The following is a 115,343-nucleotide window of genomic DNA, read 5'->3' as shown; positions in this document are numbered from 1 at the left end:
TTTGAAAGAAAATTTAGATGGTGTGTACGGGGTATTAATTGCAAAGGAGGACGGTTTATGACTCAACATATATTGCTTATAGGAGATGGCCTACTTGCAGACTATGTACATGATCAATTACGCAAACAATATTCCATCATTCGCCAACATACAATTACAGACGAACTCCCTGAAAATATCAACCTCGCTCTCGTATTACATGACGGCTCTCCTTCTACTATTCATCATGATGCTGAGCTTGTTTTTCGTTCCAATCATATTCCGTGGCTACGTGCGTTTACTTCATTTGGTGAAGGTGTTATCGGACCTTATATTCATCCTCTTGCAACGGGATGCACCCATTGTGCCGATGGACGACGCTTTATCGCCGGATTTGATCAACAAGAAATGTGGGAATTACAGCGGAAATATGCATTGAAATCAGAGCACGTAACGAGGCGTGATGTACGCGCCACCCAAAATGGCATTCTGCAAATGTGCCAGCTCATTCATGCTGAAACGGAGAAAATATTAGCTCACGGACATTCTTCTTTAGAAAATGAACTCATTTTACTAAACTTACAAACACTGCAATGTACGCGGCATTCTTTTCTTCCAGATCCTCTCTGTCCTATATGTAGTAATTTACCTGCTGATACTGCGGATGCGGCACAGATTTCTTTACAACCGAGCTTAAAAACAAGTGCTGAAACGTATCGCTGTCGTTCTATTCATGAACTAAATACATTTTTAACGAGAGACTATTTAGATTACCGGGTTGGTATGTTGAATGGAAAAATGCAGCATTCTTTATTACCATTCGCTGACGTCATTATAAACATGCCGTTAATGTTTGGGAATGAAGGTGTTGCAGGTCGAACCCATTCATTTGCACTGAGTGAAGCAACTGCTATTTTAGAAGGTTTAGAACGATATTGTGGTATGTCACCTCGAGGAAAAAAGACAAATGTGCATGGTAGTTTTCATGATTTAGAGGATCATGCACTGAATCCCCTCACACTCGGTGTACATACAAATGAACATTATAATCGTGATAGTTTTCCGTTTAAGCCGTTTGATCCTGACTATGAACAAAACTGGGTATGGGGCTATTCTTTATCACAAAACAAGCCACTTTTAGTTCCAGAATCAATCGCTTATTATAGCCTCGGTCATCGGGATGCTTTCGTGTATGAAACATCCAATGGTTGTGCAATTGGTGGTAGTTTAGAAGAAGCAATTTTTCACGGCATTTTAGAAATTGTAGAGCGTGATGCCTTCTTGCTCACTTGGTATGCTGAATTACCTCTTCCCCGCCTTGATCTTAGCTCAGCAAACGATACGGAATTACAATTAATGATTCAGCGGTTACGCACGATTACCGGGTATGAATTACACGTTTTTAACGCGACGATGGAACATGGCATCCCGAGTTTATGGGTAATTGCGAAAAATACGCGTGCAAATGGAATGAACGTTGTTTGTGCAGGGGGCTCTCATTTAGATCCTATTCGAGCTATAAAAAGTGCAATTCACGAAATAGCAGGCATGTTACTAATAGCAGATGATGAGCTCGAGCAAAAAAGAGAGTACTACGAAAAATGCTTACAAGATCCTTATCTCGTTAATAAAATGGAAGACCATAGTATGCTGTACGGATTAAAAGAAACGGAAGAACGTCTTCATTTCCTTTTACGTGACGATGCTCCGGTGCAATCGTTCCAAGAAATGAATGCATTACAATCGTTTGATATGGATTTGACATCTGATCTTCATCAACTTTTAAATCGTTTGCATCAATCTGGGCTCGAAGTAATCGTTGTAGATCAAACCGTCCCCCTTATAGAGCAGAACGGATTACATTGTGTAAAAGTCATGATCCCAGGCATGCTACCGATGACGTTCGGTCACCATCTCACTCGTGTTACCGGACTGGATAGAGTGTACACTGTACCGATGACACTTGGATATAGGGCTGAGCCTTTAACAAACGAACAATTAAATCCACATCCTCATCCATTTCCATAGTAAAGGGGGGATTTCATGCAGCTAGATACTTTTTTACATCATCTCCATTTCACTATTGATGAAATTATGCCGAATCATGAGGTGGACTGGGAAGACGCACCGCTTCCTTATAAGTTATATCGAAATGTACCTGTCATCCCTCTCTCTTCAGAAATCCCAATATCTTTGCCGTACTCTTCTACTACACCTACTTTGGATGAGATTGGTCCTTACCTTTTGTATTCATTTGGTATAACCCAATTATGTCAGCTCAATAGCGAAAGAAATTTATTCCGGAGGTCTATCCCTTCAGGTGGTGCTTTATATCCGAATGAATTGTATATATATTTAAAATTGGATCATTATCCAGACGGGATTTACCACTATGACGCTGCGCATCACCGACTTATCTTACTTCGCGAAGGAAATTTCGATTCTTATCTTACAGACGCACTCGGCAATCGCTGTAACATACATTCTTGCTTTGGTGCTGCATTTGTATCCACTATGTTTTGGAAAAACTTTTTTAAATACAATAACTTTTCGTATCGTCTGCAAGGATTAGATAGCGGCGTTCTCATCGGTCAATTACTCGAATGTGCGAAACAATTCGGTTACACAAATGGCATATACTTTCAATTTCTAGACCGTGCAATCAATCATTTACTCGGACTGACCGAAGGAGAAGAAAGTGTGTATGCTGTTATTCCTTTAAGTACAGAACCGAATATAGATTGGTTCCACGATGATTATCGTAAAAATAAAACCGTTACTTCTCATGACTTATTGCAGCAAATTCCACCTTTAGCACATGAGCATTTCGTTCGTTCCAAACATGTGGAAGGATATCCGATGATAACAAAAATAAATGAAGCATCTATGATTGAATCGACAAAACACTTCCAAACACTAGCTCATGAAGAGTACTATCAACATCATGCGCACACTGTACAGCTACCGAAAGTAGAGCGTTTATCGTATGATTTCTTACAGCTTTGTAAAGAGCGGTACTCCCCTAACGATGACTTTACTTTAACGAAATGGGATGCAGCTGAGCTCGCTACTTTACTACAAGAAGCGAGTCTCTCCTTCCCCTATTACAACGACCTTGATGGCAAGTATATAAATGAAAATGCACGCGTCTCCTTGTATGGATGTTTTTATAACGTAAAAACTATTGAAAACGGGGCTTATGCTTATAACAGTAAAACACATTCCATACACCCAATTCGGTATGGAGACCTTCGTTACCCCCTTCAGTCTAGTATGACGATGGATAACGTAAACCTTTTTCAAGTACCACTTTGCTTACATGTAGTTGGAAAGAAGGATTACTACACACGTGCATTAGGCTATAGAGGATATCGCATTCACCAAATGGAAGCTGGTATACTCGTTCATAAACTCGTTTTCGCTGCGACCGCTATGGGGATGGGTGGTCATCCGTTACTAAGTTTTGATACAAATTCTTGTGATCAATTGTACGGGATTGATGGTGGAAATGAAACATCACTTATTCAAATTCCTGTTGGGGCGTATCGAGCGCGGAATTGGTTAAAAGGGTCTTTGCATAATTAAAAGCACGCCGTCCACCGGCGTGCTTTTTTAAAGGACTTAATTTATAAAAAGCGAAATAAGTATATATTCTTACATAAAAGGAGAGTCTGATTTGAGCATTTTACAACAATTAATTCAGCAAGCAAAAAATCCTCGTGGAACAATTGGTTCTTCCATGCTTTGTATTATGAACGCTGCACATACGAAATTAACAAAGTGGGCATTGCAAAAAGTGCATATAAAGACAGAGGCAGTTATATTAGATATCGGCTGTGGCGGAGGCAAAACAATACACACTCTTTCAAAAAGAACTACATTTGGGAAAATATACGGGATTGATTACTCCGATCAAGCTGTTGAAAACTCAAAAAAAGCAAATATGAAAGATGTAAAAACAGGGAAAGTAATCATTCATCAAGCTAACGTCTCCTCTATTCCTTACAATACGAACTTCTTCGATCTCATTACCGCCTTTCAAACTCATTATTTTTGGCCCGATGTTGAACACGATATAAAAGAAGTGCTTCGCGTCTTACAACCGAACGGATCCTTTTTATTAGTGGCTGAAACTTTCAAAATTCAATATCATATGAAGAAATTTAAAACGACGGAAGAATTAATAAACCTTTTTTATAAGACGGGATTTAAAAGTGTGAAATGTTATGAAGAAAGAGGTTGTATTTGTGTAATCGGAAATAAGTAAAAAAGCAGACCCTTAAGGGTCTGCTTTTTTACTAGATTACTTTAAAGATACTCTTAATTTGTCTTGCAAATAACCAATTTTTCGTACCATAGTTATCATTTAAACTATCTAAATTGATAGATTTCCCATTAGAAAACTGTAACTCTAACGTTGTATTTCTATCATTTGTTTTTAAGTTACTATTTGTAATATCACTATACTTTAATTTTTCAACTTCAATATATTCCTCTTTCTCTTCACCGATAACAACATGGTCTTGGAAGAAGAACAATACTTCTACTTTCTTACCGAAGCAAAATACATTTTTCGTATAAATTAATGTCGCATTATCAAGTCCGACACATACTTCTTTCATCTCTTCAACAACGTGTCCAAAATCTTCTTCCTGTCTTGCGTTTGATTCCGCAATCCATTCCTCGATTGTTTTCATGTTAATTGCCATACTGCGCCCCCTGGTTCGTTCATTGCTTTGTTAAAAAACAAATACTATATGACAATATAAGCGATACGTACTTTGTTTTCAAGGGTGAACCTTATATTCAAAATAAAGTGAAACTTTAATCAGTAGGAGGGCTGTTCATCCCCCACTGATTATCAGCCCTCACCAATCGGGCGTTTACGAGCAACCCGACTCCCACAAATAGCGGGATAAAGCTAAATTTCAAAGTAATATACGAGGAACACTTATTTCATTATATTTTAAACGTTTGAACGAGGCATTCTTCATCAATCATTTGTTTTCGTTCATCAAATTCAATGTTTAACTCTCTATATACTTTCTTCCAAAACGAAACTGCCGGTACATTTTTTAGAAGTTCGATAACGAAATACTGTCCTCGTTTCTCTTCTAGTAAATTTTCAATAACTTGTTTACCGATTCCTTTTCCCCTATATTGATTCAATATGAAAATGTCATTCATACAAAAATCGTTTTCTTTCTTCAAAAATGGACGTTCTAATAATAATAAAAATCCTACAATACTATTATCAATTTTTATAAAATATGGAGTGATTCCGTCATTTTTCCAAAACAAGTGTAAATCTTCATATTCCAAAAAAACCATTTACTCCAATCGTTATATTAGTGGTGAATTTGGAAAGGTCATGAAGATATAATGCGTACAAATTACGTAATATTTCTTTTTCTGATTCTTGAACTCTTTGAAGTGCTACAACCATTTTTATAAATCCCCCTCTTTATTATTCAATAAAAAAGATTACTTCCCTTTACAAAAAAAAGTAGCACTTTAAAAGTGCTACTCCGCTCTCCTTGCTGCTTGCTGAATTGGATCCCAAACGCTGTTATATGGTGGTGCGTAACTTAAGTCGACGTCTTCTAAATCGTGAATGCTCATTTTATTGAAAAGCGCCATTGCAATCACATCAATACGCTTATCTACACCTTCTTCCCCAATTACTTGTCCACCCAACAATTGCTTCGTATCGGAGCGATATAGCAATTTTAAGTAAAGTGGTTTCGCATTTGGATAATAGCCCGCCATATTTGTTGAATCTACTTTAACTGTTTTATACGGGATATTGAGCCCTTTCGCTTCTTTTTCATTTAAGCCTGTTCTCGCGAGTGTCAAATCCATAAATTTAATAATGCCTGTACCTAACGTACCTTTAAATGATCTTCGTTTATCAACCATATTGAGTCCAGCAAGTCGTCCTTGTTTATTGGCAGTCGTTCCAATTGGAATATGATCATGAATTTCTTTTATAACGTGATAATGTGTCGCGCAATCACCAGCAGCATATACGTCTTGCACATTCGTTTGCATATATGCATTTACTTCAATTGCCCCTTTATAATTTGTACGTATATTGGTTCCTTCAAGAAAATCAGTATTTGGCTTTACTCCGACAGATACTAAAACAAGATCTGCTTTATACGTACCTTTATCCGTTTCAATCTCCTGTACTCGCTCTTTTCCTCTAAACGCTTTTACATTTTCATTCGTTACAATTTCAATATGATGTTTATCCGCTTCTTTATGTATATATTCCGCCATATCTGCATCATAAATCGTACCGATATGATCATTTCGCTCAATCATCCTCACTTTTTTACCGAGTTCAACGAATGTTTCTGCCATCTCCAGTCCAATCGCACCGCCGCCAATAATTGTTACGTCTTCAACTTTGTTCGTTTCTAACGTTTTTAATATACGCTCAGCATCTGGAATTGTTTTTAAAAGATGAATGCCTTGTAACTCTCGTCCTTCCCATTCTGGCTTAACAGGACGCACTCCCGTCGCAATTAATAAACGGTCATACGTAAATTCAAAAACATCTTTCGTCTCCGTATGCTTTGCGTACACAATTTTCTTTTCCGTATCTACTTTCGTTACTTCATGTCGCACTTTCGCATCAATTCCGTACTTATCACGAAACGTCTTCACGTTACGCGCAATTAATTTTTCCGTCGAAGCAATAGCACCACTAATAACATACGGTAATCCGCACTGAGCGTATGAATAGATTTCACCTTTTTCTAACGTCACAACGTTTGCAGTTTCATCGTTTCTTACAATTTGCATAGCTGCACTCATCCCAGCTGCATCTCCGCCAATAATGACATAGTTCACTTTACCACTCCTTCTTTTTTACCTACTCTTTACAATTTCCATATTTTATAGAAATAACACCTATTCCCATTGTAAAGAAATAATATTTCATCTACAAATTTAGTGCACAAACCTATGCCTGAATAGGTAACTGTCGTGTCTTATAACCAACATGGTTAATATGCTATAACAGTAACTATTGAAAGTAGGTGAAACATACATGTGCCCTGGCCTTCTCGCTCAAACTCCAGATGAACCGCAAGAACCGAAAGCCGCCACGCCACTTGACCAAGAATTTTCCATTAACGCAACCATATACAGCGCTCGTGCTTGGTTATCTGACAACGATACCTACGCACAAGATATTTGGAAAGGCACTCGCTTCGCTTCAGCATCACATGCTGGTAAGTCCATATTTCCAAGTGGTACTATTAAAGTTATTAACTTATCTGCAGATACAATAACGGTTACTACATCAGGAGATTCAGATCATAATCTCAAAACAGTCGTAGCACCCTATTCTGAAGTAGCTTTATCACCTAGTTCTTTATCCGCCGTACAGGCTAGTACATCAGGAAAAGCAAGTAAAGTCACATTTCTCTTTCACATCTTTTTCTCAAGAGATCCTGGTCCAGCTAAATAATCATAGAAAAGGTACAGTAATACACACTGTACCTTTTTCACGAACGCTATTCTCTTGATTTAATCAATTCAACATTATAAGCTTCAATATCCGTTAGCTTTCCTGTAAAATACGGATTTTCTCTGTACCAAGACTGTTTTGAAAAATACGCTTGCATATCTTTCGTTTGAAATATATTTCCATGTCTTGCGTATATTTCGTTTCTAGCAATTTTCAACCGTTCTTTCGTTACATACGTTAAATCTGCATTCGTTAATTTTCGAATATCACTATCAGGGAAGATAAAACCATTGTATACATACCCAGTCGTAGGTGGCGGAGTAACATTGTAAACGACTGTTTTTTCTACGCTTTTCTTTTCGAATGGAAGGTTATAAGCCGAAAGTGCTGTTACCGTTTCTACTTTTGTCGTTTCCCTTCCGCTTTCTCCATTGCGTTCTAAATAAATCGTCGCACTTCCATCAGTTGCTACGGGACCCCACGTAATTTCTTCTCCGGTCAATGCAGTAACTGGCTTTTGATTCACATATAATGTCGCACCAGGCGCGTTCGTTTGAACTGTAATATATTGCCCTTGCAACGTTAAATCTATCGTTACATTATTTTGACTTTGTTTCATAAGTACAACTTTTTCCTCGCGTGATAGTTTTACATAGTCATTTTTATATTCCACTTGAAACACTTGAGCTCCTGGAAGAAACGGTCCATATTGCTTCTGAAAATTTTTGTCTTCTGTCTTATCGATTTCTTTTCCGTTCATTTTTAAAGATGCACCTTTTTCATTTGAAAGCAAAGTCGTATAATACGTCCTTGCCTTCAATTTATACCGATCAAATATAAAGTAATGTGTCCCGTCTTTCGTTAAAGAAAAATCCGCTCTTTCAATTCCGTCCCCTTGCTTTTCACCTTGCTTTAAATATTGTTTCAATTCATTCACGTAAGACGGATTTTCTTTTATATATGAAAATAGAGGTTTGAAACTCTCTCTCGTTACAATAACCGATGGGTCATCTGTCGTAACAATCTCAGCTAATTTTTCTCCGTCTCTCTCTTGTAAAATCGTAATCATCCGGTCTACTTGTGCCACCTGCGCATAATACGATGATCCATACAAATACAATCCAACAATCGCTATAACAAATAGTGCTAAAAGTGTAATGCCAATTTTTGTACCGCTCCCCATTTTCTTCTTCACCACTGGAATTTCTCTCTTTGTACCGCAGTTTTGACAAAATTGCACACCATCTACAAACTGCGTTCCACACTTTGTACATACATTCATCCGTTCAACCACCTTTGCATTAGAAGCCAGTTAATCCCTGTGTAAAGGCTTGAATTACAGTGCTAATGTAAGACCAAAGTACAATAAATGTTGCGATTCCAATGAAAACATTTGCAATAAGAAGTGTATAAACAATATCTAATCCGCCGTTATCTAATTTTAATATGGCTACAATTATACTAATCCCTATATAAGTTGTAGCTAAAGATAATAATATCGGTGAGAAAAAGATTAATAAGAAACTAAAAAGAAAAGTAAGAACTAATATAGCAATAACCGGCGTTGCTATCGTTCCCCATATGCCGAATACTTCAAGAAACGAAAAAGAGGATTTCATCATCTTACCACTTATAAAAATAATGAATCCAACAAACAAAGTTAAAATTAATAAAAAGAAAAATACCGTTACAGATTCTCCAAAAAATGTAGGAGTATATACTTCTGGTACTAGCGTTCTCGTAACAGCTGCACCAGCACTCATCATTCTATAAAAAATACATGCTCCTAAAAAACAAATAAGAACAAGACTGACAATTCCATTTCGCACTTCGACATTGCCACTTTGCATAATCGCTGTCGGTGCTTGAAATGCCTGTTTAAAAAACCGAAAATAGCCACTCGTAAACCGCTTCGCTTGCTCTACCGTTTCATTTGGACGAGTTTCCTTCGCTTGCTCTGCATGCGATGATTGCTGGTTTTCTTCTTGGACACCACTTGCTACTACTTCTTCGGTTAACGAATGTCCACAATTCCCGCAAAACTTTGCTTCTACTGCATTTTCTGTATGACATGCTGGACATTTCACGCTCTCATCCCTCCTTAAGCATATATCTTATAGGATGTTACAAGTTCAATATATGACTTTGGACATAAAACATGACTACAAGAAACAGATTATGAAATCCTGCTTTTGAAAGAAAATATATAGACTAGTAATCTAGAAAAATAATGCTATTATGAAACAGAGCAACTAAAGTGAAACTTTAAACAGATTGGATGAAAGGCAATGGAATTTGTAAACTCAATTTTTCAAATACTCCTTACAAGCGTGATCCAGTTATTTTCTTTAATTGGAGTCATCATTGTAATCGGATTTCTATTAGGTTATTTAGAATCTCTCACACGAATGTATTGGTCGAGGGCTTTCGGAAGAAAAGGATTTCTTTTGACTGCGTGGATTGGTGTTCCTATTCATGAACTTGGACATGCCATTATGTGCGTACTATTTCATCATAAAATTGTAGCAACGCAGTTCTTCCCAACAGATACGAGCCAAGGTGCGTTAGGTTACGTACAACATCAATACAATCAAAAAAGTGTATATCAACGAATTGGGAATTTCTTCATTGGAATTGGCCCTATTATTTCTGGTATTACTGCATTAATCCTTTTCATGCGCTATTTCGTACCAGAGTCATATTTTTTATTTAATACAACTCTCGAAAAGACGATTGCATCTACTTCTATTACTTTAGAAATGGTTCAAAACATGCTCTTATCGACGTTCGTATTATTGAAAAGCTTATTTACAATAAACAATTTATTGAACCCTTCCTTTTGGTTATTTTTATTTATCGCTATTTGTATTTCTGCACATATCGCTTTAAGTAAACCAGACATTAAAGGATCCATTGATGGTGTCATCGTCATGTTTATCGTATTGTTTTTATTTAATATAATAGCAGGACTTTTTCAGTACGACAGTAACCAACTCATTGGAAAAGTAATGAAATATAATATGTATCTCATTGCATTTTCTAGTGTGGCGCTGCTGTTCTCTTGTATTTCTACACTTGTTAGTTTTGGGTTTTATAAAATAAGAGGAGGGCGTTCGTTGTGAAATGCCCCCGTATTAAAAAAGCGCAACTAAGCAACCTGAGTTCTATATTTATATGGACTCAGGTTGCTTAATTTTTTTGAAATCTTTAATAGTTATACAAGTGCATATATTTGCGCACAGCAGCTTTAACCTCATCAAACCTATTAATAATTTAAAACATATAAAATACCCCTTTTAGCTTTTTCTAAAAGGGGTGTTTTATTTACATATTTAATCCGGCTTTTAATACCCAATATTTATTTCCATTCATTGTGAGTGAGAATTCAATCCATCCGTTTGGATCTTCACGATAAATAAATACAGGTGTACCCGTTGCTAATGTACCTTGATCATTTTTCGTAACTGACTGACTTTTAATTGTACCATCAAATGGATATGGTACAACGTAATAGGAAGTAGCCAGTTTAACAGTTTTTGTCGTTCCTTGTGAGTATGTTTTATATGGAATATCACTTGATAGGGCGTCGACATTTAAAGAGTTTGGATTTTTAGGTAATTTTTTCGCATATACATAATCTTTTTTCTGGAAAGGTTTAATACGTTCCATTATTTTTACGATTTTAGCAGACCACTCTTGATCTGTTGAATACATGACATTCATGCCTTTTAATGTTGGTCCGTTAAAGTATGATCCGTTTGCTTCTAAGTACTTTTCTCTTACGTAGTTTGCGTTATAAGAAATACTATCACCGAAAGTTGGTAAATATTTCGCATACTTAAATGGATCAGCATCATAAGCACGTAACCCAAATAGGTTATGTTTACGATATGCAATTTCAGATTTACCATATCCCGATTCTAAAATAGCGTGTGCAGCTAAATAAAGAGCATTGACACCATGTTTAGCTTGAGCTTCAACAAAGTCATTCCCATGTCCAATTAATGGGCTGTCTGGATGATATTTTTTAATATTAGCATCAATTTCTGCACCAGTCACATTTGAAGCGTACGTTAAATCAAGATCTAAATATGTGGTAGCAGTGATGTTATTTTCAGGAATCCAAGCACCGCTCTTGTCGAAATGGTACGTCGTTCCATTGATTGAAGCAGTTCCAGTTTGCATCATACCGTTGGATTGCAAATAATACCATGTATCGCCATCTTGTAGCCAGTCCGTCTTCATTGCACCATTATTTTGTAAATAGTACCAACTTCCATCTATAAATGACCAGCCCGTTTTCATCGTACCGTTAGAATTCAAATAGTACCAAGCGCCGCCATTTGAAAGCCAACCCGTTTGCATTGCTCCACTAGCGTTTAAATAATACCACGTATTATTCACTTGCAGCCATCCGATTTTCATTGATCCATCATTTTGGAGGTAATAACGGTTGTTTCCATCTTGTAGCCAACCAATTTTCATTCCGCCACTTGAATTTAAGTAATACCACTTATTATTATCAAGAAGCCAGCCAGTTTTCATAGAACCATTAGAATTTAAATAATACCAAACTCCTTGATTTAATAGCCAACCCGTTTGCATTGCTCCACTAGCGTTTAAATAATACCAAACTCCTTGATCTAATAACCAACCCGTTTTCATAGAACCATTAGAATTTAAATAATACCAAACTCCTTGATCTAATAGCCAGCCAGTTTGCATTGCTCCACTAGCGTTTAAATAATACCAAACCCCTTGATCAAACAGCCAGCCAGTTTGCATAATGCCGCTTGAATTTAAGTAATACCATTTATTATTATCAAGAAGCCATCCTTTTTTTATAGTGCCATCTGGATTGAAGTAATACCATTTCCCATTTTGTTGAACCCATCCAGATTGTTTTACAGCATTTACATTTACAGTTGCTGTATTAGAAGTTGTTACAGTTTCAGCTAAACCTGTTATAGGAATAGAAATTATACTAGATGTTAAGACAATTGCTGCAGCTTTTTTAAACATTTCTTCCTAGTACTCCTTTTATTAATTTTTTAGTTTAATAGTTATCTAACTACTATTGTAACAAGGAAGAAGAAAAAAACAACTATAACATTGTAGATATTTAATAGTATAATATTCAAATAATTGATATTGAGTTTTTAGGGGGAATTTATAAAATTCCTCATAAAAAATACAAACCTTTTTAATGAGGTTTGTATTTTTTATCTACTATTCAGTTATCTTGTCTTTGTCCATACACCGTTTGCATCTACCCAGTATTTGCTATCAACCCACGTATTTTTGCTCATTTTTCCAGTAGGTGGGAAGAAAGAATACCAATTACCATCTATCTCTTTCCAACCTGCTGCCCTTACTCCATTTTCATCAAAATAATACTTTTCACCCTCAAGAGAAATCCACCCTATCGCCATCGAAGCATCATTTTGCAAATAATAGCCCTTACCATTATTGAACACCGAACCTATTACCGCTTCACCTTTTGTATTAAAGTAGTACCATTTTCCACTATCTTGTAGCCACCCAGTTACTTTTACACCTTTCTGGTTTAAATAATACAGTTTACCGTTTTCTATTCTCCATCCTGTTTTTCCATTCTTCCAGTCAGACATCATTTCACCGTTTTCTTTAAAACCATACCATTTACCATCAATGAAATGTTTTCCTACTGCCATTGCACCATTAGAGTGTAAGTAATACCAATTTCGATCTTTTTGTAACCAACCGGTCACCATAGAACCACTAGCGTTTAGATAGTACCATGTATTATTTACTAATATCCAATCTGTCGCCATGGAGCCTTCTGCATTTAAGTAATACCAATGACCGTTTACTAACGCCCATCCTTTCATCATGGAGCCACTTTCTTTCAGGTAATACCACTTGCCATCTACTAGCGTCCAACCTGTTTTCATTGCTCCATCTGCACTTAAGTAATACCACTCACCATTTACTAACGTCCAACCTGTCACCATAGATCCGTTTTCTTTCAAGTAATACCACTTGCCATCTACTAGTACCCAACCTGTTACCATCATTCCGTTGTCATTCAAGTAGTATTGTTTTCCATTTTCCTTAAACCAACCTGTCACAAATTCCAATTTTTTCTCATCAAAATAATACCAGTGTCCTTGTGTTTCTCCATATTCCTTGAAATAATTCCAACCAACTACTGGCTCCAATAACGTAATGTTACCACTGCTCAGTTCTTCCATGCTTTCTCTCTCTGAGCTATCTCGTGGCTCATGAACGTTAGAGTTATATGCTATTAAGCCCAAAACTCCTGAATGGATCATATCAATTTCCCAAGTTCCAACCTGCTCAAAATCAAAATAAGTATTTAATACACCTTCATACAAATCTGTTTCCGAATTATATTTTAAATTGACATACTCATAAACTTCTTCTTCCTCTTCATCTAAATAAGGAAGGATATACTTGATGCTTATATCAGAACCTATGCCATTTGGATTATTAACCTTGACGGTAACTTTCACTTTCATTTCATTACCAAAAGAAACCTCACTTGGCGTTACATGAACACTATCGATCCAATCACTCTTGCTTTCTGATTCTGCACCAACTTCTTTACTAAACACCACACTCATCATAACCATGACTACAAGCATCATCGCTTGCATCAAAATTTTCTGCCTCGTACCCATATATATGTAGCCTCCTGCATCCATAAAATTGTGACTTTCAGGGTGGAAAACAGACAAGTCTAGAATAATATAGTAAACTCCCAAACTATCTTACCATTCTTTTTTATTATCCATTAAAAACAGAACATCCGTTCAATCCCCTTACATAAATTAAAGGATAAGAATAAAAAAAACAAGATAGATTTTACATGTAGAAACACTTTCATTTGTAATTACGAAAATATTCCTACAATTCCTCGTAAATCATTTACAGACTACCCCTATATCCCTTATATTAAAAGTAACCATATGCAAATACTACACAATGTGTAAAAATCACTTAATAAATCATACATGTGACAAAGGATTAGAAAGGACTTATAAAGAGTAAAAAGTAGTGACCATGAATTCTGATCCTATCAAAAACCTTTTATAAGTTATCATTTTCAATCATTATGAAAAATACCACTATTAATAATTCATGAACAGTTTCTATGCCTTCAATAGCGATCACCATACATAACAATTTCTTTATCATACATGTATCCCGCGTATCCAAATGGATTCTCTGCTGCGATACCTTTTGCGTCACTCTTTAATACGTTCCCCCATGCATCATATTCATAGTTTACGACAACTTGTCCATTTGGGTCTGTCATCGCTACTACGTCACCACTTGGGTTGTAGTGATAGAATAACGTTTGTCCTTGTGCTTTCATTGCTAGATGAACGCCGGCCATTGAGTATACATATTGACGAAGTACGTTTCCACTACCATCTGTCTCGTATAACGGACTAATACTGTCACCATCGTAGAAGTAACGTGTGATTTTTCCATTTACTTCTTTTTCGAAACGAAAAGAGCTCGTTCATGTCGAACGAGCTCTTTTCATCAATTATTTTTCTTATAATTACAATTCTCAACCGGAACACGAGCATGCCCTTCTTCATCCGTACACCATGACTGCGACTGGAATGCAAGAAAGATACCGATCCATTCTTCTTCCTTTTCAAAATGAATGAGTATTCCTCCGTCTTGCCATATACCATCATCACCTTGCCATTTTTCTACATTTCCTTGATTCATATGAATATCATGTATACCGTTTCCTGGTTCAAAATGAAAGTAAGAATCGGGTGTATTTTCTTCTGGCCCCCATCTTTCACCGAACGCGTAAATAATCGTACTTTCTTCTATCGCTCGCTTTATATACCGCTCAATTTTTTCATTTAAATCATTATCAGCTCCTGCTTTTTCAGGTGGTAAAGGGATCATTTGATTTGAGTCAAATAGATTTCCTCTTACATAATCTAAAGCTACTTTCGGTTCATTGTTTTTTATTTCTGTAAAACCGAATGGTAATGTCGGTAAAATATGAATCGCCTCTGACCTAATATTGTTACTCGCAAAATATAAAACTTCCGAAGGATAACTTTGCGATTTCACGTTAATTGCAATACGATAATCTACTCCTGCTTCGCCTTGTAAATGAACTTGATAATGAGGTGTTTTCCCTTTTCCAATCTTTGATTGTATAACTGTACCTTTTAACACACCGTAGTTTTTTAGGGGCATACATTTCATCTCCTATTCATTTAGTAGAAGCTTTTCATACTTAAGGCATTATCCATATAAAAAGAAAATCCTCCTTTTTCAGGAGGATTTCTTATTTTCTCAACATATACCAAAAAGTAACCTCCACCACTACAAGTAACACCGCACCAAAGATCATTAACGTCGTCTTCTTTAATAGTTCATTTTCACGATACGGGATATTACATAAGTAAGCACCAAGTGTAATGCGTGATGGACAAGCGATTGTCGCCACTGACGATGCGGTGTTTTGAAGTGTTGTGACGTATTGCCACGGGAGTGCTACGTTTTGTGCTGTTTGCATTTGTAGTTTTATAAACATCGCATTTGATCCTGCGTTACTACCTGTTAAAAAACCACCGATACCACCGATGAACGGAGCAACGAAAACGAAAAAGGTACCAAATGTTTCACCAGCTGTTTTTGCGAGTAATGAATGCATGCCAGATGCACCCATTAACTCTGAAATGGCGATAAACATTGTCGTTGTAATAGCGAAAGGAATCCATTGTTTTATCGTTTGTGAGAGTGATTGTTTCATAATATTTGATGGAATACGGAAAAAAATAATTGTAAATAAACAAGTCATACCGAGCCAAAAACCTGGTGAATATAACATTTCTAATTTGTAAGAATATGATTTTAAATCAAGGACTGCATAAGATCTGAACAAATCATGTAATGGTGGAACGAGGCGAGAAAGTAAAATACAAACTGTTAAGAAGATATAAGGGCTAATAATTTTTATAATGGATACTTCTCTCTCCGTTGCCGCAGCATGTTCTGTTATAAAGGTTTGCTCATTTTTCCCTTTTAGTTTAATGATAAGAAAGCCAAATGTAATTGTAACGATAGAACTTAATATACCTGCTAGTTCAACACTTACGTATGCGTTAGAAAGATAGATTCCGAGAGAAAATAATAGAAAGAATCCTATCCCTTCCTTCCACTTTTCTATAACTGCCTGAAAGCCACCGACAACGTATAAAGAAAGGATGATAAAGTATGCGAAAATCGGTATGCTTAATAATGCTGTATTTGTACCAAGAGTTGTGAGCGGCATATTTATAAGCTGCGAACCGATAATCGTACCAGTTGCCATTGCGCCCCATGAACTAGCTAGTAAACCAATAAATGAAAGTAGTACAGCTTGAAACGGTTTATAGCCTAATGAAAGAAAGATAGGTGCTGCAACCATGAAGCCAATTCCGAATCCACTTACCGATTCAATTAGTGGGCAAATACCAAAGCACATAAGAAGCATTTGTAATAAACGGTCTTGCGTCACTTCTTCTAAAAAACGCGCTACTTGATCGATGTACCCCATTTTGTTCATGAGGTGAAATAAAAAAATACCGAAAAATAAAACATACCCGACAATAAAACAAATTAACCAACCTTTAATCGTTGCATGCACAGTTTCACTTATCCTTAATTGAAACGTTGGCGAGAGTAAAACGATTCCAACAGACACCGCATAAGAAATTAATGAGGACCTTAATGACGTTTGTTTAAATAAAAATAAACAAATGAAAATCATCATAATTGGGATAAGTGCCAACAATATGGCCATGTTATCATCTCATTTCGTTAAAAATACAATTTTTAACTATTATATAACAGATGTAATATTTTTCAATTGTTTTTACAACAGAATCAAAAAGAAGCCGTTTGGCTCCTTTTTGATTCACTCCCATTTTCTATTATCCTCAAAAACCGTCTGCTGTCCGATTATTTTTCCTAACACAACAAACACAATGTAAGCACATATCGCTTGCAGTACAATATTCCCAAGTTTCATTAATGAAAATGAATAAATCCATTGAAATAATTCATTTAATAATACAATCGAAACGATACTAAATAGTTCTATACTAATTGAAAATATACACACTTCTAAAATAGATTGTTCTTGAATCCGATTTAAGTTGGAAAAGATGAATACATACCCTACAAATAGAGCCATCAACTCTATTTTCGTCATGCTAATAAGCCAAGCGTACAGTGGTACAGTTAAAAGAAGATATAGTAGTTTACGTCTTAGCATGCTTTCTCACCCTCTAAATTATATGTATTTTCTGTATATTTTAACATTTATTACGCAAAACAAAAAGAAGAGACTTACGCCTCTTCTTTTTGTTTTGTTGCCTGTATTAATTCACATATTTCTTCTCGTTTTTCATTTTCTAACAGCTCAATAACTTTACTTCCAACGACAACTCCGTCACATATTGTAATCATTTCTTCTACATGTTCCTTTGTTGAAATACCGAACCCTGCCACTACCGGTAAATGCGTATGTGATTTTACTTTTTCTAAGTAACTATGAATTTCCTCTTTAAAGTTTTGACGCACTCCCGTTACACCTGCTACTGTAACTGCGTAAACGAATCCTTCTGATTCACTCGTAATTTTTTCGATTCGCTCAATTGGGCTCGTTACTGTAACGAGTGGAATTAGCGCAATGTTTGCCTCTCGAAGTAACGGGGCAATAATATTTTGTTCTTCATACGGTAAGTCTGGAACGATAATACCGTCCACACCTGCCTCTAAGCATCTCTCAATGAATTGTTCTTTTCCGAATGCGAGTACTGGATTTACATATGTCATGAGTACAAATGTAATTTGCACTTCTTTCCTTACTTCTGCTAACGCTTGAAAAATGCCTTTTACTGTTACGCCGCTATCTAGCGCTCGTTTCCCTGCTCTTTGAATCGTTGGACCATCTGCGACTGGATCTGAAAATGGAATACCAATTTCAACGATGCTTGCTCCTGCTTCGTCTAGAAAACGAATTCTTTCTTTTAACTTTTCAAGTCCACCATCTCCGCCCATTACGTACGGAATAAATGCTTTTTTACCATTTTCAAATACTGCTTTAATTTTTTCTACTCCCATTTTTTACACCTCTTCCATATAACGTTTTATACTCTCTACATCCTTATCACCGCGGCCAGATAAACAAATGACAAGCCCTTCGTCCTTCTTCATTTGCGGCGCTAATTTTAATGCATATGCGACAGCATGCGAGCTTTCTAAAGCCGGAATAATCCCTTCTTTTTTCGTTAATAATTGAAATGCTTCTAACGCTTCATCATCAGTAATGGAATGATAAGAAACGCGGCCAATATCTTTTAGCAAGCTATGTTCTGGCCCAACACCTGGGTAATCAAGTCCTGCTGAAATAGAGTGTGCTTCTTGAATTTGTCCTTCTTCATTTTGCAGAAGGTACATCATCGATCCGTGTAAAACACCAACGCTTCCTTTCGTTAAAGTCGCTGCGTGCTGTTCTGTATGAACGCCTTTCCCTGCTGCTTCTACGCCGTAAAGAGCGACTTCTTCATCGTGTACGAACGGATAAAACATGCCCATCGCATTACTACCACCGCCAATACAAGCAACGACTGCTTCTGGTAACTTTCCTTCTAACGCCTCATATTGTTTTTTCGTTTCTTTCCCAATTACACTTTGGAAATCACGGACAATTTGTGGGAATGGATGTGGCCCGAGAACAGATCCCATAATGTAGTGCGTATCATGCACATGTGAAACCCAGTAACGAAGCGCCTCGTTTACCGCATCTTTTAATGTTCCGCTACCTGCCGCTACACTTTCTACTTTCGCTCCGAGTAATTCCATTCGAAACACATTTAATTTTTGACGTCTCACATCTTCTTCCCCCATAAAGATGACGCATTCTAATCCAAGTAGGGCACATACAGTAGCGGTTGCCACTCCGTGTTGTCCAGCCCCTGTTTCAGCGACAACTTTTTTCTTGCCCATTCGTACTGCAAGAAGTGCCTGACCGATTGTATTGTTAATTTTATGAGCTCCTGTATGGTTCAAATCTTCACGTTTTAAATAAATCTTTGCACCGCCGCAATACTTCGTCATATTTTCAGCGAAATAAAGCGGTGTTTCTCTTCCGACGTACGTTGTTAAATAATGATTTAATTCCTTTTGAAACGCTTCATCTTGCATAGATTCTTTATATGCTTCTTCTAGTTCTAATACAGATTGCATTAACGTTTCTGGAACGTATCGTCCTCCGTATATACCGTAGTGGCCTTTTTCATCTGGATATGCGTAGTTCATTTGGAACACTCCTTCGCTTTTTTAATAAATTGTTTTATTTTCTTTAAATCTTTCTTTCCTTCTGTCTCCACTCCGCTACTTACATCGACCATATACGGCTGAATAGTTTGAATCGCTTCTTCTATATTAAGAGCGTTTAATCCACCAGCTAATATCGTTTTCTCTCGCAACTCTTTTGGCATATGCTCAAGTAGTGCCCATGAAAATTTCTTTCCATTTCCTCCGCGAAACTTTTCTTTCGGGCTATCAAACAATATATAATCCGTTTCATATGTTTGAGCGTTTTTCATATCAGCCTCTGAAGTTACTCCTAGCGCTTTTATAGACGGAATATTCAATCTTCTAATTTGATGATTATCTTCATCCCCATGTAGTTGCACATGCGTTAACCCGCATTCATCTGCAATTTTCTGGATCTCTTCTACTGATTCATTTACGAAAACACCGATTTTTAATACGTTTGCTGGAATCTCCTGAATGATTTCTTTCGCTAGCCTTGGAGTGATTTTCCGCTTACTTTCTGCAAAAACAAATCCGAGTGCATCAACTCCGTATTCACAAGCACGGTTTGCCGTTTCAACATCAGTGATGCCGCAAATTTTCACTTTCATATGTTCACCTTACAATCTTCAAAAAAGGTACGAATAGAAGATGATGTCATGAGTGCTTCTCCAACTAATACACCTTTCGCTCCAGCTCGTTTGACACGAATAATATCTTCTTTTGAATGAATCCCGCTTTCACTAATCCAAAGTAATTTCTCCTCGTTTAATCGTTTTCCAAGTTTTTCTGTTTGGCTTAAATCGACTTCGAATGTTTTTAAATTACGGTTGTTAATACCGATAACGTGCGGATTTAATTGGATTGCAATTTCTAATTCCTGTTCATCATGAACTTCAACGATCGCTTCTAATCCTTTTTCTAGTACGTAGCTATAAAGCTCTTTTAACTTTTCTTTCGTTAACGCCGCTACGATTAATAAAATAAGATCTGCACCAGCTTCATACGCCCTATCAATTTGGATTTTATCAATTATAAAATCTTTGCATAAAAGCGGAATGTTACTTTCTGCTCTTGCAGTTTGTAAATCGTGAAACGATCCTTTAAAAAATTGACCGTCTGTTAAAACCGAAACTGCTCCTGCACCGCATTCTTCATAAGTTTTCACTTGTTTTCGTACATCAACGTGTACATTAATATCTCCTTTTGATGGTGATGCTCGCTTTACTTCTGCAATAACAGTAAATTGCTCTAAAGCTTTTACGAGTGAGTATGTTTTTCTTTTTTCATTCCCTGGTGTATATGTTTCATATAACTCCGCAACTTCTTTTTTCTTCTGCTCTACAATTTTGTCTAAAATCGTCCTCACCTTAATTCACCCTTTCTAATTTTTCGTTGCTTGCTGTAATTAATAAGTTTAGTTTGGCTAATGCTTTTCCAGAGTCAATGCTATGTGTCGCTATTTTAATTCCCTCTTCAATCGTTTCCGCTTTTCCGTTTGCGAAAAGAGCGAGCCCTGCATTTAATAACACGGTATCGCGGTAAACACTCTTTTCTCCATTTAATACGCCGAGCGTAATCTTTGCATTTTCTATTGAATTCCCGCCTCTAATTTCTTCATTTTTCACTTTTGAAAAACCATACTTTTCCGGATCGATACTCATTTCTACTATTTCATTATCTTTTAAAAGGGCTACGTGATTTTCTCCCTGTAATGATGCTTCATCTAAAAAACCACTTCCATTTACGACAAGCGCTTGTGTCCGCCCTAACTTCTGTAATACTTGCGCAACTGGTAATAACATATCTCGTTTATAAATACCGACAAATTGTGTTTCTAAGTTAACAGGATTCGTTAAAGGCCCAATTAAGTTAAAGATTGTCGGCACATTTAATTCTTTTCTTATTTTCATAATGCGCCTTAATGCTGGGTGCATCGCTGGTGCGAATAAGAAAGCGATACCGACATGCTCTAGTAAATAATCAATTTCGCTTGGCGTACTGCTAATATTTACACCGAGTTCTTCTAATAAATCCGCACTTCCTGTTTTACTAGAAACAGCACGATTACCATGCTTTGCCACCTTTACACCTGCTCCTGCTAGTACGAATGCCGATGTTGTACTTACATTGAACGTTTGGGCACCGTCACCACCTGTTCCGCAATTGTCCATCGCGCCTTCTATATGGTTTGAAAACGGCAATGCTTTTTCACGAAGAGCACGAACGAGGCCATATATTTCTTCTGCTGTTTCACCTTTCGCTTTCAGTAATACTAAGAAAGCTGCTACTTCACTTTCCAATATGTTGTCACTTAATAAAAGAAGTCCCGCTTCATACATTTCTTCTTCTGTTAAATGTTGTCCCTCCACTAATTTACGAAGATAGGTATTCATACTCTCTCCTCCTCTTTTACTTCTCCTAAAAAAGCACGTATTAACTTTCCGCCTTCTTCTGTTGCGATTGATTCTGGATGAAACTGTAACCCGAAAAGCGGATAATAATTATGACGAACCGCCATTATTTCTCCATCATCCATAGCATTTGCTAACACATCAAAACATTGTGGTAAACTCGCTTGCTCTGCAACAAGTGAATGGTAGCGCATCGCTGTTAGTGGATGCGTCACGTACGAAAAGATTGACGTTCCGTTATGTTTCACACGCGATGTTTTTCCGTGTTTAATGTGCTCCGCTCTTACAATTTCTCCTCCAAATGCCGATATAATTGCCTGATGGCCGAGACAAATCCCTAATATGGGAACGTTCTTATAGAAATGACGAATAACTTCGATACAAATACCAGCATCTTCTGGTTTTCCTGGTCCTGGTGAAAGCACAATTCCTTTTGGATTTATCTCTTCTAACTGTTCTATCGTTATTTGATCATTTCTTACGACTACAATTTCTTCTTCGTATTCGCCTAACAGTTGGTACAAGTTATATGTGAACGAATCGTAATTATCGATGAGTACAATCATTTCATTACCTCCAAAAGCGCCCTCGCTTTATTTAACGTTTCTTCATATTCAGCTACCGGATCTGAATCGTAGACGATACCTGCTCCTGCCTGAACATATGCTTTTTCATCTTTTACAACCATCGTTCGAATGGCGAGCGCCATATCAAGATTTCCTGAGAATGAAATATATCCAACAGCTCCGGCATATACATTTCTTTTTTCATGCTCTAACGTATTGATAATTTCCATCGCTCTAATTTTCGGAGCTCCCGAAACCGTCCCCGCTGGTAAACAATACGCTAATGCGTCAAATCCGCTCATTCGTTTTCGCAATGTTCCGTAAACTTCAGATACAATGTGCATGACGTGAGAATATTTTTCTACTTTCATATATTTATCTATCGTCACAGATCCAATTTCACTCACTCTGCCAATATCGTTTCGTCCAAGATCCACAAGCATCATATGCTCTGCTCGTTCTTTCTCGTTTTCTAACAGTTCTTTTTCAATTTCCGCATCTTCCTGCTTTGTTTTCCCTCTCGGTCTCGTACCCGCAATTGGATTTGTCATCACTTTATCGTCTCTAACTGATAACAAGCTTTCTGGTGAAGAACCGAGTACAACATAATCTTGAAAATCGATATAAAACATATATGGTGATGGATTCGCAATGCGAAGCTTGCGGTATAAAGCGAAAGGATCACCTTTACACTCGCTTTGCAAACGCTGAGATAGTACGACTTGGAATATGTCCCCTGCTCGTATATGCTCTTTCGCCGTTTCTACCATCATGCAAAACTCTTTTTCCGTTATAGAAGAAGTGAATGATAATGTTGATTGTATCTCCTTTACTTCCGCTTCTTTTCCTTTTAGCACTTCTTCTTTGTATACTTGCAACCTTTCGTATACTTCTTCATAATCTACTGAATCATCTTGCCCGCATACATATACAAACGACAACTTTTGGCGTAAATGATCGTAAACGATAAACTCACGATATAGTAAAAGGTGTACTTCTGGAATATTTAATGGATCGTGTAAATCTGCTCCAATGTTTTCATACTGCCGAATGACGTCATACCCTATATAACCAACTGCTCCCCCGCAAAATGGGAATGGGCTCTCTACTTGCGATGATGCAATTCCCCCTTCTAACACTTGCAGTACGTTACCTTGCAACTTTTCTGTTTGCCCATGTGTCGTTCGTTCGACTTCCATACCAATGCTTTTCACTTCTCCATACGGATTACAACCTAAGTAAGAATAGCGCCCTTTATCTTGATGAAGCTGTGAGCTCTCTAATAAAAACTTCTTCTTCCCTGTCATACGTCTATATAAAGAAATTGGCGTAATGCTATCTCCTTCTTCTTCAGCGATTACTAAAAATGTTTTTCCTTGTTCTTTTTGCTTCATAAATTCCTCTTTTGTCATCATGCCTTTCACCTCACTCTGAAAAATAAAAAAGCCCCCTACATATCGAAATATGTAGAGGACGATAAATTTACCGTGGTACCACCTCATGTTGGATGCAAAAGCATCCCGCTTTATTCAGGTACAAAATATATACCTTATCCTTGTAACGGCGGAACCCGGGTTGCCTACTGAATAAAATTGTTCAGCATACCTCTCGTAAGCCCATTCCGTATATGGCACCGTACCGGGCTCCCACCTGTCCCCGACTCTCTAAAACGTCTCCAATATACGTACTCTTCTTACTTAAACGATTTAACATATTTAATTTTTTGTACACAAAAAGGGAGTACTCATCCTATAGAAAGGACGGGTACTCCCGTGGTGCCACCTTAATTCGTTACGAATGTAACGCACTTTACCGTATCAAAAACAATACGTGTCTCTTGTATCGATGAGATCATGTCGCCAAAGCCTACTTCTTTCGTTTCGGTTTGGAAGCTCCGAAGCCCATTCCACATCAATCCCATACTGATTCGCACCAACCATCAGCTCTCTGACATGTTCATCATGTGTACTCTTCTTCATCAACGCTTGCATTTTTTTAAGTTGCACTCATTATAGACTTAACTTTTTTCACAAGTCAATACTTTTTTCGAAAAAAATATTTTTCCCTTCTTTCAATATTATATTGACAAAACAACGTGTTTTTATGTAAATATAATAAATACTCTATTAAAATTAAGGTTTTTTGCTAGAAAGTCATATATCCCAAAAGTAAAGAGCTGTCAAAAAACGCTTAAATTTCAGAAAATTCGTATTTGCGCATGGATTTTTCTGAATAATCATGATAGATTATAAAGTGAAACTTTAATCAGTGGGGGTTTTGTTCATCCCCGATTGATTATTAGCCTTCACCAATCGGGCATTTACGGGCAGTTGATCTCCCACCTAACTTCCTTGCCCAGTCAATTTTAAGGTGTGGGAGTTTTACTGCCCGTTAATGCGGGATAAATATGCAAAATGCATCAAAAGACATGACAAAAGGAAGGGGAACTACATGAGTACGCAGATGTTAACTTTAACTTCTATCTCTATTTACATGCTCGGGATGTTAGTAATCGGCTATTTCGCCTACAAACGAACATCCAACTTAACAGATTATATGCTTGGCGGTCGTACACTAGGCCCGGCAGTAACAGCATTAAGTGCTGGAGCATCCGATATGAGTGGCTGGCTTTTAATGGGATTACCCGGTGCAATGTTTAGCGTTGGATTAAGTAGTAGTTGGATTGCAATTGGCCTAACACTAGGCGCATACGCAAACTGGCTATATGTCGCTCCTCGCTTACGTACCTACTCTGAAATTGCAAACAACTCTATTACTATCCCAGAATTTTTGGAACACCGTTTCCACGACAAATCTCACATGCTACGCTTAGTATCCGGACTTGTTATTATGATTTTCTTTACTTTCTATGTAGCTTCAGGGTTAGTTTCAGGCGCTGTATTATTTGAAAATTCATTTGGTATGAACTATCATATTGGATTATTCATTGTAGCAAGCGTCGTTGTAGCTTACACATTATTTGGTGGTTTCTTAGCAGTAAGTTGGACAGACTTCGTGCAAGGAATCATTATGGTAGTTGCTCTTATTCTTGTTCCTATCGTAACAATTATGAATGCAAACGGACTTGGACCTGCATTTGATACAATTCGCTCTGTAGATCCAACACGTTTAGATATTTTTAAAGGTGCCTCCACTTTAGGAATGATTTCTTTATTCGCATGGGGCCTTGGTTATGTTGGACAACCTCATATTATCGTACGCTTTATGGCAATTTCTTCTGTAAAAGAACTGAAAAGCGCACGAAGAATTGGTATGAGCTGGATGATTTTCTCTGTTGTCGGAGCTATGTTTACTGGTCTTATCGGTATTGCCTACTATTCACAACAAGAGTTGACATTATCTAACCCAGAGACAATTTTCCTTGAGCTTGGAAAAATTTTATTCCATCCACTTATTACTGGATTTTTATTAGCTGCGATTTTAGCTGCAATTATGAGTACAATTTCATCTCAACTTCTCGTTACTTCAAGTGCTGTAACAGAAGACTTATATCGTACCTTCTTTAAACGCTCTGCTTCTGATAAAGAGCTTGTATTTGTCGGTCGTATGGCTGTTCTTGGTATCGCATTAGTTGGGTGCGCATTAGCGTTTAAACAAAATGATACGATTTTAGCTCTTGTTGGATACGCTTGGGCTGGATTTGGTTCTTCATTTGGACCAGCTATTTTATTAAGTCTATATTGGAAACGCATGACGAAATGGGGCGCACTTGCTGGTATGATTTCTGGTGCCGCTACTGTTATAATATGGACTCAATTTAAATTCTTAACAAACTTCTTATATGAAATGATTCCTGGTTTCACAATTAGTTTACTAGCAATCGTAATCGTTAGTTTACTAACACAACCTTCAAAAGAAGTTGAAGAGCAATTTGAGAATTTCGAAAAACAACATAGTGATAGTCTATAAAAAAGAAATCTCTGCTGTTATCGTAACAGCAGAGATTTTTTTACAGTTCGACAATCTTCTTCTCAAATTTAACAAATTCTTTATGTTTCGTTAAATTTAACATAACACTACTCCTTTATAGTATTAGTATTAGCACTTATACAGAAAGGGGACTCCAACATGTTAGCAGCTTTCCAGCAACAACATATAAGAAAATTTTCACCTATTACAAATACTTCTGCTTCTCGTTTAAACATTCAACCTAATCCACCCAAAATTTCAATTGCTCCTTCTGTTATTTCCGTTATCGGTATTCATATGCAAAAAAATAAGTTGAAAATAAAAACTGGACAAAGTGCGGATTTATCAGCTTCCGTTTTGCCAATGCAAGCAGCAAATAAAGAACTTATTTGGACAAATATGAATTCTGACATCATTACCATATATCCAAAAGGAGATACGGTAACGATTACTGGAAAAAGTGCAGGAAGAGCAGTCGTAATTGTTACAACTGCTGAAGGAAAATTTCGTGACCTATGCGTCATTCATGTACAACCTTATATGACAAACCCAAAGTAAAAGAGTGGCTACGAAGCCACTCTTTTACTTTATTTCAATGTGGGGATTTTTACTTTTTACGAGATTGATGAATTGTTCTTTATCTTTAGGAGAAATAATCTCTGTTTTATGTACGCCGTAAACAATTTCAAGTCGATCGAATGATAATGCGTGAGCTGCTATTGGGTTTTTCGTATTTGAAATTTGTTTTATATCTCGTATAAATATACATTTTTTTACGAGACCTGATCTAATAGTAATTGTTTCTTTCCCGACAATATATTTTGTTGAAAACCAACTCCAAATAAATACTATTGCCAATGGAATTGTAAAAAACAAAAGAAAATATTCTCTCCCTGCAAATATTGGAGCAAAACAGGCGCCTAAAATAATGAAAAAGATTGAATATAACCATGCGTCTTTTTTTGATGGAAATTCCACTACACTCCCCCCTTCTTCACCTAAATTTCTACAAAACAAAAAGAGAAGTATCTTAACTTCTCTTTTCTCCGCTAACATTATAATTCCTGTGTATACACTGGCTCGTTCACCACATTTTTTGCTGTTCTTTTTTGTTGCTGCAGTAAGAAAACAGATACACCAAACAATACGAGCGTGCTGCCGATAATTTGCATTGCGTTTAATTTTTCTCCCAGTAAGAAAAATGCTAGTATAGACGCCCCAACTGGTTCTCCTAAAATACTCATCGAAATTGTTGTTGCATTTACGTAGTTTAATAACCAATTATTAATGACATGTGACACTGTCGGTACAATCGCAAGTAAAAGAAAAACGGTCCAGTCCCACTTCGTATAACCTGTAAAAGGCACTTGCAGCACGATATTATAAATCCCCATAAAAATACCTGCGAATGCAAAAACTGTAAAGCTATAAATCCAGTGTGATACTTTCTTTACTGTCGTTTGCCCGATAAATAAATAACCGACAACCGCTATTACACTTAAAAAGGATAATATATCTCCATAAATTGCTTGTTTACTTAAACCTAAATCTCCCCAACCAATACACATTACACCTAATATAGCGATACCCATCGTTGCAATGGCTGAGTAGGTTGTTCTTTCTTTAAATAGAAAAAAACCTCCAACTAAAGACACGATCGGTTGAAGTGCTAAAATAATTGTCGAGCTAGCAACTGTTGTATGCTTTAAAGACTCAAACCATAAAAGAAAATGTAGCGCTAAAAAGAATCCAGATCCAATTAAAAATCCCCAATCTTTTATTTGAATCTTCTGGAACTCTTCCCGCTTCTTCCAAACGATAGGCAGCATAATAAGTACAATAATCCATAAACGATACATACTTAAGATGGAAGATGGTGCTGAGGACATCTTTACAAAAACTGCTGCGAATGAAATAGCTATAATGGAAATGGCTAACGGTAGTGCAATTGATCTTTCTTGTTTCAAATTCTGTCTCCCCTCTCACCTGTCAAAAATCCCACTTCATTATATCCGTTTTCTTTCCTAACTTAAATACTAATTTTTTAGATTCTTCGTACCATTATGGTAAAATAGAAATTAAGGCACCTATTAGTGAATCGTCCTTTCATTTTCACTATAAGCGTCGCCCTTACAATCATTACAGTAAATTTTTATTTAGGGGGATCTACATGAATCAAACAATAGGGAGAATTGAGGAAATTTCATTTTATAGCGCATCACTTCAAGAAGATGTTACGCTTTTAGTTTACTTACCAGTAAATTACACGCCACTGCACAAACATACAGTTGTAATTGCACAAGATGGTAGAGATTATTTTCAGCTCGGTAAAGCACACCGTGTAATTGAAAGCCTTCGTGAAACTGAAGAAATTGACCGCACAATTATTGTCGGTATTCCATATAAAAACGTACACGATCGTAAGGAAAAATATTTCCCAAGCGATGTAAAGAATGCTGCTTATATTCGTTTCCTTGCTCACGAGCTTGCTCCATATATCGATGAAAATTATCCAACGTATCAAATGGGTAAAGGTCGCGTTTTAATTGGAGATTCTCTTGGCGGTACAGTTTCCTTTATGACTGCACTTATGTATCCGCATACATTCGGTAAAGTCGTTATGCAATCACCATTTGTTGACGAAACAGTAATGAACTTAGCAAAAGAATTCAAAGATCCACAGGCTTTAGAACTTTATCACGTCATTGGTACAGAAGAAACAGCTGTAAAGCGCACTGATGGACAAGTATCTGATTTCGTAGAACCGAACCGTGAGCTTAATACTCTTCTTACAGATAGAAATTTCATCACGCATTACGAAGAGTTTGAAGGTAATCATACTTGGAAGTATTGGCAGGCTGACTTACCGAAAGCCTTCTCTCATATTCTATCAATGAAATAATAGAGAGCAGTGTTCAGAATAATTTGATATAATAGATAAAGAGATTTATTTTTCTCAAAATCTAACTAGACTTACAAAGGGAGGAATTGGAACATGAAATTAGGCATTGTAATTTTTCCATCTAAAATGATTCAAGATAAAGCGAACGGATTGCGTAAGCGTTATGATCCGCACTACGCATTAGTTCCGCCACATATTACATTGAAAACACCCTTTGAGACGCAAGATGAACAATTAGAATCGATTGTAAACGAGCTACATACAATCGCAAATAAAACGAACCCTTTCACCCTTCATGTCGGAAAAGTTGGTTCATTCGCACCTGTTAATAATGTTCTTTATTTTAAAGTAGAAAAAACACCTGAACTTACTTTCTTAAATGAAGAAATGCATAGCGGATTATTCACGCAAGAACGCGAATACGCTTTCGTACCTCATTTAACAATCGGACAAGGTTTATCAGATGCAGAGCATGCTGATGTATTAGGTCGATTACGTATGAAAGATTTCTATTATGAACAACCAATTGATCGCTTCCATCTTCTATATCAATTAGAAAACGGAACATGGACTGTACACGAAACATTCCATCTTGGAAAGGGGAACAACTAATTTGCACGCACAGATCGTACAAACAGACGAACAACTAAGAGATGCATTCTCTGTACGTAAGCAAGTATTCGTGAATGAACAACGCGTTTCTGCTGAAGAAGAGTATGATGAGTTTGAAGAAACATCAACACACGTTGTTATATATGATAATGATGTTCCAGTTGGTGCTGGTCGTTTTCGCACCATTGATGGAATAGGAAAAATGGAACGCATTTGCGTACTAGCTTCCCATCGTAAAAAAGGCATTGGAAAAATTGTAATGGATGCACTTGAAGCATATGCAAAAAAAAACTCGCTACCAAAATTGAAACTTCATGCCCAAACACATGCTGAAGATTTCTATAAAAAACTTGGATACGTAACGAGTTCTGATGTATTTATGGAAGCAAATATTCCTCACATCGTTATGATAAAAGAATTGTAATTTGAAAACAGGAGGTAGCCCCTCCTGTTTTTTACATTGCTATTTTCTTTTTCTTCCGCTAAAGTTAAATGTTGATGCTATAGTTTTGAAGGTGAATATATGACACAAGAAAAATTTTCACAAAAATCGTTAACACACGCTGATATTCCGCGTGCGACATATCATATTCCGAAAACATCTACCCATTTAATTATGGAAGAAGATGCAGATGCGGCGTATTTCCGCGCTCTCGAACAGCAAAATGTTTTTCTAAACGAAAAACAATTAGAAGCTGTGCGAACGACAGAAGGTCCTGTTCTTACATTGGCTGGTGCCGGAAGCGGAAAAACTTCTGTTTTAACAACCCGCGTTGGTTATTTAGTAAATGTAAAACAAGTTCATCCACGGAATATTTTATTGCTTACATTTACACAAAAAGCGGCTGAAGAAATCCGAAGTCGTGTAGCAAATTTACCAGGTATGAATCGTGCCACAAGTAGCTATGTTGTTGCTGGTACATTCCACTCTGTCTTTTTAAAATTGCTTCGTAGCCAAGGATATAATCAGCAAATTTTAGCAAATGAAAAACATAAACAAATTATGATAAAGAAAATTTTAAAAGAATTACGTTTAAAAGACGGTTATGATGCGGAAACGATGCTCGCTATGATTTCCCTTGAAAAAAACAACTTAAATCGTCCGAAAGATGTAAAAGCGAAAACACCAGTTGAACAAGAATTTAAAGAAGTATACGAACGTTTTGAAGAGGTAAAACAACGATATAATTATATCGATTTCGACGACATCTTATTAGAAACATATTATATGTTAGAAAATAACGCTCCCTTACTTACTCAATTACAACAACGTTTTCACTATATTGAAGTAGATGAGTTCCAAGATACATCGTATGCACAATATGAAATTGTAAAATTGTTAGCCACGCCAAGAAATAATTTATTTATCGCAGGTGATGATGATCAAGCGATCTATGGCTGGCGAGGAGCAAGTCATCAAATTATTTTATCTTTCCCAAAGGAATTTGATAATACAACGATTATCGCGCTTAATACGAATTATCGATCCAATCCATTTATCGTTGGACTTGGAAATGAAGTTATCAAACTAAATCAAGAGCGTTTTGATAAAGAGCTATATTCTGTTCGTGAAGAAGGTGTACAACCATTTTACGCACGACCAGCTACAACTCTTGATGAAGCAAATCAAATTTTACAGCTCATTCAAGAGAAAGTAGATAGTGGCGAACGAAACTATAAAGATTTTTGTTTACTGTATCGCACACATTCTGTAAGCCGTTCGTTACTTGATCAGCTTACAATTCATAAAATCCCGTTTATTAAACACGGTGCGAGTCAATCCTTTTACGAGCACTCTTTAATTAGACCTGTATTAGATCATTTACGACTCGTGATTGAACCGTTTCGCCTAGAATCTCTTTCTAACATATTACCAACTATGTATATCGGCCGAGATGAGTGCATTTCCTTTATTGAACGTGAGCAATGGAAATATGGTGAAGGTCGTTTCCCTTCTCTTCTTCATTTCTTATTATTAAATCCGAGCTTGAAACCTTTTCAAGTAAAAAAGGTAAATGAGCGCATTGATTTTATTAAATTTATAAAAGAACTAGAACCGAAAAAAGCATTAAAAGAAATTATTCATGGTAAAGGAAAATATTTAGAGTACTTACAAAGTAACGATCGTTCTTCCTTTACGATGCATAAAGACATCCAAGAAGAAATGTTAGAAGAATTAATGGAGTCTGCAACTCGTTTCACCGATATTCCAGCTTACTTACAATTTATTGACGAGGCGATTCAAGGTCAAAAAGAAATGGAAGCATTAAAAACTATGCCGCAAAAAGATGCCGTTTCGCTTATGTCCATTCATAACGCAAAAGGCCTTGAGTTTCCATGCGTCTTTTTACTTGGAGCGAGCGATGGTATTTTGCCGCATACTTCTTCTTTAAAAGACGCAAATGACCGTGTAACGGAAACTTCTGAAGCACTAGAGGAAGAACGACGATTACTCTATGTCGCAATTACACGTGCGAAAGAAGAACTTTACATTTCTTCTCCGCAATTTTTCAGAGGAAAGAAATTAGACATATCTCGTTTTTTATATACTACAAGAAAAGACTTACCTGAAAAGACATCCACTAAATAAGGATGTCTTTTCTCGTACTCCCCCCTCCTATTCAAATTACCTGCTTTTATCATAAGAATTAACGTAATATCAACCATATCCCGTTCATATTGTAATAGTGTATGTCAGAACTCACGATAAGGAGTGAACATAATGAGCTGCAATTGCAACGAAGATAATCATCACCATGATTTTGATTTCAACTGTGTATCTAATGTCGTTCGTTTTATACATGAATTACAAGAATGCGCAACCACTACATGTGGATCTGGTTGCGAAGTTCCATTTTTAGGAGCACATAACACTGCATCAGTAGCGAATACACGTCCTTTTATTTTATACACAAAGGCTGGAGAACCTTTTGAAGCATTTGCACCATCAGGAAGCCTTGTTAGCTGTAGAACTCCAATTTTCCGCGTTGAAAGCATCGATGATGATGATTGTGCTGTGTTACGTGCATTAGCTGTAGTATTAGGTGATGGCTCCTCTGTACCACCTGGTGACGATCCAATTTGTACGTTTTTAAATGTACCAAATGCAAGGTTAGTATCAACCCCTGCTTGTCTTACGGTTGATTTAAGTTGCTTCTGTGCTATTCAATGCTTACGTGATGTTACGATTTAAAACTAAATAACGATTTAAGCATGGATTGGGTGGCAGAGAATTCTGCCACCCAATCCATGCTTAAAAGGTATTATTATGTATTTTTTATAAAATTGGGAACTTGTCTAGAACATAGAACCTGTCCTTTTCATTAACTGAAAGTAGAAACAGATAAAGGAGTGAAAAACATGTTCTCTTCTGATTGCGAATTTACTAAGATTGATTGCGAAGCGAAACCAGCTAGTACACTACCTGCCTTCGGTTTTGCTTTCAACGCTTCTGCACCTCAGTTCGCTTCACTATTTACACCATTACTATTACCTAGCGTAAGTCCAAACCCAAATATTACTGTTCCTGTAATAAATGATACAGTAAGTGTCGGAGATGGTATTCGAATTCTACGAGCTGGTATTTATCAAATTAGTTATACATTAACAATTAGTCTTGATAACGTTCCTACGGCACCAGAAGCTGGTCGTTTCTTCTTATCATTAGGTACGCCGGCTAACATTATTCCTGGATCAGGTACAGCGGTTCGTTCTAACGTTATTGGTACTGGTGAAGTAGACGTATCCAGTGGTGTTATTCTTATTAACTTAAACCCTGGTGACTTAATTCAAATTGTACCAGTTGAATTGATTGGAACTGTAGACGTCCGTGCGGCAGCATTAACAGTTGCACAAATTAGCTAGTAAAAAGCGGTATTTCTAAAACAGGAATACCGCTTTTTTATATGTATAATAAAAAACACTCACAGTAACATGAGTGTTTCATTCTTCATATTGTTTTATTTTGTTCTTCTTTTTCCCGCAATTACATCCCTTTTTCTTCACAAATCCTTGTTGTTGCAATTGTTCTTGATATGCCTGTTGTTGTGCTTGGTGTTGTTGCTGTATATTATACCACTGCTGCAGGTCATATAAATTTTGCCTTGGATTATTGCTCACAGCAAACATCTCCTCTACTGTCAATTCTGTCTATTCACTATATGAACAACTCCTTATTTCCGTTCCCTCATTCTTTTAAACTCCGCTTTTTCTTGATGTTATAAAAATATATTATTCTCCCATAAAATATCCTGTAATTGTTTCAATGATTGCAGCTGCACCTGCGATAGCTAATAATGCAAGTAATGGCTCCGCAACGATCGGGATCCAATTATATAAAACTAATAAAAAAGCACTAACCCATACACCTGTACACCAATAACAACTTAATAATTCTCCAATCCATTTTCTTAATCCTTTACCTTTTACTTTTGTAAAAGTCGATACGCTTCCATCCGGCTCCGTAATCTCTAATTCATCAATAAACGGTCTTCGCAAAAAGGCTGTAATTTTATCATAAACAATTAAACGAGTGAGCCTAAAAGCAGCTAACGCGAATATAAAAAATAAAAGCCAGCTTGTAAATAGCATGAATCCACCTTCCCTTATCTTCTTTCGCCTATTTAAAAAAAAAGGTCTTGAGATTGTGACCAAATCTCTCCGACTCCAATATCTTATTAATGTAAATACAAACAAGAAGATAAGGAGTGACATTAATGAGTTGTAACGAAAATAAACACCATAGCTCTTCTCATTGTGTAGTTGACGTTGTAAAATTCATCAATGAATTACAAGATTGCTCTACTACTACGTGTGGATCTGGTTGTGAAATCCCATTTTTAGGAGCACACAATACTGCATCAGTAGCAAATACACGCCCTTTTATTTTATACACAAAAACTGGTGAACCTTTTGAAGCATTTGCACCATCTTCAAGCCTTACTAGCTGCCGATCTCCAATTTTCCGTGTGGAAAGCGTAGATGATGATAGCTGTGCTGTCTTACGTGTGTTAACTGTAGTATTAGGTGACGGTTCTCCTGTACCGCCTGGTGACGATCCAATTTGTACGTTTTTAGCTGTACCAAATGCAAGATTAATCTCGACATCTACTTGCATTACTGTTGATTTAAGCTGCTTCTGTGCTATTCAGTGCTTACGCGACGTTTCTATAGTTAAGTAAACTAAAAAACTATTGGGGTGGTAGAAGCTTTCTACCACCTTTACATATTTAAAAGCCGGCCATATCAATCGATTTGATGTCTTCTATAGATAACCGAACATCTCTCATACTATTTGGTGGCATAATGGATACAATGCCATTACGATACGATATAATCGATCCTATATATGAGACGGTAGTCGTTCTTATCCTACATCTTACTTTCGGAATGTAATGAGGACGATTTAATAAAAAATGAATTTTTTCTTCATTATTCATATCTTTAAATGATTTATTGTACGGGACTGTTCTCACTTGCTGTTGCTCTTCTTGTTTCTCTTGTTTCTCTTGTTCCTCCTCTTCTTCTATTTTTTCTTCTATTTGCTGCTCTTCTTGTTCTATCACCTCTTCCACAGCACTACTTACAACATTTTCGTTTCTATTACTTTTCTCTTTTCGGTCCTCATCTTCAAAATTCGTTAATATAATTCGTTTTATTTTCGGTGCAGCAAGTTCTAAATTTACTTGCGCAATATATAACAACGGTTTTCCAACTGTTGAACTTTTATTTTTATTCTTCACACTCGTCCCTCCCACTTCCATACGTCGCTGAATAAATCGTGTACTATTATAGTTATATTCATAACGTGGCAAGAACTTTCGTTAAAAATCGTTCTTTCTGAGAACAATAAAAAAGGACAGCCTCAACGTTTAGAGACTGTCCTTTAAAAACTATAATCAATATTTATCCTAAAATATGATATCCTGAATCAACGTGAATATTTTCTCCTGTTACACCGCGTGCTAAATCACTGAATAGGAATACTGCTGTATCTCCAACCTCTTCTGGCGTTGTAGTACGACGAAGTGGTGCGCGCTCCTCGATTTCTCTTAAGATTGAGTTGAAATCGCCTACACCTTTCGCAGATAACGTACGAATTGGTCCTGCAGAAATAGCGTTCACACGAATGCCGTGTTGGCCTAAATCGTTTGCTAAATATTTTACGCTCGCTTCTAATGAAGCTTTCGCAACACCCATAACGTTATAATTTTTCACAACGCGCTCACCGCCAAGGTATGTTAACGTTAAAATATTTCCGCCTTCTGTCATTACTTTCTTCGCTTCTCTTGCTACAGCTGTTAAAGAGAATGCACTAATATTTTGTGCAAGTAAAAATCCATCGCGAGAAGTATCTACAAATTCACCTTTTAAATCGTCACGATTTGCAAAAGCAATACAATGTGCTACACCGTGAATTGTACCAACTTCTTGCTTAATCGTTTCAAAGCAAGCTGTAAGTTCTTCATCATTCGTTACATCACAAGGTAATACAAGTGATTCTTGACCTTCTAATGTGTCCGCTAATTCACGAACATTTCTTTCTAAACGTTCTCCTGCATATGTGAATATTAATTTTGCACCTGCATTATGCAAAGAGCGAGCAATTCCCCATGCAATACTTCTTTGGTTCGCAACGCCCATAACAACAAATGTTTTCCCTTGTAATAGTTCCATGATATATCCTCCCAGAAATACTTATACTTGTTATTAGTACCTGATACTATAATTATAGTACCATAAAACAGCTTAAAGGCAAACAAAAAAGTCATTAACTCAAATTTGTTAATGACTTTTTGTTTCTATAAAAAAACGTTCTAATCCTTCTTCCCAAGAAGGCATTTGTAAAAAACCATTTAATCGTAGCATGTTATGTTGAAAGATCGAATATTTAGGCCTCGCAGCCTCCGATCCGAATTCTTCCGTTGAAACAGGTAATACATTCACATCCATATTTGCATAAGAAAATATTTTTTGTGCAAATTCAAACCAAGAGCATGATCCTCTATTGGATACGTGATATGTACCGTATAAAGAAGTGTGAATGAGTTTATTAACCATCATATTTAAATCTGTCACGTACGTAGGAGAGCCAATTTGATCCGCTACAACGGTTATTTCATCTTTTTCTTTACCTAATCGCATCATCGTTTTCACAAAATTACTTCCATATTTACCATACAGCCACGATGTACGAACGATAAAGTATTTATTATGTAACTCTTTGACGAACTGCTCCCCCGCATACTTAGAGGCCCCATATATATTTATCGGAGCTGGATTATGAAATTCACCATACCCATCCGGTCTGGCGCCCTGAAATACATAATCGGTACTAATGTAAACTAACTTAGCCCCTACTATTTGTGAAGCAACCGCTACATTTCGAGCTCCTATTGCATTTATTAAATAAGCAAGATCTTGTTCTTTCTCAGCAAGATCAACCTTCGTATAAGCTGCACAATGAATGATTATATGTGGTCTTATCTCTTGTACCACTTGCTGAACTCGGGATATGTTTGTTACATCTAGTAACTTTTTATCAAAAGGATATATGTCATATTCTTCAGGACTTAACTCTTCTTGTAGTTGCTTTCCTAATTGTCCATTTGCTCCTGTTATGATAACCCGCTCTTTCATTTTCATGCCCCTTACTTTTCTTTTAGTGGTTTCCACCATTCTATATGATTTTCATACCATTCCACTGTTTCTTTTAGCCCTTGTTCAAACGTATACTGCGGTTCCCAATCAAACTCACTTTTCATTTTTTGTGCATCAATTGCATAACGACGATCATGACCTAAACGATCTGTAACAAATTCAATATCTTTTTCTGTTTTACCTAAGAGAGTAATAATTTGTTCTACAACATCTACATTTGTTTTTTCATTATTTCCGCCTATATTATATACTTCTCCTAAATGCCCCTTATGCAAAACGATGTCAATTGCACTGCAATGATCCTTTACATGTAACCAATCTCTTACATTTAATCCATCACCATATAACGGTAGCTTTTTTCCTTCCAGCGCATTCGTAACCATTAATGGAATTAATTTTTCGGGATATTGATACGGCCCATAGTTATTGGAACAACGCGTCACTATAACTGGTAATTTATATGTTTTATAATAAGATAAAGCTATCATGTCCGCGCTCGCCTTACTTGAAGAATACGGACTATTTGGAGCTAATGGGGTTTCCTCAGTAAACTTTCCTGTTTTCCCTAAAGAACCGTATACTTCATCTGTTGATACTTGTATGAGCTTAATATACGGATACTTTTTCACTAATTCTAATAAAGTGACTGTCCCAATTACATTTGTATCATAAAAAGGGATCGGATTTTCAATGCTACGATCTACATGTGATTCAGCTGCGAAATTTACAACTATTTGCACTTCACGTTCCTTAATAACATGTTCCAGCAGCTCTCCATTTTGAATTTCCCCTTTTACAAAAAAGTAATTCGGATGATCTTGAATAGACTTTACATTATTTAAATTTCCGCTATATGTTAATGCATCGAAATTTATAATTTTATATGTTTCATAGCTTTGTAACATGTAATGGACAAAGTTACTTCCAATAAATCCAGCTCCACCTGTTACTAATATATTCATAAACAACTCTCCTACTTAAAAGCTATCGTCATATTCCTGAAGCAATGGTAATATTCGATCCTTATCTGACAAGATAGGATTTGCTACCGGCCATGGAATTGCTAATTCTTTATCTTCCCAAAGTAATCCAGAGTCATGCTCTGCGCTATAATACTCATCTACTTTATACATAACAAGGGTATGCGGAACAAGCGTACAAAAACCGTGAGCAAATCCTTTTGGTACCAATAATTGCCGATGATTATCCGCACTTAAAATGTATCCTCTCCACTGTTTAAATGTTGGGGAATCTTTTCGCAAATCAACGATAACGTCGTAAATTGCCCCTTGCATAACTTGAATGAGTTTTGTTTGTGCTTTCGGTTTTTTTTGAAAGTGCAATCCTCGAATTGTTCCTGCCTGCGCTGAATAAGATACGTTATCTTGTACAAATAAATATGTAATTCCTAATGTTTCTAGTACCTTCTTATTATAACTCTCTGTAAAAAAACCACGCTCATCTCCAAATAACCTCGGTTCTAACAATTTTGCATCGGTAAAGTTTATTTCTACAACTTTCATATTCTCACCTATTCTCCGTTAAACTGTTTCCCAAAGTTTATATCCCGCGCTAACGTATTCGCCCTTTGAAGAGAAGCATGAGTCCCCGCATCCGTCCACCAACCGCTCATTTCATTATAAGTAAGTACCCCTCGTTTTAAATACCAATTATTTATATCTGTAATTTCAAGTTCTCCCCTTGCGGAAGGTTTTAATTCTTTTATATAGGAAAAGACTTTCGAATCATACAAATAAATTCCCGTAACAGCATAAGAGCTTTTCGGCTCTTTCGGCTTTTCTTCAATTCCAATTATTTTTCGGTTTTGAATATGTGCTACACCAAATCTTTCAGGATCTTCTACAGATTGCAATAGCACTTTCGCACCTTCTTTTTGCTTTGTAAACTCTTCAACATACGGATGAATATCATCTGAAAAAATATTATCTCCTAATATAACTACCATACGATCATTTCCGATAAAATCTTCACAAAGACCTAAAGCTTGTGCAATTCCACCAGCTTTATCTTGCACCCGATACGTAAAAGACACGCCAAATTCATAACCACTTCCTAAAAAGCTAACAACATCTCCCATATGCTCTTTACCTGTAATTATCATAATATCTGTAATCCCGCATTGTTTTAGCTTATATACTGCATGATAAATCATCGGATACCGTCCAACAGGAAGCAAATGTTTATTCGTGACTTTCGTTATTGGATATAGTCTCGATCCAGTTCCGCCCGCTAAAATAATCCCTTTCATCCTACATCTCTCCCTTATGATGGAGATAGTATATCTTTATACTGTTCTACAAACACTTTCCGATACTTCTCGTATGTATCGGCATCAAACTCATCTCCGTTATAATGAATACACCATAAATTTGCTTGATTAGGGATACCGATTAGATAGCCAGCCTTTTGAAACTCTAAAGACTGTGAAACGTCATAAAAGTGGAATCCTTGAAATAAATCTTCTCGCCACGGAATATCATACTGCGTTGCCATGAGTAAACCATCGATTGCCTGCACTGACATAAAAGATTGATTTCCATAAAACCCTTGATCTAAATTTAATAATTGATAATTCTGTCTTCTATACTCAATCACTTTCCCTACTAAATTTTTCCCTTCCCACCATATCCCGTTACTCGGTAAAAACTGAGCACCTGCGACTCCAATTAAACCAAGTTTTTCATTTTCTTTAAAAAGAGAAATAAGATTATAAAACATATCACGATTAATAAGGTACGTGTCTTGATGTATATATACTTTATACTTTGCTGGAAATGAAAGGGCTCGGTTATATGCACTTGCCATACTTTTTGCATCTCGTATCGGGAAAATTTGCACAGCATAGCCAGGGGGAACAAAAATGTTTCTTATTTGCCTCTCACATTGCTCGAAAAGCTTTTCATTATTTACACAAACAACGACTAATATTGTGTGATCTTTCATTTTGTAGCCCCTCTATTCTTCCTTATTCACATCTGACATATAGTTCTCTACAAATACTTTTCTATATTTTTCATAGTTTGTCATATTCACATCGAAATGATAATGAATACACCAAGCATCGCGCTGTACAGGTACACCGACTGTATATCCTGCTTTTTTAAATTCAAATGATTGAGATACATCATAAAAGTCAAATCCGTCAAATAAGTCTTCTCGCCACGGGATATCATATTGTGTCGCCATTAACAAACCGTCAATACATTCAACCGGAATAAACGTCTTTGATTCATGAAATGGTTGCTCTAAACTTGCCATATAAAACAAATCGTTCATATAACCAATGACTTTCCCGACAATCCCACGCCCTTCGTTCCATATACCAGTTGGAGGAACATATTGCGACCCAACCATCCCAATCATTCCAAGATGTTCATGTTCCTCAAATAATTGAATTAATCCGTATAGAAAGGCTGCATTTATAATAAATACATCTTGGTGTAAATACACTTTATACCTCGCTGGATGTGAAATAGCTTGATTGTATCCGCTCGTCATGCTTTTTGCATTTCGAATCGGCATGAATTGGATAGTATACCCAGGAGGTACTGCCAATTTCAATATGTGTCGCGCACATTGTGCATACAATTTCCGATCATTTATACATGTAACAAATAATATTGTTTTGTCTGCCGCACTCATAATTGTGATTTTTCTGCTTCAATAATATATTGAAATACAACCGTCTCAGCCATGAAGCCACTTCCAAGACGATACTTTTTACAAATTCCATATAACTCTTCAATAAGTGGCTCATATATTTTATGATCCACATATACACGATCTACTTTACTAATTGAATATCCTGCTTTTAAAAACAGTCTTAACATTTCATTAAAAGTAAAGAAACGAATATGTGTTTTATCTAACAGACCATACTCTGTATACGTCCAGTTTCCAGCGAGTAAGGGGGCTAACACTGAGATGTGAGCAACGTTCGGTATACTAGCTAAAATCACACCATTTTGTTTTATATATGGTTTCACTTTTTCTACCACAGCCCATGGATCAAACAAATGCTCTAATACGTCACCAAATATGATGCAATCAAATTGGCCCTCCTCATACGGCATATCCATTGTCTCTATATCGCCTAAAACAACATGATCTAGCTTTTCTTTTGCTTTTTCCGCTGCTTCTGAAAATGCCTCAATTCCTGATACACGTGTACCATTTTCTTTTATAGCCGCTCCTAATGCACCACTCGAGCAACCAATATCAAGAACTTCTTTCCATTCCTTTTTTATATGCTTCAATAAATTTGGATTCGCTGCATTATAATAAAAATCAGATTTTTCTTCATATAAAGAACTTTTTTCCCGATTCATTTCACACGCTCCTTATGTAAATTGAATTTGAAATATACATCTCATATGAACAAAATACACTTTACAACCAATATCATCTCTGCCGATACTCTAATATATAGCCAATCTATCATTATTAGAATCGTGACAAGTTATTTCCTAAAAATAGCATGCATTACACCTTATATTGTTTATCAAAAACACCCCGAAAATATTTACGGTTATATTCGATTGCAGCATTATTCGGAACATAAGAAGCTGCTAATTCATTGTAATAATAAGCTTTGTCTTGCTCCCCTAACTTGCTGTAGCAAATACACATTTGTAAATAAGGAAGCCATGTGTAGCTAGCTGGGCTGTGAAATGGACTATCCTTCGCTAGAGGCACTTCCGTTGCTAATTTAAACCAAAATATCGCTTCATTATACTTTTGTTGATCCATATATATATATCCTATTCTTGTACAATTCTCTCCTCTAGGAACATCGTACCGAAACGATTTTGCACAAGCCTCAACTGCTTTCTCCCACAGTCCGAGCTTCGCATAACAATCCCCTAACTTACCGCATGCATAAATTTTCTCTTCATACCATCCTTCATCTTGATTCAGAAATGTTTCATATAAAAGAACCGCATCATTGTATTTTTGATTATCCATAGATTCATTTGCATAATAAAACAAATCTCTCGGACTCAATTCTTCTCCAGCTGCTACAGCATTTTGAAAAATTTTCAAATTACGATCCGTTACTTCTTTTTCCTTTTTATGTGTAATAGCAATGTTGCTATTAAAAATTTCACCGGAAACCGCTAAATACTCATGTACTTTACCAAACCATTGAAACTGTTTTTCGCGCTTTACAAGCCGATACCTTCTTGTGCAATATAAAGGCTTCCCGTTAGAGTCCATTACAAGGTGATAAGGCATCGAAACAGCATCCACATTAGAATCTAATTGTCCCTTTAATTGTTTCAATGCTTCTTGAGCATCTTCTAATAATACGTCATCTGCATCTAGCCATAATATATACTGTTGCGTCGCTTTTGAAAAAGCAAAATTTCTAGCCGCAGCAAAATCATCAATCCACTGGAAATCATATATATTAGGAGTGTATTTCTCTACAATTTCTTTCGTTCGATCAACAGAACCTGTATCAACTACTACAATTTCATCAACAATTTCTTCAATCCCATCCAAACATCGAGCTATTGTCTTTTCCTCATCTCGGACTATCATACATAAACTAATTGTAATGCCTTGCTTGTTCAATATAATCACCTTCTTCCAACTCAATCATATGTTATACAAACGCGAAACTTTCCACATTTTTATATTGTTCAAGTTATTTTAGATTTCTTTTCAATAATTCAAATGTCCGTGTCATTTTCTTGCGATTTTGCATCTACTATATAATGAAAGCTTTATGGAGGTGAATTTATGTCAAATAATAATTATTCAGATGGCTTAAATCCTGATGAATCATTATCAGCTAGTGCATTTGATCCTAATCTTGTAGGTCCAACTTTACCACCAATACCACCGTTTACACTTCCAACCGGGCCAACTGGACCTACTGGGCCGACTGGACCTACTGGACCTACTGGGCCATCTGGACCTACTGGGCCGACTGGACCTACTGGGCCAACTGGACCTACTGGGCCGACTGGACCTACTGGGCCGACTGGAGGCACTGGTACAACTGGCGCGACTGGACCTACTGGGCCGACTGGAGGTACTGGTGCAACTGGACCTACTGGGCCGACTGGACCTACTGGGCCAACTGGACCTACTGGGCCAACTGGATCCACTGGTGCGACTGGACCTACTGGGCCAACTGGACCTACTGGGCCAACTGGACCTACTGGGCCAACTGGACCTACTGGACCTACTGGGCCATCTGGATTAGGACTTCCAGCAGGATTGTATGCATTTAACTCTGCTACAGTTTCTTTAGCTCTTGGAATTAATGATCCTGTACCGTTTAACACGGTTGGATCTCAGTTTGGTACTGCAATTTCTCAATTGGACGCTGATACTTTCATCATAAGTGAAACTGGATTCTATAAAATTACTGTTATCGCATATACTGCAGCAGTAAGTTTATTAGGTAGCCTTGCAATTCAAGTTAATGGAGTTACTGTACCAGGTGCAGGCACAAGCTTAATCTCAGTTGGCGCACCTATCGTTATCCAAGCAATTACACAAATTACAATAACTCCATCAATGGTTGAAGCAGTTGTTACTGGAATTGGATTATCTCTAGCTCTTGGTACAAGTGCATCTATTATTATTGAGAAAATCGCTTAATCTTTTACTTAGCAGTAAAACTGATATTGGTTTTACTGCTTTTTCTATTTCGAATTCAATCATGAAATCTTTGCTATCTACATAATCATATTGTTGTATGACATTTTTCAGGAGGCATAAATATGGAAAATAAATCCGCTGTTCAGCTTTATCTCGAATTGCTAAAGAAGACAATTTTATTTGAAATATGGTTAGAATATGAGGAGTACTTACCTGCATCTCTACATATATCAAAAGAACTTCAATTCGAGCCAGTTACCGTACCACTCCCTTTATTCATTAAGCAATATGCCGAAAATCACAACTTAAAAATTGTAAAGCCAGATGTTTCAAAAAGTGAACGTCATGATGGACTGGATTGGCCAAGAGCAGCACATAGTATGATTGGCCGAGAACGTATGAATCAGTTACATGAGGCAATGGAAACCGTTGTTCGTGAAAATATAGAAGGAGATTTTATCGAAACAGGTGTATGGCGCGGAGGTTCTTGCATTTTTATGAATGGCTTTTTACAAGCCAATAACATTACGGATCGCAATATTTGGGTTGCAGATTCATTTGAAGGTTTGCCAGCACCGAATTTAGAACAATATCCGAAAGACTACGGTGATTATTTACACACATTCGATTATTTACGTGTTTCTTTAGAACAAGTACAAGGAAACTTTAGAAAATATGATTTATTAAATGATCAAGTAAAATTTTTAAAAGGCTGGTTTAAAGATACTTTACCAACAGCACCAATAGAAAAGATTGCAATTGCACGACTGGATGGGGATATGTATGAATCTACGATGGATGGTCTCGTGAACTTATACGATAAAGTTTCAACCGGTGGCTATATTATTATTGATGACTATGGACTACCAGCTTGTGCAGAAGCTGTGACGGACTTTAGAAATCAAAGAAACTTAAAAGCTCCTATTACTAAAATTGATATCTTTGGTGTATATTGGCGAAAAGAATAAGAGAAATTTTGATTATAAGGAGGTTCCATTCCTATTAATCTAATACTTGAATACATGAACCGTTTTAGGAATCTCCTTGTATGTAATAAGCGGTCACATCTTATCCTCTTTCGCTATCAAATAAAACTTTAATTTCTCCATACTCTTCGTTTTGAGGTGAGATTCGTCTGTAAATATCGAGATAATATGGATACCGTATTGGTTTGCCTTTTTACTACAAGGAAGGAGTGTATTTATGAGCGAACTTGAAAAAAAAATAAAATTACTCCCCCCTCCTGAACTCGTCCAATATGTAGGTGGCGATTTTGAAAAGGTCGGTAAAGAATTCCTAAAGCATTTCATTCAAATTGGGGCTTTAAAGTCAAACGAAAAAGTATTAGATGTAGGCTGCGGCGTCGGCCGAATGGCTGTTCCATTAATGAATTACTTAACTGATGATGGAGCGTATTATGGATTTGATTTGTTTAAAGAAGGTATCACTTGGTGTAAAAATAATATTACAACTACCCGTAATAATTTTCATTTTGAACACGTTGACATATACAATCAATTTTACAATCCAGAAGGAAAAGAAGATGCCTCTCACTATAAGTTTCCATATGAAGACGCGACATTCGATTTCATCTTTTTAACTTCTGTATTTACGCACCTTCTCCCAACAGAATTAGAACATTACGTATCTGAGATTGCACGTGTATTAAAAAAAGACGGGAGATGTTTTATTACGTTCTTTTTAATAAACCCTGAGTCATCCTATTATTTAAATGCAGGACTAAGTGCGTTAGGATTTTATCATCAAATTGAAAATTGTTATGTCGTAAATAAAGATATTCCTAATTTCGCAGTTGCTTATCCTGAAACAGATATTTGCGCTTTATTGAATAAATATGGCTTAGAGGTAATGAATAAACCACACTATGGTTTATGGTGCGGCCGACATGAATATACGAGTTATCAAGATATTGTTCTTACAAAAAAAAGCTTCTGAAAGGAAGTTACGTATGACAAATGAAAAAAATCTACCTCTGGTTTCCATCCTTATTCCCACCTATAATAGACCACATTATTTCAAAATCGCTCTAGAAAGTGCTTTGGCACAAACTTATCCAAACATTGAAGTTATTGTAGGAGACGATAGTACGAATGATGAAACTGAAAAATTAATGCATGAAAAATACTTACCAAACCATTCCCGTATAACATATATCCGGAATAGTACTACTTTAGGACAATTCCATAATGACCTCATGCTCTTAGAACAGTCTAGTGGCGAATACATAAACTTCTTAATGGACGATGACTTATTCCATAGTAATAAAATCGAGAAAATGATGTTCTATTTCCAACAAGACTTAAATCAAAAACTCGCACTTATTACATCATATCGCACTTGGATTGATGAAAATGGAGATATAATTGAAAACCATCCCGCTGTAAATAGATTGTATAGCGAAGATACTCTGCTAAGTGGGATAGATTTTGGAAACCATATGCTTTTATCTGGACAAAATATTATTGGTGAGCCTACGACTGTACTCTTTCGAAGGCGACTATTAACAGAACCTTTTGGTACTTTAAATGAAAGGAACTATTGTTGTAGTGTTGATATGGCCTCTTGGATGTGTTTACTTTCAAAAGGTGATGCATTTTATATCACTGAACCTTTAAGTTCCTTTCGCTTTCATGATGGACAGCAAGTACACCATAAATTACTGGAAGGATCTGAAGATTTTTCACATCTCGTTTTAACCTCAAAAAAGTATGGTTTCTTACAAGATTTCAATGATTATAGAACTAGTCTGCTCAAAGCCTATGAGTGGTGTATAGGCGCATTCGAGTTTTATAAACAATACCCCAATCTCATTCCAGATGCACACATACGTCTTTCTCGTTGTTTAAATATAATTATAAAAGAGCTAAATCCACGATAGCTTTGCATAAGGGAGGAGCTATTCCTCCCTATTATGTATGACTTTACATAAATAGTGGAATAAATGTATGGACAGTCTGCTTATATCACTTTTAGAATGACGTCATCAACATATTTACTAGGCGATAGAAAGGATTACATACAGTGAAAGATACGAATTCTCAATATCAAATAGACTACGTATTACTATTCATTTTATTTGCCATTGGGACTGTTAGTTGCTTTGCTATTGCAAGTGCGCAAACCTCTTTACCACCATTTTTACAAAATGTAAATTTTGCACTCAAGCAAATACAATGGTACTTCATTGGATTTTTCGCTATTGGTGTTATTATGATTATCGATTTCGATCGGTATCAAAAAATTGCTTGGTATTTATATAGCTTTGCAATGATATTACTTATCGGGCTAGAACTTCAGGTTCCAGGTGCCGTTACAATTAAAGGTGCTACCGCTTGGTACAGGCTCCCAGGTATCGGAAATTTTCAACCTTCAGAAATTATGAAATTATTTTTAATTATCGTCATTGGACGAATTATAGCTAATCATAACGAAAAATATTTTTTTCGAACACCTCGTGAAGATTGTATCTTACTCGGAAAAATATTCGCAACGAGTTTGCCACCACTACTACTTATTGCAAAAGAACCTGATTTAGGAAACACAATGGTAATTTCAGCGATGCTGGCAGCAATGATACTAGTTTCCGGTATACGTTGGCGCTTTATTTTCGGATTAGTCTCCGTTATTTTCACAGCAGGTTTTACCTTAACGTATATTTATATTGCTCATACAGAATTCTTTAAGGAGTATATCTTAAAAGAATACCAATTAAACCGCTTCTATGGTTGGCTGGCCCCTTACGAATATGACGCGCAAGGCTATCAATTAAGACAAGCTTTCTTAGCTACTGGGTCAGGAGAAATGCAAGGAAAAGGATGGGAAAATGGACAAGTATATTTTCCAGAACCACATACAGATTTTATTTTCACGAACGTCGCTGAACAATTTGGATTTCTAGGCGCAAGTGTCATTATTTCACTTTTTTTCTTACTCATTTTTCGAATGATTCATATCGCTTTAGAAAGTAATGACCCTTTCGGTAGTTACATTTGCGCTGGTACAATCGGAATGTTTACTTTCCAAGTATTTCAAAATATCGGGATGACAATCGGATTACTCCCTATTACAGGGATCACATTACCCCTTATGAGCTACGGCGGAAGTTCGTTGCTTACATACATGATTGCAATTGGATTTATTTTAAACGTTCGCTCACGAACGAAAGTTTTTATGTTTAAATAAATCGTGCAAAAAACGATATTTTTATCTCTATCCTTTTTTAGTTATACTAATGAAAAATAGGCTGGAGGTTTACATATGAAATATGACATTATAGGTGACATTCATGGCTGCTTCCAAGAGTTTCAAAACTTAACGACGAAACTAGGATATAAATGGAATAGTGGCTTGCCAGTTCATCCCGACGAGCGAAAGCTGGCATTCGTTGGTGATATTACAGACCGTGGCCCTCATTCATTACATATGATTGAAATTGTATGGGAACTTGTCATACATAAAAAAGAGGCTTATTACGCTCCTGGAAATCACTGTAATAAGCTGTACCGATTTTTCCTCGGACGTAATGTGACAATCGCTCACGGACTTGAAACAACTGCTGCTGAATACGAAGCACTATCTTTTCATAAACAGCAAATCATAAAAGAAAAGTTCATCACCCTTTATGAAAATTCCCCTTTATATCACGTGCTCGATGAGAAACGGTTAATTGTATGTCACGCTGGTATTCGAAAAGATTACATAGGAAGGCAAGATAAAAAAGTACAAACGTTTGTATTATATGGCGATATTACAGGTGAAAAACATGATGATGGCTCTCCTGTCCGTCGCGACTGGGCGAAAGAATATAAAGGCGACGCTTGGATTATATATGGACATACACCAGTAAAAGAACCTCGTTTTGTAAATCATACAGTCAATATCGATACTGGCGCTGTATTTGGAGGTAAGCTAACTGGATTACGTTATCCTGAAATGGAGACCGTTTCTGTCCCGTCTTCCCTTCCTTTTTTCCCTGAGAAATTCCGCCCAATTTCATAATCCTCTCTACTTTGTACAATTCACGAATAACGAGAGATTATCATATTTTCTAGACGTATCCTATATAAATCTAGGTAAAGCAATTAAAAAAAGATGCAATAAAGTGCATCTTTTTTTAATTGCACGACATATAATGTCGCAGGAGGTGACAGAATGAAGAAAAAATCTTCTAAACAAAAAAGAAAATTCCACCCTTTATATCAGCCCATGTATGGAATTAACAACTGGTGCGGCATTCGAGCGGCAGCTATAGAAGAACTGGAAGAACAAGAGTCATCAAAAAAGAACAAAACTAAACCAAAATACGTCTCTTTAGAAAATGCTGTAATGAGCCGCCTAATCAATCGTAGAAAAGTAAAAATGCAGCAAAAAAATAAATCTCTCTCTCATCACGATGAACAAATACTGCATTCCGAGGAAAACAAGGAAAATACGGAAGAAATCATTCCTGTAGCAATAAATAAAAAAATACAACCAGAAATTCCAACCGATATTATAAACCAAGTAAAAAAAATAAAAGAAGCATTAACTCCATCAAATCATATACAAACAGAAAAAACGATCATAATTCAGACTCCTGCACCTGAAAATACGAAAGTAAAAAAAGAAGGCCGATATTCACATGCAGAAGGGCTTCACTCTCATGCAGAGGGTACAGTTTCACATGCAGAAGGACTTCTTACACACGCAAAAGCAACTTGCTCCCATGCAGAAGGATCAAAAACAAAAGCAACTGGACATAGTTCGCATAGTGAAGGAAGTGAAACGACAGCAGGCGGCTCTTATTCTCACGCGGAAGGTAAACATACGATTGCTTTAGGCGAAGCAGCACACGCAGAAGGAACCGCAACTATCGCTAATGGATTCTCTTCTCATGCGGAAGGTAATCATACATCAACAGCTCATTTTGCAGGAAGCCATATTATGGGACGATTCGGTACGGCCGAAGAAGCCTATTCTTGGTTTATTGCAAATGGAACAAACGATACCGATCATAATATCGGTGCTAAATGGCTTGCTCATAATGGAGAAATGTACATTGAGGGTGCTTCTTACAATGCAAGCGGAACGGATTTTGCACAAATGTTTGAAACAGCGGACCATAAAGCTATTGATGTCGGTTATTTCGTTACATTTAGTAGCGAAGAAAAAATTCGGATAGCTACTTCAAACGATTCTTTCATTTTAGGAATATCTAGTGCAACCCCCGCTATTATAGGAAATAGTGGTGCTTTAAGTTGGCAAAAGCGCTATAAAACAGATAACTTCGGAAAGCGTCAATATGTACGTACAGAAACACAAGAAATACAACCACTTTTAAATACAGAATGGGATCCAGCTTGCAAATATATAGCAAGAAAAGACCGCTCCGATTGGCTTCCTGTCGGATTAATTGGACAAATGTTAGTACGTGATGATGGCACTTGCGAACCGCATGGATATTGTCGTCCAAATGATGATGGCATTGCTACAAAAGCTGAAAGTGGATTTTTCGTTATTAAGCGTACGGATGATAATCAAATTTTAATATTATTCCGCTAAGAAAAAAGGGACCAAAATTCTTCATTACATAAGAATTTTGGTCCCTTTTTAAGCGTGCATTAATAACTGCTGCATATCGCTTGGAATCGTCGTAGCAAAAGACATTTCCTTTTCTAAAATAGGATGATAAAACGCCAAAGATGTACTGTGAAGTGCTTGTCGTTTCATTTCATCCCTTCTTCCTCCATATAAGTCATCACCAAGTAACGGATGTCCTATATGAGCCATATGCACGCGGATTTGATGCGTTCTTCCTGTCTCAAGTTCAAGAGATACATGCGTCTTTTGCGAGGAGCTATGAATCACTCTAAAATGAGTAACGGCCCTCTGTCCATCCTCACAAACTGTTCGTTCAATGATGCTATCTGATTTTCTACCAATCGGTGCATCAATCGTTCCTTCACGTTTTATCATCTCTCCATGAACAATTGCTTCATACGTTCGTTTCACAGCTTTTTGTTGATGTTGTTTCGATAAAAGATGATGTACGAAACGATTTTTTGCAATAAGCATGAGTCCTGACGTATCACGATCCAACCTTGTTACAATGTGCACCGTACTGGCAAGATGCTGCTTATCATAATAAGATAAAAGCGCGTTAGCAACACTTCCCTCTGGATGTTCTCTAGACGGAATCGTTGACATGTTCGCTTCTTTATTGATGACAAGAACTGCATCATCTTCATATACAATGCATAGTGGGATATCTTCCGCAATCATCCCTTCACTTCTTTCTTCCACTGGAAAAAAAACACGTAACTGTTCGCCCGCTTGTAGTTGATGACGAACGCTCGCATATTGACCATTTACTTCAATGGCTCCGCCATGAAATTTTATATCCGTTAAAGCAGCTTTAGAAATCCCTTTTGTTTTCAAAAATTCTCTAACTAAAGTTCCCTCTTCAGATGACTCTATATCCCATTTCAATGTAAATCTGTTCAATATATAAACCCCTTCTATTTATCTGCAACAAACGAGTCACGGACACGTTTCCAGAATGGGAACGGGCGGAAACGAACAAATCGCACTTTCTCGTTTGCAACGCGATACTGGATTGATTTCACATCTTGATGAACCATCGTTAAATGGTCCACCGTAATTTGTAAGTTCATCCCTGGAGCCGGCTTCAACACACATGTATGATGCTTCGGCAATACAAGCGGCGAGCCTACAGTACGAAACACACGGTTGTTAATGGATGCCATTTCTGCAATTTGAATTGCTTCAATAGAAGGGTGAATAATTGCACCGCCAAGTGCTTTATTATAGGCAGTACTTCCTGAAGGAGTTGAGATACATAGACCATCCCCGCGGAATGTTTCAAAGTACTCTCCCCGTATTTCCACTTCTGTTACTAATGTGCCCTCTGCACTTTTTACAGTCGCTTCATTCATCGCTAAATACTGTGACTCTTTACTTCCATTCACATAGCGAATAATTACTTCTAAAAGCGGATATTCCACCACTTGGAATGGTGTTTTAGCAATCGCAATTACTAATTTCTCTACTTCTGTCGGTAACCAATCTGCATAGAAACCTAAATGCCCTGTATGTACACCAACAAATGCTGTTTCATCCAATCGATTATAATAACGATGAAACGCATATAAAAGCGTTCCATCTCCCCCAACAGAAATTACAATATCGGGTTCCTTTTCATCCATAATGAATCCAAAATCTAGCAAGTACTCTTTCATCGTGCTTGCTAGTGTATCTGATGATTGATCTCCCTTTGACATAATTGTAAATTTCATCGCCAACACCCTTTAGTTTATGATTCGGAATCTTTCGTTTCTTGCTTTCTTGAAAAAGCCTTTTGTGCTTCTTGAATTTCAAGACGAATAGAAGACATTTCTTCATCCAATAAAAACGCCGCTTCCGCTGCACGTTGCAAGCGTATTTTAATATCTTCAGGAAAACGCCCACTATATTTATAATTCAAAGAATGCTCAATTGTTGCCCAAAAGTTCATTGCTAGCGTGCGTATTTGGATTTCTACCAATACTTTTTGTTCCCCTTGAATCGTTTGAACAGGATAACTAATAACAACGTGATAAGAGCGGTAACCGCTATCTTTCTTTTGCGTAACATAATCACGCTCTTCCACGATTTCAAAGTCATTTCGTTTTCGAAGATATTCTACAACAGGCTTAATCTCATCAACAAATTGACACATCATTCGAAGGCCCGCGATATCCTGCATATCTTCTCTGAGCCGGTCTAGCGGTACATTTCTCTTCTCCGCTTTATCAATGATACTTGCAACCGACTTTACCCTTCCTGTTACAAACTCAATTGGAGAATGCTCTGTTAACATTGCAAATTGAGTACGCATTCCTTTTAGTTTCACTTTCAGCTCTGCCACCGCTTGATGGTAAGGTGCTAAAAATTCTTCCCAATTTCGATTCATTTCAACCACCACCAAAATCAATCCATTTGCTTATAGAAATACTTTTTCTACAGCAGTTACTAGTTCTTCTCCGTAATTTGCATTACCTTCAATATTTTCAACTAAATATTCTACTTCTTCTTTTAAACCTTCTAATTCCATTTCAACATCATTCACTTGAATAAACATCGCTGTATCTTTATTCATCGCTTCACGCATTGCTTCCCAGCATGTATGCGGAATACTTACATATATGAAAGATGATTCGTTTTCTAAGATATATAAAAATGATAAATTGTCTGAGTCTACAAGTACGTGGTTACGCGCACTTAACTCCTTTACCTCTATTTCAGTATTTTCCGCACAAAAAATAAGCGCATTCTCTCTCATTTCTACGCTCTTTACTTGAATTTTATTTTGCATGCTCGAACTCCTCCATCTCAACTTCCTGTCTTACTTAACAGTATTATTGTATCATAACATGGACGCAAACAAATAAAACATTGAACCAAATTTGTGAAAAAGCGATAATGTGTAAAGAATTATTTTTCAAAAGGAGCGCATACAATGACACAAGAAATTGAAATTGAATTTAAAAATATCGTTACAGAAGAAGAATTCCAATCATTATGCAAATCTTTTTCTATTGTAGCTTTCACGAAACAAGTGAATCACTACTTTGAAACGCCCGACTTTTCATTAAAAGAAGCTGGTTCTGCACTTCGTATTCGTCATAAAGGGGAAACTTATACATTAACGTTAAAACAACCTGCAGAAATCGGCTTGTTAGAAACGCATCAAGTTGTAACCGAGGCCGAAGCAAAAATGATGATGGAAACAAACACAATCATTCAAGGTGCTGTAGTAGATCAACTACACAAATTACAAATTCCTGTTTCCGCTTTAACTTATATGGGCAGTTTAACAACTGAAAGAGCTGAAACATTATTTGAAGGCGGAACGCTTGTCTTTGATCATAGTTTCTATTACAATCACGATGATTATGAAATTGAATATGAAGTGCAAGACGAAGAAACAGGAAAAGCTGCATTTATTCATTTATTAACACAGCATAACGTACCAGTCCGCCATACAAATAACAAAGTAAAACGCTTTTTCCTTGCCAAACAAAACAAAGCACGCTAAAGTGAAAATTCCACTAGTGAATCCGTTCTACTAGTGGATACATCTCACTTCTTAAAAAGTAAAAGATTCATTTACACCTGTAGAAGAAGCAAAGGATGTTAGGAAGGCTGTTTATTTGCCCTCTCGAACATTCCATTGCTACAATAGATATACATTTCATGGAAAAAGGAGTTTATAAAGGATGAGCAAGCAACCGATGACACCATTTGAAGCAATTGGCGGTGAACAATGCATTGCAATATTAGTAGACACATTTTATTCCTATGTCAGTAAACACCCTGACTTATCTCCCATCTTCCCGGATGATTTAACAGAAACAGCTAGGAAGCAAAAACAATTTTTAACACAATATTTAGGTGGTCCTAATTTGTACACTGAAGAACATGGTCATCCTATGTTAAGAGCACGCCATCTTCCGTTTGAGATTACGCCAAAACGAGCAGAGGCTTGGCTATCATGTATGGAGCAAGCAATGGATGACACAGGAGTGCACGGTCATATAAGAGAGTTCGTTTTTGAACGTTTAGCATTAACTGCTCAGCATATGGTTAATACTCCAAACGAAACAGGTGAAATATAATGGATAAACAGGAAGCAAAGCATATCAATATGCCATCTCCTTCCGCATGTGAGCATAAGTCTGTAGAAGCATATTTATTTATTGATCCACTTTGTAAAGATTGCTGGGAAATTGAACCCTTTATTATTAAACTATGGCTTGAATACGGGAAATACTTCTCTATTCGTCATATTGTAACTGGAAAAGTGGACGGAACGAACGCTTCCTCACACAAATGGAATAAACCTGCTAATATTCGATTTGTGTGGGAAAAGACGACAAGTTTACAAGGTTTTTCATGTGATGGAAAAGTACATATGCAAGAGGCATCATCAACACCATATTTAGTTTCGATGGCAATTAAGGCAGCGGAGTTACAAGGCCGAAAAGCAGGTTCGAAGTTTTTGCGAAAACTCCAAGAATACATTTTCCTTGAAAATGTATCAAACCCTGACTGCGAATTATTGCTTGCATGTGCAAAAGATAGCAATATTGATGTAGAAGAATTTAAAAAAGATCTACATTCCGCCAGCGCAAAAAAAGCTTTCCAATGTGACTTAAAATTCACAAATGAAATGCATATTACAGAAATACCTTCCCTCGTCTTTTTTCATGCGAACTCAGATGAAGAAGGTATTAAAATCGCTGGAACTTATTCCTATGATGTATACGTACAATTATTAAAAGAGCTCGTAAAATGTGAAATCGAGCCAGAACCATTACCGCCTTTAGAAATGTTACTAGAAGCAACGCAATTTATATCTTCAAAAGAAGTAGCATTTATATATGACTGCTCGCAACAAGAGATCGAGCGCGAACTAAAAAAATTACAACTGAAACGCAAAGTACAAATGATTGACGTAAAATGTGAGCGTTATTGGAAATGGATAGCAATAGAAAAAGACCTGGTGTAAACACCAGGTCTTTTTCTTTACGGCTTATAAAAATATTAAAGGGGATGGGAGAAATTTTCACGTTCAAACAAAGGGGTATATGTTTGTATGTGAATTCGTTCACGCTTATTATATTACAAGATTCGACGTCAGATGACAACCCCTTTTGTCGAATTTCACACTTTTGTCACATTCTAAACGTTTTCATTTTTGAATAAGCTATATAAAAGCCCTTTAGGAGGTGTTTTTCATAAAGAAATCCTATATTTTACTAATTTTTTCATGTGTCCTTGTTTCTTTTTTCTTGTACATTCTCTCTCTATTACAAGCTTTTCCTAAAATTATCGCCTTTCCTCTTTTATTCGGAGTCATCGTCATCGCTCTCTCTTATTTCAACCATAGAAAACGATTTAAAGGATTTTGAATTCAAAAATTAACTATAAAACTGTCTTCAAATTTAGAAATAGTAAGGAAAATCGATTTTTATTTCGACAAATATCGACAAATTATATTTTTAAACAAAAAAGACGAGGATAAAATCCCTCGTCTTTTCTCATTACTTTTCTTCAAATAATAACGCTTCTAATTCATTTAATTTCTCTTCAAATACTTGTAGTGCCTCTTTCACTGGTTCAGGAGATGCCATATCAACTCCTGCTTTTTTCAGCACTTCAATTGGATAATCAGAGCTTCCTGCTTTTAAGAATTCATTAATGTAACGTTCTACCGCTGGTTGCCCTTCTTCTAAAATCTGTTTAGATAGAGCCGTTGCTGCACTAAATCCTGTTGCATATTGATATACGTAATAGTTGTAGTAGAAGTGCGGAATGCGAGACCATTCTAACCCAATTTCTTCGTCAATTACTAAAGCGTCACCGAAATATTTCTTATTTAAATCGTAGTAGATCTCCGTTAACATATCTGGCGTAACAGCATGTCCTTCTTGTACTTTCTTATGAATAATATGCTCAAACTCTGCGAACATCGTTTGACGGAATACAGTACCACGGAATCCTTCTAAATAATGATTTAATAAATATAGGCGCTCTTTTTTATCTTCTGTCGTTTTTAATAAATAATCATTTAGAAGCGCTTCATTACAAGTTGACGCTACCTCTGCAACGAAGATTGAATAATCACCGTATACGTGCGGCTGTGTCTTTCTTGTGTAATAACTATGCACAGAATGACCAAACTCATGAGCAAGTGTAAATAAATTATTTACATTATCATGCCAGTTCATTAAAATATAAGGATTTGTTCCGTATGCACCAGATGAATATGCTCCGCTTCGTTTTCCTTTATTCTCATACACATCTACCCAGCGATTTTCATATGCTTCTTTCAAAATTTCAACATACTCATCACCAAGTACGTTTAAAGATTTTAATAACATGTCTTGTGCTTCTTCATATTTCACATTCATTTTCACTTCTTGTACAAGTGGTGTATATAAATCGTACATATGAAGTTCATCAAGTCCTAGCGCACGCTTTCGAATATCGATGTAACGGTGCAATAAATGTAAGTGATCATTTACCGTTTCAACAAGTTGATCGTAAACTGCTTCAGGAATATTATTATTGCTCAATGCAGCTTGGCGAGCAGAGTCATATTTACGAATACGTGCATTGAAATTATTACGTTTCACTGCTCCGCTTAACGTACTTGCAAATGTGTTCTTAAATTTCCCATACGTTTCAAATACAGCTTTGAATGCATCTTCGCGAACACGACGATCATCACTTTCTAAAAACTGAATGTAACGACCATGCGTAATTTCTATTTCTTCTCCGTCCTCGCCTTTAATAGACGGGAATTTCAAATCCGCATTATTCAACATACCAAATGTATTACTTGATGAACTCATTACTTCAGATGCTTCCGCTAATAAAGCTTCCTCAGCCTCAGATAATACGTGTGGACGTTGACGTGTAATTTCTTCTAATGCATGTTCATATACACTTAAGTCTCTATTTTCTTTTAAAAATGCTTGCAGTGTATCTTCTGAAATAGATAAAATTTCAGGTACGATATACGCTGTGCTACTAGATACTTGTGAATATAAATTCGTCGCACGATCATTTAAAGCTTGATACACAGAGTTTGTTGTATCTTGATCGTAACGCATATGAGCATATGTATATAGCTTACCTAGTCGCATTGAAATTTCATCTTCATATTGCAGTGCCTCAAGTAAGTTGTTCGCAGAGTCACCAAGCTTCCCTTTAAATTCAGTTAACTGCGGTAGTAACTCTTTAATCGCTTGAAATTCTTTTTCCCATTCTGCATCTGTTTGGAAAATATCTTCTAATCGCCACGTACTTGCTTCTTCAATCTCATTGCGATCTGGTAATGTTTTTGCTTTATTTTGTTCAGACATTCTGTAAGCCCTCCTTTAAATATCTCTACTTAAGTACAATTCTGTTTTTCTTATGTAATTCCTTCACGTTCATTCTTTATTATATCCCCTTTTTCTTCTCCCATGTTGAACTTTGTCTCAAATAGAGATAGCGCATAAGTTAGGCAAATCTCATCATATTTCCTAACTTCCTCCTCCGTCTGTAACATAACTATATTCCTCATTTTTCGGTACGTATAAGTTCCTACTTTACGCAACACGCCTACAAAACATAAAAAAGTCATATATTCAGTAACCGCTACTTTCCATATATGTTGTGAAAAGTACGGAAGTAAGCGCCTTTTCGTATATTTTTTTACATAACTACACACATATTGAAGGGAAATACAATTCCCTACCGCAAGCTTTTCTATACATTTCATGTATAGAAAAGCTTGCCATGTAAATGGATTTGTTTGAAAAGCAAATGAAGACGGGAGTGGCACACCAATTTCAGAAGGAAAGCTCGCTGGAGTACATTTAAATTGATATAAGAGGCGTAATAGTGACTTATGATTATAATTCCAAATAGACAGGGCATTTTGCCGAAAGTAGTCCTTTCGCTTCTTCCATTCCTGTCCTAATATTTCTTTCCGGAAAGGAACAGGGGAAAAGAGTAATTCAAAAGTAGTTGTATCGTTTGGTAAATACATAATATGTGAGAAAGAGACGTTTGTAGAAAACGGAGTGATAAAGGCACATTTCATAAATGATTTTTGTTTCGGACAGAAGAAAATGAGAAATGGCTGAGGATAAGATTGTAAGGAGAAAGCCAGAAGTGAGGAAAATTTCATCCAATATGCAGCTTGCTTTTTTAATTGATTTCCACCAATGATCCAGATGACCTGAATGCCCGCTTGCCAATACGAGTATGTTCGTTTAGAAAGTTGTTCTATGGAGAGATTGGCGCATTGATATTCAATCGCAATTTCCCTACCTGCTCTCTCTACGAAAATATCTGGTCTTTGCTGGATTTTTGGAAGGTAACGCTCTATATCCACATGGAAATTTTGACGTTTCAACCATCTATATAGCAATTCTTTACCGTGCATATGATATATAGATTCCGCTTCATAAAAAGCAAGGCATGACTCCACTTTCTTATGAGCAAAATGCCAACTTTTTTGTTTCCCTAATTTCATTTGCACTTCCTTTCCACAAGCTATACAAAAGAAACGCTCCCCTTTACGCATACGTTGTAAAAGCTCTTCATTTCGATTATAGAGTAGATGAATTTTCTCTCCGTTTTCTCTTTTAGCGATAAACATTATAATCACACCCTTTCAGCTCCTTATATTCTACAATTTATTACAAATCCCTTTTAAAAAAGAGATGTCCCAATTTCGGACATCTCTTTTTATAATAAAGGTGATAATAATCGATATGTCGATTCAACAATTCGTCTATGAAGACGTCTTTTATGAAAACGATCGACATGAATTTCACTTGATTCTTCTAAATCATCTTTAAAGTCTTGAACGAGTTTTCGAATGCTATCTGTATCATATAAAAAGGCATTCACTTCAAAGTTCAAATGAAAACTTCTCATATCCATATTTGCTGTCCCAATTGAAGCTAAATCAGAATCAACGATGACAACTTTACTATGAAGAAAACCTTTTTCGTATTCATATATCTTTACTCCTGCATCTAAAAGCTCAGGGAAATATGATCTTGATGCATAAAAGACAGTGCGCTTATCAGGCTTACTCGGCATTAATAAACGAACATCAATACCAGCAAGTGCCGCTACCTTTAATGCAGATAAAATATCATCATCCGGAATGAAATACGGTGTTGCAATCCAAATAGATTTCCGAGCAGAAGAGATCATTGCAAAATATAAATGTTTAATCGTTTCCCATTTATTATCTGGTCCACCTGCAATTAGCTGAACTCCGCCCCAATGATCACCTTCAACTGCTTTTGCCTGTAAATATTCTGGAGCCAGCACTGCCTCACCAGTCATATAAAACCAATCTTGAAGGAAAATAAGCTGTAAACTTTGAACAGCCTCACCACGCAAATATAAATGTGTGTCTCGCCAAAAACCGAAATATTTATCCTTCCCTAAATATTCATCTCCAATATTTAACCCACCTACAAACCCTTCATTTCCATCAATAACAACGATTTTCCGGTGGTTTCGATAATTAATCTTATCGTTTAAAATTGGAAAGCGCACAGGAAAGAACGGAATCATTTCGACACCTGCGTCATTTAATTCCTCAATATACGAATTCGATAACCTAAAACTTCCAACCGCATCATATAAAAACCGAACGACTACGCCTTCTTTTGATTTTTGTATTAAAATATCTTTAATTTCTGTTCCAAGCTTATCATCACGCACAATGTAATATTCCATATGAATGTGGTGTTTCGCTCGTTTTAATCCATCTAAAATGGCCTGAAACGTTTCATCCCCATTTGTTAATGTTCTCGTTTCCGTTTGAAATGAAATATTTAAAGCACCTAAGCGGTCCGCTAAACGAAATAACAGCTCTTGATGCTTATGATTACGTAACATCCGTTCTTCATAATCTTCATGCCCCTTATATTGTAAAAACGCCTGTTCATCCAGTAACGCCTTCTTTTGGAACATTCTCTTTCTCCGAAAGTTTTGTCCAAATAATAAATAAGCGAAGAATCCAAATACCGGAAAAATACCTAACACAATGAGCCATGTAAGTGTTTTAGACGGGTGACGGTTTTCTAAGAAAATAACGCAGCCAATTAAAAATGCAGATACCGTAAATAAAATACTAATAATACCTAAAATCGAAACATCTTTTATCCCAATTACATCCGAATAAAATGCTACATCAATAAACATACGTAACGAAACAAATAATGCGAACAATAGTAGAACAAAGAAAATCAACTTTAACGTATTTTTCATCTCTTACCTCCTTACTAAGAAAGCTTTCCTATTCTTCATATAAAAAGCCGATTTCATACTACAGAAATCGGCCTACGTTTTAGCAGGAAAATTATTGCGAATTGTTTCAAGCGCACGCTCTTTCACAATTTGTTTCCCATACTCACTCACACGATGAATTGTTAAAGTTGATTCTTCTCCATATTCTAAAATAATACTTAAAATACGATCAATTTCTTCTTCATCATGTAGCACTTCATCGAATTCCACATATACATAATAGCGGTCATCAAATGAATACAGCTCATCTTTTATATCTTCAAAGATAAGACGATGACTTAATGAAATAACATCTTCAAAATCATTAAACTTAATTAAAAAGCCAAACGTACCATCTTCATTAAAGTTTGTTCCTGTTTGTTCTTCTACCTCTTCCACTAATTCTTGCTGGAATAATGACTCGATACCCTCATCTAAAGGAATGTCTATAATTTTGTCTACACCTATCGGTAGCTCTAGCTTTTGTCCATCCTTTGAGAGCTCGGCTTTCGTGACAAGTACTTCAATCCCTTTATCGACTGCTTGCACTTGAATCCATAACGGTCCATCAATAAAGAAGTCATCATGATCACGAGCTTCGTCCATCATCTCCCAAAAGAGCTCTTCACTACGTTCGCGGTCATACCAAATTTCTTCACGATTAAACCCTCTGTCCTCTATATCAATGTACGTAATAAAAAACTTCATCGTATGATCGTTAATTCTTTCAATTTCCAAAATACAACTCTCCCTTCCTGTTTAGAATTGTTATGAAGGGATCCCCCACTCATATGACAAATCAATAGATTCTTGTACTCTCATTTTATGATAAGATTCTCCAGAAGGGAAATAAAATCGATTTATTTTACAAAAATAGTTATATGCCTATCTTTATTCGATTGTCTACATAAATATATCATTATGACAATTCTTTACACACGAAAAATTTGGACATACATTTCTATATTCCCCCGTACACTATAATAAAGTGAAACTTCTATTAGAGGAGATTATTTAGTTCCCACTTTCTTCATCACATACATATATTTCGCTTATTAAAACATCATAAATGGAGGCAGACGAATGGACTTAGAGTTTTTAACATCTGTACTAATGATTGTCGGTATTGATGTTGTATTAGGTGGTGACAATGCAATTGTCATTGCATTAGCTAGCCGGAATTTACCTGAAGCAAAACGAAATAAAGCCATTTTGATCGGTACTCTTTTAGCAATTGTGCTACGAATTCTTCTTACAATAATAGCTGTCTACTTACTCGACATTCCATTTTTACAGCTTATCGGCGGCGTTTTACTTACATTCATTGCAGTAAATTTATTAACTGATAATAGCAACGATCTTTCTTCTATTCAAGGGAAAACAACTTTATTCCAAGCTGTGCGTACAATTGTATTCGCGGATCTCGTTATGGGGTTTGACAATGTCATCGCTATTGCAGGTGCAGCTCACGGAAGATTATTACTCGTCATAATCGGGTTACTCATTTCTATTCCGATTATTATTTGGGGCAGCAAACTTATTTTAATCCTTATGGAACGCTTTCCACTTCTCATTTATTGCGGAGCAGCGATACTCGCCTATACAGCTGGGAAGATGATTACACACGAAGACAGACTTGCAACCTTTTTTCATAACAACCCAAGTTTCACTACAAGCATTCCTTTCTTGTTCATTTTCACTGTTCTATGCATCGGTATTATCGTTCAACAAGTTCGCATACGAAATGTGAAACAATAAAAAAAACCTTCTACTATATAATAGGTAGAAGGTTTTCATATTATTATAATTAATTTACAAGACGTTGTGCTTCACGTAATTGGAACGTTCTTACTGTACGTGGTAAGAAACGACGGATTTCATCTTCATTGTAACCTACTTGAAGACGCTTCTCGTCAATCATAATTGGACGACGTAAAATCCCTGGATAGTCACGAATCATCTTATATAAATCTTGAAGTGGTAAAGACTCTAAGTTTACATTTAATTCTTGGAAAACTTTCGAACGAGTAGAAATAATCTCATCTGTTCCGCTTTCTGTCATACGTAAAATCTCTTTAATTTCCTCAATCGTTAATGGATCTGAGAAAATATTACGTTCTGTATAAGGAATATGATTTTCCTCTAGCCATAATTTCGCCTTTCTACAAGACGTACAGCTTGGAGAACTATATAATGTTACCATACAAAGCTCACTCTCCTTAAAGAGTACAAATTCTGTACTAATTACAGTTTAAAATTCTAACTTCAGTAATTTTTCGCGATAACTTGTCTTATAACAAAGTACAAAAATCGCATTTCATGTAAGCAACAACTTATAATAAACAACAATTACTTTTAATAAGTAACTTCTATAATCATTATACAATAGATTTTGCAAGAAATATACAGTAAATTTCCTACTAGTTGAGAAAACTCTTCCGCGTATTCCACTGCTATGTAACATGATTACGCTCACTTTAGCTGTACTTTAACAATGACCTTCAAACCTTTTAATACTCACTTCCCATTGATTTTTCATATAATATATAGTTATTTATCTATAATTTCACCTAAAAAAAGAGAACGTTTTCTTACTTTTTCTTGATAAATCAATTAAGAAATGTAAGACTATATAAATGAGAATCGAAAGGAACATTTGTTCTTATTTTAACAAACATTCTCCCTCCTGTCTACACGATTTCTAAAGTAAACCAAATATTTTTCTGACATTTCTTTCTTTTTTATCTTTTATCTCATACAATAAAAATACAGACAGGCAAAGGGGGAATTTGCAAATGATTGCTTTTTTTATTGATTTTGTTACTGTTGCTGCCCTCATCATCGGAATCACAGCATTGATTGGTGTCATTTCAAATAGCATCGGTGAAAAACTCTTTGGCGGAAAAGAAAAAATGAAGTTTGTTAACAAAAGTTTGGATGTACAATCCGGATGGAACCAAGTTGGTGGGAAAGGTATTTATAAGAAACGTACGTATTAAAAAAAAAGCAGGTAATCACCTGCTTTTTTCTTATTTCTCTACTGACGCCCATTTAAAGCTTAAATCGCCACCATATTTATGGTTGTACATATTTTTAATTGAATCTCTTTGTAAGTATGCTCTACCACGTTGATATACTGGAACAATCGCAGCATCATCAAGTAACATTTTCTCTGCTTCTAGTAAGTTTTTCCAACGAGCATTTACATCGCTTCCATCTTTCTTCGCTTTCATGATAATCTCATCATATTTCGGATTAGAATATTTCATTTTATTTTGTGATCCGTCCGTTACAAACATATCAAGGTATGTAACTGGATCTGGGAAGTCTGCACTCCATCCAGAGAATGACATGACGTAATCGCCCGCATCTTCTAATTTTAGTTTTTGTGCAAATGGTTGTTGTTTAATTTTCACTGTTAAACCTGGTAAATTCTTTTCTAACTCACCTTTTAAATATTCACCAGTTTTCTTCGATAATTCAACGTCTTCATTTAATAGCTCTAATTCGATTTCATTTTTACCAAGCTCTTTTTTACCAGCTTCCCAATACTTCTTCGCTTCTTTCACGTTTGGTTTTACAATATCTCCATTTACAGCACGGAAGTCCTTTTTATCCGGTCCTTTAATGAAGTTATCAGGAATTAATCCTGTCGCTGGCTTAGAACCGTTATTTAATAGTGTGTCAACAAACGGCTTACGTTCAAAAGCAAGAGAAATTGCTTTACGAATATTTTTATTTGCTAACGCTGGATCTTTTTGATTTAAACGAAGGAAGAATACAGATGTATCTTCTACTGTTTGGAAATCTGGTTTTCCTTTATATTTATCGATGAACTCTGCTAATAACGTCGCTCGATCGACTGCGTTTGTTTCATATAAATTGATTGGCGTAGACGTATCTTTTACAATATTAAAGTTTACTTCCTCAATCTTCACTTCTTTATTTTCCCAATAAGATGGGCTCTTTGTCATTTTAAAGCTACGTTCATGTTGCCAATCACTTAGTGTAAACGGTCCATTATATAGTGTTGTATTTGCTTCTAAACCAAACTTCGTCCCCTGCTCTTTTACAAACTTTTCATTCACAGGATAGAAGATTGGATATACCATTAAATCTACAAGATATGGAATTGAATTGTCTAATTCCACTTCTAATGTATAGTCATCAATTGCTTTTACGCCTAATTGGTCTGGACTCATCTCTTTTTTATTAATTTTCTCTGCATTTTTTATATCATACATAATGTACGCTGATTTCGCAGCTGTGTCTGGGTTAATCGCTCTTTGCCATGCGTACACGAAATCTTTCGCCGTCACAGGCTCACCATTTGACCATTTTGCGTCTTCACGTAATTTAAATGTATATTTTTTACCGTCTTCTGACTTTTTGAATTCCTTCGCTACACCTGGAACTAGCTTATCATCTTTTCCTAAACTGTATAAGCCTTCCATCGTATTAGTCATTACTCTTGAAGAAACTGCATCAGCTGATAATGCTGGATCCATCGTTGGAATTTCTTGCGTTTCAATTAAGTTAATAACTTGCTTCGCACCGCTCTTCCCGCTATCCCCTTTTGCGTTCGCTTGCGATTGTTCATCTTTTTGATAACTACATGCCCCTAAAATCATGCTCATTGCTACCGTTGATAATACAAAAACCGGCATCTTTTTTTTCATATTTCCACCCTCCATAAAAATGTTAGCCCTTTCATTTTCAAACAAAAAGAAATATATATATGTTCTAATAATTCATATTATACACACAAATATATTTTTTGTATATTTATATTTCTATCTTATTAAAATTTTCTGTGAAAAAATAAATCTTTGAAAACGTTTCATATTACCAGTTTACCCGACTGAAGTGTCGGAAATAACAAATTTTAAACTTTTCTAAATTATCAGAGAAAAACAAATTTTATATTTTATAATATTTTTTGTATAATTATCCTTCTCTTTTTAGCATAAAATGAAGGTCTCTTCATATTAAAAATATGTAGGTTAAAATGAGTGCAAAGGATAAGAAAGTATGTTACGATACACTTTGCTAAAAATAGATATCGGTAAAGAGGGGACGGACATGACAGCAATTCACTCAAAAAACGGGCCGACAGAAAAATTAAGTTTATTCTTATTAACATGGCCTATTTTTCTAGAAGTTTTTCTTTTTATGTTGATGGGGATCGCTGATACTTTCATGTTAAGTGCATTATCAGACGATGCTGTATCTGGGGTTGGTGCAGCGAATCAATATCTTCATATCGCTATTTTGGTACTAGAAGTAATCGGGAATGGCGCTGCGATCGTCGTATCTCAATACCTCGGTTCCAAACGTTTTATGGAAGCATCTAAAATATCAGCATTAGCCGTCACATTAAATTTAGTGGTCGGACTCGTTATAAGTGCTGGTTTTCTTTTATTTTCAAAACACATGATGATGGCAATGAATTTACAAGGCGATGTACTAACGTATGCACAAAGCTATTTATCCATCGTCGGAGGAGCCATTTTCCTTCAAGCTATTATTAACTCGTTAGCCGCAATTATCCGCGTTCACGGCTTTACAAAGCAAGCAATGTTTGTTTCGCTTGGAATGAATATTATTCATATCGCTGGAAACTACGTACTTATTTTCGGGAAGTTCGGTTTCCCTGAACTTGGTGTACAAGGGGCCGCGATTTCTTCCGCTGTCAGTCGACTACTGGCACTGATTGTGTTCTTCTGGTTACTATACCGCGTTATGGAATACCGTGTAAAATTACAATATTACTTCACCTTATCAAAAGAATACGTGGGGAAAATTTTAAAAATTGGCATTCCATCTGCTTTTGAACAAGTCATGTATCAAGCTTGCCAAATTGTCTTCCTGTACTACGCAACTTACTTAGGAACAGAATCGTTAGCTGCTAGACAATATGCTACTAACATTTCCATGTTTACTTATTTATTCGCAATTGCAATCGGTATGGGAACAGCTATTATCGTGGGACGCCTAGTTGGCGGAAATGAAAAAGATGAAGCATACACACGTGTATGGAAAAGTGTACAATGGGCAATTGGTGTGACTTTATTTATGGTCGCTCTCGTTATTACATTCCGCACACAATTAATGGGGGTATTTACTGATAATCCTCATATTATCGCTCTAGGGGCAAGCGTTCTTTTACTAAGTGTACTACTCGAAACAGGACGTACGATGAACATCGTCATCATTAATTCCCTTCGTGCAGCCGGTGATGCAAAATATCCAGTTTTAATTGGTGCGTTCTCTATGGTGTTAATGAGTTTACCACTCGGTTACTTTTTCGCCTTCCATTTAGATATGGGGCTCGTTGGCATTTGGCTAGCGATTGCTATCGATGAATGGACGCGGGCAATTATTATGTTCTTCCGCTGGAGAAGTAGGGCATGGGAAAGTTATGCACTTGTTAAACCGAATGAGCAAGAAGAAAATGTTTCTGTTCAGGCACAGTAAAAATCTTTTCATCCAAAGGGCTTCGATGGCAAATAAAATTTATATCAGCGATTCTTTAAATAATAGAAAAAGCTGTTCCAACAAATTTGTTGGAACAGCTTTTCTTAGTTATACTTTGCAATTTCTATTTTTATTTCGCCAATATTTTTATTAGAAATTGTATCCGTTATTTTACTATCTACTTGATTTTTCAAAGTATATGTTTGGTTATCCTGTTTCTTTTTAACACTTAATCTCTCTTCGTCTACATGTAATAAATTTGACTGTAAATACGCTATATCATTTTCATCAAACATTATAGCAAATGGTTCAATTGCACCAAAGTAATGATTCATATTTTCATCTTTTTTCAAAAACAACATGTATTTTTTTCCAATCTCTGGCTTTATATAAAGAGGGTCTTCATTTACAACCTTAGCGTTCGAATCATCGATTTCAATTTGTTCTGCGTATCGATAATTAATTTTCATTCTATCCTGTAAGGGGTCTCCTTTTAAAACTTCCTTTACGTTAAAATTGTATAAATGCCCCTCTACATAATTTTCTTGATCTTCTTGACTAATGTCTTGTGGATTACGCGCCATATTCCAAATTGAATCAAAGCCATCATAATTTCCTATAGCAACTACATCGGCTTCCTTAACCATATCTTCTAATCTACTTGTGGATGGAAAATCTTTAGTTATTAAAATTGTTTTATCTTCAACTTCTCCAAAATAAATACTATATCCCCCTATACTTAAGAAAATTGCTAAAGGGACTATCCAAAAAATGAATTTCATTTTTTTATTCATTATAAATCCCTCCTTAATTTCATTTATAAATTGCATTTACACCATTCACATCATCTTTTTGAGGAACATGCATTTTGGTACGATTTCTATCACTATTCATAATAGATGTCCCTGTATTATGATCGAGTCCTAATGCATGTCCTAATTCATGAACAGCCGTACTTTTAGCAACATTTGATTTCGTGATATTTGTATTACCTGCATTAATGTCTCCAGAAAACTTCGTAACAATTTTATTATTTAGTTGAACAATCATTCTTCCATAATATGTGGACGAGGATTCATACCAAGAATTTAATGTGTGCACCGAAGACCCGTGATAAAAGAACTTGGCATTAGCTGTACTATTTTGCCAAGATGAAATCGCATCCTGCCAGCCACTCTTTATTACACTACTTCCTGATAAGCGGTCACCCCACTTAAAGCCTTGGTTTTTTGTCGATAATTTGTAACCTATCTTTACATACGCATGCGACACATTAAAACTACTACCTACTCCGAATACTATCCCAATAACGACGAACATCAAAATAATTTTTTTCAACAAATTACTTCCTCCCCATTATTATTAATGGATACCCGTTCTCTTTCATGATTCTATAAATCTTTTCGTTTACTATACGAACACACTTCTATATTTAAAAACACATCAAGATGTATACCTACATATTAGTTCCATCTCTTTCACCAATCAAAATAATAAAATAAGCTTTCCCTACTAAAAAAACACTTGTTTTCTAGTTTCAAAATAGAAATAAACTTATGAAAAATTCTTTTTTATAAGTTTAAATTAAGTAATACCTATTGAGGTACACTAATTTTAAAGCAAATCTATCCTGTCACCCTTTCTATCAATAAAAAAGAGCCATCTTTCCATAACGGAAGAATGGCTCTTTTTATTATTGATAAATCTCTTTATATTTCTTGTACTCTGCTTCAGAACATAATACGAAATGTCCTGGGCGAATTTCACGCATTGTTGGTGCTTCATTACCATAATCATGCTGCGATGGATCGTATACGATACGTTTACGATTGCGCTCATAATCTGGATCTGGAAGCGGAATCGCTGATAATAGTGATTTTGTATATGGATGAATTGGATTCGCATATAACTCATCACTTGTTGTTAGCTCAACGATTTGACCACGATACATTACGCCGATGCGATCACTAATGTATTTTACCATTGATAAATCATGGGCAATGAATAAGTATGTTAAACCTTTTTCTTTTTGTAACTGTTTCAGTAAGTTTACAACTTGCGCCTGGATCGATACGTCAAGTGCTGAGATTGGCTCATCGGCAATGATAAATTCAGGTTCTACAGCAAGCGCACGAGCGATACCGATACGCTGACGTTGTCCACCCGAGAATTCGTGCGGGAAACGGTTTGCGTGTTCTTTATTTAAACCAACTGTGTTTAACAGTTCATGAACACGGTCCATACGTTCTTTTTTACTTTTTGCTAATCCGTGAATATCAATACCTTCTGCAATAATATCCCCTACTGTCATACGAGGGTTTAATGATGCATATGGATCTTGGAAAATCATTTGCATTTTACGGTTGAACTTCTTCAGTTCTGCGCGTGATTTCTTACCATGTACGTTTTCACCATCGAACAACACTTCACCAGCAGTTGCATCATATAAACGAATAATCGTTCTTCCAGTTGTTGATTTACCACAACCAGATTCTCCTACAAGCCCGAATGTTTCTCCGCGGAAAATATCAAATGAAATATCATTAACCGCTTTGACAACACCACCACTCACGTCGAAGTGTTGTTTTACATTTTTTACTTCAATTAATTTCTCACGTTGTTTAGTCATGTTGTTCACCTGCTTTCATTTGAAGAATACGTTTTTCAACAACTGCCGGCGGTTTTACTTCTGGTGCTTGCTCGTGAAGTAACCAAGTTGCCGCATAGTGTGTATCACTTACTTTAAATAAAGGCGGTTCCATTTCAAAATCAATTTTCAGCGCCTGTGGGTTACGTGGTGCAAAAGCATCACCCTTTGGCGGTTTTAATAAGTCAGGAGGCGTTCCTGGAATCGCATATAGCTCTTCCTCTGATCCATCTAAGCTTGGCATAGATGCGATTAAGCCCCATGTGTACGGATGTTTTGGGTTGTAGAAAATTTCATCTACAGTTCCAATTTCAACAACTTTACCAGCATACATAACCGCAACTCGGTCAGCAACGTTTGCTACTACACCTAAGTCATGCGTAATGAAAATGATTGCTGCTTCTGTCTTTTGCTGAATGTCTTTCATAAGCTCTAAAATTTGCGCCTGAATCGTAACGTCTAGCGCTGTTGTCGGCTCATCGGCAATTAATAATTTCGGGTTACAAGCTAACGCCATCGCAATAACTACACGCTGTCTCATACCACCTGAGAATTGGTGAGGATATTGTTTTAAACGTGCTTCTGGATTTGGAATACCTACAAGGTCGATTAATTCTAACGCAACTTTACGTGCGTCTCCTCTACTCATCCCTTGGTGTTTAATAAGACCTTCCATAATTTGATTCCCAATTGTCATTGTTGGATTTAATGATGTCATTGGATCTTGGAAAATCATTGCGATATCTTTACCACGAACTTGCTGCATTTCTTTTTCCGTTAATTTCGTTAAATCACGACCGTCAAATACAATCTCTCCATTTTTAATACGGCCTGGAGGATTTGGGATTAACCCCATTAGCGCTTTAGAAGTAACTGATTTCCCAGAACCAGACTCTCCTACAATCGCTAATGTTTCCCCTTTTTTCAAATCAAAAGTAACTCCGCGCACTGCTTGTACTTCACCTGCATGTGTATCAAAGGAGACTTGTAAATCTTTTACCTCTAACAATGTTTTCATTTTTACTTCTCCCTCCTCGTTTACTTACGCATTTTTGGATCTAACGCATCGCGTAATCCATCTGCCATTAAGTTGAATGCTAGAATTAACATACTGATGACAACCGCAGGGATGAACATCATGTGTGGATACGTTTGAATTGACTTATATCCATCGTTTACAAGAGAACCAAGTGACGCGAATGGTGGCTGAATTCCTAAACCAATGAAACTTAAGAACGCTTCACCAAACACCGCTGATGGAATTGTGAACATTGTCATTACGATAATAGGTCCCATTACGTTTGGAATTAAATGTTTCACAATTAATTGTGTATTTGTTGCACCTAATGTACGAGATGCTAATACATATTCTTGGTTTTTCAACTTTAGGATTTGTCCACGAACAATCCGCGACATCCCTATCCAACCCGTAATCGCCATCGCGAGTGTGATTGACCAAATACCAGATCCCATAATGATTACCATTAAAATAACGATGATTAAGTATGGAATACCGTTAATAATCTCCATAATACGTTGCATAATATTATCTACTCTACCGCCGTAGAATGCTGAAATACCTCCGTATGCAACCCCAATTACTAAGTCAATTGCTGCTGCTAAAAGAGCGATATATAATGATACGCGTGTACCTTCCCATGTTCTTGTCCATAAGTCACGGCCAAGATCATCTGTACCAAACCAGAAGTACTCTTTAATATCACGTTTTTCATATTGGTCAACACCATATTGATCTGTACCGTCAAATGGTAACCAATGAACATTTTCAATAACTGGAATTTTTGGTGGTAATTTCGCACGACCTAAATCTTGCTCTTTATACGAGTGTTTACTTACCATCGGTCCAAAAATCGCTAATAGCGCAATGATTACTAATAATACAAGGCCAAGCATCGCACCTTTATGTTGGAACAAACGTCTTCTTACATCTTGCCAAAACGTTAAGCTTGGACGGGCAATGACTTCATTATCAACATTATTTTGATTGGCTTGTTGAAATAAATCTGGAGATAATTTTTGTACATCTTTCATCATTTTTTCCCTCCCGCTAAACGAATACGAGGATCAATAATTCCGTATAAAATATCGACAATGAAAATAACTAAAATGAAGATTGCACTATAGAAAATCGTAGTTCCCATAATAACTGTATAGTCATTTAAAGTAATCGATTTAACGAATTGTTCCCCAAGTCCTGGTACAGCATAAATTTGCTCGATAACAAGTGTTCCTGTAATTAATGCCGCAACCATTGGTCCTAAAATTGTTACAACTGGAATTAACGCGTTACGAAGTGCGTGTTTTACAATGATAACGCCTTGACTAATTCCTTTTGCTTTCGCTGTTAAAATATAGTCTGACTGCATAACTTCAATTAATTCTGCACGAGAGAAACGTGCGATTGTTGCGATAACTCCCATCGATAATGCAATTGTAGGCATTACAGTAAACTCTGGTCCTTTCCAGAATGCTACCGGGAACCAACCAAGTTTTACCCCTACGAAATATTGTAGTAATGCGGCGAATACGAATGATGGTACCGACATTCCGAGTACCGAAATAACTGTTGCACTATAATCCACCCACGTATTATTACGAAGTGCGGCAACAATACCTAAAATTAAACCGATAAATGTCCCTAATATAATCGCTTGTAAACCTAATTGGGCTGATGGTCCAATACGATCCACAATCATGTCTGTTACTGGGCGGTTATCATATTGGAATGATACCCCTAAATCACCTTTTGCTAAGTTACCTAAGTAACGTGCGTATTGAACTGGTACCGGATCATTTAATCCGTATTTTTCAAGAATGATTTCTTTTTGTGCCGGTGATAGCTTCTCCTGGTTTTTAAGCGGAGAACCCGGAAGTAATTTCATCAAAAAGAAAGTCAGTGTAGTAATTAAAAATAATGTCAAAGCCATGTACACGAAACGTTTTAATACATAACGTCCCATAGTCAAGCACCTCCCCGTTTTTCTCAAAAGCAATAAGATAGTTTAAAATATTCTTACTTTTATTTTTTTAAAATAAGAGCATATGCCCATCATAGGCATATACCCTTGTAAACGATGGAAAAAAAGATTATTTTTGTTCAACAGATGCCCATTTGTAAGTTAATTTACCACCATAGTTAATTGGGATAATATCTTTTACGGCACCTTTTACTACATACGCTGAACCTTTTTGGAAGATTGGAGTGATAACTGCATCCTCTTTAATTAACATCTTCTCTACTTCTAGAAGGTTGTTCCAGCGAGCTTGTAAATCTTTTGTATCTGTTTTAGCTTTTAGGATTAACTCATCATACTTCTGATTAGAATACCCTGTTTTATTTTGAGAACCATTCGTAACAAACATATCTAAATATGAGATTGGATCTGGGAAATCTGGTCCCCAAATACCAAACGCAATATCATATTGCTGAGAATCTTCTAATTTATTTTTTTGTGCGAATGGTTGCTGTTTAATTTTAATTGATAAACCTGGTAAGTTCTTTTCTATCTCACCTTTTAAGAATTCACCAACTTTTTTAGCATCTTCATTATCAAAGTTTAAGAATTCTAGTTCGATTTTATCAGTTCCAAGCTCTTTCTTCGCTGTTTCCCAAAGCTTTTTCGCTTCTTTTGGATTTGTTTCAACTAGCTTTCCATTTTCAGCTCGGAAATCTTTTTTATTCGGACCTTCAGCGAAATCTTTTCCAACAAATCCGTAAGCTCCAATTGCACCGTTATTTAAAATAACTTTCGCAATGTTATCACGGTCAAAGGACATTGAAATTGCTTTTCTTAAGTTTTTATTACTTAAGTACTGATTACTTTGATTAAATCTTAAGTAAGCAACCCCTGCTTCTTTTCTTGTTTGGAACTCTGGGCTTTGTCTAAACTTATCAACAAATTCAGACGTTAAAGCCGCACGATCAATCGCGTTTGTCTCATATAAATTTACATCAGTTGCTGTATTTTTTACAATATTAAAGTTGATTTCTTCGATTTTAACCGTTTTATTATCCCAATATGAAGGATTCTTCTTGAATTGGAAACTTTGTTCATGTTTCCAATCACTCATAACGAATGGACCGTTATATAATGTTGTATTTGCCTCTAAACCAAACTTATCACCTTGTGCTTTTACAAAGTTTTCATTTAGCGGGTAAAATACTGGATAAACTGTTAAATCGATAAAGTAAGGAACGGGATTGTCTAATTCCACTTCTAATGTATAATCATCAATCGCTTTTACACCTAATTGGTCAGCAGGTAATTCTTTTTTATGAATTTTCTCTGCATTTTTAATATCGAACATAATGTACGAATACGTTGCTTTTGTATCTGGATTTACGGCTCTTTTCCATGAATACACAAAGTCTTTAGCTGTTACAGGTTCCCCATTTGACCATTTCGCATCTTTTCTTAATTTAAATATGTATTTCTTCCCATCATCTAGCTTTTCGACATCTTCTGCAACACCAGGCATTCTCTTTTGATCTTTGCCAATACGATATAAACCTTCCATCGTATTATTTAATGCTGTAGAAGATGAAGAGTCAGATGCTAATGATGCATCCATTGACGGAATTTCAGATAACTCTGTTAAATTAAGAATCTGTTTTCCGTTACTACTACTCGTAGCGTTCTCTTTCCCTTTTGCTTTTGCGTCATCTTTTTGGTAGCTACACGCGCCAAGCAACATACTTGCAGTTAAAGTTGATGCAAGTAATAACGGTATCTTTTTCTTCATGTTGTGTTGCCTCCCCTAATTGCACTTCCTGTACCCTCACTTGTTAAAAAGTAGAATTGAAAGAATAATCTCCAAGTTTCTACAATTTTCATTATACATATAATACGACGATTGTGAATATAGTTTTTTGTTTTTTTGTTAAAATTTTTAATAAAATGTTTATATTTTTAATTTTTCGTAAAGGGATACGTTAACATTGCTACCATCATCTTAAAATCAGACCTTTAATTGCGTATAATTTTCAAAAAATTATTTCTAGTACTTATTATAGCTTTTATAGTATAATAATTCTAGTAATATTTTGACGGAGGGGAATATTTTGAATAAAGTTTTTTTTCATACTTGTATACTAATTTTTATAGCGATGATTGCTTCTAGTATTGGTGCATTCCTCATTTCATCTCAATTTTTGTTGAACTTTGTCAACATCTCGTTTTATATCGCGCTATTTTTTATTCTGATAGGTGGTTTTTTATTCATATTTCAAAATGGATTTTTCAATGTAACTCTTTACGCTTTCCAGAGAGTATTTGGCACGAACAAAAAAATAGACTCGTTAATTGAAGAATCCGAGGAACCGGTGAATAAGAAAGAACGTATTTATAAAACATATTCATTCAAATGGACATATCCTATTTGTATTACAGGTATCATACTCGGAGCGTTCTCGACTCTCATTAGCTTTACTATTTTGATGTAGTTTGCAAACACTATCCCATATGATATAATTATCAGCAAAACATTTTGTTATAAAACTTTAGTTCTTTCATATTAAAAGAGCTCAGTTAACAATAAATAAATTTATATGTATGCGATGATAAAGAAGAGTACATATTGAAACAATTTCAGAGAGCTTGTGGCTGGTGTGAACAAGTAATTGTACAATGTGGAATGGGCTTTTGAGCACCAAACCGAACCGAAAGTAGTAGGCCTTGGCGTTATATCCAGACGTTACTATGGATTAGAGAGATTTCACAGTAGTGAAATAATTAGGGTGGTACCGCGGTCCATTCGTCCCTATAGTTTTTTGGGATGAATGGGCTTTTTTGTTTGCCTTCTCTTCCCTATCACGCATTCAAATTTAGGAGGAAATAATTATGTCAGTTATCTTTTCTGGTATTCAGCCAAGCGGAACGATTACACTTGGAAACTATTTAGGGGCTATGAAGCAATTTACAGAGCTTCAAAACGAACACGATTGCTATTTCTGTATTGTAAACCAACATGCCATTACAGTACCTCAAGATCCTATACAACTTCGCAAAAACATTCGTAGTCTTGCTGCACTTTATGTAGCATGCGGCATCGATCCTGAAAAAGCTACTTTATTTGTACAATCAGAAGTACCTGCACACGCTCAACTAGGATGGATCATGCAATCTGTTGCTTACGTTGGAGAATTAGAGCGTATGACACAATATAAAGATAAAGCTTCAGGTAGAGATTCAGTTCCAGCTGGATTACTTACGTATCCACCATTAATGGCTGCTGATATTTTACTTTATAACACAGAAATCGTACCTGTTGGTGATGACCAAAAACAACATATGGAATTAACACGTGATCTAGCAGAGCGTTTCAACAAACGCTTCCGTGAAGTGTTCATAGTTCCTGAAATTCGTATTCCAAAAGTAGGAGCTCGCGTTATGTCATTAACAGAACCTACGAAAAAAATGAGTAAATCTGATCCGAATCCAAAATCAATGATCAGTATGCTTGATGAACCAAAAACAATTGAAAAGAAAATTAAAAGTGCTGTAACAGATTCAGAAGGTATCGTGAAATTCGATAAAGAAAATAAACCTGGAATCTCTAACCTATTAACAATTTACTCTTCATTCTCAGGAAAAACAGTTGAAGAAATAGAAGCAATGTACGAAGGAAAAGGATACGGCGACTTCAAAGGCGACCTAGCACAAGTAGTCGTAGAAGCAATTCGCCCAATCCAAGACAAATATAACGAACTAATCAGCTCCCCAGAACTAGACGAAATTCTAGACAAAGGTGCCGAAAAAGCAAACCGCGTTGCATTCAAACAACTACGCAAAGTAGAAAACGCAATGGGACTAAGCAGAAAGCGTAGGTAACTTATAAAGTGGAAGCGGCTCGCTTAGAATGTGAGGGGGATGGAGCTCCTGACGTAGAGGCGCTTTTTGCCTCGCAGGAAGGCGCGAAGCCACCGAACATTCTTGCCGCTGAAGCTAGATTTCATCAAATTAAAAAACCGCCAATTGGCGGTTTTTTAATTTACCTTTTGCTCATTTTCCATTTCCCATAACTTTTCAAAAAACGGCTGTCCTTTTACAAGGCGCTCGCATAATTGTTCGTGCTTCTCAGACCAGCCTGATTTCGCTTCATCATATAGTCTTGCCCAAATATCTTCAAATTCCATATGTTGGACCGTTCCATATGCTGACGGATCCCATTCTGTGTACCAATAGCGAATTTCCGCTGTGTTTTTCGTTGTATGTAATTGATCTAACGCCATAAATAATAATTGTTTTAGCTGTCTCTCTTTACGAGTTAAGCCATTCATAATGAAAGGCGATGGTGATAAAATATGATGTTCCTTTTCTGTTTCCTCTACTTGGAACTCATACTTTTCTGCTTGTACGTTTTCCACCATCTCATATACCATCTGCTCTTGGCGAGGTATAAGTCTACTTTTTCTAATTGGTACATTGTAACCAATTGTATCAATCGCAATAATTCCTTTTCCATCTGTAACAACAAAGCAATACTCTTGCTGCAAACGTTCATGATTTTTACGAATATAAGCCTTATGATGTACGTCTTCCAACAACTTTTGCGGAAGCTCTAACAATTCGTTCTCGATGTAATGATATAATGTGGCATCTACTTTTAATAATGGCACTTGATCTAATAGTTCAATCGTATCATCTTTCCGCCATTCGTAAAAATGACAAACGTTATACCCATTTTCTTCACCTTCAAACCAATTTACCCATACATCATGTAGATATAACATTCTCTATCCCTCACTTCACTACTGTTTGTACCAATCATTATGTTCATTTTCGCTTAACTTTATTCCACTTAAGGAAATATATTCTAATTATTATTTTTCCTTCTATAATATCTAAAAAAACAGGAGATAGACCTCCTGTTTTTCATGGAATACGAAATGTATTTGCTTTACTCAATATTTCTTTCGCATCTATAGGTAATAAAGACAGTGTATCTTCCCCTTCAAACGCTACACAATCTTTTACAATGTGAAATCCAAGCGCATAACCAAGCATTTTCGGATAAGAATGAAGTCCGTTTAATAATACGTCATGCTCCCTCGTTCCTCGTTTTATACTTATTCTTTCTTGAACAACGTTTTGCCAATAATAAATCGCCTCTTCTTTTGAAAGATATTTCGTCCACGGTGCATTATTTTTTTCTGTATATCTTTCCGTTACTGCTTGCTCAGCTAACCCTTCCATAATCATCGTATCAAGTAACGTATACTCTGTTTCTTTCGTCTCAATTTGATGTAACCTGCATATGTGGTGATATTCATGTGCCAATAACACTTTTAATTCTTCCACCGAATTCCGTCCACATACGAATAAGAAAATAACGTGACGCATAGATAATCCAGCTTTTCCGTTATACTCTTCTTGTACAGTTCGATTATACGAATCTGATAATAAAATAAAGATAGGGACATCCGGACCTTTTAACCAATTTTTCAATTTATCATACTCCATACGTAACTCTTTCCAAATTTCTTTTTTCTCTAATTCTTTAATTTCACGTTCTCCTCGCATTACTGGGCGATACATACCTTTAGAAATTAAAAAACGATACAACCTTTCTTTTGGTAGTGGAATATACTTCGTAAATTTCTCACAAAGCTTTTCTGGCCGTCCATAATATAGATGTAACCACTCGGCTGTTTCAACAACCCCCATCTTTATCCCCCCTTTTTCTTATGTATATGCAAAAGAAGAAAAAGGCGTAAAAATAAATAAGGTGTTTTTTCGTAGTTTATTACGAAAAAACACCTTATTTCATCTATTATTTATACGATTTAAATACTAATACTGCGTTATGACCACCGAACCCTAGTGAGTTACTTAATACAGCTTTTACTTCTTGCTGTCTCGCTTTATTCGGTACGTAATCTAAGTCACATTCTGGATCTGGTGTTTCATAGTTAATTGTTGGAGGAATTACTCCGTCCGTAATTGATTTAATAGAGAAGATCGCTTCAACAGCACCAGCTGCACCTAGTAAGTGACCTGTCATAGATTTCGTTGAGCTAATGGCTACTTTATATGCATGCTCACCGAAAGTTTCTTTAATTGCCATCGTTTCGTATTTTTCATTTGCATCTGTACTTGTACCATGTGCATTAATGTAATCGATATCTTCTGGCTCTAGACCTGCATCCGCTAAAGCTTGACGCATTGCACGCACTCCGCCTTCACCGCCAGGAGCAGGCATTGTAATATGGAATGCATCTCCAGTTGCGCCATAACCAGCGATTTCCGCATAAATGTGAGCACCACGTGCTAATGCATGCTCTAATTCTTCAAGAATTAGAATCCCTGAACCTTCACCCATTACGAAACCGCTACGATTTTTATCAAATGGGCGGCAAGCAGTTGCTGGATCTTCATTAAATGTTAATGCTTTCGCTGAACTAAATCCTGCGAATGCCATACTTGTTAACGGTGCTTCTGCTCCACCTGTAATCATTGCATCCGCATCACCGCGCTGAATTGCTTTAAATGCATCACCAATTGAGTTTGCACCAGATGCACAAGCCGTTACAGAACAAGTGTTAATTCCTTTCGCTCCAGTCGCAATAGATACTTGACCTGCTGCCATGTCTGGAATCATCATCGGTACGAAGAATGGACTCACGCGGCGTGGACCTTTCTCAGTAAAAATCTTAAATTGTTCTTCGTATGTTTCCATACCACCAATACCAGAACCAATCCATACACCAATTCGAGGTCCGTTTTCTTCTGTAATTTCAAGCTTTGCATCCGCAACTGCCATTTTCGCTGCTGCTACTGCATATTGTGTAAAGCGATCCATACGGCGCGCTTCTTTTTTATCAATATATTTCTCGACTTCAAAGTCGTTAATTTCTGCTGCTACTTTTGCTGGAAATAGTTCCGGATCAATTCTTGTAAGTCGCCCGATTCCAGATACACCCTTTTTTATGTTTTCCCAAGCTGTTTCAACATCTGTTCCGATCGGTGTAACAGCTCCTAGTCCTGTAATTACGACCCTCTTTTTTTCCATACAAAATACACTCCTTTTTTCTCTCAATCCTTATTTACCCCAACGAAGAGCTACTGCTCCCCATGTTAATCCACCGCCGAAACCAACAAGTATAATTAAATCACCGTCTTGAATACGTCCATTTTGCAATTCCTCTACCATTGCAATTGGAATGGAAGAAGCTGATGTATTACCGAACTTTTCAATTGTCATACTCATTTTTTCTTGTGGTAAATTTAATCTCTCTCTCGCAGATTCCATAATACGAATATTCGCTTGATGTGGTACTAAGAAATCCACATCCTCTTTCGTAAGACCAGCTTTATCTAACACACGAAGACAAGAATCTCCAAGTTGACGAACAGCAAATTTAAAGACTTCTCTGCCATTCATCATAACATACTCGTCTTGATAAAGATGCTTGCCGCCACTTCCGTCTGCTCCTAATTCGAAAGATAAAACGCCCCTTCCTTCTGAAACAGCTCCCATTACGATAGCGCCAGCTCCGTCTCCAAATAGTACTGCTGTGTTTCGATCATTCCAGTCTACAATTTTAGATAGTTTATCACTACCAACTACTAATACATTTTTATAAGTTCCAGTTTGAATAAATTGCTGTGCTGTAATCATTCCGTACATAAAACCAGCACACGCTGCACTTAAATCCATTGCCGCTGCGTGTTTCGCTCCAATTGCCTCTTGAATCACACAAGCTACTGCTGGAAAAGCACGATCTGGCGTTACTGTTGCCACTAAAATAAGATCGATATCCTCTCCGCTAATCCCTGCATCTTCAAGTGCTTTTTTAGAAGCCTCTACGGCCATATATGAAGTATCTATTGTCTCATCGGCAATGCGTCTTTCTGCAATTCCCGTTCTCGTACGAATCCATTCATCGGATGTATCCATTACTTTCTCTAAATCGTGATTTGTGACTACTTTTTCTGGCACATATCTTCCGATCCCTAAAATGCCCACGTTCACATCGCAGCCCTCCGTTTTATATCAATTATTATGACTTGGTACTAATTTTAAAACATAAATTTACTTTTGTCTAGAATATATTTCAGCTAAAACAGAAAGCTAGCGTTTTATTCTCTTTATTTTTCAGTAAAAACAACGAAAACATACCTTCCCCTATTCTTCCCCTTACTTCGCTCGAAATATAAAAAGACCCGAACCGCTTCTACTCACAGTTCGAGCCTCTCTCCCCTCAAAAAGAAGGGTTTTATTCTTTGTCTGCTTTCCCAAGCTCATATGCTTCATTCATAACTTTCATTAATAACTCTAACACTGGTTGTGCCTTCTCCATATCAAGCTCAATTCCATTCGAATCTAAAATTGCCTTTGCCTCTGGTAAATGCTTCATTGCGATTTGTAAAAATTGCATGCTTTTTTCGTTCATATTATACTCTTCCTCTCCTTTAAAACTTTCAATTCATAATCCATACAATAGTGTAACACGTGCACTATCCTTCGTATAACTCTTTATATTTTTTCATATGTGCCAATTGTTTATTTAAACCATATTCTAATGGGGTATTTCTTTTTATCGGAATATCCTCGGCCGCTTCATCTCTTTCTTCCTTATTATTTTTATTCACTTTATCATCTGCACGTAAAAGATTCATCCCTTTTTCCCATAACGACCGTTTACCACTAAGTAAATTGTATATACCGAGATGCTCTCCGTTCGTTCCATTTCCCCATAAGTATTCGCATACATCTTCAATGTAAAGTAAATCGCTTCCTTTTTCCTCACTCGTACAACGGCACTCTTTCTCATCCAGTTCTGATAAAATGAGCTGATGATACATCATAAAGGATGGTTGCCACGGACCATATAATGTAGGAACTCGAAATACACTATATTGTAATTCCCCTTTTTTTAACCCTTCTTCTACTTTCGAAAATAGGCGTTTATTTTCGGATCCCCCTGTGCATCCTACCTCAATAGAAGAAATTAGATTTAGCTTTACTTTATTTTCTTCACACATTTTTATAATCCGCTTTAAATATTGTAATATGACTCTTTCATTCCGAAAGCCACTTTGCTGGTTTGGTTCACACAAACAAAAGTAAACTGCATCGAAATTCTCTTCCTCCACTGATCTCCATCCATCTTCATCTCTTATTGGATAGTACGTAAATAAAGCGTTTCGCCCAATTAACAATAACTTCTCTTCATTAATTTTTGTCATACTATCATATTCATCAAAATCAAGACCATACACTTCTACTTCTTCTGCAATCATTTTATTCACAAGGTGATAACCTACAAACGTAAGTGCACCTATAATCAGCACGCGTTCCATACCACCAACCCTTTCCCCTTGAAACAAATAGCTCCTCATTTATGTATATGGGAGCCTCACAATTCTTCTTCATATTTTTTAAAGAAATCCGTTGTTTGTCTAACCATTTTATATTTCACATCTTGGAGATGGAATAAGACAGAAGTATCACATTGATTGAATTGCCTCATTTTCTCGTATTTACGTAACAACTGTTTTCTTCCTCTTTTTTCTTGTGTTGATACGAAAATTTTAACAGGTACACAAGACGGAAGAAGCGTAAATGATTTCTTATTTATTTTTGATTCTAATTCTTCTTCTTTGGAATCGTACGCCAAACTTAATTCCTTCACTAATCTTTTGTAAAAAAACTTATGCTCTTTTTCGAACTCCACATATTCTGGCAAATCTAAACACGGATTTAACATAATGACAGAACGTATACTTTCAGGGTATTTGTTCATCATTTCAAGCGCTACAAGCGCACCCATACCATCTGCCATAATGTGCATTTTCGTATTTAATGTCTCTTTTCTCAAAACAACATCATATAAACGTTTCGCTAGACGAACAGATTGGTCATTCCCCCAGTGTCTTCCATATAAATTAGAAGAAAAGACCGTGTAGCCTTCCTCAATAAGGCCATGTAAAAAATAAGATCTTCCCGCATGCTGTGTCCATAAACTTGTACCATTCTCAATAAAGTAGTTGTAATCACCGAGGAGCATAACTGAAAACCCATTTGGCTTCTCCGGTAAATAAATGACACATGGTTCTTTTTCTAAGTAAAAAAAACGTTCCGTAATACTCATTTTTCCCCCGCCTTATTTTCTAAACGTATAAAACCACTCTTTTATAATGTATGAACGGAATGCAAATTTGCGTTGAAAAATCTACAAATATTTTTCTATATTCTTTTTTCAATTGTGTTACAATAAGGACAGATTGAACGAATAGAGGTGTAAAATATGCGTTTCATTTGGGCATTAATTTGGTCGTTCGCGCTTGTACATATGATGAGCTACGTAATCGGCTCTATGACTGGCGGTACATACGATTTTAACCAAGCGTCTATTTTCTCAGTTGTTCTTGCGGTATTAGTATTAGCGATTTCAGCTGCAATTCCAAACGAGCCAGTAGAACAACACTAAAAAGAGTCCGGATTTTATCCGAACTCTTTTTTATTTTCATTTCACATGAACAACTAATTCGTTATTTTCTACATCAACAACTACGTGACTATTATCCGTAATTGTGCCTGCAATTAATTCTCTCGCTAATTTCGTTTCCACTTGACGCTGTACGTATCGTTTTAATGGACGAGCTCCGTACATCGGATCAAAGCCAGCTTCTACAACAAATTCTTTTGCAGAATCCGTTAATTCCACTGTAATATGACGGTCAGCTAAACGACCTTGTAATTCTTTTACAATTTTATCAACAATACCTTTAATTTCATTCGTTGTAAGCGGTTTGAATAAAATAATTTCATCGACACGGTTTAAGAACTCTGGTCGGAAATGTCCTCTTAATTGCCCCATTACAAGTTCTCTTGATTCCTCTTTAATGGAGCCATCTGCTTCTAATCCATCTAACAAATGAGCAGATCCAATATTTGAAGTCATAATAATAACCGTGTTTTTAAAGTCTACTGTACGTCCTTGCGAATCTGTAATGCGTCCATCATCTAACATTTGTAATAAAATGTTGAATACTTCTGGATGTGCTTTTTCGATTTCGTCTAACAAAATAACGGAATATGGTTTACGTCTTACCGCCTCTGTTAATTGACCGCCCTCTTCATATCCAACATATCCAGGAGGCGCACCAATTAAGCGTGACACAGCGTGTTTCTCCATATACTCAGACATGTCGATACGAATCATTTGCTCTTCACTATCGAATAAAGACTGCGCTAACGTTTTTGCAAGTTCTGTTTTACCAACACCTGTCGGTCCTAAGAAAATGAAGGAACCAATTGGACGGTTCGGGTCTTTAATACCAGCGCGTGCACGAAGAACTGCGTCTGATACTAAACTTACCGCTTCCTCTTGTCCGATGACACGCTCTGATAAAATTTGCTCTAAGCGTAGTAATTTCTCACGTTCACCCTCAACGAGTTTTGCGACAGGAATACCAGTCCAGCGTGAAACGATATCAGCAATTTCTTCTTCACTGACTTCCTCGCGTAATAAACGATTTTCTTGTTTATTATGTGCGCTCATTTCTTCCGCTTCTTTTAATTCTTTTTCAATTGCAGGAATTTTTCCGTGACGAAGTTCAGCTGCTTTATTTAAATCGTAATTACCTTCTGCTTCTTCTAATTCACGGCGCAGACGCTCTAAATGTTCACGTAAGTCACGAACTTTGTGAATATCTTCTTTTTCTTTCTCCCATTTCGCTCTCATGCTACTTGCAACTTCTTTTAAATCCGATAATTCACGTTGCAATGTTTTTAGACGTTCTTGGCTACCAAAGTCCTTCTCTTTTCCAAGAGCGGCTTCTTCAATTTCCAGCTGCATAATACGGCGCGTTACTTCATCTAATTCTGTTGGCATAGAATCAATTTCTGTACGAATTGTTGCGCATGCTTCGTCAACAAGGTCAATTGCTTTATCCGGTAAGAAGCGATCTGAAATATATCGATCTGATAAAACAGATGCTGCTACAATCGCGCGGTCATGAATGTTTACACCGTGATAAATTTCAAAACGCTCTTTTAAACCGCGTAAAATGGAGATTGTATCTTCAACAGTCGGTTCCTCTGCTAATACTTGTTGGAAACGTCTTTCTAACGCTGGGTCTTTCTCAATATATTTACGATATTCATCTAATGTCGTTGCCCCGATACAATGCAGTTCACCACGAGCAAGCATCGGTTTTAACATATTTCCTGCGTCCATCGCACCTTCTGTTTTACCAGCGCCGACGATTGTATGAAGTTCATCAATGAATAATAAAATACGGCCTTCACTCTTTTTAATTTCATTTAATACAGCTTGCAGGCGCTCTTCAAATTCACCACGGAATTTTGCTCCGGCTACAAGTGCACTCATATCTAATGCAAAGATTGTTCTATCTTTTAACCCTTCTGGTACATCTTTTTTCACGATACGCTGTGCTAATCCTTCAACAATTGCTGTTTTACCAACACCTGGCTCACCAATTAAAACAGGGTTGTTTTTCGTTTTACGTGAAAGAATGCGAATAACGCGGCGAATTTCACTATCTCGTCCGATAACAGGATCAATTTTCCCTGCTCTCACTTCCGCCACTAAATCACGGCCATATTTTTCTAATGCTTCATAAGTTGCTTCTGGATTTTGACTAGTCACTCTTTGATTCCCCCGAACTGTCATTAAAGACTGTAATAAGTTATCTTTCGTAATATGCAATCTTGTAAATAAATGATTGATATCGCCTTTTTCTTCAGAAAAAGCAAGCAATACATGTTCTACTGAAATGTAATCATCCTGCAGTTTTTCTGCTTCTTTCCCTGCTCTTACAAGCAGTTGCTGCAGATTGCTTGTTACATACAATTTCCCAGCTTCTGCTCCGCTTCCCGTTACAGAAGGTTTCTTTTTAATTACATTTTCTACATCTTGCTTCAATGCTTCTATATCAACATTCATTTTTTGAAATATACGTACTGCTAATCCATCTTGCTCCTCTAATAATGCAAGTAATAGATGAACAGTATCCACCTCTTGGTGATGATGAGATACCGCTAAAGATTGGGCACTCATAATCGCCTCTTGTGTTTTCGTTGTCATTTGATTTAAGTCCATCTTTACAGCCCTCCAAAAGTTTGACTTTCTTTGACCTTTGATTTGATTATACGCCAACTTACTTTTTTATACAATAAATTTGCCTATGTATTTTCAAACTTATTATTGGAAAAAGAAAAAGGGAGCATTCATTATGCTACTAAAAAAAGTACAGTAAATGAAATTATATTATGTAACAAAAAAAAGCCGCAATAAAGATTGCGGCTTCTGTTACGGTTTTCTTTTATATGTCCACTGACGGTTATGATTCGTGTTATCTGGAAACTTTTCACCGGCAGTTAATTGTACCATTTGCGGATTTTTTACCATACTTCCCGTTTCACCAATTTCTACGTAAACGCCATCATTTGGCGCTTTTTGTCCAGAACGAAACCTGCGATTTTGTCCCATCTTCATTCTCCTTCCATGACGTCTTGCCTCATTAGTATATCCATTTTAAAAGAAAGCTTTTCTGTCATGTTTAGGAAACAAGTACTACAGTTCACCGATTTACAATATATATAATTACACAAGCTTAAGCAGGGATTACTTCCTTACTTGTAGAAAAAAAAGAAACCAACCTACCTGTAGGCTAGCTTCAAAGGAGAGTCAAACATATACGAGAAGATTACATGTTTATTATAAGCCTCCTCATACGGGCAATGTAACCCTTTTCACAATTTGTACATAATGAAAGAAACATTGTTTGAACTTTCTAAAAAGATATTGACTTTTCTTGATTTCCAACGAGAAATAGTAGACACCACAGTACTTTGCGACGTAAGATGGATATATAGTGAACTTTCCATCTATGGTGGTCTCACCCAGTCTAACCTCTTATTTCTGCATATTAAAAACGGAAATACAGATAGATACAAAAAATTATTATAAGAGGTGAAATTATGAGTAAACAACATTTAATCGCATTAGACTTAGACGGCACTTTATTAACAGACAACAAAATAATTTCCACTCGAACGAAACAGACAATTACAAAAGCAAAGGAACAAGGGCATATCGTCGTCATTTCAACAGGACGTCCATTCCGTGCTAGTTTTGATTATTATAAAGAACTTAATCTTAATACACCGATTGTAAACTTTAATGGTGCTTACGTGCATCACCCTCTTGATTCAAATTGGGGCACACATCACTCTCCACTTGAGCTAGCAACAGCCCAAGAAATTGTCCGAGCTTGCTTTGATTTCGGCGTAAAAAATATATACGCTGAAGTGATGGATGATGTGTACGTTCGTGAAATTGATGAAGATAAAAAACACATTTTCGAATTTGGTTCTCCAAAGATTTTCACAGGAGATTTATTAAATATTTTAAACGACCATCCGACTTGTTTATTAATTGACGCACACGATGATCATTCCGTTGCAATTCGTCAACATTTAACTGATATGCACGCTGAAGTGATCGATCATAGAAAATGGGGCGCACCTTGGCCAATTATTGAAATTGTAAAAAGTGGATTAAATAAAGCGGTCGGATTGCAAAAAATTTCTAGTCATTACAACATTCCAAAAGAGCGCATTATCGCTTTCGGTGATGAAGATAATGATTTTGAAATGATTGAATTTGCTGGTCACGGTATCGCAATGGGTAATGCAATACCTGAATTAAAATCACTCGCCAATCATACGACATTAACAAATGAAGAAGATGGCATCGCTCTATATTTAGAAGAGGTTCTTGGATTGTAATCTAAAAATTCCCTGCTTATAGTTTCTCGCCAAACGCTCATACTATAATTAGACGCCGAGTTAACGCGTCGATTGTTTTCAGCTAAATAAAGGGGGTTTTTCGAATGGGTAAAAAGAACAAATCAAAACGTTTTATCCAACAAGGAGCCGATGCTGTTATGAAGCATGATGCAAGATTCCCGTACAGAGGTACATTAGCTGAGGCAGAAAAAGCGAGAAGTAACTCTTCTTTTGGAGGGGTTTAAATGGGGAACTTACTATTCCAACAAGCTAGAGATGCTGTTGCAAATGCCGTATCTTGTTCAAGCGGCGCTGAACAACAAGATCTCGTATATACAGCAAAAAACGCTTTGCAATCCGCTTACGCAAACTCTTCAACTGCTGAGAAAGTTCAGCTACGCGAGATGCAGGAGCAGTTGCAAAACATTACGAATTTGCATTAAAAAAGAGGACCAGCTTTGGTCCTCTTTAATCTTTTCGAAACAATCCGAATACTCCGACCGTTTGCAGTATATTTGTGAACGCACCTGGGTCTACTTGTTTAATAACCCTTTCTAATTCGTACAACTCGTAACGAGTAATAACCATCATTAACATTTCCTTATTTTCATTTGTGTAAGCACCTGTTGCAGGTATAGTTGTAATCCCTCTCACTAACCGTGAGTGAATCGCCTTTCGTACGTCTGCACCATTTTTCGTAACGATTAACGCTGTGATTTTCACATGGCGAGTATGGATGGCATCAATAATTCTCGTTGATACATATAAAGTTACTAACGTATATAACGCTTTCTCCCACCCATATACATAACCCGCAGCGATAATAATAATTGCATTAAAAAAGAAAAAGTATGTACCGACAGGTTTATCTTTTATCTTAGATAAAATCATCGCAATGATATCTAAACCACCTGTAGAAGCACCCCATTTTAACGCAACCCCTACCCCAATCGCTGAAATAATTCCGCCAAAAATTGCATTTAGTATAATGTCGTTCGAAACCGCCCGAACTGGGATAATTTCTAAAAACAAGGTCATAAATATAACGCATAGAAAACTAAAAAACGTAAAAGCCTTCCCAACCTTTTTCCACGCTAAAATAACGACAGGAATATTAAATAAACTAAACAACACCCCTGTAGATATATGAATAGATAAAAAATCACCTAATATTTGTGATAGTAATTGAGACAATCCAGCAAAGCCACTCGCGTACACTTTCGCTGGTGTTAAAAACAAATTCATTCCAATCGCATTTAATAAGCCTGCGATAATTACAACGATTAATTTCTTAATAAGTTCGGTATAATTCAACTTCAAATCCATCTCTAATCCACCTTTACCCTTCATAAATGCACCGCTATACATAGTCTTTACGAAAAAGGAAATGATAAACGTACAACGTTTAGAAATGGAGTTGATACATATGCCACATACGAGTGATAACGACAAAAAAGCTCGCGATAATAATGCAAAACGCACGCAAAAAAATGAGCAAGAGCAAAAAAATATTCAGCAGGGCAAGCGCGCATATTCCAAGAAGACTGATCACCTTTGATCCCATCGTACATCAACATAATTGTTGATGTACTTTTTTTTACATTTCACAGGAAAAAACATTAAAAATTCACTTCATGTTCACTTCTATATTCTACAATAGCGATAACATATTCGGATGAGGTGTTAGCATGAGAGGGAAACATATTTTCATTATTACTGCACTAATAAGTATATTAATGCTTTCTGCTTGCGGACAAAAGAATGGCTCAGCTACAGTCGCTACAGCAACAGACTCAACCATTACGAAGAGCGACTTCGAAAAACAATTGAAAGATCGTTACGGAAAAGACATGCTATACGAAATGATGGCATACGACGTTATTACGAAAAAATATAAAGTATCTGACGATGATGTAGATAACGAGGTCCAAAAAGTAAAAAATCAATTTGGAGACCAATTCAAAGGATTTTTAGAAAACAATCGTTTAAAAGATGAGGCTGATTTCAAAAATCAAATGAAGTTCAAACTCGCTCTGCATGAAGCGGTTAAGAAAAGCGTTACAGAAAAAGACGTGAAAGACCACTATAAACCAGAAATTAAAGCGAGTCACATTTTAGTAAGCGATGAAAATGCAGCGAAAGAAATAAAGAAAAAACTAGACGCTGGTGCTTCATTTGAAGAATTAGCAAAACAAGAATCACAAGATCTACTATCAAAAGAAAAAGGCGGAGACCTCGGATACTTTAATTCAGGTACAATGGCGCCTGAATTTGAAACAGCTGCCTACAAACTAAAAGTTGGCGAAATTAGCAATCCCGTCAAATCAACGAACGGCTATCACATTATTAAATTAACTGATAAAAAGGATTTAAAGCCTTACGATGAAGTGAAAGACTCCATTCGTAAAAACTTAGAAGAAGAACGTATCGCTGACCCTACATTCAGTCAAAAACTATTACAAGACGAATTAAAAAAGGCAAATATTAAAATAAATGATAGTGAATTAAACGATACATTTTCTCTTATATTTGAGCGGGGAAACTAAAAAAAGCACGGTCTTATTTAAAAAGATAAGACTGTGCTTTTTAATCTTTCATCAATATTTTCAACTTTTTCTTCAAGCTTTTATAATGCCAATTCATATAATCTATTAATGTTTCAATTTGCTCTGTTTCCATTCGTGTTAATCCATACGCCAATAATAAATTCAAGAGAAAACTATTTACTTACGCAAAAGCACGTCAATATCTTCCTTGAATTTCAAAATACAAATTATTAATAAAACAAGTAAAGTAGCTATATTAAGAACATTAAAGATATACAAAAAAACAACACTCCTATCAGTACATCAGATATAAATCCTTCTCTGACATCTTTTAAATATTGATTGAATTTTTTGCAGACAGCATAACTTTCTCTAGTATAAATATGGTAATGCCAGCAAGAAAGAAGACTATCTTTTTCAAATCCGAAGGCTGATCTACTAAAACATAAGCTACTATATATATAAATAGTAAATCAATAATTCTGAACCTTTTAAGCATATTCTTCACTTTTACCATTTGGCTTTCTTCCATTTCCCTTTTGATTTACCTTCGTCATATTTTAAATACCACTGTTTAGAATTCAATTTTTTCTATAAGTTAAAGTAATTTTAGTACCCGGTTCTGGGACTGGCTTATAAATTTTCCCCCAACATAATAGCCCCCTACTATCTCTAAACTCTTCTGTCGACTTGGAGCTTTTATATATTTTAAAGCAATGTTCTTAACTACACTACCAGCATTAAAACTGACAACTGCTCTCGCAATTTGTCCCGAATAATAATTAAATTTAGTTTGCTTATAACTTCTTTGGTAATATTCATGCTTACCTGTTTTCCAATATTTATATCCACTTACAACTTTTTTTGCCTTATACCCATCCGGATCATCCTCATCACCTGGATCAGGATCCACCGATAAGAGCACACCATGATCTGGATTGTAGTAACGAGCGATCAAGTAATACATACCAATTTCTTTATCATACATGTATCCTGCATATCCAAATGGGTTGTCTGCTGCGATTCCTTTTGCTTCACTCTTTAAGACGTTACCCCATGCATCATATTCATAGCTTGCGACTATTTGTCCATCTTTGTCGGTCATTGCTAGGCGGACACCGTCTTTGTTGTAAACGTATTGACGGAGGACTTTTCCGTTCCCGCCTGTTTCGTATAGCGGGTTAATGCTGTCACCGTCGTAGAAGTAACGGGTTACTTGTCCGTTTACGTTCTTTTCAATACGACGGTTTTCGTTGTCGTATTTATATGTTGCGAACGGTTTGCCTTCCCCTTTTTTCGTTACAGCAACAAGTTGGTCTGCTTCGTCTCATGTGTATGTGTATTTCCCATCTGATGTACGGTTACCATTTGCGTCATACGTTAACGATTCGTTTCCGAATTTTAGAAGTTGATTTCCTTCGTTAAATGTTGCGATTACTGATTTCGTTTCTTTTCCATTTTCTGTTACTTTCACACTCGTACGATTGCCAAATCCATCATACGTGTAGTCTCTAACTGTTCCATTTGGTGTAGATTCTTTTAATAATTGATTAATTGGATCGTATACGTAATTTGTTTCCGTTATTTTCCCATCAGAACTTTCATGTTTAATCTTCGTACGGTTTCCTGTTTTGTCATACTCATATTTCTCTAATAGTAGCATTTGCTTTGGTGTTGCAATAGCTAAATCCGATAGTTTCCTGTTTGATCATAATTATACGTTACACCAGCATCATTCGGTGCGATATACGTACGTACGTGGCCATTCTCATCTGTTTTCATTCTTACAATTAACAATTTAAAGAATTTTCTGATGGTCTTCAATATAAAAACGACAATATTGTGTATTTTTTGACAATTTACCATTTTATATTCTTTTTTTCTTATAAATACAGTAAAATATTTGTAGATTAAACGTTTTATTACACCTTATTTACTTTTTATCTACTTTATAATAAAAAAAGAACTATTTTTTCTCTTAAAAATTTAGAGAAAAAATAGTTCTTTTTCATTCACTTTATTTCTTAAAGTAAGTCCAACCTTCTTCTTGGTAAATCTTTTCTTCTTTCATCATTTTACCAAGCGCCCGCTTAAACGCAGCTTTACTCATATTGAAACGTTCTTTAATGTCTTCTGGGTGGCTCTTATCCCAAAACGGCATTGCTCCGCCTCTTTCTTCTATATATTCATAAATTACTGCAGCATCATCTTCCATTCCTTCTTCTTTACGAGGAAGAAGTGAAATGTTGATTGTACCGTCATCTTTCACGTCAATAATACGACCTGTTACACGCTCACCGATGCGGACTTGTTCTTTTCTTTCTGTATGGTGTAAGAAAGCACGGAAATGCTCATCAGTTAGTATGAATGAACCAACTTGAAGTGAACGATACACACGTCCATTGACGTTTTTATTACGCATAGATGGCGTCGCATCTACGATAATTTCTTGCATATCACTGTCTCTTGCTGGAAGAGCGATTAAACGATCACGATTCGTTAATTTTAACGTACAATATAATTCGTCGCCTACTTCCGGCCATACTGGCATATAAATCGGGAACTCATCAAGTGGAATTAGTATATCTTTTGATACACCAATATCAACAAACACACCTAAACTAGGAATAACTTCTACAACCTTTACCCAATTCCAATCATGTGTTGTAATAATTGGCTCCTTCATTGTTGCTGAAATACGATTTTGGTGATCAAGGTATAAGAATACATCAATTGTATCGCCTTCTTCAATTTCTCCAGCTACTTCGTTTTTATGTAGGAAAATTTCTTCCTCTTCATTCCCAACCATATATCCGATTTCCGTTTCGCGTAAAACAGTTACCTGTTCAATCGATCCTAATTGCAAATACATATTTTTTAATTCCCTTCTATATATATAAAGTTATCTTTTTTATCATTCCAAACAAAAGTTAATTATAACACGATTTTTCCTTCATTTGTCCAACTGCCCAAAATTCACTATAATAAAGTGAGGTTACATGAATATAAGTATGAAAACACTTAAGTCTAAGCTCGTTTTCAGCTATACTTTAGTATGTACAGTACATAAAAAGATTAGAAATTTATTTGGAGGTGCTAACTATGGCAAAAGATAGTTCTTTTGACATCGTTTCGAAAGTAGAATTACCTGAAGTAACAAACGCAATTAACATCGCTTTAAAGGAAATCCAAAACCGATATGACTTTAAAGGAAGTAAAAGTGATATTAAACTAGAAAAAGAAGTACTTGTTTTAACTTCTGACGACGAGTTCAAATTAGACCAAGTAAAAGACGTTTTAATTTCTAAACTTGTAAAACGTAACGTTCCAATTAAAAACTTGGACTATGGAAAAGTGGAAGCTGCGACTGGCAACACTGTTCGCCAACGTGCAACGTTGCAACAAGGTATCGATAAAGATAACGCGAAAAAAATTAACAACATCATTAAAGAAATGAAATTAAAAGTGAAAACACAAGTACAAGATGATCAAGTACGTGTTACAGCGAAAAGCCGTGATGACTTACAAGCAGTAATCGCAGCCGTTCGCAGTGCTGACTTACCGATTGACGTACAATTCATTAACTATCGCTAAAAAGAAAACTCCTCTTAATTAGAGGAGTTTTTGTATTTATTAAGAGCAGCACCATATCGCTTTATCAAATGATTTTTTCGAAATATACACTTTATCATTTTCGATTTTGTATTGAATATTATTTTTCTTAAGAACTGCTGTGTCAACAGAATGAATACTATCACCCCACCGAACAAATTCCCTATCGTCACCGATGTTCCCAAAATACAAACTTACAAATACGATAATAAGACATGAACATAGAGCGAGCAACTTCTTTTTCTGCAAATATCTCACCTCATCTGCGTTTCCTTTTAACCGCAATTAAAAACGCAATAAATAATACGTTCACACCGACGATTAAGGAGATAAATAACCAATTCACACCTGTTTCTTTACTAACAGTATACACATTCGATTCTTCGCGCTTTAAAACGAGATAGAACTTCCCGTTTTCTTCTCTTATAATTTCGTCTTCTAACAATCCTCTTAACTGTTGTTTTTCACCAATTGCACTTGCAGGTAAGGAAACTTTTTGTGTTTCTTTCGTATTATTAATTGCTACTAATGTTACTTCATCTTTGTACTTTCGTTTTAATATACTCATTCCATCTTTATCATATAAAAGTTCAAACGTACCACGTCGTAAAGATGGTCTCATTTGTCTAAGTTCGCCAAGCTTTGTTATGTGCTGCATAAACTTTTCATCTGATTTAAAATCCATTAATCGGCGATTATCCGGTACACTTCCTCCATCTAATGCGATTTCAGTTCCGTAATAAAAATTCGGAATCCCTGGTGATGTTAATAAATAGGTAAGAGCTAGTTTCAAACGTGATGGCGGATAATACATATTTTCTTTTGCGATACGTGCAAACCTTTTTGTTTCTTGATTATCTAAAAACGTAACAAAATCCCCTTCTTTTTTACTCACATCATATAACGATTTCACCGATACATCCGCTTCGGAAAACGATTCTACTATTTTTTCATTGTATTCACTATCTTCTTTTGTCATAATACGAAAATCTTTCTTTATCACTTGCATATCCTTTTGAACGTCACCCCAGAAAGAACGCGGCTTTTTTTCACTATGTATTACATAACTTCCATCTAAATCGACTTCTTTTACCCACCATTTCATCGAGTCGATTACTTGTTGTTCGTTTTCTCCAAATGGAAATTGAAATACAACTTTCATTCCTTTTTCGTGAGCTTCTTTTACAAGCTCTTTCAGATTATTTTCTGTTCCGAAATGTTCATTTACTTTTTGAAAATTTCGCACGTCTAATCCATCATACTGTCCACTTTCAAAAAGCGGCGAAAGCATAACAGTCGTAAAACCCATTTCTTTTATATAATCCAGCCTTTTTATAATTCCTCTTATATCTCCGCCCTGATAACCTTCTAAATTACCAACGTCTAACTGCTTGTCATTTTTCGGTTCTCCATTATTGAAGCGATCAATCATAATCGAATATATGACTTCATCTCGCCACTCTCTTTTTTCATCTGCAAAAGTATGTATTGGTACAAACAAAACGACAGCTAAACAAAAACAAATGAATAGGTTCCTAGTCCGTATTTTTTCCACACGCATCCCCCAAGTTTTTTAATTGTAAGAATATTATACCAATTTTACAAACAAATCGCATACGCTGATTTCATTCCTTCAAAAATACATAATGTTAGATTTTCTTACATGATTAATAGAATTTTCTAAAAATTTAGTTGATTTTCACCTCAATTTCGAATATGATATGAAACATAACAAACAATGTAACATTTTCTAACATTACAGGAGGGGATTGAATGAATACGGGAGATACAGTTTTTATGTTTGTAACGACAGTAATGGTCATGTTAATGACACCAGGATTAGCACTTTTTTACGGAGGCATGGTTCGTAGTAAAAATGTATTGAGTACAACGATGCACAGCTACAGCGCAATGGCTATCGTCTCAATTCAGTGGATTGTAATCGGTTATTCTTTATCTTTCGGACCAGATTGGCACGGACTTATAGGCAATCTCGATTGGTTCGGCTTAAACGGAGTTACCTACACACCAAATCCAGACTACTCATCTACTATTCCTCACAATTTATTTATGATGTTCCAACTCATGTTCGCTATTTTAACTCCAGCTTTAATTTCAGGTGCATTCGCTGAAAGAATGCGTTTTTCTGCCTTTCTTATTTTTATTCTTCTATGGACAACACTCGTTTACAATCCCGTCGCTCATTGGGTATGGGGCGTTGGCGGATGGCTAAGAGAACTTGGCGCGTTAGACTTCGCTGGTGGTAATGTCGTTCATATCACTTCTGGTGTTGCCGGTCTTGTATTAGCGATTTTCCTCGGAAAACGAAAAAACATAAACGGTACCTCTCCTCACCATTTACCATTTACGATGTTAGGTGCAGGTTTACTATGGTTCGGGTGGTTCGGTTTTAACGTCGGGAGTGCATTATCATTAAACGACGTCGCTTTAACTGCATTTATTAATACAAATATAGCCGCCGCTGCCTCTGCTCTAACTTGGATGCTATCTGAATGGTTCTTCCAATCGAAACCGACTGCGATGGGAGCTGCTTGCGGGGTTGTTTCCGGTCTAGTCGCAATTACGCCAGCTTGCGGATTTGTTACACCTTTCTCCGCCCTTCTTATCGGAGCAATTGGCGGCGTATTATGTTTCGGTGCTGTCTTCTTCTTAAAAACGAAATTCGGGTACGACGATACACTTGATGCATTCGGATGTCACGGCATCGGAGGAACTTGGGGCGGTATTGCAACTGGACTTTTCGCAACTACTACTGTAAACGGTGATGGCGCTAACGGTCTGTTTTACGGAAACACAGCTTTACTATTTAAACAACTTGTCGCAATCGGAGCAACATATGCATTCACAATTATAATGACATACGCCATTATTAAAGCGATCAACTACTTCCTCCCTGTTCGGGTAGATGAGCACGAAGAACATATGGGACTTGATATTTCGATGCACGGTGAGAAGGCTTATGAGTATACTGAGCGAGTGAATTAAAAAAGAGATGCAATCTACTACTAGTAGATTGCATCTCTTTTTATTATACTGTCGGTGGTATACCCTAGTTGGTATATTCATGAATATATCAGCGATTATTCGGATATATCGACGATTTTTTAAATATATCAGCGATTCTTTCATTATATCGACGTTTCGACACAAAATATCGATTTACCAACAAATTTCGACATGACAAAAACGAAAAATACCCCGTGTAAAGCTTATTTTACATATAAAAAGACGACCGAAAACCGGTCGTCTTTTTATATTTATTTCGGAGCATTCCCTACATATTGCGTAATATCAACATTTAACGCTTGAGCTAAACGCATACCGTACCCTTGATCTGCACGGAAGAAGTTACAAACAGCTAATAATTTCGTGCGCTCATTTACGTCTTTTAAGTCGTTTGTTAAGTTTGCAATTAAGTTATCTTGCTCTTCTTTAGAAAATGAACGGTAACGCTCACCTGCTTGTTTGAAGTCATTTGGTTTCTCAATTTTTTCACGAGATACGTAGCCTTCTACTTTCATAGTTGAATCGCGGTAAGTTGGATCTTCAACCGGATTTTCCGTATGACGGCTCGGTTCGTAGTTTACCGTAGATGGGTTTTGATTTACTTGCATTGCACCATCACGTTGTTGGTTATGAACAGCTGCATATGGGCAGTTTACAGGAATTTGTAAGTAGTTTGCACCAAGGCGATAACGCTGTGTATCTGGGTAAGAGAATAAACGTCCTTGTAATAATTTATCTTCAGATGGTTCAATACCATTTACAGTTGCACTTGGAGAGAACGCCACTTGTTCTACTTCCGCGAAGAAGTTTTTCGGATTACGATTTAACGTCATTGTTCCTACTTCCATTAATGGGAAACGATCTTCTGGCCATACTTTCGTTGGATCTAGTGGATCAAAGTCTAAAGAATCCGTTTCATCTAGTTGCATCACTTGTACGTGTAAATCCCACTTCGGATAATTTCCTTTTTCGATTGCATCGAACAAGTCACGAGTTGCATGGTTGAAGTCTTTCCCTTGCACTTCTTGCACTTCTTTTGCATTTAAGTTACGTACACCTTGCTGTGGTTTCCAGTGATATTTAATATAGACGATTTTACCTTCTGCATTAATCCATTTAAATGAATGGACACCGAAACCTTCCATTTCACGATAACTCGCTGGTGTACCGTAATCAGAAAATACCCACGTCATCATATGTGTAGATTCTGGACTTAACGTCATGAAATCCCAGTAACGATCTGGCGTTTGAATGTTTGTATCAGGTGCTGGTTTTAAAGAATGCACCATATCAGGGAATTTAATTGCATCACGAATGAAGAAGACTGGTAAGTGGTTACCTACGATATCGTAATTTCCTTCTTCTGTATAAAATTTAACAGCGAACCCACGTGGATCACGAGCTGTTTCCGGAGAACCTTGACCATGAATAACCGTTGAGAAACGAACAAATACAGGCGTTTCAGTTCCTTCATTTTGTAAAAATGCGGCTTTCGTATATTGCTTCATGCTGTTTTTCGTTACGAATACACCGTGAGCACCTGCACCACGCGCATGCACAACACGCTCTGGAATACGTTCACGATCAAAATGTGCAAGTTTTTCTACTAAATGGTAGTCTTCTAACAATACCGGCCCACGGCGACCAGCTGTACGAGAGTTTTGGTTATCTCCAACTGGAGCACCTTGGTTTGTTGTTAAGCGATTATTTGGATTCATCTGGGGGATCCTCCTCTTTCTTTCATAGTAATTATTATTTATTTAAAATCATTATAAATTAATTATTATTCAAAACTAAATCTTTGTCAACCATTTCCTTCATTTTTTTGGAAACAATTTCAGCTAAACAATCAATAAATACAGGTTGTGCATTTGGCATATTCGGTCTAAAATATTGGACTTTTAATTTATCCGTTACAACCTTACATTCATAGTCGTTGTCATATAAAACTTCCAAATGCTCTGCCACAAATCCAACTGGGCAATATATGAAAGATTCATATCCATACTCTTCAAACAAATCTCTCGTTAAATCTTGCACATCCGGTCCAATCCATGGATCTGGAGTATTTCCTGCACTTTGCCAACCAATTGTATAGTGCTTTATGCGTGCTTCTGTAGCAATTAAATCTGCTGTTTGCCGTAATTGCTCTACATATGGATCACCTGCTGCAATAATTTTTTCTGGTAAACTATGCGCCGAAAAAATTACGACTGCTTTTTCTTTATCTTTAACTTTTGTAAACGTTTCTTTTATTTGATCTGCCCAATAGGAAATAAACTTCGGTTCATCGTACCATTGTTCAATTGGTTCAATAACAGGGCCACCAATGTCTTCTGAAAGACGAATCGCGCGTTCATTATATGCTTTAATGCTGAATGTAGAGTAATGCGGTGCTAATACGATACTAATCGCATGCTCAATCCCATCTTTCTTCATCTCTTCTACTGCGTCTTCTATAAATGGTGCAATATGTTTTAATCCTAAGTAACAAGTAAATTCATACTCTGTAAATATATTATTCATTGAATCCGTTAATTTATGCGCTTGCTCTTTCGTAATTTTCGCAAGCGGTGATATTCCACCAATTGCTTTATAACGCCCGATTAAATCTTGGAGCGCTTCTTCTGTTGGCTTACGCCCATGACGGATATGTGTATAATACGCTTCTACATCATCCAATGACTCCGGCGTTCCATACGCCATTACGAGTAAACCTATTTTTTTCTTTGCCATCTATTTCACACCTCAATTTTTGAAAATGAGAATCTTTTTCAAGAACGTTTGTTTCCAATTATAACAAGCAATAATAAGTACGTCAAAATAATAATTCTAAATAAATATTATTTATAAGGTTGTTTTTAATTTTATATGACAATTTATTTAATAAAAAAAGCGGCTCACGTACATGTAAGCCGCTTTTCTGCTATTCTTTAATATTTACCCCATACTCTTTAAACCAAACGTGAATTTGTGCTAAATGAGCTAGAAGTTGCGGCCCAGTCATTAATTGACCGAACCAAGGTGTTTGGAATGCACTTCCGCCTGAGTGGATTAATCCATTCAATTGCTCTTTATCAAACAATTCATGCAAAATTGAGCCTTTATCCGTTAATAAATCTTGTAGCCATACTGTTACCGCTTTTGTATAATGCGGGTTATGCGTTTTCGGATAAGGACTCTTCTTTCTATATAAAATGTCATGTGGAAGTATCCCTTCTAAAGCTTTACGCAATAGACCTTTTTCGCGGTTTTCATACATTTTCATTTCCCAAGGAATATTCCACGCATATTCGACAAGTCGGTGGTCCGCAAATGGAACGCGCACTTCTAAGCTCGCTCCCATACTCATGCGGTCTTTTCTGTCTAATAATGTTGTCATAAACCATACCATGTTTAAATAAAATAATTGTCGTCTCTTCGCTTCTAGTGGGCTTTCTCCCTCTAAAATAGGAACTTCTTGAATGGATTCTTCATAGCGCCTTTGTACATATTGTTGTAAATTTAATTTACTTCTCCATTCTTTCTTCAGAAGTTGTTCACGTGCTTCTGTAGAGCGCATCCATGGGAATGCACTTGATTGTAAATCATCTTCTCTATAAAACCATGGATACCCACCGAAGATTTCATCTGCACATTCTCCAGATAAACCGACGACAAAGTCTTGTTTAATTTCGCGGCAAAACCATAATAATGAGGAATCGATATCTGCCATACCAGGCAAATCACGAACGAGCACCGCTTCTGTTAAACACTCTGCTAGCAGTTCATTTGAAATGACGCAACGATGGTGAGTCGTTTGAAACGTTTCAGTCATTAAATTAATAAACGGCGCATCTGAATTGGGTTGGAATGCATTTGCTTTAAAATATTTTTCATTATCTTCATAGTCAATAGAATACGTGTGTAATGGCCCTTTCCCTGATCTTTCATATTCTTTTGCGGCAATTGCTGTTATAGCACTTGAATCTACACCACCTGATAAAAAAGTGCATAACGGTACATCAGAAACGAGTTGCCTTGTAATAGCATCTTGTAATAAAAAGCGTGTTTTCTCTACTGTTTCTTCAAAGGCATCTTCATGTTTTTTGCTTTCTACATTCCAATATCTCCATATACATAAACCATTTTTTGAAAATGTCATTGCGTGGCCCGGTCGTAATTCTTTTATACCAGCATAAATACCGTGACCAGGCGTTCTAGATGGTCCGAGGCCGAATATTTCCGATAACCCTTCTAACGTTACTTCAGCCTTCACATCAGGATGCGCTAGTATCGCTTTTAACTCTGAGCCAAATAGTAATCGTCCACTATCATATTTATAAAATAGCGGTTTTACACCTAATCGATCTCTTGCAATAAATACTTGTTCTTTCCGTTCGTCCCATACAGCAAACGCATATATACCGTTTAAATGATCGACACATTCTTCTTTCCATTCAATATACGATGCTAATAATACTTCCGTATCAGAATGACCTTTGAACGTATATCCTCTTCTTAAAAGTTCCTTTCGAATGTCTTCCGTGTTATAAAGTTCGCCGTTATAGCAAATTGCATAATTCGCTTCATCCTTTAAACAAGTCATCGGCTGTTTACCACCCTCAGGGTCAACAACGATTAACCGTTTATGCCCAAACGCGACATTACCCTTAATCCAAACTTTATTATCATCTGGGCCACGCTTCGCTAACGTCTCAGCCATCTTCATAACGACGGCCCTTTCTCCTTCTAATGAGCGTTTATAATCCACCCATCCTGTAATCCCGCACATATAAATCATCCTTCCATCTTATTACTTTTCCTGAACGTGCAGTAATCCCCACTCTAAAAGTGCGGATACAAAAAAATGACAAACTTGACGATAACCTACCATCCGTATACGGAATAGTAATTTCACTCAGTAAAACGTGTTTTATTGTATGCCCACCTATGTCCGGATGTGTCTAGTTATAAAGAACGCGCGAACTGTCTATAACAAGAATAACTACTTTTCATAAAGGAGAAATCGTGTATGATACAACGTAAACATATTTTATATAACCAGCCTCGTGCTCATTCAGTCGGTAATGTAGAATATATAAACAATGAATGGGTATTCTTTGATGATGAAAATGACGAAGCATTTTTATTAGAAGATATTGCCGAAGATGGCTTTGAGGTTTTATATAACAACAACTGGCTACCAGCTCGTTTTTATGAACAAAACATATTGCAAATCGCAAATGAACAACACCCCCTCCAAAACGGGGAAATGATACGCATTCGTAAAAAATTACTCCTTAGCTACCATGAATGGCTTGAGGAATTACCCGATTCTGTTTTTGCGTTATTAACAGAATCATTGCAATCACTTCATTACTCTCTATATGATTGCATGTATTGCCATAATTATTTATCCTTCTTACCGAAAGAGGAAGCATGCGAGGGAGTAAATATTCTTTTATTTGATAATGAAGAGATGATCTGTACACTGCAGCACCATTTCGTTCGTCACTCTTCTTCAAATAAAAATATTTTCCGTTTTACGAAAGTAAATGGAGAAGAGTTGCATATCGATGCGACATAAAAATAAAAACCACCGTATCCCCCAAACATTTGAGAGATACGGTGGTTTTATTTTTTATTAGAATACTTGCCAACCAATCGGTAATTTCAGTCCAAGGTAAAATACCGCTACTAGTGCGACAATAAATAATCCCCAAACTGCCCCTGTTGCCTTATTCTTGCTCATTTTCACAAGAACCATTTCCATTCCACCGATAACTAAAATACCAGCTATCATTTTTAAACCGTACCACATGTGCATGTTACTTGTTGCAGTTTTCATAATACCCATGTACAACATGAAACCTGTCACAATAATGATAATGTACATAAGACGAAGCCCCATATGTACACCTTTCCCTTTTCTTCCTGCTGAATAAAGTGAATACGCAACGAAGAATAAAATTAAACCTAACGCCCATGCTGTAATATGCATATGTACCATCGTATCCCCTACCTCCTCTTTTCACACTTTTTCACTCTATATGATAACATGTTCATTTATTTTCAGGAAATGTTTCGCTTTTTTACATTTAAATGATATAATATTTAGAGTATTTACAAACTTCTTGTAATAACAAAAGGGGGAACAATCATGATTCAAACTAAGGATATTATCGAACTTACAGACACATACGGAGCAAATAACTATCACCCACTTCCAATCGTTATTTCTAAGGCAGAAGGCGTTTGGGTAGAAGATCCTGAAGGAAATCGCTATATGGACTTATTAAGTGCATATTCTGCAGTTAACCAAGGTCATCGTCACCCAAAAATTATTAACGCTTTAATTGACCAAGCTAATCGTGTTACGTTAACTTCTCGTGCTTTCCATAGTGATCAATTAGGCCCTTGGTACGAAAAAGTTGCGAAACTAACTAATAAAGAAATGGTACTTCCAATGAATACAGGTGCAGAAGCTGTTGAAACTGCAATTAAAACAGCTCGCCGCTGGGCTTATGATGTGAAAAAAGTAGAAGCAAACCGCGCTGAAATCATCGTTTGTGAAGATAACTTCCACGGACGTACGATGGGTGCTGTTTCTATGTCATCAAACGAAGAGTACAAGCGTGGCTTCGGTCCAATGCTTCCTGGCATTATTGTAATTCCTTACGGTGATTTAGAAGCGTTAAAAGCTGCAATTACACCAAATACAGCAGCATTCATTTTAGAGCCAATTCAAGGTGAAGCAGGAATTAACATTCCACCAGCTGGTTTCTTAAAAGAAGCTCTTGAAGTATGTAAAAAAGAAAACGTTTTATTTGTAGCTGATGAAATCCAAACAGGCTTAGGCCGTACTGGTAAAGTATTTGCTTGTGACTGGGACGATGTAACTCCTGACATGTACATACTTGGTAAAGCACTTGGTGGCGGCGTATTCCCAATCTCTTGCGTTGCAGCAAACCGCGACATTTTAGGTGTATTCGAGCCAGGTTCTCACGGTTCTACATTCGGTGGTAACCCACTTGCATGTGCTGTTTCTATCGCAGCTCTTGAAGTGTTAGAAGAAGAAAAATTAACAGAGCGTTCTCTTCAATTAGGAGAAAAATTAGTTGGGCAATTAAAAGAAATTGATAACCCAATGATTACTGACGTTCGCGGTAAAGGTTTATTCATCGGTATCGAATTAAACGAGCCAGCTCGTCCTTACTGTGAACAACTAAAAGCAGCTGGTCTATTATGTAAAGAAACACACGAAAATGTAATTCGTATCGCACCACCTCTAGTAATCTCTGAAGAAGATTTAGAGTGGGCATTCCAAAAAATTAAAGCTGTATTATCGTAATGATAGAGAGGTTGTCCTACACGTTAGGACAACCTCTTTCCTTTTATAGTGATTTATATTAAAGTTTAATTGTAATTTTCTGTATTTTCATTCATAGAAGGAGGTGCGACATGCTATTAAGATATGGTAAACATATTAACTATTTAGCTACAGCTTTTATTTTAGTTACATTCTTTGGTTTCATCCTTTCCACAACATAGCTTCATTACTCAACTCCTACTACACTCACACTACTGAAAGCATCATTTTGGACTGCTGTTATTCTTACTATTATTGGATTTGGACGAGAAAAAAGCGCACTTGCGGTTATATTATTTGGCATTTGTACACTTGCATTAATTGGTCTTTACACTTTTGCCGTTATCGATTACCTCTATAACCCGAGACCATAGAAAAAAGCTATCTTTATACAAGATAGCTTTTTTCTTCATTTCACTACATTTCGCAAAGTACCAATTCCCTCTACTGTAATGACCACTTCATCACCAACGTGTAAAAACTTCGGTGGTGTAAAGCCCTTTCCGACACCAGACGGCGTTCCTGTTGCGATAATATCGCCTGGTTCTAATGTCATCCCTTTACTTATCGTTGAAATAATTTCTTCAATTGAAAAAATCATTTTATTTGTGTTTGAAGTTTGTCTTACTTCTCCATTTACTACTGTTTCGATGTGTAATGCGTTCGGCGTTTCAACCATTGATTTATGCATTAAATACGGTCCCATCGGACAAAACGTATCGAAGCTTTTCCCAAGGAAAAACTGTTTATGTTTCCTTTGAATGTCACGAGCGGTTACATCATTTATAACTGTATATCCGAAAACATGGTCAAGCGCTTTTTCTTTTTTTATTTGCTTCCCTCGCTTACCAATAACAATAGCTAGTTCCCCTTCATAATCTAGTTCATTCGTTGCGTGGGAATGCCCATTGATTTTCTCATCAATTCCAATAACTGTTGTTGGTGCTTTCGTAAAAATCATTATATTTTCCGGAATAGACTCTACTCCGCCCATCTCGATTGCATGTTCACGATAGTTTTTCCCAACACAAAGTATATTCTTTCTTGGCCTTGGAATTGGTGCTAATATTTTCACCTCTGTTAACGGATAATACGCTACCCCTTCATTTTCCTTTGCCCAATTTACAATTTCACATATTTTCTCAAGACATTCAGTCCCTCTTTCAATACACTCTAACATTGTAATCGGAATCGTAACCTTTTCCCCTTTTTGTCTTTGCGCTTCTCTTAAGTGCAGTACTTTTTCTTCCTCTTCGTCTACAATACCTACAAATACCTTTTCCTCTTTCTTCGCCGTTACAAAACGCAATATTTCCACTCTCCATCCTAAAACTCATACCATTTAATTGTATTCGCATCTATAAGAAAAAAACCTTCTCATGCGCGCTAATTTTTACAATATTCTTCTCGCACCTTATTCGTTACTCATTCATTATTTGGCATAAAATGTAGAATTTTTACTTTTTTTAGCGAAGTTGTTTCTTTTTTATGCGATTTTTGTATAATATGTACTACATATATACTAAAAATTTCATTTAGAGATGGAGCCGATTTCAATGTTTGAGCAAGCTATTGAAAAAAAACGTGAAAAAATGATCTATTTTGCTGAACGCTACGGAATGACTTCTCAAAAAACAGTGGATTGTAGCCAAGAACTGGACAGGCTCTTAAATGTAATTTGGCATGTACATACGGATTTTCACCATAATCAAACACTCGAAACACACACGCAATAACGTGTGTGTTTCTTTTATTTCAAAAAAACACACATTTTATTGAAAACGCCCATACAATAGTAGAAAAGAAAATTTTAAAAACGAAAGGTGTTTTATATGCCAGCTATGGTCGGACATATTCGTATCGTCAATATTGGGTCAAGTGGTATTTTTCACATTGGAGATGTATTTGCGATTAGGCCTATTAGTTATTCACGCGCTTTCGCTGGGGCCGGCTCTTTTAACGTTGGAGATAATGTTTCTGTCTACAATTATCAAAGCGCAACGACTGTCAATGATTCAGATGTAATCGATCAAGCGATAATTGGTTCAACTTAAAGGAGGCAATTGCATTGAATTTTTACGTGAACCAAAGTATTATCATTAACAGTATTAGAATCGATAGCATTACGACTTCTTCTGTATTCCAAATTGGTACAGCCGGAAGTATTAAAGCTCTATCTAAATTTTCAAATACGGGTGGTTTTACAGAGCCTCTTCGCCCATTACAGGCGAAAGGACAAATTATTTCTATCAAACCATCAAATAGTTCTTCTTAAGACATCCTTGTCATAAATATATATCAGGAATATATTTACCCTCCCTATTGAAAAGGAGGTTTCACAAAATGAATCAAGATATATATACTTACTTACACCAACTTCAGCAAGCTCTCCAAATACAACAAGCAACCATCCTTAGCCTAGAAGATCAAGTCCGCCAATTACAAGAAGAGCTTAATGAATTAAAAAGTCGCCCCTCCTCTTCTATAGGAAAAGTGGAATACAAATTCGATCAATTAAAAGTAGAAAATTTAAATGGCACTTTAAATATTGGTTTAAATCCATTTTCAACAAAAGGACAACAAATTGAAGATTTTCAAGTTGATACAGAAACATTGAAGGTCAATCCTGAAACTGACACCAACCCTGACTTTTATCAAGGTATCCTTCAAGAAATGCATCGCTACTTAGATGAAGAAGCATATAATCGAATTCTCCATTTTGAACAAGAAGAGAGAACACCGCTTGATGAAATGTATCGACAAATGATGGTTGATGACATAAAAAAACAGATGGAGCATAGACTTCCTTATTATTTATCACAAGCTCAATCATATGAAGGTGTTTCAACAGATCCAGATTATTTACGAGACCTCATTATTCAAGCAATGAAACAAGATATCGACAAAGCCTTTCTATCCTTTATTCAGCACATACCGGGAAATTTCCGAAAGGAGTAAGTATGTATGAATCTTAACGTTGTAAATCGTGAGTTAAAAGTCGGACAGATTAAAATGAACGGTGTATCCTCGTCCGCTCTCTTTTTAATTGGGGATGCAAATTTCCTCATTTTATCTTCTATTCTTGATACACCGTTTGAAACTGTTACAGAGGGTCCATTTGTACCATTAGTAACAGATGTCCCTCCTACTCCAGGTTAAGGAGACTGAGAAATTATGTTACATCATGTGTCTATTGTCCAAAATGTTTCTATTATTTCTTTAGGGATTACTGCTGTATTTCAAGTTGGAGATGCAAATCAAATGGAATTAAAAAGTAGAGCTCTTGCCGTCCACAGGGAAATCCCTTGTTATATAAAAGGTGAAGGGCGCTTAGATGCATTTGAAATCTTTACAGATGAACACATTACAATCCCAAAGCGAACGACAGATGTCAAATTAAATATTATAAATGAATGCCCTTTTATTGAAGTAAATAACGTTGAATTGCGAACACTTTTAAATTCTGGTTGCTTTCAAATTGGAAATGTTGATTATGTTTTTAATAACTCTCGTATTATGCAAATCCGCCAATATATTACGGATGAACCTTCCGCTCAATAATTCATATAGTAATTAAAAAGCTTAGTAAAGTAGGTGGATGGTATGCCTTCTGTTGTTGGAAATCTCGTCGTTCAAAACAGTAACGGTTCTTTCAATTTAGGAGATTTTTATAACGTGTCTCCGAAAGAAAACACGAAAGCCTATAACGGATCTGGAGCTTCCAATGTTGGGTTTGTCGTGAATACGTTTAACGGTGTTAGTGCAACAAATACGTTTGATTCTGATGTGGCAGATCAAGATCAGATTGGAACAGCGTAAAAAAGAGGTGTCTCCTATAGGTGACACCTCTTTTTTATATGAAATAGTAACGGATCTTTTCTTTGAAAATTATTCATTACATCACCATTTATTTAAATGATAATCCGCCCTCCTCCAAAGCCTTTCTAAGCTTTGGTAAAGATGCGGGGCCCATACCATGCAGTTTTAAAATTTCTTTTTCACTATATTTTGAGAGTTCTTCTACAGTTTGAATTCCATGGTGTTCTAATGCCCTTCTTGCTGGCGCTGAAAGAAGAGAGAGAAAACCTTCTTTTGGTTTTCTCTCTTTCTCACAGGTTGGGCAAGTTGGACAATCGCTACTTTTATAGTACTCGTGTCCCTGTTCACAAGTTCTTAACGTTGTCATTTTTTATAGCCCCTTTCTGTTGTCTATTCCTCAATTTTCACAACATGATTCCCATCAAAGAAGTATAAGCATTTCTCTTTCACAGGATGTTGTAAGCTTTTCTCGAGTGCTTTTGCATATAACGAAAGCTGCACTTTATAGCGATCTTCTAAAATTGGTTTTGCTTGTTCAAATCCGCCTGGGAATTTACCTTCAATCGTATCTGTTTTGAAATCGATTAGCGTAATACCATCTTCTTCTTCAATCATGCAGTCGATAACCCCTTGGACAAGAATCGATTCCCCGCTATTCCCTTGCCAATCTTGATATGCTTCTTCTGCTGATAGCATCATCGTAAATGGAACTTCACGCTCAACACTTTTCGCCGCTAATACCCTTTTACCTAGGTCACTGTCAAAGAATGAAATTACTTTTTCAATCGCTATTTCTTCCGCCTGCTCGAATGTTAACAATTCCTTATTTACCATTCCAGCAATTTGTTCTTGAAGAACTTCAACCGTAATCGGCTTCTTCAAATCTACATGTTGCATAACGGTATGGACTACCGTCCCACGCTCTGCGTACGTTAATCCTTTTTTCTCCATAAAGCGCGGACGTGTTTTAATTGGTGCACGTAGTTTTTTAATAAAGGCGTTATCGCTGCCTTCTTCAGACTGATAATTTCTCTTTATTTCTGTAACGGATTGCTTCGCACGATGAGAGGTTGCTTCCTCATACCCGTACTTCCACATTAACCTATCGTACACTTCTTCTTTTCGTTCACTTTGTAATGGCACAGCCTTTTTCTCACGAAGTGCTTCTAACAACTCTTGTTTCTCTTCTTGAACTGGCTCTGGTGCAAGTAGCGTGTTACCGTCCACAACTTCTACTTTCCAGCTAGTGTCATACCCGTAAATTTCATCTGGAATACTTCCTTGTCCTAATTCAAGAAGTATTTCACTATCACGATGTCTATATAATGAAGGTGCAATCCAGTCTAAATAGCAAGACGCTCCAGCACGTATGTGATCTGGTAATAACCATTCACTATGTTCCCTCGCATCGAGCCATTTTTCCATTTCCTTATTTGCATCCTTAACTGTTCCGATTAAAATTAACTTCTCTTTTGCACGCGTTAAAGCTACGTATAATACGCGCATTTCTTCCGCAATTAATTCCATTTTCATTTTACGTTTAATTGCAAGTTGCGATAATGTCGTATATTTAATTCGTTTACGCGGATCAATGAACTGTGAACCGAAACCGAAGTCTTTATGCAGTAAGAAACGTTTCATTAAATCTTGTGTATTAAAACGACGACCGAGTCCAGCTACAAATACGACCGGGAACTCAAGTCCCTTACTTTTATGAATCGTCATAATGCGAACAACATCTTCTTGTTCACCAAGAGCTCTCGCCGTCCCCATATCGTCACCGCGTTCTAAAATACGTTCAATAAAACGTAAGAAGCGGAATAATCCTCTAAATGATGTTGCTTCATATTGCCTTGCGCGGTCATATAATACACGCAAGTTTGCCTGCCTTTGCTTTCCAGCTGGTAAACCGCCGACAAAGTCATAATACCCTGTCTCACCGTACACTTTCCAAATTAAATCAGAAAGTGATTGTTGGCGCGCGAATTCACGCCATCCTTGCAGTAAGTTATAAAACCATTCTAGTTTTTCATGAAGTTCTTGTTCTTCTTCAAGCGGTGCACCTTTTAAGAATGAGCTCATTACTTCATAAAATGACCCTTTCTTTCCGTGAGCACGAAGCGTCGCAAGTTCTTCATCATTTAATCCAACGATCGGTGAACGAAGTACTGCTGCAAGTGGAATATCTTGCATCGGATTATCAATAACGCGGAATACGTTCATCATAATATTTACTTCTGTCGCTTCAAAGTAACCAGTCGCAAGGTCTGCATATACTGGAATTCCTTGTAGTTTTAACTCTTCCATGATTTGCGGTGCCCACGGCATAGAGCGAAGTAAAATAACGAAATCACGATATTGCACTGGTCGCATACTATCCGTTTTTCGGTCATACACTTCATAACCTGAATCGACCATCGCTTTAATGCGCTGCGCCATAAGACGAGCTTCCAGTTGCGCCTTTTCGACTTCCGTACCTTCTTCACCCTCTAGCACTTCTTCTTCCGTTTGCTGAATGCATAATAATTCAGCCGCTACATCTTCACCTTCTGGATAACTAGCGCCTAGTTTTAATTCAGCGTCAGCGTCGTAGTCAATCTCTCCAACTTCTTCGCCCATAATTTGTTTAAAAATAAAGTTCGTACCTGCTAGTACTTCATGACGACTACGGAAGTTTTTCGCTAAATCAATCTTCATTCCGCCGCCCGATCCTTCTTGCGTGAAGCGTTTATACTTTCCTAAGAATAAGCCTGGTTCTGCTAGTCGGAAACGGTAGATTGACTGTTTTACGTCACCAACCATGAACAAGTTCCCTTCACTCTCAGAATCTTTCGTTACAAATTTAATAATCGATTCCTGTACGAAGTTCGTATCTTGATATTCATCGACTAATACTTCAGCAAATTTATTACGATATTGAAGCGCTACTGCGGACGGCTTCATTTCACCGTCTTCACTTTGCTCGCTTAAAATTTGTAAACAGAAATGCTCTAAATCTGTGAAATCGACCATTCCTTTATCTCGCTTCATCGCTTGGAAACGCTCTGTAAATACTTTTACGAGCTGTACGAGTTTTTCTAATACAGGATGCATATCTTGAAAATCTCGTAAGAAGCTTTCTGGTCTGCGGCTAAATAGCTCTTCTTGTAATTTCTTCACTTCATCTTTCGCTTTATTACGAAGAGAGTCGACTTGTTTTACAATATCTTCATTATAATCACTTTTCTTAATGCGCTTTAACGTTTGCCACGATACGTTTTGCATCGCTTCATACACGCTTGTCCACGATTCACGAGCTGCTGATAATAACATTCCAAGTAAAGCTGCATCCGCTTGCAGGGTTTCAACGCGAGGCGCCGGGCCGTCAGGAAGCATTGCGAGTTCGGTTGCTTTACGAATATGTTGTTCCGCTGTTTCAAGCTGGAATCTCACATCTTCTAATAAGTAAGAAGCATACACTAAATCTTCAATTGTCTTTCCTTCCACGTCGTATGCTTCTACTAATTTATCGAGCCATTTTTCCGGATTTGGATGCGCTCTTGATTCTGTATGAAGCGCTAAAATCATTCTTTGTAAGTCATCATCACTACGGTCACTCGTATAGCGATCAACTAATTCAAAGAAAATACTATTATCTTCGATTCCATACTCTTCTTCTAATATGTCATCTAGCACTTCTTCTTTTAACAACTCATTTTCTGTTTGATTTGCAATACGAAAACGAGGATCAACATCAAGCATGTAGTAATACCCTCTAATTACTTGTAAACAAAATGAATGGATTGTTGAAATAGATGCTTTATTTAATAGGCTCAGCTGTTTTCTTACATGCTGAGATCCTGGCTCATCAATTAGTACTTTTTCTAACGCTTCTCCAATTCGATTTTTCATCTCTTGCGCCGCTGCATTCGTAAATGTTACAACGAGCAGGCGGTCGACATCGACTGGATTTTCCTCGTTAATAATCTTTTTAATCATACGTTCAACTAATACTGCTGTTTTTCCCGATCCAGCTGCTGCTGCGACTAAAATGTCACGTCCATTCGCTACAACGGCTTTCCACTGGTCATCTGTCCATTGACTACCTTCTGGTTTTTTAGGCCAATTTTCTATCATTCTCCGTCAACCTCCTCTCTAATTTTCTCCATCGCTTCACTATCTTTCATATCTTTTAACGTACGGAATTGATTATCTTCAAGTGATTCATCAAACTGACAGACAGATTTGAAGTTACAGAACGTACATGCCGCTTTATTCCCCTTTTTGTAAGGAGCAATATCAATAACACCTTCTGTAATGTCTTTTCCGATATTTTCAAACGTATGGTGTACATATTTTTGCAGTACGTTAAACTCTTGCTCACTTGCAATGCTAGAACGCGCACTAAAACTACCGTCTTTTTTCAGACCAGCAGAAATAATATCTGAACTTCCTGTTGAAAGTTTGTTATCCATTAAACGAACAACGTCAGCATCTCCTAGTACGAGGCCTTTCATTTTAAATTTCTTTAAAATTTCTTTTTCAATTTCAGCTTCAGATGCGTCACCTTTCATTTCAACAATCGGGTTATGAATATGAAAGTACAGTACACCAGCAGGTGATGCTGCGTGGCCTTTTTTCATCCACGTTTGTGCATTTGTAGTAACGACATCTAAATACGTTAACATTTGAAGTGCCAATCCGTAATACACTTCCGTTAAGTCTAACGCTTTTGAACTTGATTTATAATCAATAATACGAAGGAATGTTCCGTTTTCATCTTCAGCCTTATCCACACGGTCAATACGGCCGATAACTTCCATCTTCACACCATTTGGTAATGAGAATTCCATCGGCGGAAGCGATCCCGTACCGCCCATACCGAATGGCACCTCTAAATCAACTGGTACGAAACCGCTCGACTTCGCGTGTTCACGAAGAATGATTGACGTACGGAAAATGATTTGTTGTAGTTTTTGTTTTAAATAGAAATGACGATTTGAGCTTAATAAAATTTGTCTTTGTAATAACGGTGCGATTTCTTCTATTACTAAAACAGAAAGATGCTCACACTCTTTTATTGATAAATCCGCCCAAGTGCGGTTTTCGCGTAATAGCCTGTCTGCAATTCTCTTCAGTGCTGCATGGAATAGTTCACCGATATCTGGTGCATCTAGTTTAAAAATATCACGCTCTCTTAACGATAAACCGTGCTGCGCGAAATGAGCGTACGCACAACGGTTGAAGAGTTCCATACGAGAAACGCTTCCTTTTATTTTATCTCCGTATAAATCTCTACTTACTACCGTACTTAGTTTCTGCGCACGATTTCGATAGAATAAACTCGATAACACGCGACTACTTTTTTGTTTCCATTCATCCGAAGTGACGTAGAAGTTATAGACGTCCCACCAAAAATCTAGATTCCCTTCAAATCCGTATCGCTTCCACGTTTGTAGTTGCTGCATGACATAAGATAACGTCACTTTTGGCGTTGCTACGTATGAAATTTGTTCCGAACGCGATAAGTCGTTTACGTCATTCGTAATAAACGAGTCTTTCACATTAGGGAACATTCTTTTTATTTTCTTAATAAAGCTAGATGCAAGTAATGTCTTTCCTTCTTCATCTGCAAGTGGGCATGAAATATATAATTTCTCAGACGCTCTCGTTACCATCTGATACATAACGAACTGCTCTTCTAATAAAGTTTGTCTCGTCGTTGGCGCGAGTTCAATTCCTGCCGCACCAAGAACTTCTCTTTCCTCATCAGAAAGCATCCCTTCATCCATCGGTGCTGCTGGAATAACTCCTTCATTTACGCCGATAATAAACGTTGCTTTCACATCTGATAACCTGGAGTGATCAATATTGGCAACTAATACTTGATCTAATGATGGCGGAATGTTAGCGAATTGAAGTGCCTCAAGTCCTGTCGACATAACGTCCGTGAACATTGATAGTGACATCTTCTCCTCACCAAGCATTTCTACAAACGTATCAAGAAGGCTCATTACTTCTTCCCATACTTGTTCATGGTCTGTTGCAAATAAGAAATCTCCGCTCTCTTCTGCACGTATACGTAATTCTTCTAACTTCTTTGGAACGTCAAGTTCTTCTAAAAATAAGTAAACCGCTTCGCACATTTGCATCACTGTTCCCGCACGCTTTAACCTTTTTTGCATGCGAATAACTGGCGTTCTTACAACATCACGCAGCCTGTTTATTTTCTCTTCCATTTCACGTTCAATATCTGTTATCATTCCGTTTGTATCGTCAAGTGAACGGTAACGGCGATACATCCACGGATCCTCAGAAGTCCATCTCTTCCCTTGTACACCGTACGCTAAACAGTAGTTTTCGAACTCATCCATCTCTTCACGCATCATTTCTTTCCTTACGTCTAATGGATATAAAAGCTCTGTTTTCACGCAGCGAAACACCGCGTCATAACGCCAATTTCCGCTAATAATTTCTAAGGCAGAACGAATACACTCTACTAATGGATGATGTGACATCGGGCGTTTTTCATCGATGAAGTGTGGAATATTATAATCTGTAAATAACGTTCGCATCACATCGTAATAACTTTCCCCGTTACGAAGAAGTACTGCAATATCTCGATAACGATACGTTTCATCCGCGACAAGTCTACGAATTTCACGAGCAACCCCTTCTACTTCAGCTCGTAAATTCGCCGCTG

The 115,343-nt window shown here is 36.6% G+C and carries 115 protein-coding genes, 4 pseudogenes and 3 other annotated features (2 of these 122 running past the window's edge); of the genes and pseudogenes, 48 read left to right on the top strand and 71 right to left on the bottom strand.

Going from position 1 to position 115,343, the window contains the following annotated elements:
• The 4 genes from ACS2MN_RS07580 to ACS2MN_RS07565 all read left to right on the top strand — a co-directional run.
• Positions 1-61 carry the 3' portion of a putative thiazole-containing bacteriocin maturation protein gene (locus ACS2MN_RS07580; protein WP_346994097.1) on the top strand. Its footprint begins 1,859 nt before the window's first position, so 61 of the gene's 1,920 nt are visible here — the last part of the coding sequence; its start codon lies beyond the left edge, outside the window; its stop codon occupies positions 59-61.
• Entirely contained in the window at positions 58-2,007 is a 1,950-nt protein-coding gene (locus ACS2MN_RS07575) for a TOMM precursor leader peptide-binding protein (RefSeq protein WP_000191875.1), read from the top strand. The genes ACS2MN_RS07580 and ACS2MN_RS07575 overlap by 4 nt, the downstream gene beginning before the upstream one ends.
• A gap of 15 nt (positions 2,008-2,022) precedes the next feature.
• The gene (locus ACS2MN_RS07570) at positions 2,023-3,564 is read left to right on the top strand and encodes a SagB family peptide dehydrogenase (protein ID WP_088055452.1); all 1,542 of its coding nucleotides are present in this window, start codon (positions 2,023-2,025) and stop codon (positions 3,562-3,564) included.
• A gap of 91 nt (positions 3,565-3,655) precedes the next feature.
• Positions 3,656-4,246 (top strand): class I SAM-dependent methyltransferase, encoded by a 591-nt coding sequence (locus ACS2MN_RS07565; protein ID WP_000025730.1) that lies wholly within the window; start codon positions 3,656-3,658, stop codon positions 4,244-4,246.
• A 31-nt stretch (positions 4,247-4,277) separates the two neighbouring features.
• Here the strand turns inward: ACS2MN_RS07565 and ACS2MN_RS07560 are convergent, their stop codons facing one another.
• The 3 genes and pseudogenes from ACS2MN_RS07560 to ACS2MN_RS07550 form a co-directional block, all read right to left on the bottom strand.
• Positions 4,278-4,688, bottom strand: a complete 411-nt coding sequence (locus ACS2MN_RS07560; RefSeq protein WP_000996794.1) for a DUF3908 family protein — start codon at positions 4,686-4,688, stop codon at positions 4,278-4,280.
• A gap of 250 nt (positions 4,689-4,938) precedes the next feature.
• Positions 4,939-5,425: pseudogene (locus ACS2MN_RS07555) on the bottom strand (GNAT family N-acetyltransferase).
• Between the two features lie 77 nt (positions 5,426-5,502).
• A complete protein-coding gene (locus ACS2MN_RS07550) occupies positions 5,503-6,837 on the bottom strand; it encodes an FAD-dependent oxidoreductase (protein WP_087949160.1) in 1,335 nt (444 codons plus the stop codon).
• Positions 6,838-7,036: 199 nt separating this feature from the next.
• On the opposite strand from ACS2MN_RS07550, the gene ACS2MN_RS07545 reads away from it, so the two are divergent.
• Complete coding sequence (locus ACS2MN_RS07545; RefSeq protein ID WP_000336278.1) at positions 7,037-7,459, top strand: hypothetical protein; 423 nt, start codon at positions 7,037-7,039, stop codon at positions 7,457-7,459.
• 46 nt (positions 7,460-7,505) lie between these two features.
• On the opposite strand, the gene ACS2MN_RS07540 is transcribed toward ACS2MN_RS07545, so the two are convergent.
• A complete protein-coding gene (locus ACS2MN_RS07540; protein WP_098805156.1) occupies positions 7,506-8,741 on the bottom strand; it encodes a TcaA 3rd/4th domain-containing protein in 1,236 nt (411 codons plus the stop codon).
• 19 nt (positions 8,742-8,760) lie between these two features.
• A complete protein-coding gene (locus tag ACS2MN_RS07535; protein ID WP_088055455.1) occupies positions 8,761-9,546 on the bottom strand; it encodes a zinc ribbon domain-containing protein in 786 nt (261 codons plus the stop codon).
• Positions 9,547-9,747: 201 nt separating this feature from the next.
• Here ACS2MN_RS07535 and ACS2MN_RS07530 point away from each other — a divergent pair, with 201 nt between their 5' ends.
• Complete coding sequence (locus ACS2MN_RS07530; RefSeq protein WP_088055456.1) at positions 9,748-10,581, top strand: hypothetical protein; 834 nt, start codon at positions 9,748-9,750, stop codon at positions 10,579-10,581.
• A 202-nt stretch (positions 10,582-10,783) separates the two neighbouring features.
• On the opposite strand, the gene ACS2MN_RS07525 is transcribed toward ACS2MN_RS07530, so the two are convergent.
• From ACS2MN_RS07525 to trpE, 13 genes and pseudogenes are all read right to left on the bottom strand, one after another.
• Complete coding sequence (locus tag ACS2MN_RS07525) at positions 10,784-12,481, bottom strand: glucosaminidase domain-containing protein (protein ID WP_088055457.1); 1,698 nt, start codon at positions 12,479-12,481, stop codon at positions 10,784-10,786.
• Between the two features lie 215 nt (positions 12,482-12,696).
• Positions 12,697-14,142 carry a hypothetical protein gene (locus ACS2MN_RS07520; RefSeq protein ID WP_346994096.1) on the bottom strand — a complete coding sequence of 482 codons (1,446 nt, stop codon included), beginning with the start codon at positions 14,140-14,142 and terminating at the stop codon, positions 12,697-12,699.
• A 494-nt stretch (positions 14,143-14,636) separates the two neighbouring features.
• A pseudogene (locus ACS2MN_RS07515) lies at positions 14,637-14,978 on the bottom strand (RHS repeat-associated core domain-containing protein); the annotation flags it as partial.
• Between the two features lie 35 nt (positions 14,979-15,013).
• Positions 15,014-15,697, bottom strand: a complete 684-nt coding sequence (locus ACS2MN_RS07510; protein ID WP_001128599.1) for a DUF2278 family protein — start codon at positions 15,695-15,697, stop codon at positions 15,014-15,016.
• 91 nt (positions 15,698-15,788) lie between these two features.
• Positions 15,789-17,288, bottom strand: coding sequence for an L-lactate permease (locus ACS2MN_RS07505; protein WP_088055458.1), 1,500 nt, complete (start codon positions 17,286-17,288; stop codon positions 15,789-15,791).
• A 114-nt stretch (positions 17,289-17,402) separates the two neighbouring features.
• Positions 17,403-17,762, bottom strand: coding sequence for a DUF4029 domain-containing protein (locus tag ACS2MN_RS07500; protein WP_000946157.1), 360 nt, complete (start codon positions 17,760-17,762; stop codon positions 17,403-17,405).
• Between the two features lie 74 nt (positions 17,763-17,836).
• A complete protein-coding gene (gene trpA / locus ACS2MN_RS07495) occupies positions 17,837-18,613 on the bottom strand; it encodes a tryptophan synthase subunit alpha (protein WP_098710004.1) in 777 nt (258 codons plus the stop codon).
• A 3-nt stretch (positions 18,614-18,616) separates the two neighbouring features.
• The gene (gene trpB, locus ACS2MN_RS07490) at positions 18,617-19,810 is read right to left on the bottom strand and encodes a tryptophan synthase subunit beta (protein ID WP_001105049.1); all 1,194 of its coding nucleotides are present in this window, start codon (positions 19,808-19,810) and stop codon (positions 18,617-18,619) included.
• Positions 19,807-20,421, bottom strand: a complete 615-nt coding sequence (locus tag ACS2MN_RS07485) for a phosphoribosylanthranilate isomerase (protein WP_087949165.1) — start codon at positions 20,419-20,421, stop codon at positions 19,807-19,809. Before ACS2MN_RS07485 ends, trpB begins: the two co-directional genes overlap by 4 nt.
• Positions 20,418-21,179, bottom strand: a complete 762-nt coding sequence (gene trpC / locus ACS2MN_RS07480) for an indole-3-glycerol phosphate synthase TrpC (protein ID WP_088055460.1) — start codon at positions 21,177-21,179, stop codon at positions 20,418-20,420. The genes ACS2MN_RS07485 and trpC overlap by 4 nt, the downstream gene beginning before the upstream one ends.
• Before the next feature lies 1 nt (position 21,180).
• Positions 21,181-22,206: an anthranilate phosphoribosyltransferase gene (trpD, locus tag ACS2MN_RS07475; protein ID WP_087949167.1), complete on the bottom strand. Its 1,026-nt coding sequence runs from the start codon at positions 22,204-22,206 to the stop codon at positions 21,181-21,183.
• A complete protein-coding gene (locus ACS2MN_RS07470) occupies positions 22,203-22,790 on the bottom strand; it encodes an aminodeoxychorismate/anthranilate synthase component II (RefSeq protein ID WP_087949168.1) in 588 nt (195 codons plus the stop codon). Before ACS2MN_RS07470 ends, trpD begins: the two co-directional genes overlap by 4 nt.
• Positions 22,787-24,205 (bottom strand): anthranilate synthase component I, encoded by a 1,419-nt coding sequence (gene trpE, locus ACS2MN_RS07465; protein ID WP_346994095.1) that lies wholly within the window; start codon positions 24,203-24,205, stop codon positions 22,787-22,789. The genes ACS2MN_RS07470 and trpE overlap by 4 nt, the downstream gene beginning before the upstream one ends.
• A gap of 51 nt (positions 24,206-24,256) precedes the next feature.
• Positions 24,257-24,501 (bottom strand) — a binding site (T-box leader).
• A 42-nt stretch (positions 24,502-24,543) separates the two neighbouring features.
• Positions 24,544-24,781 (bottom strand) — a binding site (T-box leader).
• 460 nt (positions 24,782-25,241) lie between these two features.
• Between trpE and putP the strand changes: the two genes are divergently transcribed.
• Positions 25,242-26,720 carry a sodium/proline symporter PutP gene (gene putP / locus ACS2MN_RS07460; protein ID WP_000107200.1) on the top strand — a complete coding sequence of 493 codons (1,479 nt, stop codon included), beginning with the start codon at positions 25,242-25,244 and terminating at the stop codon, positions 26,718-26,720.
• A 159-nt stretch (positions 26,721-26,879) separates the two neighbouring features.
• Positions 26,880-27,278, top strand: coding sequence for an Ig-like domain-containing protein (locus tag ACS2MN_RS07455; protein ID WP_000878713.1), 399 nt, complete (start codon positions 26,880-26,882; stop codon positions 27,276-27,278).
• A gap of 24 nt (positions 27,279-27,302) precedes the next feature.
• On the opposite strand, the gene ACS2MN_RS07450 is transcribed toward ACS2MN_RS07455, so the two are convergent.
• Positions 27,303-27,698 (bottom strand): PH domain-containing protein, encoded by a 396-nt coding sequence (locus ACS2MN_RS07450; RefSeq protein ID WP_043322835.1) that lies wholly within the window; start codon positions 27,696-27,698, stop codon positions 27,303-27,305.
• Positions 27,699-27,775: 77 nt separating this feature from the next.
• Positions 27,776-28,687, bottom strand: coding sequence for a DMT family transporter (locus tag ACS2MN_RS07445; protein ID WP_000808240.1), 912 nt, complete (start codon positions 28,685-28,687; stop codon positions 27,776-27,778).
• A 203-nt stretch (positions 28,688-28,890) separates the two neighbouring features.
• Here ACS2MN_RS07445 and ACS2MN_RS07440 point away from each other — a divergent pair, with 203 nt between their 5' ends.
• The 6 genes from ACS2MN_RS07440 to exsF all read left to right on the top strand — a co-directional run bounded on the left by ACS2MN_RS07440 (position 28,891) and on the right by exsF (position 34,098).
• Positions 28,891-29,622: an alpha/beta hydrolase gene (locus tag ACS2MN_RS07440; RefSeq protein ID WP_001076855.1), complete on the top strand. Its 732-nt coding sequence runs from the start codon at positions 28,891-28,893 to the stop codon at positions 29,620-29,622.
• A gap of 93 nt (positions 29,623-29,715) precedes the next feature.
• Positions 29,716-30,234: a YjcG family protein gene (locus ACS2MN_RS07435; protein ID WP_000765873.1), complete on the top strand. Its 519-nt coding sequence runs from the start codon at positions 29,716-29,718 to the stop codon at positions 30,232-30,234.
• A gap of 1 nt (position 30,235) precedes the next feature.
• Positions 30,236-30,658 carry a GNAT family N-acetyltransferase gene (locus ACS2MN_RS07430; RefSeq protein ID WP_000543300.1) on the top strand — a complete coding sequence of 141 codons (423 nt, stop codon included), beginning with the start codon at positions 30,236-30,238 and terminating at the stop codon, positions 30,656-30,658.
• Between the two features lie 99 nt (positions 30,659-30,757).
• Positions 30,758-32,824, top strand: a complete 2,067-nt coding sequence (locus tag ACS2MN_RS07425; protein WP_000191189.1) for an ATP-dependent helicase — start codon at positions 30,758-30,760, stop codon at positions 32,822-32,824.
• 132 nt (positions 32,825-32,956) lie between these two features.
• Positions 32,957-33,427, top strand: a complete 471-nt coding sequence (cotY, locus tag ACS2MN_RS07420; RefSeq protein ID WP_001277720.1) for a spore coat protein CotY — start codon at positions 32,957-32,959, stop codon at positions 33,425-33,427.
• Positions 33,428-33,594: 167 nt separating this feature from the next.
• Positions 33,595-34,098 carry an exosporium protein ExsF gene (gene exsF / locus ACS2MN_RS07415; protein ID WP_000492940.1) on the top strand — a complete coding sequence of 168 codons (504 nt, stop codon included), beginning with the start codon at positions 33,595-33,597 and terminating at the stop codon, positions 34,096-34,098.
• Positions 34,099-34,176: 78 nt separating this feature from the next.
• On the opposite strand, the gene ACS2MN_RS07410 is transcribed toward exsF, so the two are convergent.
• Together ACS2MN_RS07410 and ACS2MN_RS07405 are read right to left on the bottom strand one after the other, a co-directional pair.
• A complete protein-coding gene (locus ACS2MN_RS07410; RefSeq protein WP_033660380.1) occupies positions 34,177-34,362 on the bottom strand; it encodes a hypothetical protein in 186 nt (61 codons plus the stop codon).
• A gap of 102 nt (positions 34,363-34,464) precedes the next feature.
• A complete protein-coding gene (locus ACS2MN_RS07405) occupies positions 34,465-34,824 on the bottom strand; it encodes a DUF1360 domain-containing protein (RefSeq protein WP_000899662.1) in 360 nt (119 codons plus the stop codon).
• 125 nt (positions 34,825-34,949) lie between these two features.
• Here ACS2MN_RS07405 and exsY point away from each other — a divergent pair, with 125 nt between their 5' ends.
• Positions 34,950-35,414: an exosporium assembly protein ExsY gene (gene exsY / locus ACS2MN_RS07400; protein WP_080595565.1), complete on the top strand. Its 465-nt coding sequence runs from the start codon at positions 34,950-34,952 to the stop codon at positions 35,412-35,414.
• A gap of 48 nt (positions 35,415-35,462) precedes the next feature.
• Here the strand turns inward: exsY and ACS2MN_RS07395 are convergent, their stop codons facing one another.
• The 10 genes from ACS2MN_RS07395 to ACS2MN_RS07350 all read right to left on the bottom strand — a co-directional run bounded on the left by ACS2MN_RS07395 (position 35,463) and on the right by ACS2MN_RS07350 (position 43,494).
• A complete protein-coding gene (locus tag ACS2MN_RS07395) occupies positions 35,463-35,996 on the bottom strand; it encodes a spore coat CotO family protein (protein WP_088055506.1) in 534 nt (177 codons plus the stop codon).
• A 142-nt stretch (positions 35,997-36,138) separates the two neighbouring features.
• Positions 36,139-36,909: an enoyl-ACP reductase FabI gene (fabI, locus tag ACS2MN_RS07390; protein WP_000421885.1), complete on the bottom strand. Its 771-nt coding sequence runs from the start codon at positions 36,907-36,909 to the stop codon at positions 36,139-36,141.
• Positions 36,910-37,017: 108 nt separating this feature from the next.
• Entirely contained in the window at positions 37,018-37,872 is an 855-nt protein-coding gene (rfbD, locus tag ACS2MN_RS07385) for a dTDP-4-dehydrorhamnose reductase (protein ID WP_098709838.1), read from the bottom strand.
• Positions 37,873-37,883: 11 nt separating this feature from the next.
• A complete protein-coding gene (rfbB, locus tag ACS2MN_RS07380; RefSeq protein ID WP_098709839.1) occupies positions 37,884-38,855 on the bottom strand; it encodes a dTDP-glucose 4,6-dehydratase in 972 nt (323 codons plus the stop codon).
• A 15-nt stretch (positions 38,856-38,870) separates the two neighbouring features.
• A complete protein-coding gene (gene rfbC / locus ACS2MN_RS07375) occupies positions 38,871-39,416 on the bottom strand; it encodes a dTDP-4-dehydrorhamnose 3,5-epimerase (RefSeq protein ID WP_098805154.1) in 546 nt (181 codons plus the stop codon).
• A gap of 8 nt (positions 39,417-39,424) precedes the next feature.
• Positions 39,425-40,162: a sugar phosphate nucleotidyltransferase gene (locus tag ACS2MN_RS07370; protein ID WP_000676185.1), complete on the bottom strand. Its 738-nt coding sequence runs from the start codon at positions 40,160-40,162 to the stop codon at positions 39,425-39,427.
• A gap of 14 nt (positions 40,163-40,176) precedes the next feature.
• A complete protein-coding gene (locus ACS2MN_RS07365) occupies positions 40,177-40,857 on the bottom strand; it encodes a glycosyltransferase family protein (protein WP_070172870.1) in 681 nt (226 codons plus the stop codon).
• Between the two features lie 12 nt (positions 40,858-40,869).
• On the bottom strand, positions 40,870-41,556 hold the full coding sequence (locus ACS2MN_RS07360) for a glycosyltransferase family protein (RefSeq protein ID WP_001271195.1): 687 nt from the start codon (positions 41,554-41,556) through the stop codon (positions 40,870-40,872).
• Positions 41,553-42,242 carry a class I SAM-dependent methyltransferase gene (locus tag ACS2MN_RS07355; protein ID WP_001078420.1) on the bottom strand — a complete coding sequence of 230 codons (690 nt, stop codon included), beginning with the start codon at positions 42,240-42,242 and terminating at the stop codon, positions 41,553-41,555. Before ACS2MN_RS07355 ends, ACS2MN_RS07360 begins: the two co-directional genes overlap by 4 nt.
• Positions 42,243-42,396: 154 nt before the next feature.
• Positions 42,397-43,494: a glycosyltransferase gene (locus ACS2MN_RS07350; RefSeq protein WP_088055507.1), complete on the bottom strand. Its 1,098-nt coding sequence runs from the start codon at positions 43,492-43,494 to the stop codon at positions 42,397-42,399.
• A gap of 165 nt (positions 43,495-43,659) precedes the next feature.
• Between ACS2MN_RS07350 and ACS2MN_RS07345 the strand changes: the two genes are divergently transcribed.
• From ACS2MN_RS07345 to ACS2MN_RS07315, 7 genes are all read left to right on the top strand, one after another.
• Positions 43,660-44,529 (top strand): BclA C-terminal domain-containing protein, encoded by an 870-nt coding sequence (locus ACS2MN_RS07345; RefSeq protein ID WP_346994094.1) that lies wholly within the window; start codon positions 43,660-43,662, stop codon positions 44,527-44,529.
• Between the two features lie 122 nt (positions 44,530-44,651).
• Positions 44,652-45,497 (top strand): TylF/MycF family methyltransferase, encoded by an 846-nt coding sequence (locus ACS2MN_RS07340; RefSeq protein WP_000428841.1) that lies wholly within the window; start codon positions 44,652-44,654, stop codon positions 45,495-45,497.
• Between the two features lie 235 nt (positions 45,498-45,732).
• On the top strand, positions 45,733-46,485 hold the full coding sequence (locus ACS2MN_RS07335; RefSeq protein ID WP_098805152.1) for a class I SAM-dependent methyltransferase: 753 nt from the start codon (positions 45,733-45,735) through the stop codon (positions 46,483-46,485).
• Between the two features lie 13 nt (positions 46,486-46,498).
• Complete coding sequence (locus ACS2MN_RS07330; protein WP_015000235.1) at positions 46,499-47,428, top strand: glycosyltransferase family 2 protein; 930 nt, start codon at positions 46,499-46,501, stop codon at positions 47,426-47,428.
• Between the two features lie 143 nt (positions 47,429-47,571).
• Entirely contained in the window at positions 47,572-48,732 is a 1,161-nt protein-coding gene (locus ACS2MN_RS07325; RefSeq protein WP_087950755.1) for an FtsW/RodA/SpoVE family cell cycle protein, read from the top strand.
• A gap of 75 nt (positions 48,733-48,807) precedes the next feature.
• Positions 48,808-49,548 (top strand): bis(5'-nucleosyl)-tetraphosphatase PrpE, encoded by a 741-nt coding sequence (gene prpE / locus ACS2MN_RS07320; RefSeq protein ID WP_098805151.1) that lies wholly within the window; start codon positions 48,808-48,810, stop codon positions 49,546-49,548.
• 153 nt (positions 49,549-49,701) lie between these two features.
• The gene (locus tag ACS2MN_RS07315) at positions 49,702-51,090 is read left to right on the top strand and encodes a peptidase G2 autoproteolytic cleavage domain-containing protein (RefSeq protein WP_098709755.1); all 1,389 of its coding nucleotides are present in this window, start codon (positions 49,702-49,704) and stop codon (positions 51,088-51,090) included.
• A gap of 48 nt (positions 51,091-51,138) precedes the next feature.
• On the opposite strand, the gene ACS2MN_RS07310 is transcribed toward ACS2MN_RS07315, so the two are convergent.
• From ACS2MN_RS07310 to ACS2MN_RS07295, 4 genes are read right to left on the bottom strand one after another with little or no spacing between them, the layout of a single operon-like run.
• Positions 51,139-52,032 carry an RluA family pseudouridine synthase gene (locus tag ACS2MN_RS07310; RefSeq protein WP_088055470.1) on the bottom strand — a complete coding sequence of 298 codons (894 nt, stop codon included), beginning with the start codon at positions 52,030-52,032 and terminating at the stop codon, positions 51,139-51,141.
• Between the two features lie 14 nt (positions 52,033-52,046).
• Positions 52,047-52,844, bottom strand: a complete 798-nt coding sequence (locus ACS2MN_RS07305; protein WP_000673191.1) for an NAD kinase — start codon at positions 52,842-52,844, stop codon at positions 52,047-52,049.
• 17 nt (positions 52,845-52,861) lie between these two features.
• Positions 52,862-53,500 carry a GTP pyrophosphokinase gene (locus ACS2MN_RS07300; protein WP_001081482.1) on the bottom strand — a complete coding sequence of 213 codons (639 nt, stop codon included), beginning with the start codon at positions 53,498-53,500 and terminating at the stop codon, positions 52,862-52,864.
• Positions 53,501-53,530: 30 nt separating this feature from the next.
• Positions 53,531-53,902, bottom strand: a complete 372-nt coding sequence (locus tag ACS2MN_RS07295) for a hypothetical protein (RefSeq protein ID WP_001180013.1) — start codon at positions 53,900-53,902, stop codon at positions 53,531-53,533.
• A 144-nt stretch (positions 53,903-54,046) separates the two neighbouring features.
• Here ACS2MN_RS07295 and ACS2MN_RS07290 point away from each other — a divergent pair, with 144 nt between their 5' ends.
• The 3 genes from ACS2MN_RS07290 to ACS2MN_RS07280 all read left to right on the top strand — a co-directional run bounded on the left by ACS2MN_RS07290 (position 54,047) and on the right by ACS2MN_RS07280 (position 56,098).
• Positions 54,047-54,625 carry a CYTH domain-containing protein gene (locus tag ACS2MN_RS07290; protein ID WP_087950753.1) on the top strand — a complete coding sequence of 193 codons (579 nt, stop codon included), beginning with the start codon at positions 54,047-54,049 and terminating at the stop codon, positions 54,623-54,625.
• A 181-nt stretch (positions 54,626-54,806) separates the two neighbouring features.
• Entirely contained in the window at positions 54,807-55,205 is a 399-nt protein-coding gene (locus tag ACS2MN_RS07285; RefSeq protein ID WP_000043381.1) for a globin domain-containing protein, read from the top strand.
• Entirely contained in the window at positions 55,205-56,098 is an 894-nt protein-coding gene (locus ACS2MN_RS07280) for a ClpXP adapter SpxH family protein (RefSeq protein ID WP_000360648.1), read from the top strand. Before ACS2MN_RS07285 ends, ACS2MN_RS07280 begins: the two co-directional genes overlap by 1 nt.
• Before the next feature lie 535 nt (positions 56,099-56,633).
• Here ACS2MN_RS07280 and pepF read toward each other — a convergent pair.
• The 4 genes from pepF to mecA form a co-directional block, all read right to left on the bottom strand.
• Positions 56,634-58,460 carry an oligoendopeptidase F gene (gene pepF / locus ACS2MN_RS07275; protein ID WP_000003362.1) on the bottom strand — a complete coding sequence of 609 codons (1,827 nt, stop codon included), beginning with the start codon at positions 58,458-58,460 and terminating at the stop codon, positions 56,634-56,636.
• A 50-nt stretch (positions 58,461-58,510) separates the two neighbouring features.
• Positions 58,511-59,755, bottom strand: a complete 1,245-nt coding sequence (locus tag ACS2MN_RS07270) for a competence protein CoiA (RefSeq protein ID WP_438894675.1) — start codon at positions 59,753-59,755, stop codon at positions 58,511-58,513.
• Positions 59,756-59,835: 80 nt separating this feature from the next.
• Positions 59,836-61,380 carry a cardiolipin synthase gene (locus ACS2MN_RS07265; protein ID WP_000799211.1) on the bottom strand — a complete coding sequence of 515 codons (1,545 nt, stop codon included), beginning with the start codon at positions 61,378-61,380 and terminating at the stop codon, positions 59,836-59,838.
• 72 nt (positions 61,381-61,452) lie between these two features.
• Complete coding sequence (mecA, locus tag ACS2MN_RS07260; protein ID WP_000402125.1) at positions 61,453-62,136, bottom strand: adaptor protein MecA; 684 nt, start codon at positions 62,134-62,136, stop codon at positions 61,453-61,455.
• Between the two features lie 345 nt (positions 62,137-62,481).
• On the opposite strand from mecA, the gene ACS2MN_RS07255 reads away from it, so the two are divergent.
• Positions 62,482-63,156, top strand: coding sequence for a TerC family protein (locus ACS2MN_RS07255; RefSeq protein ID WP_000362596.1), 675 nt, complete (start codon positions 62,482-62,484; stop codon positions 63,154-63,156).
• 49 nt (positions 63,157-63,205) lie between these two features.
• On the opposite strand, the gene spx is transcribed toward ACS2MN_RS07255, so the two are convergent.
• Positions 63,206-63,601 carry a transcriptional regulator Spx gene (spx, locus tag ACS2MN_RS07250; protein ID WP_000258267.1) on the bottom strand — a complete coding sequence of 132 codons (396 nt, stop codon included), beginning with the start codon at positions 63,599-63,601 and terminating at the stop codon, positions 63,206-63,208.
• 592 nt (positions 63,602-64,193) lie between these two features.
• Here spx and ACS2MN_RS07245 point away from each other — a divergent pair.
• Entirely contained in the window at positions 64,194-64,397 is a 204-nt protein-coding gene (locus tag ACS2MN_RS07245; RefSeq protein WP_000559975.1) for a hypothetical protein, read from the top strand.
• Positions 64,398-64,427: 30 nt separating this feature from the next.
• On the opposite strand, the gene ACS2MN_RS07240 is transcribed toward ACS2MN_RS07245, so the two are convergent.
• The gene (locus ACS2MN_RS07240; RefSeq protein ID WP_000728607.1) at positions 64,428-66,077 is read right to left on the bottom strand and encodes a peptide ABC transporter substrate-binding protein; all 1,650 of its coding nucleotides are present in this window, start codon (positions 66,075-66,077) and stop codon (positions 64,428-64,430) included.
• Positions 66,078-66,429: 352 nt separating this feature from the next.
• On the opposite strand from ACS2MN_RS07240, the gene ACS2MN_RS07235 reads away from it, so the two are divergent.
• Positions 66,430-67,875 (top strand): MATE family efflux transporter, encoded by a 1,446-nt coding sequence (locus tag ACS2MN_RS07235; protein WP_002156289.1) that lies wholly within the window; start codon positions 66,430-66,432, stop codon positions 67,873-67,875.
• A gap of 104 nt (positions 67,876-67,979) precedes the next feature.
• On the opposite strand, the gene ACS2MN_RS07230 is transcribed toward ACS2MN_RS07235, so the two are convergent.
• The 7 genes from ACS2MN_RS07230 to ACS2MN_RS07200 all read right to left on the bottom strand — a co-directional run bounded on the left by ACS2MN_RS07230 (position 67,980) and on the right by ACS2MN_RS07200 (position 75,286).
• Positions 67,980-68,669 (bottom strand): cardiolipin synthase, encoded by a 690-nt coding sequence (locus ACS2MN_RS07230; protein ID WP_088055472.1) that lies wholly within the window; start codon positions 68,667-68,669, stop codon positions 67,980-67,982.
• Between the two features lie 19 nt (positions 68,670-68,688).
• Positions 68,689-69,195 (bottom strand): matrixin family metalloprotease, encoded by a 507-nt coding sequence (locus ACS2MN_RS07225; protein ID WP_015000231.1) that lies wholly within the window; start codon positions 69,193-69,195, stop codon positions 68,689-68,691.
• Between the two features lie 373 nt (positions 69,196-69,568).
• Positions 69,569-70,504 carry an ABC transporter ATP-binding protein gene (locus ACS2MN_RS07220; RefSeq protein WP_000166337.1) on the bottom strand — a complete coding sequence of 312 codons (936 nt, stop codon included), beginning with the start codon at positions 70,502-70,504 and terminating at the stop codon, positions 69,569-69,571.
• Positions 70,497-71,540 (bottom strand): ABC transporter ATP-binding protein, encoded by a 1,044-nt coding sequence (locus ACS2MN_RS07215; RefSeq protein ID WP_000854341.1) that lies wholly within the window; start codon positions 71,538-71,540, stop codon positions 70,497-70,499. Before ACS2MN_RS07215 ends, ACS2MN_RS07220 begins: the two co-directional genes overlap by 8 nt.
• Before the next feature lie 20 nt (positions 71,541-71,560).
• Complete coding sequence (opp3C, locus tag ACS2MN_RS07210; protein WP_000974107.1) at positions 71,561-72,577, bottom strand: oligopeptide ABC transporter permease; 1,017 nt, start codon at positions 72,575-72,577, stop codon at positions 71,561-71,563.
• Positions 72,574-73,503 (bottom strand): oligopeptide ABC transporter permease, encoded by a 930-nt coding sequence (opp3b, locus tag ACS2MN_RS07205; protein ID WP_000534168.1) that lies wholly within the window; start codon positions 73,501-73,503, stop codon positions 72,574-72,576. Before opp3b ends, opp3C begins: the two co-directional genes overlap by 4 nt.
• A 127-nt stretch (positions 73,504-73,630) precedes the next feature.
• Positions 73,631-75,286: a peptide ABC transporter substrate-binding protein gene (locus ACS2MN_RS07200; protein ID WP_000727209.1), complete on the bottom strand. Its 1,656-nt coding sequence runs from the start codon at positions 75,284-75,286 to the stop codon at positions 73,631-73,633.
• Positions 75,287-75,605: 319 nt separating this feature from the next.
• Here ACS2MN_RS07200 and ACS2MN_RS07195 point away from each other — a divergent pair, with 319 nt between their 5' ends.
• Entirely contained in the window at positions 75,606-75,986 is a 381-nt protein-coding gene (locus tag ACS2MN_RS07195; RefSeq protein WP_001045000.1) for a DUF3899 domain-containing protein, read from the top strand.
• A gap of 105 nt (positions 75,987-76,091) precedes the next feature.
• Positions 76,092-76,308: a binding site (T-box leader), on the top strand.
• A gap of 75 nt (positions 76,309-76,383) precedes the next feature.
• Positions 76,384-77,373 carry a tryptophan--tRNA ligase gene (gene trpS / locus ACS2MN_RS07190; RefSeq protein WP_000110979.1) on the top strand — a complete coding sequence of 330 codons (990 nt, stop codon included), beginning with the start codon at positions 76,384-76,386 and terminating at the stop codon, positions 77,371-77,373.
• Positions 77,374-77,528: 155 nt separating this feature from the next.
• Here the strand turns inward: trpS and ACS2MN_RS07185 are convergent, their stop codons facing one another.
• The 7 genes from ACS2MN_RS07185 to ACS2MN_RS07155 all read right to left on the bottom strand — a co-directional run bounded on the left by ACS2MN_RS07185 (position 77,529) and on the right by ACS2MN_RS07155 (position 83,639).
• A complete protein-coding gene (locus tag ACS2MN_RS07185) occupies positions 77,529-78,275 on the bottom strand; it encodes a YjbA family protein (RefSeq protein ID WP_000966122.1) in 747 nt (248 codons plus the stop codon).
• A gap of 142 nt (positions 78,276-78,417) precedes the next feature.
• Entirely contained in the window at positions 78,418-79,209 is a 792-nt protein-coding gene (locus ACS2MN_RS07180) for a DUF2268 domain-containing protein (protein WP_000539318.1), read from the bottom strand.
• 106 nt (positions 79,210-79,315) lie between these two features.
• The gene (gene fabF, locus ACS2MN_RS07175) at positions 79,316-80,554 is read right to left on the bottom strand and encodes a beta-ketoacyl-ACP synthase II (RefSeq protein ID WP_000412641.1); all 1,239 of its coding nucleotides are present in this window, start codon (positions 80,552-80,554) and stop codon (positions 79,316-79,318) included.
• 30 nt (positions 80,555-80,584) lie between these two features.
• Entirely contained in the window at positions 80,585-81,517 is a 933-nt protein-coding gene (gene fabH / locus ACS2MN_RS07170; RefSeq protein WP_001100553.1) for a beta-ketoacyl-ACP synthase III, read from the bottom strand.
• A gap of 244 nt (positions 81,518-81,761) precedes the next feature.
• Positions 81,762-81,938, bottom strand: coding sequence for a ComZ family protein (locus ACS2MN_RS07165; protein WP_001003338.1), 177 nt, complete (start codon positions 81,936-81,938; stop codon positions 81,762-81,764).
• A gap of 64 nt (positions 81,939-82,002) precedes the next feature.
• Positions 82,003-82,875: an NAD-dependent epimerase/dehydratase family protein gene (locus ACS2MN_RS07160; RefSeq protein ID WP_000486175.1), complete on the bottom strand. Its 873-nt coding sequence runs from the start codon at positions 82,873-82,875 to the stop codon at positions 82,003-82,005.
• Between the two features lie 29 nt (positions 82,876-82,904).
• Positions 82,905-83,639 carry a hypothetical protein gene (locus ACS2MN_RS07155; RefSeq protein WP_000028709.1) on the bottom strand — a complete coding sequence of 245 codons (735 nt, stop codon included), beginning with the start codon at positions 83,637-83,639 and terminating at the stop codon, positions 82,905-82,907.
• Positions 83,640-83,795: 156 nt separating this feature from the next.
• Here ACS2MN_RS07155 and ACS2MN_RS07150 point away from each other — a divergent pair, with 156 nt between their 5' ends.
• Entirely contained in the window at positions 83,796-83,978 is a 183-nt protein-coding gene (locus ACS2MN_RS07150) for a YjzD family protein (protein WP_001211112.1), read from the top strand.
• A 36-nt stretch (positions 83,979-84,014) separates the two neighbouring features.
• Here the strand turns inward: ACS2MN_RS07150 and clpB are convergent, their stop codons facing one another.
• Positions 84,015-86,615 carry an ATP-dependent chaperone ClpB gene (gene clpB / locus ACS2MN_RS07145; RefSeq protein WP_000365394.1) on the bottom strand — a complete coding sequence of 867 codons (2,601 nt, stop codon included), beginning with the start codon at positions 86,613-86,615 and terminating at the stop codon, positions 84,015-84,017.
• Positions 86,616-86,825: 210 nt separating this feature from the next.
• Positions 86,826-87,005, bottom strand: a complete 180-nt coding sequence (locus ACS2MN_RS07140; RefSeq protein ID WP_016082481.1) for a YjzC family protein — start codon at positions 87,003-87,005, stop codon at positions 86,826-86,828.
• Between the two features lie 491 nt (positions 87,006-87,496).
• Here ACS2MN_RS07140 and ACS2MN_RS07135 point away from each other — a divergent pair, with 491 nt between their 5' ends.
• The 3 genes from ACS2MN_RS07135 (at position 87,497) to ACS2MN_RS07125 (ending at position 88,749) form a co-directional block, all read left to right on the top strand.
• Positions 87,497-88,306 carry a Cof-type HAD-IIB family hydrolase gene (locus tag ACS2MN_RS07135; RefSeq protein WP_000043171.1) on the top strand — a complete coding sequence of 270 codons (810 nt, stop codon included), beginning with the start codon at positions 87,497-87,499 and terminating at the stop codon, positions 88,304-88,306.
• A gap of 104 nt (positions 88,307-88,410) precedes the next feature.
• Positions 88,411-88,551: a hypothetical protein gene (locus tag ACS2MN_RS07130; RefSeq protein WP_000516816.1), complete on the top strand. Its 141-nt coding sequence runs from the start codon at positions 88,411-88,413 to the stop codon at positions 88,549-88,551.
• Positions 88,552-88,749 carry a DUF3813 domain-containing protein gene (locus ACS2MN_RS07125; RefSeq protein ID WP_000527396.1) on the top strand — a complete coding sequence of 66 codons (198 nt, stop codon included), beginning with the start codon at positions 88,552-88,554 and terminating at the stop codon, positions 88,747-88,749.
• 25 nt (positions 88,750-88,774) lie between these two features.
• On the opposite strand, the gene ACS2MN_RS07120 is transcribed toward ACS2MN_RS07125, so the two are convergent.
• Positions 88,775-89,632 carry a YitT family protein gene (locus tag ACS2MN_RS07120; protein WP_000364440.1) on the bottom strand — a complete coding sequence of 286 codons (858 nt, stop codon included), beginning with the start codon at positions 89,630-89,632 and terminating at the stop codon, positions 88,775-88,777.
• 100 nt (positions 89,633-89,732) lie between these two features.
• Between ACS2MN_RS07120 and ACS2MN_RS07115 the strand changes: the two genes are divergently transcribed.
• Together ACS2MN_RS07115 and prsA are read left to right on the top strand one after the other, a co-directional pair.
• Entirely contained in the window at positions 89,733-89,864 is a 132-nt protein-coding gene (locus ACS2MN_RS07115) for a DUF3941 domain-containing protein (RefSeq protein WP_001120851.1), read from the top strand.
• Between the two features lie 130 nt (positions 89,865-89,994).
• Complete coding sequence (prsA, locus tag ACS2MN_RS07110) at positions 89,995-90,852, top strand: peptidylprolyl isomerase PrsA (RefSeq protein ID WP_001214219.1); 858 nt, start codon at positions 89,995-89,997, stop codon at positions 90,850-90,852.
• An 880-nt stretch (positions 90,853-91,732) separates the two neighbouring features.
• Here the strand turns inward: prsA and ACS2MN_RS07105 are convergent.
• Positions 91,733-92,637 (bottom strand): annotated as a pseudogene (locus ACS2MN_RS07105) (RHS repeat domain-containing protein); the annotation flags it as partial.
• A gap of 232 nt (positions 92,638-92,869) precedes the next feature.
• Positions 92,870-93,724, bottom strand: coding sequence for a CvfB family protein (locus ACS2MN_RS07100; protein WP_438894674.1), 855 nt, complete (start codon positions 93,722-93,724; stop codon positions 92,870-92,872).
• A gap of 230 nt (positions 93,725-93,954) precedes the next feature.
• Here ACS2MN_RS07100 and ACS2MN_RS07095 point away from each other — a divergent pair, with 230 nt between their 5' ends.
• The gene (locus ACS2MN_RS07095) at positions 93,955-94,446 is read left to right on the top strand and encodes a YajQ family cyclic di-GMP-binding protein (RefSeq protein ID WP_001040146.1); all 492 of its coding nucleotides are present in this window, start codon (positions 93,955-93,957) and stop codon (positions 94,444-94,446) included.
• Positions 94,447-94,485: 39 nt separating this feature from the next.
• On the opposite strand, the gene ACS2MN_RS07090 is transcribed toward ACS2MN_RS07095, so the two are convergent.
• Positions 94,486-94,713, bottom strand: a complete 228-nt coding sequence (locus tag ACS2MN_RS07090; RefSeq protein WP_346994093.1) for a hypothetical protein — start codon at positions 94,711-94,713, stop codon at positions 94,486-94,488.
• A 10-nt stretch (positions 94,714-94,723) separates the two neighbouring features.
• A complete protein-coding gene (locus ACS2MN_RS07085; protein ID WP_346994092.1) occupies positions 94,724-96,019 on the bottom strand; it encodes an alpha-amylase family glycosyl hydrolase in 1,296 nt (431 codons plus the stop codon).
• 218 nt (positions 96,020-96,237) lie between these two features.
• Between ACS2MN_RS07085 and ACS2MN_RS07080 the strand changes: the two genes are divergently transcribed.
• Positions 96,238-97,470, top strand: coding sequence for an ammonium transporter (locus tag ACS2MN_RS07080; protein ID WP_001091659.1), 1,233 nt, complete (start codon positions 96,238-96,240; stop codon positions 97,468-97,470).
• Between the two features lie 272 nt (positions 97,471-97,742).
• Here the strand turns inward: ACS2MN_RS07080 and katB are convergent, their stop codons facing one another.
• The 3 genes from katB to asnB all read right to left on the bottom strand — a co-directional run bounded on the left by katB (position 97,743) and on the right by asnB (position 102,265).
• Positions 97,743-99,209, bottom strand: coding sequence for a catalase KatB (gene katB, locus ACS2MN_RS07075; RefSeq protein WP_098709749.1), 1,467 nt, complete (start codon positions 99,207-99,209; stop codon positions 97,743-97,745).
• 58 nt (positions 99,210-99,267) lie between these two features.
• Complete coding sequence (hemH, locus tag ACS2MN_RS07070; RefSeq protein ID WP_097854897.1) at positions 99,268-100,227, bottom strand: ferrochelatase; 960 nt, start codon at positions 100,225-100,227, stop codon at positions 99,268-99,270.
• Positions 100,228-100,417: 190 nt separating this feature from the next.
• Positions 100,418-102,265 carry an asparagine synthase (glutamine-hydrolyzing) gene (gene asnB, locus ACS2MN_RS07065; protein ID WP_087950737.1) on the bottom strand — a complete coding sequence of 616 codons (1,848 nt, stop codon included), beginning with the start codon at positions 102,263-102,265 and terminating at the stop codon, positions 100,418-100,420.
• 240 nt (positions 102,266-102,505) lie between these two features.
• Here asnB and ACS2MN_RS07060 point away from each other — a divergent pair, with 240 nt between their 5' ends.
• Positions 102,506-103,060, top strand: a complete 555-nt coding sequence (locus ACS2MN_RS07060) for a DUF2777 domain-containing protein (protein ID WP_000616037.1) — start codon at positions 102,506-102,508, stop codon at positions 103,058-103,060.
• A 57-nt stretch (positions 103,061-103,117) separates the two neighbouring features.
• On the opposite strand, the gene ACS2MN_RS07055 is transcribed toward ACS2MN_RS07060, so the two are convergent.
• On the bottom strand, positions 103,118-103,483 hold the full coding sequence (locus ACS2MN_RS07055) for a YisL family protein (protein WP_000233490.1): 366 nt from the start codon (positions 103,481-103,483) through the stop codon (positions 103,118-103,120).
• A gap of 150 nt (positions 103,484-103,633) precedes the next feature.
• On the opposite strand from ACS2MN_RS07055, the gene rocD reads away from it, so the two are divergent.
• The gene (gene rocD / locus ACS2MN_RS07050) at positions 103,634-104,824 is read left to right on the top strand and encodes an ornithine aminotransferase (protein WP_000616647.1); all 1,191 of its coding nucleotides are present in this window, start codon (positions 103,634-103,636) and stop codon (positions 104,822-104,824) included.
• A gap of 110 nt (positions 104,825-104,934) precedes the next feature.
• Positions 104,935-105,216: pseudogene (locus ACS2MN_RS07045) on the top strand (hypothetical protein).
• Between the two features lie 35 nt (positions 105,217-105,251).
• Here ACS2MN_RS07045 and ACS2MN_RS07040 read toward each other — a convergent pair.
• Positions 105,252-106,151, bottom strand: a complete 900-nt coding sequence (locus tag ACS2MN_RS07040; RefSeq protein WP_346994091.1) for a fumarylacetoacetate hydrolase family protein — start codon at positions 106,149-106,151, stop codon at positions 105,252-105,254.
• 247 nt (positions 106,152-106,398) lie between these two features.
• On the opposite strand from ACS2MN_RS07040, the gene ACS2MN_RS07035 reads away from it, so the two are divergent.
• From ACS2MN_RS07035 to gerPF, 7 genes are all read left to right on the top strand, one after another.
• The gene (locus ACS2MN_RS07035) at positions 106,399-106,578 is read left to right on the top strand and encodes an aspartyl-phosphate phosphatase Spo0E family protein (protein ID WP_000462843.1); all 180 of its coding nucleotides are present in this window, start codon (positions 106,399-106,401) and stop codon (positions 106,576-106,578) included.
• Positions 106,579-106,674: 96 nt separating this feature from the next.
• Positions 106,675-106,896 (top strand): spore germination protein GerPA, encoded by a 222-nt coding sequence (gene gerPA / locus ACS2MN_RS07030; RefSeq protein ID WP_001111187.1) that lies wholly within the window; start codon positions 106,675-106,677, stop codon positions 106,894-106,896.
• 14 nt (positions 106,897-106,910) lie between these two features.
• Positions 106,911-107,117, top strand: coding sequence for a spore germination protein GerPB (gene gerPB / locus ACS2MN_RS07025; RefSeq protein ID WP_001012514.1), 207 nt, complete (start codon positions 106,911-106,913; stop codon positions 107,115-107,117).
• A 68-nt stretch (positions 107,118-107,185) separates the two neighbouring features.
• Positions 107,186-107,800, top strand: coding sequence for a spore germination protein GerPC (gene gerPC / locus ACS2MN_RS07020; protein ID WP_001070755.1), 615 nt, complete (start codon positions 107,186-107,188; stop codon positions 107,798-107,800).
• 6 nt (positions 107,801-107,806) lie between these two features.
• Positions 107,807-108,001 (top strand): spore germination protein GerPD, encoded by a 195-nt coding sequence (gerPD, locus tag ACS2MN_RS07015; RefSeq protein ID WP_001052804.1) that lies wholly within the window; start codon positions 107,807-107,809, stop codon positions 107,999-108,001.
• A 15-nt stretch (positions 108,002-108,016) separates the two neighbouring features.
• Positions 108,017-108,403, top strand: a complete 387-nt coding sequence (locus ACS2MN_RS07010; protein WP_000902326.1) for a spore germination protein GerPE — start codon at positions 108,017-108,019, stop codon at positions 108,401-108,403.
• Between the two features lie 42 nt (positions 108,404-108,445).
• Positions 108,446-108,661 carry a spore germination protein GerPF gene (gene gerPF, locus ACS2MN_RS07005; protein ID WP_001141566.1) on the top strand — a complete coding sequence of 72 codons (216 nt, stop codon included), beginning with the start codon at positions 108,446-108,448 and terminating at the stop codon, positions 108,659-108,661.
• Between the two features lie 88 nt (positions 108,662-108,749).
• On the opposite strand, the gene ACS2MN_RS07000 is transcribed toward gerPF, so the two are convergent.
• The 3 genes in view from ACS2MN_RS07000 to addB are tightly spaced (at most 23 nt apart) and all read right to left on the bottom strand, a layout consistent with a single transcriptional unit that may run on beyond the window.
• Positions 108,750-109,028 carry an RNA polymerase alpha subunit C-terminal domain-containing protein gene (locus tag ACS2MN_RS07000; RefSeq protein ID WP_000209822.1) on the bottom strand — a complete coding sequence of 93 codons (279 nt, stop codon included), beginning with the start codon at positions 109,026-109,028 and terminating at the stop codon, positions 108,750-108,752.
• 23 nt (positions 109,029-109,051) lie between these two features.
• A complete protein-coding gene (gene addA, locus ACS2MN_RS06995) occupies positions 109,052-112,777 on the bottom strand; it encodes a helicase-exonuclease AddAB subunit AddA (protein WP_000572314.1) in 3,726 nt (1,241 codons plus the stop codon).
• Positions 112,774-115,343 carry the 3' portion of a helicase-exonuclease AddAB subunit AddB gene (gene addB, locus ACS2MN_RS06990; RefSeq protein ID WP_346994090.1) on the bottom strand. Its footprint extends 946 nt past the window's final position, so only the last 2,570 of its 3,516 coding nucleotides appear in the window; its start codon lies off the right edge, out of view; its stop codon occupies positions 112,774-112,776. The genes addA and addB overlap by 4 nt, the downstream gene beginning before the upstream one ends.

This window comes from Bacillus cereus group sp. BceL062 (genome assembly GCF_051780025.1).
In the GTDB taxonomy this organism is placed as follows: Bacteria; Bacillota; Bacilli; order Bacillales; family Bacillaceae_G; genus Bacillus_A; species Bacillus_A toyonensis.
Note: the sequence above shows the minus strand (reverse complement) of the source record. Positions and strands in the feature narration are given on the sequence as shown.

Excerpts from the sequence above, each read along its gene's own strand:
- ACS2MN_RS07220 (WP_000166337.1), bottom strand. The coding sequence starts at position 70,504 with ATGACTAAACAACGTGAGAAATTAATTGAAGTAAAAAATGTAAAACAA.
- ACS2MN_RS07150 (WP_001211112.1), top strand. The coding sequence starts at position 83,796 with ATGCGTTTCATTTGGGCATTAATTTGGTCGTTCGCGCTTGTACATATG.
- spx (WP_000258267.1), bottom strand. The coding sequence starts at position 63,601 with ATGGTAACATTATATAGTTCTCCAAGCTGTACGTCTTGTAGAAAGGCG.
- opp3C (WP_000974107.1), bottom strand. The coding sequence starts at position 72,577 with ATGATGAAAGATGTACAAAAATTATCTCCAGATTTATTTCAACAAGCC.
- pepF (WP_000003362.1), bottom strand. The coding sequence starts at position 58,460 with ATGTCTGAACAAAATAAAGCAAAAACATTACCAGATCGCAATGAGATT.
- ACS2MN_RS07010 (WP_000902326.1), top strand. The coding sequence starts at position 108,017 with ATGTTACATCATGTGTCTATTGTCCAAAATGTTTCTATTATTTCTTTA.
- ACS2MN_RS07115 (WP_001120851.1), top strand. The coding sequence starts at position 89,733 with ATGCCACATACGAGTGATAACGACAAAAAAGCTCGCGATAATAATGCA.
- ACS2MN_RS07130 (WP_000516816.1), top strand. The coding sequence starts at position 88,411 with ATGGGTAAAAAGAACAAATCAAAACGTTTTATCCAACAAGGAGCCGAT.
- ACS2MN_RS07540 (WP_098805156.1), bottom strand. The coding sequence starts at position 8,741 with ATGAATGTATGTACAAAGTGTGGAACGCAGTTTGTAGATGGTGTGCAA.
- ACS2MN_RS07155 (WP_000028709.1), bottom strand. The coding sequence starts at position 83,639 with ATGAGTATTACGGAACGTTTTTTTTACTTAGAAAAAGAACCATGTGTC.
- ACS2MN_RS07000 (WP_000209822.1), bottom strand. The coding sequence starts at position 109,028 with ATGACAACGTTAAGAACTTGTGAACAGGGACACGAGTACTATAAAAGT.
- ACS2MN_RS07165 (WP_001003338.1), bottom strand. The coding sequence starts at position 81,938 with ATGAACGAAAAAAGCATGCAATTTTTACAAATCGCAATGAAGCATTTA.
- exsF (WP_000492940.1), top strand. The coding sequence starts at position 33,595 with ATGTTCTCTTCTGATTGCGAATTTACTAAGATTGATTGCGAAGCGAAA.
- ACS2MN_RS07500 (WP_000946157.1), bottom strand. The coding sequence starts at position 17,762 with ATGCTAAGACGTAAACTACTATATCTTCTTTTAACTGTACCACTGTAC.
- ACS2MN_RS07285 (WP_000043381.1), top strand. The coding sequence starts at position 54,807 with ATGAGCAAGCAACCGATGACACCATTTGAAGCAATTGGCGGTGAACAA.
- trpD (WP_087949167.1), bottom strand. The coding sequence starts at position 22,206 with ATGAATACCTATCTTCGTAAATTAGTGGAGGGACAACATTTAACAGAA.
- ACS2MN_RS07225 (WP_015000231.1), bottom strand. The coding sequence starts at position 69,195 with ATGTTCGTCGTTATTGGGATAGTATTCGGAGTAGGTAGTAGTTTTAAT.
- ACS2MN_RS07255 (WP_000362596.1), top strand. The coding sequence starts at position 62,482 with ATGGACTTAGAGTTTTTAACATCTGTACTAATGATTGTCGGTATTGAT.
- exsY (WP_080595565.1), top strand. The coding sequence starts at position 34,950 with ATGAGTTGTAACGAAAATAAACACCATAGCTCTTCTCATTGTGTAGTT.
- ACS2MN_RS07575 (WP_000191875.1), top strand. The coding sequence starts at position 58 with ATGACTCAACATATATTGCTTATAGGAGATGGCCTACTTGCAGACTAT.
- asnB (WP_087950737.1), bottom strand. The coding sequence starts at position 102,265 with ATGTGCGGGATTACAGGATGGGTGGATTATAAACGCTCATTAGAAGGA.
- prpE (WP_098805151.1), top strand. The coding sequence starts at position 48,808 with ATGAAATATGACATTATAGGTGACATTCATGGCTGCTTCCAAGAGTTT.
- ACS2MN_RS07360 (WP_001271195.1), bottom strand. The coding sequence starts at position 41,556 with ATGAGTGCGGCAGACAAAACAATATTATTTGTTACATGTATAAATGAT.
- ACS2MN_RS07230 (WP_088055472.1), bottom strand. The coding sequence starts at position 68,669 with ATGAATAAAAAAATGAAATTCATTTTTTGGATAGTCCCTTTAGCAATT.
- ACS2MN_RS07355 (WP_001078420.1), bottom strand. The coding sequence starts at position 42,242 with ATGAATCGGGAAAAAAGTTCTTTATATGAAGAAAAATCTGATTTTTAT.
- ACS2MN_RS07330 (WP_015000235.1), top strand. The coding sequence starts at position 46,499 with ATGACAAATGAAAAAAATCTACCTCTGGTTTCCATCCTTATTCCCACC.
- ACS2MN_RS07345 (WP_346994094.1), top strand. The coding sequence starts at position 43,660 with ATGTCAAATAATAATTATTCAGATGGCTTAAATCCTGATGAATCATTA.
- ACS2MN_RS07240 (WP_000728607.1), bottom strand. The coding sequence starts at position 66,077 with ATGAAAAAAAAGATGCCGGTTTTTGTATTATCAACGGTAGCAATGAGC.
- ACS2MN_RS07505 (WP_088055458.1), bottom strand. The coding sequence starts at position 17,288 with ATGGCCATATTGTTGGCACTTATCCCAATTATGATGATTTTCATTTGT.
- ACS2MN_RS07315 (WP_098709755.1), top strand. The coding sequence starts at position 49,702 with ATGAAGAAAAAATCTTCTAAACAAAAAAGAAAATTCCACCCTTTATAT.
- trpE (WP_346994095.1), bottom strand. The coding sequence starts at position 24,205 with ATGATGACAAAAGAGGAATTTATGAAGCAAAAAGAACAAGGAAAAACA.
- fabI (WP_000421885.1), bottom strand. The coding sequence starts at position 36,909 with ATGGAACTATTACAAGGGAAAACATTTGTTGTTATGGGCGTTGCGAAC.
- ACS2MN_RS07055 (WP_000233490.1), bottom strand. The coding sequence starts at position 103,483 with ATGGTACATATGCATATTACAGCATGGGCGTTAGGTTTAATTTTATTC.
- putP (WP_000107200.1), top strand. The coding sequence starts at position 25,242 with ATGAGTACGCAGATGTTAACTTTAACTTCTATCTCTATTTACATGCTC.
- ACS2MN_RS07060 (WP_000616037.1), top strand. The coding sequence starts at position 102,506 with ATGATACAACGTAAACATATTTTATATAACCAGCCTCGTGCTCATTCA.
- ACS2MN_RS07435 (WP_000765873.1), top strand. The coding sequence starts at position 29,716 with ATGAAATTAGGCATTGTAATTTTTCCATCTAAAATGATTCAAGATAAA.
- gerPA (WP_001111187.1), top strand. The coding sequence starts at position 106,675 with ATGCCAGCTATGGTCGGACATATTCGTATCGTCAATATTGGGTCAAGT.
- ACS2MN_RS07095 (WP_001040146.1), top strand. The coding sequence starts at position 93,955 with ATGGCAAAAGATAGTTCTTTTGACATCGTTTCGAAAGTAGAATTACCT.
- rocD (WP_000616647.1), top strand. The coding sequence starts at position 103,634 with ATGATTCAAACTAAGGATATTATCGAACTTACAGACACATACGGAGCA.
- ACS2MN_RS07510 (WP_001128599.1), bottom strand. The coding sequence starts at position 15,697 with ATGCCCCTAAAAAACTACGGTGTGTTAAAAGGTACAGTTATACAATCA.
- ACS2MN_RS07370 (WP_000676185.1), bottom strand. The coding sequence starts at position 40,162 with ATGAAAGGGATTATTTTAGCGGGCGGAACTGGATCGAGACTATATCCA.
- ACS2MN_RS07440 (WP_001076855.1), top strand. The coding sequence starts at position 28,891 with ATGAATCAAACAATAGGGAGAATTGAGGAAATTTCATTTTATAGCGCA.
- ACS2MN_RS07300 (WP_001081482.1), bottom strand. The coding sequence starts at position 53,500 with ATGAATCGAAATTGGGAAGAATTTTTAGCACCTTACCATCAAGCGGTG.
- ACS2MN_RS07265 (WP_000799211.1), bottom strand. The coding sequence starts at position 61,380 with ATGAAAAATACGTTAAAGTTGATTTTCTTTGTTCTACTATTGTTCGCA.
- ACS2MN_RS07520 (WP_346994096.1), bottom strand. The coding sequence starts at position 14,142 with ATGGGTACGAGGCAGAAAATTTTGATGCAAGCGATGATGCTTGTAGTC.
- ACS2MN_RS07530 (WP_088055456.1), top strand. The coding sequence starts at position 9,748 with ATGGAATTTGTAAACTCAATTTTTCAAATACTCCTTACAAGCGTGATC.
- trpB (WP_001105049.1), bottom strand. The coding sequence starts at position 19,810 with ATGAACTACGCATATCCAGATGAAAAAGGCCACTACGGTATATACGGA.
- ACS2MN_RS07570 (WP_088055452.1), top strand. The coding sequence starts at position 2,023 with ATGCAGCTAGATACTTTTTTACATCATCTCCATTTCACTATTGATGAA.
- hemH (WP_097854897.1), bottom strand. The coding sequence starts at position 100,227 with ATGGCAAAGAAAAAAATAGGTTTACTCGTAATGGCGTATGGAACGCCG.
- ACS2MN_RS07215 (WP_000854341.1), bottom strand. The coding sequence starts at position 71,540 with ATGAAAACATTGTTAGAGGTAAAAGATTTACAAGTCTCCTTTGATACA.
- ACS2MN_RS07200 (WP_000727209.1), bottom strand. The coding sequence starts at position 75,286 with ATGAAGAAAAAGATACCGTTATTACTTGCATCAACTTTAACTGCAAGT.
- trpA (WP_098710004.1), bottom strand. The coding sequence starts at position 18,613 with ATGGGAGTAGAAAAAATTAAAGCAGTATTTGAAAATGGTAAAAAAGCA.
- ACS2MN_RS07125 (WP_000527396.1), top strand. The coding sequence starts at position 88,552 with ATGGGGAACTTACTATTCCAACAAGCTAGAGATGCTGTTGCAAATGCC.
- clpB (WP_000365394.1), bottom strand. The coding sequence starts at position 86,615 with ATGGACTTAAATCAAATGACAACGAAAACACAAGAGGCGATTATGAGT.
- katB (WP_098709749.1), bottom strand. The coding sequence starts at position 99,209 with ATGAATCCAAATAATCGCTTAACAACAAACCAAGGTGCTCCAGTTGGA.
- ACS2MN_RS07235 (WP_002156289.1), top strand. The coding sequence starts at position 66,430 with ATGTTACGATACACTTTGCTAAAAATAGATATCGGTAAAGAGGGGACG.
- ACS2MN_RS07395 (WP_088055506.1), bottom strand. The coding sequence starts at position 35,996 with ATGGAAGTGGGAGGGACGAGTGTGAAGAATAAAAATAAAAGTTCAACA.
- ACS2MN_RS07290 (WP_087950753.1), top strand. The coding sequence starts at position 54,047 with ATGACACAAGAAATTGAAATTGAATTTAAAAATATCGTTACAGAAGAA.
- ACS2MN_RS07560 (WP_000996794.1), bottom strand. The coding sequence starts at position 4,688 with ATGGCAATTAACATGAAAACAATCGAGGAATGGATTGCGGAATCAAAC.
- rfbB (WP_098709839.1), bottom strand. The coding sequence starts at position 38,855 with ATGAATATATTAGTAACAGGTGGAGCTGGATTTATTGGAAGTAACTTT.
- ACS2MN_RS07335 (WP_098805152.1), top strand. The coding sequence starts at position 45,733 with ATGAGCGAACTTGAAAAAAAAATAAAATTACTCCCCCCTCCTGAACTC.
- ACS2MN_RS07245 (WP_000559975.1), top strand. The coding sequence starts at position 64,194 with ATGATTGCTTTTTTTATTGATTTTGTTACTGTTGCTGCCCTCATCATC.
- ACS2MN_RS07180 (WP_000539318.1), bottom strand. The coding sequence starts at position 79,209 with ATGGGGGTTGTTGAAACAGCCGAGTGGTTACATCTATATTATGGACGG.
- ACS2MN_RS07305 (WP_000673191.1), bottom strand. The coding sequence starts at position 52,844 with ATGAAATTTACAATTATGTCAAAGGGAGATCAATCATCAGATACACTA.
- ACS2MN_RS07140 (WP_016082481.1), bottom strand. The coding sequence starts at position 87,005 with ATGGGACAAAATCGCAGGTTTCGTTCTGGACAAAAAGCGCCAAATGAT.
- ACS2MN_RS07455 (WP_000878713.1), top strand. The coding sequence starts at position 26,880 with ATGTTAGCAGCTTTCCAGCAACAACATATAAGAAAATTTTCACCTATT.
- ACS2MN_RS07120 (WP_000364440.1), bottom strand. The coding sequence starts at position 89,632 with ATGGATTTGAAGTTGAATTATACCGAACTTATTAAGAAATTAATCGTT.
- ACS2MN_RS07185 (WP_000966122.1), bottom strand. The coding sequence starts at position 78,275 with ATGTTATATCTACATGATGTATGGGTAAATTGGTTTGAAGGTGAAGAA.
- ACS2MN_RS07080 (WP_001091659.1), top strand. The coding sequence starts at position 96,238 with ATGAATACGGGAGATACAGTTTTTATGTTTGTAACGACAGTAATGGTC.
- fabF (WP_000412641.1), bottom strand. The coding sequence starts at position 80,554 with ATGGAAAAAAAGAGGGTCGTAATTACAGGACTAGGAGCTGTTACACCG.
- ACS2MN_RS07410 (WP_033660380.1), bottom strand. The coding sequence starts at position 34,362 with ATGTTTGCTGTGAGCAATAATCCAAGGCAAAATTTATATGACCTGCAG.
- ACS2MN_RS07100 (WP_438894674.1), bottom strand. The coding sequence starts at position 93,724 with ATGTATTTGCAATTAGGATCGATTGAACAGGTAACTGTTTTACGCGAA.
- ACS2MN_RS07485 (WP_087949165.1), bottom strand. The coding sequence starts at position 20,421 with ATGAAAGTGAAAATTTGCGGCATCACTGATGTTGAAACGGCAAACCGT.
- opp3b (WP_000534168.1), bottom strand. The coding sequence starts at position 73,503 with ATGGGACGTTATGTATTAAAACGTTTCGTGTACATGGCTTTGACATTA.
- trpS (WP_000110979.1), top strand. The coding sequence starts at position 76,384 with ATGTCAGTTATCTTTTCTGGTATTCAGCCAAGCGGAACGATTACACTT.
- ACS2MN_RS07470 (WP_087949168.1), bottom strand. The coding sequence starts at position 22,790 with ATGATTGTACTCATCGATAATTACGATTCGTTCACATATAACTTGTAC.
- gerPD (WP_001052804.1), top strand. The coding sequence starts at position 107,807 with ATGAATCTTAACGTTGTAAATCGTGAGTTAAAAGTCGGACAGATTAAA.
- ACS2MN_RS07135 (WP_000043171.1), top strand. The coding sequence starts at position 87,497 with ATGAGTAAACAACATTTAATCGCATTAGACTTAGACGGCACTTTATTA.
- gerPF (WP_001141566.1), top strand. The coding sequence starts at position 108,446 with ATGCCTTCTGTTGTTGGAAATCTCGTCGTTCAAAACAGTAACGGTTCT.
- ACS2MN_RS07035 (WP_000462843.1), top strand. The coding sequence starts at position 106,399 with ATGTTTGAGCAAGCTATTGAAAAAAAACGTGAAAAAATGATCTATTTT.
- ACS2MN_RS07365 (WP_070172870.1), bottom strand. The coding sequence starts at position 40,857 with ATGAAAGATCACACAATATTAGTCGTTGTTTGTGTAAATAATGAAAAG.
- ACS2MN_RS07545 (WP_000336278.1), top strand. The coding sequence starts at position 7,037 with ATGTGCCCTGGCCTTCTCGCTCAAACTCCAGATGAACCGCAAGAACCG.
- ACS2MN_RS07340 (WP_000428841.1), top strand. The coding sequence starts at position 44,652 with ATGGAAAATAAATCCGCTGTTCAGCTTTATCTCGAATTGCTAAAGAAG.
- ACS2MN_RS07295 (WP_001180013.1), bottom strand. The coding sequence starts at position 53,902 with ATGCAAAATAAAATTCAAGTAAAGAGCGTAGAAATGAGAGAGAATGCG.
- ACS2MN_RS07525 (WP_088055457.1), bottom strand. The coding sequence starts at position 12,481 with ATGTTTAAAAAAGCTGCAGCAATTGTCTTAACATCTAGTATAATTTCT.
- rfbD (WP_098709838.1), bottom strand. The coding sequence starts at position 37,872 with ATGAAAGAGCGGGTTATCATAACAGGAGCAAATGGACAATTAGGAAAG.
- ACS2MN_RS07405 (WP_000899662.1), bottom strand. The coding sequence starts at position 34,824 with ATGCTATTTACAAGCTGGCTTTTATTTTTTATATTCGCGTTAGCTGCT.
- gerPC (WP_001070755.1), top strand. The coding sequence starts at position 107,186 with ATGAATCAAGATATATATACTTACTTACACCAACTTCAGCAAGCTCTC.
- ACS2MN_RS07280 (WP_000360648.1), top strand. The coding sequence starts at position 55,205 with ATGGATAAACAGGAAGCAAAGCATATCAATATGCCATCTCCTTCCGCA.
- addA (WP_000572314.1), bottom strand. The coding sequence starts at position 112,777 with ATGATAGAAAATTGGCCTAAAAAACCAGAAGGTAGTCAATGGACAGAT.
- ACS2MN_RS07425 (WP_000191189.1), top strand. The coding sequence starts at position 30,758 with ATGACACAAGAAAAATTTTCACAAAAATCGTTAACACACGCTGATATT.
- rfbC (WP_098805154.1), bottom strand. The coding sequence starts at position 39,416 with ATGAAAGTTGTAGAAATAAACTTTACCGATGCAAAATTGTTAGAACCG.
- prsA (WP_001214219.1), top strand. The coding sequence starts at position 89,995 with ATGAGAGGGAAACATATTTTCATTATTACTGCACTAATAAGTATATTA.
- cotY (WP_001277720.1), top strand. The coding sequence starts at position 32,957 with ATGAGCTGCAATTGCAACGAAGATAATCATCACCATGATTTTGATTTC.